This is a genomic window from Sphingobium sp. DN12 (assembly GCF_051058005.1).
GTDB classification, from domain to species: Bacteria; Pseudomonadota; Alphaproteobacteria; order Sphingomonadales; family Sphingomonadaceae; genus Sphingobium; species Sphingobium yanoikuyae.
In genome coordinates this window covers 1,137,672-1,250,427 of sequence record NZ_CP173717.1, presented here as the reverse complement: position 1 = coordinate 1,250,427, position 112,756 = coordinate 1,137,672, and the positions used below count along the sequence as shown (strand labels likewise).

Here is a 112,756-nt window from a genome sequence, read left to right as displayed (position 1 = left end):
CCTGCGCGACCAGCCGGGCGGTGTTGGGCGAGGTGCGGCCCTGATACCAGCCGAGCGGCCTTTGCCCGGTCAGGCGGGTGTGGACCTCTATGGCGCGGGCGATATGTTCCGCCTCCCGATCCGCCAGCATATGCTGATAATCGATCCAGCGATAGCCGTGGCTGGCCACTTCCCAGTCCGCCTTCAGCATCGCGTCGACGGCGGCGGGGTTGGCGGCCATCGCGGCGGCCACGCCAAAAACGGTGACGGGCAGGCCGCGATCCGTGAACAGCCGGTGCAGGCGCCAGAAACCGGCGCGGCTGCCATATTCATACAGGCTTTCCATCGCCATCGCCCGGTCGGCATGGCTGACCGCGCCGACCATGTCGGACAGAAAGGCTTCGGATCCCCGGTCGCCGTTCAGGACGCTGTTTTCCGCGCCTTCCTCATAATTGATGACGAACTGCACCGCGATCCGCGCGCCGCCGGGCCAGTGCGCGGCGGGCGGGGTCTGGCCATAGCCGATCAGGTCGCGCGCGCTCATCGTGCGTTCCATGCGCTGAGCGCGGCGTCGACCGCCTCGCCCGGGGGACAGCCATGCCCCTCCGCCCGCAGCACCGCCTCCAGCGCGCCCAATGTTATCAGTATCTTGTGCTTGCGCGCATTATATCCCATCGCGCCGAACCGCCACACCTTGCCCGCCAGCGGGCCGAAGGCGGTGCCGATCTCTATTTCGAAATCCTCGCGCATGCGGCGGCGCACCCGCTCTCCATCCACGCCTTCGGGAATATAGGCCGCGGTCACATTGGTCATGCGATAGCGGTCGTCGCCGAACAGCGTCAGCCCCAGCGCGCGCAGCCCGGTCGCCATGGCGCGGCCTGCCGCCGCATGGCGGGCATAGCGCTGCTCCAGCCCCTCTTCCAGCATGATACGGGCGCATTCGCGCGCGCCATAAAGCATGGTGGTCGCCTCTGTATGGTGGTTCAGGCGCTTTTCGGACCAATAGTCCATCACCATGCCCAGATCGAAATAGTTGGACCCGATGACGATGCCCCCGCCCTCATCCTCGCCCTCTTCCATGTCCCCGCTGCGCAGGCCCAGTTCGACGCGGCGGCGGCCGTAAATATGCGTCGCCGCGCGATCGGAAATGGTGATGGGGGCCGAACCGGACGATCCGCCCAGGCATTTCTGCAACCCGCCGGTGACGATATCCGCGCCCCAGCGGTCCGCCGCCAGTTCCATGCCGCCGATGGTCGCGGTGGCGTCAACATAGAGCAGCGCGCCCGCATCGCGGCACAGCGCGCCCAGCCCGTCCAGCGGCTGCGCCATGGTGGTGGATGTGTCGCCATGGATGGTCGCGACGACTTTGGGCCCGGTCCGGGCGATGGCGTCGCCGATCGCGTCCAGCGGCACGACTTCGCCCCAGGGCGCGTCCACCCGCTCCACCCGGGCGCCGACCCGCTTCAATATCTCCGTCAGCAGCAGGCCGAAACGGCCGAAGTTGACCACCAGCACCGTGTCGCCGGGGCTGACCATGCTGACCAGCGCCGCCTCTATGCCCGCGCGAGCCGTGCCGTTGACCAGAAAGGTCTGGCGGTTCTGCGTGCCGAAGATCGGGCGGTACAGCGCCATCACCTCATTCATATAGGCGGTCATTTCCGGGTCGAACTGGCCCAGCAGGTCGGCCGACATGGCGCGCAGCACGCGGGGATGGGCGTTGATCGGGCCGGGGCCCATCAGCAGGCGCTGGGGCGGGTCGATCTCTGCAAAGACATTAGGCACGGTGGATATCCTCCAGGGATTTGATGAAGCGCAGCATCGTGCGGGCGGCCAGATCGGCGTCTTCGGGCAGGACGCTTTCGGCCGGATTGTGGCTGATCCCCTCGCGGCAGCGGATGAACAGCATCGCCGTGGGGCAAAGCGCGGACAGGATCATCGCGTCATGCCCCGCCCCCGACACCAGCCGTCGCACCGGCAGCCCCTCCGCCGCCAGCGCGCCGTCCATCAGCGTCATCAGTTGCGGGTCGCAGGGGCTGGCGGGCAGGCTGTGCAGCGCGTCGACCGACAGGGTGACGCCGCGCACCGCCGCGATGTGCCCGAAACGCGCGACAATGACATCGGCCAGCGCGGCGCAATCGGCATCCCGCGCGGCGCGCACGTCCAGCGTGAACATGGCACTGCCCGGCACCACATTGGCCGCGCCCGGCCCGGCGGTGACGGTGCCCACCGTCGCCACCCGGTCGCCCCCGGCGGCCAGCGCCTCCTGCTCCGCCGTCAGGATCATCGCCGCCGCCGCCGCCAGCGCGTCGCGGCGCAGCGTCATGGCGGTGGTCCCGGCATGGCCCGCCCGGCCGCCGACCTTTATGCCAAAGCGCCGTTGCGCGGCGATGCCGGTGACGGTGCCCAGCGCCAGCCCGTCGGCCTCCAGCACCGGGCCCTGTTCGATATGCGCCTCCAGATAGGCGAAGGCGCCGGGGTGGCGCGCCTGCCGATAGGCGTCGAAATCGCGGGGCACCGCGGCGCCCACTGCCTCGCCATAGGCGGCCATCGCCTGAAACAGGGTGACGCCATCGGCATCTGCAGGTTCGGTCAGCTGCGCGTCCAGCGTGCCCGCCACCGCCCGGCTGGTCAGCATCGCCAGCGGAAAGCGCGACCCTTCCTCATCCCCGAAGGCGTAGATCTCGATGGGGAAGCGCAGCCTTTCGCCCGCATCGTGCAGCGCCGCCACGCATTCGATGCCCAGCATGATGCCCAGCGGCCCGTCATAGCGGCCCGCGTCGCGCACGCTGTCCAGATGGCTGCCCACGATCAGCGGCGGGCCGTCGCCTGTCCCCTCATAGCGGCCGATCAGATTGCCCGCCGCGTCGATCCGCACCGCCATGCCTGCCTGCGCCATCCAGCGCGCGACCAGTTGCTGCGACGCGGCATAGGCGGGCGTCAGATAGGCGCGATACAGCCCGTCAGCGCTGTCGCTATAGGGCGGCAGGCCCAGCCGGTCGCACCGTTCGACCGCGCGCGCGCCGCTTACCATGTCGCCACCGCGCCGTCGGACCGGGGGTCGGTCGCGCCCTCGATCAGGCCGTCGGCATGGCGCACGACCGCGCCGGCATGGCCCATGGTGGCGGTAAAGGGGGCCAGCATCTCCACATCATGGCCCGCCGCCGCCAGCGCTGCGACGGTGGCAGGGTCGAAGCGGCTTTCCAGCTTCAGCGTGGTGCTGCTTTCGCCCCAGGTCCGGCCCAGCAGCCAGCGCGGCATCGTCACCGCCTGCTGCAAGGGCACGTCGAACCAGGCATAGCGGCTGAAGATCGCGGCCTGCGTCTGCGGCTGCCCCTCCCCGCCCATGGTGCCATAGGCCATGACCCGCCCGTCATGGAAACGCGCCAGCGCCGGGTTCAGCGTATGGAAGGGCTTGCGTCCCGGCGCCAGCGCGTTCCAGCCTTGCTGCGCCAGACGGAAACTGGCGCCCCGGTTCTGCCAGGTGATGCCGGTCTGCGGCAGGACCAGCCCGGACCCGAATTCGAAATAGGTGGACTGGATGCAGCTGACCACCTGCCCACGCGCATCGGCCGCGCCGAACCAGCAGGTGTCGCCCAGCGCGCTGTCCTGCGGCCAGGGTAGCGCGCGCGCCGGGTCGATGCGCCCGGCCATCGCCGCCAGCGCATCCCGGTCGTCCAGGATCGACTGGGCGGGAACGGGCATATGGGCCGGGTCGCCGACATGGCTGTCGCGCACCAGAAAGGCCTGTTTCGTCGCCTCTATCAGGCCGTGGAGATGGGCGAACCCCTCCCCCTCCGTCACGCCCAGCCGGTCGAACAGGGCCAGAATCAGCAGCGACGCCAGCCCCTGCGTCGGCGGCGCCGTGTTGTACAGGTGCGCGCCCTTGACCGTCAGGGTCAGCGGCCGGGGTTCGATGGCGCGGTGCGCCTCCAGATCGGCAGCCGTGACCGGGCTGCCCAGCGCGACCAGATCCGCCGCGATCGACCGGGCCAGCTTGCCGGTATAGAAATCCTGCAGGCCATTGTCGGCCAGCATCTGCAGCGTGGCGGCCAGCGCGGGCTGGCACAGCCGTTCGCCCTGCTTCAGCGGGCGGCCGCCCGGCGCGAAAATATCGCCATAGGCGCCGCGCTGCGCAATCAGTTCGGCATGTTTGGCGGCCGCGATCTGCGCCCCGCCCTCTGTCACGGCGACGCCCTGCCGCGCCAGATCGATGGCGTCGCGCAGCAGCCGGTCCAGACTGAGCGTGCCGGCATCGCCCGCCAGCGCCTGTTTCCAGCCCGACACCGTGCCCGCAACTGTGTTCGCCGCCAGCGGGCCGCGCCACGGAATGTCCTTCAGCCCGGCATAGAGCGACAGGTCGGCGCGCGCGGCGGCGGCGCCGCAGGCGTCGATGGCATGGACATGGCCGTCGGGATCGTGGATCAGCCAGAAACCGTCGCCGCCGATACCGGTCATATGGGGATAGACCACCGCCAGCGTCGCGGCCATCGCCACGCATGCCTCGACCGCGGTGCCGCCATCCTTGAGCACGCTCAGGCCCGCCTGACTCGCCAGATGATGCGGCGCAGTGGCAAGGCCATTATAGCTGGATGGTGCGTGCATCATGTCATGGGCGTCCCTGTCAGGCTGATGGGAAAAAGTGTGACGGCGGCGGCCGATCTAAAAAAGAACTTATTTTAGGTCATGGCGATGCCAAAATGGGGACAGCAGATAATCCGGCCCCACAGGGAAAGAGGGCGCAAAAAAAGGGCGGGCGGCGATGCCTCGCCGTCCGCCCCCGCAGGTGCCATGGAACGTCTGTTTCAGCAGGTCAGGCCCAGCGCCCGCAACGCCTTGCGATAGGAAACGGAAGATCGGTCGGCCGCGAAATGGGCTTCCTCCTCCAGTTCCAGCGGCAGGTCCTCCGGGCATTGCGCCTCCACAATGGCCTGATCCTCCGCAAAGATCTGCGCGTTGAAGGCGTAGACATCCTCGACCGATCCGGTGCGGTCGAAATTGCGGACCAGCGGCACATAAAGCGTGGTTTCCCGCGCTGACACCGGGGTGGCGATGTTCATGATGCGCAGCACGCCGTCATGGGGGAAATCGACCGTCAGGAAGGCGATATAGGGCGGATAGACGTCGAAGGTCCGGCGCCAGATGAAGCCTTCGGGTTCCAGATGCTGCAACGGTTTGGGGAAGTTGCTGACATCGCTGATATAGATGCTGCGGAACCCATAGTCGGTCTGCCGGGTCTGGTAGAGCGGCACCACGCTGTTCTCGCGGTCGGCAAAGGCCTCATGATGGATCCAGGCGAAATGGGCGACGTCGATAAACCCTTCCACCTGCCGTCCGGGGGCGGCCTGTATCGACACTGGCGGGCAGACGATGGCCTGAAAATCGGACGCGCCGAATTCGGGGAAGTCGGGAATGTCGGCCAGCGCATTGTCCGGATCCAGACAGGTCCACACCAGCCCATAGCGTTCGACCATGGGCAAGGTGGTGGCGCGGAACCGGTCCGACGGCACGACATTGGGCTGGGCCGGGATCTTGACGCAGCGCCCGTCCGCAGCAAAGCGCAGGCCGTGATATGGGCAGACCAGATTGTCGTCCTCCACCCAGCCCATGCTGAGCGGCACGCCGCGATGGGGGCACAGGTCGCGCGCGACGCTGATGCCCGACGTGGTGCGATAGACGACCAGCTTCACGTCCAGCAGCTTTGACTGGACCGGCGCGGTGCCGACATCGTCGACGCGGGCGACGGGAAACCAGTAGCGGGACAATATTTCCCAGTCCCCGTCGGCATAGGTGCAGTTGCGCGGCCGGGTGACGCGGGGGGGCCGGGTCGCGGCCGGCGGCGGCACATCGTCCCGTTCCTGCAGCAGCGATGGCGCCTGCGTCATGCGGGAACTCCCAGATAGTTGATGCGGAAGGCATTCCCGTCAGGATCGCGCAGCACCGACTGATACCAGCCATAATAGGTTTCGAACGGTTCCTTCACCACCTGTGCGCCCAGCACGGCGGCCTGCCGGGTCAGCCGCTGCACCTCTTCGGGCGAATCCACGTTGAAGGTCTGGAACACGCGGTCGCCCGGTTCCGTCTGGGGCGCCATGCCCAGCAGTTCATAAGCGCCCGTGCCGCTGAAGCCCAGCGACGTGCCGCCGGCGGCAAAGCCCCGGAAGATCGGCGAGCGGCTTTCGCGATATTCCTCCAACCCGAACAGGCTGCTGTAGAAATCGGCCAGCCGGTCGATGTCGGCGGTGAAGATGTTGGTATAAGCAAGAACAGCCATTGTTCGATCCTTCACGCCGCGAGGCCATAGGTCTTGCGGTACATTTCGGCGATATGATCCCCCACCGTGGTGTCGGGATAGGTGGGCGGCCCGTCTTCGGGCAGGCAGGTCGGCGCGCAGCTGACCTTGTAGAAATAATTGGGGTCGAAAAAGGTCGGCACCGAAAAGCGATCCCGGCCGCTATGGTTGTTGAGCACCCGGTGCATGTTGGCATGGTACAGGCCGTTGGTCAGCACGCGGACCATTTCGCCCAGGTTGATGACGAAGGTGCCCGGGATCGGCGGCGCAGCGATCCATTCGCCCGCCGCATTTTCCACCTCCAGCCCGCCGACATCGTCCTGCAGCAAAATGGTAATCATGCCCCAGTCGATATGCGCGCCCGCGCCGATCTGGTTATAGGCGGCGTCGGTCGGCTGCGGGCCGTATTTCAGCAGCCGGCTGTTGAACAGCGGCTCCTGCAGCCCGTCGACGAAATAATCCTCCGGCAGGTCGATGGACAGGGCGATCAGGCTCATCAGATGGCGGCCGACGCGGAACATCTCTGCCACATAGGCTTCATAGCGGGCGCGAAAGCCATCGGGCTTTTCCGGCCACAGATTGGCGCCGCAATTGGGCACGCCATCACGCACATAGGGATGGTCGTCGTCCAGATCGACGCCGATCAGAAAGCCTTCCTTGAGGTCCGGCGGTGATCCGTCGTCCAGCGTCTGAAGGCCCGGCGCCTCGTAACCGCGGGTGCAGGTCGAATATCTGGTGTCGACCTTTGCCTTTTCCTCCAGCGGCAGGGCAAAGAAGCGGCGCGCCAGGTCGAGCTGGCCGTCCATCATCGCCTGCGGCACGCCATGGTTGGCGATGTAGAAGAAGCCGGTGTCCCGCGCGGTCTTGTGGATTTCCCACGCAACCGCCTTCTTGGCCTCCAGGTCGCCGGACAGGCTGGGCCCCAGGTCGATCAGGGGGATCGCCTCTGCAGGCTTGGGGGGCGTGTAGACGATCATGTCAGGCGGCCTCCGCTTCCTTGAACTTGGGCGTGTTGTTCATCTGGTCCATCTTCATTTCCAGATGCTCCAGCGACGTGGTGCGCGCATATTTCGGCGCCTTGTCGATGGCGCAGGTCGGGATGCATTCGATGACCGCGTCGTAATTGGGCTGGTGGAAGAAGACGAGCGACTGGCGGCGGCTGCCCACCCCCTTGTCGCGCGGCGGATTGACGACGCGGTGCATGGTCGACACCCATTCGTCATTGGTCCATTGCGCCATCAGGTCGCCCAGGTTGATGATGAACGCGCCCGGCACGATGGGCACCGCTTCCCAGCGGCCGTCGGCGGTCAGCACTTCCAGTCCGCCGGGCTTGTCCTCCGTCTTCAGGATGGTCAGGCCGCCATAATCGGTGTGCGCACCGGCGCGCAGCTGGCCATCCTCCAGCGCTTCGGGCTGGTCGGGATAGTTGCTGATGACCATGTTGGTGATGTGCCGGTCGATCTTGTCCGCGAACCAGTCGGGCGACAGGTTCAGCGCGCGGGCGCACAGTTCCATCAGCAGCGCGGCCAGCTTTTCCATCTCATGATAATAAGTGACGATGGCAGGCTGGAAGGCGGGCACGTCGGCATCGGGCCAGATATTGGGATGGAAGATCCGGCGCGCGGTCGGCGTGGTGAAATAGGGGTCGCTTTCGTCCAGGTCGAAACGGCCGATATTATAATATTCGCGATGGTCGGGCTTGGCATCTTCCTCGCCGATGGTGCTGGCAAGGTTGCCGGTCTCTATCCCGAAATAGCCGCGATAGACGGCCGGGTCGGGCGAGCGATATTTGCCCTTTTCCGGGCCCGACAGGTCGAACAGCGCCCGGCTGGCGGTGGCGGCGGCCTCGATCGCTTCGGCCGGGACACCATGGCCCGACACCACCAGAAAACCGATGCTGCGCGCAGCGGCGCCAACCTGTTCGGCCACGGCCTGTCGGTCCGCTTCGCTGCCCGTGCGCGCGGGGGTCAGGTCGATGATGGGAACCACGCTACCGTCAAACTTCATTTCAGCCTCCTGCGTGGCCGGCATGGGGCGCCGGCATGCGATTGTTGTGGATGTCGGATTCCCCGGCGATGGCGCTGTTCGTTGCGCGCCCGGTGCCAAGGAAGATGTTGAGCAGGATCGCCGTGACAATGCCCAGCAGCACGCCGCTATGGGTGAAGGGCGCCAGCGCAGCCGGGGCCGCGGCAAAGAAACGGTCGGAAAAAGTGGGGATCAGGCCCATGCCCAGGCTGATCGCGACGACCAGCAGATCCTCCCGCGATCGGTCCAGCCCCGCCGCCGCGAGCGAACGGATGCCCGACGCCGCGACCATGCCGAACAGCACCAGCGCGGCCCCGCCCAGCACGCTGGGCGGTACGGCGGCGACCAGCGCGGACAGCCGGGGGAACAGCGCCAGCACCAGCATCATCGCGCCCGCGCCGATGCAGACGAAGCGGCTGCGCACCCCTGTCATGTTCACCAGCGCGATATTCTGGGCATAGGATGTATAGGGAAAGCTGTTGAAAACGCCGCCGATGACCGCGCCCAGGCAATCGGCGCGCAGCCCGCGCGACAGGTCGCGCGTCGTCACCGGACGGTCGACCATGTCGCCCATCATCGTCAGCATGCCGCTGGATTCCACCAGCGTGATCAGCAGCACCACCACCATCGATGCGATGGCCGCCGGGTCGAACAGGGGCAGGCCGAAATGGAAGGGCGTGACCAGTTGCAGCGGGGGTGCGGCGACGGCGCCGGAAAAATCCACCAGCCCCATGGCTGCCGCGACGGCATAGCCCGCCGCCATGCCCATCAGGATCGCGCAATTGGCCAGAAAGCCGGTGCCCAGCCGCGTCACCAGCAGGATCACCGCAATGGTGCCGCCCGCCAGCAGCAGATGGACAGGCGCGCCATAGTCGGCGGCGCCCTGTCCGCCGGCGGCCCAGTCCACCGCCACGCCCATCAGCGACAGGCCGATCAGCAGCATGGCGGTGCCGGTGACGGTGGGGGTCAGCACCCGCCGCAGCCGTCCGACCAGCGGCACCAGCGGCAGGACGATCAGCCCGGCGGCGATGGCCGCGCCATAGACGCCCGGCAGGCCCAGTCCCGGCTGGCTGGCAATGGCGATGGCGGGCATCACGCCGACAAAGGTCACGCCCATGATGATGGGCAGGCGAATGCCCACGCCGCCCCGGCCCAGTCCAAGACATTGCAGCAGCGTGACCAGCCCGCAGGCGAACAGGTCGGCGCTGACCAGATAGGCGGTGTCCTGCGCCGACAGGTGCAGCGCGGAAGCGACCAGCAGGGGCACGGTGATCGCCCCTGCATACATGGTCAGCACATGCTGGAAGGCCAGGGCCCCCAGCGCCCCCGCCGGCGGGACATGGTCCACCGGATGGGGCATGACGCGATCAGAAGTCATATTTCACCGATGCGATGACCTGACGCGGCGGGATGTACATGTCGCTGGTCGTGAAGCTGCCAAAGGGGTTGGAATAGCGCGAGGCGATCCCGTTCTTGTCGAAGATGTTCGACACGGTGACGCCCAGCGTCCAGCCGCTGTCCTGCGGGGTGAAGGCGAAATTGGCGTTCACCTGCGTATAGCCGGGCACCACGTCGCGGGCGCCGTCATTGAAGATGCGATACTGGAACTTGCCGCGATAGATGAGTTCCGCATGCGATTTGAGCGTGCCCAGCGAACCGATGTCCAGCGTGTGGGTCGCGCCGACCGCGCCCTGCCATTTGGGCAGTTTGGGCGGCACATTGCCGTTGGTGTTGCGGGTCTGCTGGGCCCGCAGCGCGATGGTATAGGCATCGAAGGGGCCATAACCCAGCGCGGCGGCGGCCAGCGTGGCGGCATGGGCGCGGGACGGGTCCAGCGTGATATAATCGCCCACCAGTTCGCCATCGAGATAGGTGACATTGCCGTCCAGCTTGAGCTTCCCGGTCAGTTCGACCGTGGCCTCCGCCTCTGCACCCCAGATCCGCGTCTTGGGCACGTTCGACACGCCGCCCTGATAGGGGATCGGATCCTCCATCTGATATTGCAGATTTTTATAGTCATAGAAGAAGGCTGCGGTGTTCAGCGTCACCCGGCCGTCGGCAAAGCGGTTCTTCGCGCCGATCTCATAGGACCAGACATATTCCGGCTGATAGGTCAGCGGCACCAGCAACGGCGTGCTGTTGTTGCTGACGCCGCCGGGCTTATACCCGCGCGAAATGCTGGCATAGACCATGTTGCGCGGAGTCAGTTCGAAATCGACCTCGCCCTTGCCGGTCAGCGCATTTTCACTGGTTTTCGCATGCACGGTCGGCGCGAAAATATCGAACAGCGTGCTGTTGCTGCTGTTGAAATCGTCATGGGCGTAGCGCAGGCCCAGCGTCGCGCTGACCGTGTCGGCCAGCTTGTACTTGGCCTGGGCGAAACCGGCATAGCTATAACGTTTCTGCCGGCTGTTGAGCGCATAATCGAGATTATAGGGATAGTTGGCGAAGGTCAGCGGCAGGGTCAGATCATAGACCGGGTTCGCGTCCGTGCCGCGATATTCCAATATGTCCTGGCCCAGTTTCTGATAGAGGAAATAGGCGCCGACAATGTAGCTGAGCGGCCCTTCCCCGTTCGAGGTCAGGTTGAATTCCTGGCTGAAGGCGTCGACGCTGTTGTTCCAATAGGGCTGGGCGTCATAGGTGCCGGTCTGGGCATAGGTGGACCGGTCGACGTCGATCTGGTTGTGGTTGCGCGTCGTCTGGTAGGAACTGAGCGACTTGAGCGTCGCAAAGCCCATGTCATATTGCAGGTCGGCATAGGTCAGGAAGAAGTCGAGCTTGTATTTGTTCGCATAATCCTGGGAAATGCGGCGCGGATCGGTGTCGATATCGTCGACATTCTTCTGCGCGGCGCCATGTTCGTCGGCATTGAAATATTGCGCCGTCAACTGGGCGGAAAATGTGTCGGTCGGCGTCCACAGCAGCGATATCTTGGCGGAAATACGGTCGGCATCGTCCAGCCCGTAGCGGCCATAGGCCGGGCTGAGCCCGGTCTGGCGCGCGAAGCCCTTGTGATAATAGCGCTGCACGGTGCCGCGCACGGCCAGCGTGTCGCTGATCGGGACGTTCAGCGTCGCGGTGCCGCGCACCAGATCGTAATTGCCCAGTTCCAGCTGGGTCGATCCGCTGAGCGCCTGGGTGTCCGGCCTGGCGGTGATGGCGTTGATGATGCCGCCGGTCGCGCTCTGGCCGAAGACGGTGCCCTGCGGGCCGCGCAACACCTCTACCCGCTGAAGGTCCAGGAAATCCTGTTGCAGCGCATAGGGGCTGACGACATAGACGCCATCGATGTGGAAGGAGGTGCCGGGCTGCGCGCTCAGATTGTCGGACGCTTCATAGCCCACGCCACGGATCGACACGACCCGCACGAAGCTGCCGCTGTTGGCGATGGTCAGTCCCGGCACAAAGCCGTTCATGTCGATCAACTGGGTGATGTTGGACTGGGCCAGCGTATCGGCCGAAATCGCCGTGATCGCCAGCGGCGCGCGCTGAAGCGTGGTCTGCTGCTTTTCGCCGGTGACGATGATCTCACCCTCGGCATAGGCGCTATCCTCGGCCGCGCCCCCGGCGGCGGGTGCCTCTGCTGCATGGGCGGAGACCCCTGCGCCCAACAGGGCGGATATCATGGTGCTGGCCAGAAACGTCGATTTCGACCGCAGATTCAACATTCACATACCCCCTTTTCGACAGGACGACCGGCTGATCGCTCTTTGATTCGCCCTCTCGATTTTGCTGTTGCACAAAATCTGCCATTGAAACCTGTGCTGATCCATCGCAGAATATCGCAAGCACTGTTCGCATAATGAGAACAGTTCAGACGGAGACTTCCTCATGCTTCTCAGCCGGGCCGCCCTGTATTTCGACGAAGTCGCCCGGCGGGGCGGGCTGCGCCGCGCGGCCGACGTGCTGCACATCGCCCCGTCGGCGGTCGACCGCCAGATCATCCAGTTGGAGGAGGAAATGGGCACCCAGCTGTTCGAACGCACCCCCACCGGCATGCGCATGACGGCGGCGGGGGAATTGCTGATCGACGGGGTGCGCCGCTGGCGCCGCGATCTGCAACGCATCCGGTCGGAAATCGACAATCTGGTCGGGCTGCGCAGGGGCAGCGTCGTCATCGGGCTGGTCGAGGGCGCGACGGAATTCATCGCCGGGGCGGTCGCGTCCTTCCAGCAACGCTATCCCGCCATCCAGTTCCGCATGGAGGTGTTTGGCGCGCAGGGGGTGATCGATCAGGTGATGGCAGGCGACATCGATGTCGGCGTGACCTTCAACCCGCCCAATAATCCGGTGATCCGGCTTGACCGGACGATGATCTATCGACTGGGGCTGGTGGTGCATCCCGACCATCCGCTGGCCGGGCGCAAGGAAATATCGCTGGCCGAATGCGCCAGCCATCCGCTGATCGTGCCCAGCGAGACATTGTCGCTGCGCCGCGTGTTCGACATCGCCTGGGGGCGCCATGTCGGCGGCCCGCCCCGCGCCGTGGCGGAAGTCAGCAGCATCGGGCTGATCAAGTCGCTGGCAATCCGCGGCGCGGGGGTGGGGTTGCTGACCGCCTTCGACGCGATCAGCGAGATTCAGGCGGGCAGCCTGATCTTCGTCCCGTTGTCCGACGAACGGATCGACCTGTCCACGCTTTCTATCGTCAGCGCGTCGGGACGGACGCTATCAGTTCCTGCTTCCCTGCTGATTCAGCATCTGGCACAGATAATGGACCAGCAAGGTGTCCCTGTAATCTAGCACTACTTTGGCAGAAGTTTACTGGGACGTCTGATGAGGCAACATCCGCAGTGAGGGCAATGCCCCGGCGGTGAGCGAGACAGGCGGTCAAGGATGGCCTGGCGCACTGCTGGCAAGGTGGGTTGGGGAGGCGGACCGAGGATTCTTTTTTTTTCGCCCCGCCTGAGCGAGCCTTTGAGATTGCAGGAAGGCGTAGGCCATCATCGACATCAAGGCGTGGCGGTGAAGCCCGGTCCAGGATCGTCCTTCGAAGTGATCGAGGCCGAGTTCCTCCTTGAGTTGCTGATGCGCTTGTTCGCAAACCCAGCGCGCCTTGATCGCACCGGCGAGAGCCTTGATCGGGGTGTCGCCGGGCAGATTGGAGAGATAGTATTTGCGCTCGCCATTCGAGCGATGCTCACCAACCAGCCAGGCTTCCTCGCCCGGCATGTGCTGGGCCCCGGCAGAGCCGATCCGTTGAGGCGCACCATCGGCAATGCGCACGCGCATGGCGGCAAAGCGGGCCGTCAGCCGTCCCTTTGTTCCTTTGCGCCAACTGACCTGTCGCCATTTCGCGCTTTCGAGCATTGCGTGCGCGGCCATGGATTTGACGTCGGGCACATGTCGCACCCGTGGGCGACCGCGTCCTGCGACTGGGAAGATCAGTTGCACATCGGCCGGATAGACCTTCTGATGCCGGGGGATGCCAACCGCCCAGCAAAGGCTACGTGCACTCAGTGCCTGCCGGAACGGAGCCGACAGCCCGTAACCCGCATCGGCCAGCACGCAGCCAAAGCGCACCCCGGCCGCGATGACACGATCAATCTCCTCAATCGCGATCTCTGGCTTGGTGCGGTATTCCTGCAAGGGCGCAGGCACGCCAACCTTGTCCATGCGCGCAGCATCGCTCGTCCAGCTTTCCGGCAGGAACAGCCGCAAGCTTAACATGAGGGGAACTTCGCCCGAAGCCAATGTCACCGATACCATCGTCTGGCAGTTGGCATTCTTGCCCAGCGCCGTGGCGTATTGGGGCGCGACGCCAACCGAAGCCTTGCCCTTCTTGGGCAGGGCGGTGTCGTCGATGATCAACCAGGCTCCCTCACCGCCAACCAATTCATCCGCCTGGTTCCACAAGGTCGCTTCCAGTGGGGCGCTGTCCCATAAGCCAGCCCCGATGAAATGATGAAGCCGGTCGTAGGGTATCGCATCCGAACGGGCTGCCATGGGTTGGATGCTCTTGCGATCGCCGGGCCCGATCAGACCGGCGATATAGGCCGGGCACATTCTACGTCGAGTCTTATTCCCCAAGGCTTCCAGATATGGCGCAAGCCACCGTTCAAGATCCGCCTGCCACGCCTCTTCCATCGCCAGCCTCCATCAAAGCTGGCTCCCCATGAATCACGCATTCAGTGCCATGGGAATCCCGAAAATCAAACTTCTGCCAAAGTAGTGCTAGGGTCAGAACCCATTGCTGTAATTAGATTTAGTTGATTCAGGCTCCGTGAGGAGACTGGATCTGAGCGATTGAACGCTCTTGGGAAAATACGGCTCAAGCCGCGCCATCTGCTCGTCCGTCAGCCAATACAGGTCCCTCAAATCCAATCTCCTCGCGGAGCATGAATCAGATCGAGCCGGTTATATCAATGGGTCCTGACCCTAGATCCGCCGATCTGGACCGCAACCTGGGACATGGTGGTTGCAGCATAGCCATTTTCCAGAAAAATCTTCCTCGCATTTTGCAAGATCGCCCGCCGTCGTGCGATTTTCTTCTCTTCGCGGCTGCCCACTAATTTCCTCTTCCTCACCAGAGCCGGTGCTTAGCCCAATAGTATCTCGCTTTCCTGATTGGATTAGCCTGAGCAAATCGCAAACTCCACGATCGAGGCACCGCCATCTGCTTTCAGGTGACATCCTTAAGCATCGTGGACGCGTCAGCCAGTTGCGTCGGATTCAGCACCGCTCCGGACAGCACATGCGCGCGGCCCTGAACATAATCCTTGACCGCATTGACGCAATCGAGCGCGATCAGCTTGCCGTCCTTGAGGTAAAGTACAGAGAAGCTGCGGGTCGCCGGATCGCCGCGCAAAATCGTCTGGTCATGCCCGGTCGACAGTCCGACGGTCTGGAGCTTCAGATCATATTGGTTCGACCAGAACCAGGGCACAGCGTTATAGGCCTCTTCCATGCCCATAATATGGCCTACCGCGGTCTTCGCCTGATCGTTGGCGTTCTGGACCGATTCCAGCCGGATCTGCGCACCACGGGCGAAGCTGTTGGCATGCGCCGCGCAATCGCCCACCGCATAGATGTCGGGCAGGCTGGTGCGGCAATATTCGTCGACATCCACGCCATTGCCGCCGATGGCCCCCGCCGCGATCAGCGGGCCGGTTTCGGGGATGATGCCGATGCCGACGATCACCATGTCGGTTTCGATCCGCTCGCCATCGGCCATCTGCACGGCGGTCGCCTCGCCATCCGTCACCTCGATGCAGTCCATCCGTGCGCCGGTGCGCAGGTCGACGCCATGGGCGCGATGTTCCGCCTCATAAAAGCGCGATAGATCTTCACCCGCCACGCGCGCCAGCACGCGATCAAGCGCTTCGAGCAGCACGACCTTCTTTCCGAATTTGGACAGCACGGCCGCCGCTTCAAGCCCGATATAGCCGCCGCCGATCACAGTCACATGGTTGATCTGGTCGATCTTCGCCATCATCGCGTCGACATTGTCGCGGCGGCGCACGGCATGGACATTGGGCGCTTCGGCGCCATTGCAGGTCAACATGCGGGGAGAGCCGCCCGTGGCCCAGATCAGCTTGCCATAGCCTATTTCCGTGTCGCCTGCGGTCACAAATTTACCGACAGGATCAACGGCCTTCACGCGGCGGCCGAGCAGCATGTCGATCCCGCGCTCTTCCCAGAAGCTCGCCGGGCGGATCAGGATGCGATCAAAGCTCTTGTCGCCCGCGAAATATTCCTTGGACAGCGGAGGACGTTCATAGGGGGGATCCTTTTCGTCGCCGATCATGGCGACCGAGCCTTCGAAACCCAGTTGCCGCAGCGATATGGCCGCTTGCGCACCGGCATGGCCCGCACCCACGATCAGGACGTCATAACTACTCATTCGAAAATCCCATCAAAAATCGGTTCTGGATAGCTGCTGTCCGCGCATTGCTGGCGGACTGCCGACATTGCCATGGCCCACTCAGCCGTTCGATCGGCGATCAGCAGCGGCACCTGCTGTTCGGGCCAGTGACGGAAGGGAAGAACCGTGCCATCCCGGCGCCACAACTCGACCTGATCGAGCCGGACATCGGCTATCAGCCATTGCGGCCGGTTCAGGTCGCCAAATGCGAACACGCCATTGTCCGGCGTGATGCCGTCAGGCGGCCCGTAAATGCCCGCCGAGCCGTGATTCTCGTCCAGCGAGGGCAACCAAGGCGCCTCACCGACCGTCGGCGCCTGAACCACATAGCATTGATTTTCCAACGCCCGGGCCTGCGCACCGATACGCACGCGCCAAAAGCCCTGCATGCTGTCGGTCGCGGAAGGAACAAGGATGATTTGCGCACCCGCCTCTGCCTGCGCACGCGCGATCAGCGGAAATTCGGCATCATAGCAGATGGTTATCCCCACCCGTCCGACCGGTGTATCGATCACATGGATGGCCTCGCCACCCCCTATGCCCCAGGTTTCCCACTCGAATCGGGTCATGACGATCTTGTCCTGATGACCGGAACTGCCGTCCGGGCAAAAAAGGCGGGCACGGTTGACGATCAATCCCCGATTATCCCGGCATGGGCGGCTGCCGCCCAGGATCGTCACCTCATAGTGAATGGCAAAATGGCGATGTAGTTCGTCGATCCGCTCCCCGACCGCCATGACATGATGCAGCCAGGCCTGCAAATCCGCCGCAGCGTCAGGATCGCCGCCCGCCAATTCCATCGCAGCATATTCTGGGAAAAGCAGGAGTTGCGCACCCTGTTCCGCCGCTTCCCACACCCAGCGGCTGATCTTAATTTCCCAAGCGCCGTAGGTGAGTAGAAGCTCGATCGGATATTGCGCGGCGGCAATACGGAAATCTGTCATTTGGACGCCTATAGCTGCTTCAACCAGAAGCGCATCAGATGTTCGCTCTCTTTAGCTTGCCCGGCTTCCTTCCAGCGCATGTTCATGGTGAAGCGCGGCGCAAGGCGATAGCCGCGCCTGTGCCAGAAGGGGGTGAGGTCGCGTGCGCTTTCCGGTCGCAAGGGATGGTCCGCATCCCTCGACACCGCGCAAAAGACAGCGCTACTCGCACCGGCCTTGCGCGCCGCCGCCTCGCGCTCGTCGAAGAAGCGATGACCCAGGCCGAGCCCGCGAAACTGGGGCAGCAGCACGGACTCGCCGAAATAGAAGAAGCTATCGACATCGACGCCGGCGGCCAGAAAGGGAGATTTGACGGCATCAGACTGAGTCGCCATGGGCGATGCGGTAGCCATGCCCACGGGAATTTCCCCCAGCCGTGCGACCACCAACACGGCCGCCTCGTCGCTCAGAAACTCGGCCAGATAGCCGGCTTCATAATCGACGCTACCATCATAAAGATAGGGCCAGCTGCGAAACACAGTCATGCGCAAGGTTGCGAGCGCGTGCAGCGACATGTCGTCCTTGCAAATGCACTCGACCCGGATCTGCTCGACGAGGTCCGCCTGCATCAACCCGCCTTCACCTGATCCAGCCAACCGGCCAGATTATAATGATTGCTGACCCGCGCGATCAGGCCATCGCGCAGTTCGAAAAAGGCGCCGACGCGCAGAAGGTAACGCTGGCCCGATGCCGGGGGCAGATCGGTATCGGTTTCCAGATATTCCCCTTTCAGCATGAATTCCCCCGCCGCCCGTTGCCCGTCAGCCGAGGTCAGGAACACCGGATCAATGACCTGTTCCCTGTAGCAGCGGTTCATATGGTCGAGAAACTCGGCAAAGGCTGTCTTCCCCCTCCGCACCGCACCCTGCGAGGGTTCATGCACGACATCATGCGTCAATAAATCGAGCATCGCCGCACTGTCGCCGCGATTGAAGGCCGCATAATAACGGACAAGCAGATCATCGTTCATCGTCTTCAATTTTCCGGCGCTATGGTGACCCGAAGACCGTCCATCTCGGCCGTCAGGGGAATCTGGCAGGAGAGACGCGACCGGTCACTGCGATGATCGCTACTGTCGAGCAGGTCGTTTTCATCCTCGCTCATCGCGGGCATCGCCGCGTCCGGCTCGATAAAGACATGGCAGGTCGCGCAGGAACAACATCCGCCGCACAGCGCCAGCAATTCATCCAGGCCGCTGTCGCGGATCGCTTCCATGAGCGACAGGCCGGCTTCTGCTTCGATCGGCCGTTCCGATCCATTCCGGTCGGCAATGATGATCTGGACCATTAGTTCGTCCCTTTCATTAGCCGTTCCGCATGCCAGCGCAAATGATCGGCCATGAAGGAGGAAATGAAATAATAGCTGTGATCGTAGCCGGACTGCATCCGCAGCGTCAGCGGCTGGCCCGCGCTTTTGCAGGCCGCCTCCAGCAATTCGGGACGAAGCTGTTCGGCCAGAAACTGGTCGGCATCGCCTTGATCGACCAGCAGATCAGGCAACCGGGCGCCATCCTCGATCAGCGCGACGGCATCATGTCTGCGCCAAACGGCGCTGTCCTCTCCCAGATAGCCCATCAGCGCCTTCTTTCCCCAGGGCACCTGCGAAGGGGCAACGATCGGAGAGAAAGCCGACACCGCCTTGTACCGATCGGGATGGTTGAGGCCGATGGTCAGAGCGCCGTGGCCACCCATGCTGTGGCCCATGATCGACTGGCGTTCCATATCGGCGGGGAAGTTCGCCGCGATCAATGCGGGCAACTCCTCCGTCACATAGGACCACATGCGATAATGGAGCGCAAAGGGCGCCTCGGTTGCGTCGACATAGAAGCCCGCGCCAAGGCCGAAATCATAGGCTCCGGCCGGATCGTAGGCGACGCCCTCTCCGCGCGGGCTGGTGTCCGGCGCGACGAGGATCAGCCCCAGCTCCGCGCAGGCTGAACGGAACTCGCCCTTTTCCGTCACATTGGCATGGGTGCAGGTAAGTCCGGACAGATACCAGACCACTGGCAGCTTCACGCCTTCCGCATGGGGCGGCACGAAGACGGAGAAGGTCATCTCCGTCCCCGTCACGCTGGAAGCATGTTTATGGACGCCCTGGACCCCGCCATGGCTTTTGTTGGTTGAAACGGTTTCCAGGGCCATCATTCACTCGCTGAAGAAATAGGCGCAGACCTTGTTCCCGGCCGGATCGCGCAGATAGGCGGCATAGGCGCCGGGCAAGTGACCGCGAGGGCCAGCTGCGCCTTCACACGCACCACCCGCCGAAACGCCAGCGGCGTGGAATGCATCGACGTCAGCTTGACTGGAGGTCGCAAAGCCGATGGTCACACCGTTGCCGGATGGCGCTTCACCGTTGCCCGGACGCAGGACCGGAAAGGCCGGCTTGTCCTTGCCATACAGAATGGCGCTGTCACCAAAGGGCCCCAAATTCTTCACGCCCAAAGGCGCCAGTGCGGCGTCGTAAAACGCCGTGGAAACTGCCAGATCGCTTGCGCCGACGCAGGCGTGCGAAAACACGCCATCACCCGAAATCACTGCCATATTTATTCTCCGACTCTATCAAAAATGAATGTCAGAACACAACCACGCTGCGAATGCTCTTGCCGGCGTGCATCAGGTCGAAGGCGGTGTTGATCTCCTCCAGACCCATGACATGGGTGATCATCGGGTCGATCTCGATCTTGCCGGCCATGTACATGTCGACAATCTTGGGCACGTCGGTTCGGCCCTTGGCGCCGCCGAAGGCCGTGCCGCGCCAGTTGCGGCCTGTGACGAGCTGGAAGGGACGCGTCCCGATTTCTTTACCCGCTTCGGCTACGCCGATGATGATCGATGTGCCCCAGCCGCGATGGCAGGCTTCCAGCGCGGTACGCATAACTTCGGTATTGCCGGTCGCATCGAACGTATAGTCGGCGCCGCCGTCGGTCAGTTCCACGACCTTCGCCACCGTCTCTTCCCGGCTCAGCCCCTTTGAATTGAGGAAGTCGGTCATGCCGAACTTGCGGCCCCATTCCTCACGGTCGGGATTGATGTCGACGCCGATGATCTTGTTCGCACCGACAAGGCGCGCGCCCTGGATCACGTTGAGACCGATGCCGCCCAGGCCGAAGATAACGACATTGTCGCCCACCTGCACCTTGGCCGTGTTGATGACCGCGCCCACGCCGGTCGTCACGCCGCAACCGATATAGCAGCTCGACTGGAAGGGCGCGTCCTCGCGGATCTTCGCCACCGCGATCTCCGGCAACACGGTGAAGTTCGAAAAAGTCGAGCAGCCCATATAGTGGAAGATCGGCTGGCCCTTGTAGGAAAAGCGCGTCGTGCCGTCGGGCATCAGACCCTTGCCTTGCGTCGCGCGGATCGCGGTGCACAGGTTGGTCTTGCCGCTGAGGCAGCTTTTGCACTGGCGGCATTCCGGCGTGTAGAGCGGAATCACGTGATCACCCGGCTTGACCGAAGTGACGCCCGCGCCGACCTCACGCACGATGCCCGCGCCTTCATGACCCAGGATCGAGGGGAAGATACCCTCGCTGTCGAAGCCGTCGAGCGTATAGGCATCGGTATGGCAGATGCCGGTCGCCATGATCTCGACCAGCACTTCACCAGCTCGGGGCCCTTCCAGGTCTACCTCGACGATTTCCAGGGGCTTCTTCGCTTCAAAGGCGACGGCGGCGCGGGTCTTCATGTCTCACTCCTGCTCGTGATCAAGGTCGGAAATGAGCTGATGTGGCTCGGCGCAACCGGCAAAATTCTCGCACCACCATGCGAAGATGCTCGTTAGCCAAACCACAGGCCCCTCCGATATTCTTTTCGTGCTCAGGTTCTAGCAATTCGCTCGCGCTGTGATAATATAGTCATTCAGCAAATAATTATTTCCTATTAGGGATAATAAATGTCGAGTTGGGACGGGATCGACGAATTTGTTAGCGTTGCGACGACAGGCTCTTTCACGCGCGGGGCGCAATCGTTAGGCGTCTCGACGACCCATGTCAGCCGATCGATCATGGCGCTGGAGCAACGAGTACAGGCGCAACTGTTCCACCGCACCACACGCACCGTCCGCCTAACCGACACCGGGCGCGTTTTTTTCGAGCGCTGTGAACGGATAGCCCAGGAACGAGACGAAGCCATTGCGCTGATCGGAGACCGAAGCGAGCCCCAAGGCGAGTTACGGGTCACCTGCTCCACAGCCATGGGGGAGCGTTTTATCTCGCCAATCATTCGTCGCTTTGCCATGCGACATTCCAGACTTAATGTGTCCATCGAACTCACCAATCGGGTGACCGATCTGATTGCCGAGGGCTTCGATTTGGCTGTGCGAACAGGCACAATCACTGACTCGCGCCTGATCGCGACGAGAGTTGCCTCACGCACACTTTATACCTGTGCTGCGCCCAGTTACCTTGCCACGACTGGACGACCGACAATGGTGGAGGCGCTGGATCAGCATGAATGTATCGCGGGCTCTGCGGCCACGTGGCATTTCAAGGTGGACGGCCAGGAAGTCATTCACAGGCCCCAGGGGCGGTTCCGCTGCAATAGCGGCCAGGCAGTGATGGAAGCGTGCGTTGCCGGCCTGGGCATCTGCCAGCTACCCGATTTCTACATCCTGCCGTACCTGAAGCATGGCATGGTCGAACTGCTGCTGGAAGACATGCAACCCGACGATGAACCGATCTGGGCGGTCTATCCCCAGCGGCGCCATTTGCTCCCAAAGGTGCAGCAGGTCGTCGATTGCCTGCTGCATGAGTTAGGGCCGGCGATGAACAGGCCACGAAACGAAAGAACCTCAGGATAAGTCTCGACTTCCATTTATCCCACCAGCTACAGCAGTACGATCGGCTGGCGCCCTTCATCCATCTCAGGCAGCAAGATCCACAAGGGGCACGACCGCTCGAGCCACCAAATCATCCAGACCATCGACGATCCACCGGGAATAATGCCGCTCGATCATCACGACGGAGGTGTCGTGCAGCGCGGCCACGAGGCGAATCGGCAGTCCCATGCGGAGGCCCCGAACGATCGAGCTGTGCCGTAATGCATAAGGGATGGTTGCGGCTGGGAGCCCTGCCTCTTTCACAACCTGATTCCAGCTTCGGGTCATTTCCGAGGGCGATTTCCATGGCCCTCGTTCGTAACGCTCCCACTTGACCGCCGAGACCTGCCGGACACGCCAACGTTCCAACAACGGCGCACTCGACGACCGATCCTCCACGATCGGCTTCAGCAGTTCGACGATATCGTCGCCGATCGCCACGCGGATATGCTCGTTGTTCTTCTTATTCCCCTTGTAGGATTGCGGGATCATGAGCCGGTTCCGCTCCAGCAACGCATCCGCGACCTGCATCCGCCGCAACTGGGCGAATCGGGCACCGGTCGCCGCCATGACCGCGACCAGACGCCCCAGATCCTCGTCCATGGCGCAGGCGGCCGCGACGATCCGGCGCACCTCGGCATCGGCCAAAATCTGGTTCTCACGGGCCTTCGACTCGGTCACCGCCGGGGCTTCGAGGGACAAGCCATATTTGATGGTCAGCGGCAGATCGACCGGAAGAACCTTGCGATGCTCTGCCCAGGCCGCATTGAGGGCCGCCTTGAAATCGTTGAGCAGCCGCTGCGTGCTGGTGAACTTCTGTCGGGCCAGTCGCTTCTGCCAGGCGCGCAGATCCGCCTCCGACAAATCCTTGAGTGCCAACCCTGCCATCCGCTTGTCGCCGAGGACATGCTTGTTGAGCTTGTAATGGGCATCCGACCGGACATCCCTTCCCGCCTGTGCCGCGCGCCGCGCGTCGCGTCGCACGACATAGGCCGAGATCGCCGTCCCGACGGTGATGTTGGGGTCAAGCGCTGCCGGCGCACCGCTCGTCTGCCGCTCGACCCATTCGAGCGCTTTTGCCAGCGCCTGCTTCCAGCTGAGGATCGTATCATCGTCAGCGTCACGGACGTCGTCTGGCTCGCCCAACGTGGCGTTCAAATAGGCATTGGGCACATCGGTGCGCCGGAAACGGACCACCCAGCTGACCTTCCGCGCGCCCTTGTAATAGCCGATATGGAAGCCCTCGGAGACGAGCCGCCAATAGGCCTTGGTCTTGACCGGCAGGCGCAGGCGCACGGCCCGATCCTGGATACGAATGTCGGCAACTATGCGAGCCATAAGCGAAAGGGACCATCCGATTTCTTGTCCTTTTGCTATAGCAGGACTGCCTTGGATTCGCAAGGATGCCACAATGCTAAGTATATGAAATTAAATGCATCCCAGAGTGTCCCCAGACGTCTTGGCGGCTCTCTCTCACGGCTGAAACACGGGTTCGATTCCCGTAGGGGTCACCATTCTCGCCAAAAATGGCGGAATTTTGCGACAAACGCCTAAAATCAATGTTTCATTCGTTGCCTGATGGTACAAGATGAGACGGCGTATGACGCATTGCTATCGCAAAGCAAAATCCCGGTTTTAATATTTTCGGATGGACGTGCCTGCACGCCATCGTGCGCCTGTCGAAAAACATCCTGGCAGCATCCTCTTGAAACGACCGATCCGCAGGTCGCGGCCATCAAGCGCACGGAATGGCTCTCTCGATAATGTCATGGTCGCCCTGCTGATCCTGCTTGCCATGAATCTCCGAAGGTCCTGAGGCATCGATTACGCCCGCAAGCTTGAACAACGGCTTATTGGCCTGCCGACAACGGTCGACGAAGATGAATTGCCGCCAGCCATGCCCGTATTCATAACGAATGCGGAGCGGGACCAGCTTGTCGTGCAATCGGAGATTTGTGAGCTGCGGCGGCAGACGAACTTTTTTTCGCACCAGCAGGTTGCGAAATGACTGCTGGCGCAGGAGAGCGGGGCTTCAGCAGAGACAATCCTGATGGCTGTGCCTGACCACTCGGGCCAACTCTACAACGTCGGTACGCCGCGCTACAATGCGATCGCCAAACGCCCGTTGCAGCGCCTGGCAGATCATCGGTTCAGCCACTGGCCCGAAAAGCTGGCGGAAGCACTCGCCCCATTAGCGGCCCGTCAACCAGCGCTTGGATCGCCCGCCACCAACCCGCTCATATTGCAGGCCCAGCGGCCTCCAGCGGCACTTATTGCTGCCGGCCACCCGATTTCGGAGGTTTTCGCTGAATGGCGGCAGGCATCAAAAGCCAGGGAAAAATCGAAGGACGAATTTGGGGCAGCGATCAGGCAATTTATCGATCTGTTTGGCGACATCGCGGTCGAACTGATCACGCGATCGATCGTCAAACAGTTCCGGAAAGCGCTGCTTCAGCGCCCAACCCGCCCTTCTCCTGAAATTCGTGCGCTGCCTTTGAGGGAGCAGATTGCTATCGCGACGGCGCAAAGCCTTCCGACAGTCTCCCCGAAATCGGCCAAGAAGGCCCTTCAGGGCCTAAAAAGCGTTTTGGCCTATGCTGTCGAAGAAGATTATATCGAAGCCGATCCCAGCGCCAAGGTTTCAATCGATGCCGATGTCGGCTTCGACGACGAACGGCTGCCTTTCGATGAAACGCAACTACGCCGGATATATAGCCAACCGACGCTGATTGACCCAGACGTAGACGATGATGTGATCTTCTGGTTTTTCGTGCTCGCACCTCCCACAGGCGCACGGGGCGAGGAACTGGCCCAATTGCGCCCCGGGAACATCCGTGCCGAGAACGGCGTCTGGTTCATCTGTTGATTTCTGCTGAGAAGTGACCCGGGTAGGGCGTAAATTTCCACTGAGAATTGACCCATGTTGAACTCGTCCCTGGCTTTGACAAGCGAGGGTATATGGAGTGTTGGACATGGCGTTATTGAGCGTTATCCGGCGCTGGCATTTTCGCGATCATCTACCGATCCGGGAGATAGCGCGGCGCACCGGACTATCACGCAACACGATCCGCAAATATTTGCGGTCCGAGACGATCGATCCGCGGTTCAAGGTGCCGGATCGACCAAGCAAACTGGACCCATTTGCTGAGCATCTGGCGGCCTGGCTGCGGCGCGAGATGGGCCGATCGCGCAAGCAGAAGCGCACGATCAAGCAGTTTCACGCCGATCTGGTGAGCCTGGGTTATGAAGGATCCTACAATCGGGTTGCCGCTTTTGCTCGCGACTGGCGCGAAGATTATCGGCGCCAGCAACAGATTGGCGGGCGTGGGACATTCGTGCCCCTGTCGTTCGCGCCGGGGAAGCTTTCCAGTTTGATTGGAGTGAGGACTGGGCAATCATTGCCGGGGTTCGGACCAAGCTGCAGGTTGCGCATTTCAAGCTCAGTTACAGCCGGGCATTCATCGTGCGCGCCTACCTTCTGCAAACCCATGAGATGCTGTTCGACGCCCATAATCACGCCTTCCGCGTGCTGGGCGGCGTGCCGCGCCGGGGTATCTATGACAATATGCGCACGGCCGTCGACAAGGTCGGGCGTGGCAAGGAACGCACCGTCAACGCACGCTTCCTGACGATGGTCAGCCACTATCTGTTCGAAGCTGAGTTCTGTAACCCGGCTGCGGGATGGGAAAAGGGGCAGGTCGAGAAGAATGTCCAGGATGCGCGGCACCGTCTGTGGCAACCCACGCCGCAGGCTGAGAGCCTTGATGCGCTGAACCTGTGGCTGGAGGAGCGCTGCAAGGCGTTATGGGAGGACATCCCTCACGGGATCGAACCCGGATCGGTTGCCAATGCCCGGGCCGATGAATCTGAGTGTCTGATGGTTGCGGGCAGGCCCTTCGATGGTTTTGTGGAATATCGCAAACGGGTATCGCCGACCTGCCTCATCCACTTTGAGCGCAATCGCTACAGCGTACCGGCCTCTTTCGCCAATCGCACTGTCAGCCTGCGCGTCTATCCTGATCGCTTTCAGGTCGTCGCCGAGGGGCAGCCAATCTGCGCACATCAGCGCATCATCAACCGCTCTCACGACGGTCCAGGTCATACGGTTTATGACTGGCGCCATTATCTGGCGGTCGTGCAGCGCAAACCCGTCGCCCTGCGCAACGGAGCGCCCTTCCTTGAGCTACCCGATGCGTTCCAGCGTCTGCAGCGACATCTGTTGCGCAATCCCGGCGGCGACAGGGAAATGGTCGAAATACTGGCGCTGGTTCTTCATCATGATGAGCAACTGGTGCTGACGGCGGTCACCATGGCGCTGGAGGCTGGCGTTCCGACCAAGACCCATATCCTCAATCTGCTCTATAGGCTGGTCGACGGAAAACCGATCTCCACGCCGCCGGTGACGGCGCCCCAGGCGCTCAAGCTGGTCAGCGAGCCGATGGCCAATGTCGAACGCTATGATGATCTGCGCAAGGAGAAGCGTCATGCGTCATGACCCTGCCAGCGGCGCCATCGTCGTCATGCTCCGCAGCCTCAAGATGCATGGCATGGCACAGGCCGTCACCGATCTTATGGAACAGGGATCTCCAGCGTTCGAAGCCGCCATCCCGATCCTCTCCCAGTTGCTCAAAGCCGAGACAGCAGAACGGGAGGTTCGATCTGTGGCCTATCAGCTCAAGATCGCGCGCTTCCCTGTCTATCGCGATCTGGCCGGCTTCGACTTTACCAGTAGCGAGGTCAATGAAGCTCTGGTGCGTCAGTTGCATCGCTGCGACTTCATCGACATCGCCGACAATATCGTGCTGGTCGACGGTCCTGGCACCGGCAAGAGCCATGTGGCAACGGCGCTGGGCATCCAGGCCATCGAACATCATCGAAAGCGCGTCCGCTTCTTCTCGACGGTCGAACTGGTCAATGCGCTCGAGCAGGAAAAAGCACAGGGCAAGGCCGGTCAGATCGCCAATCGCCTCCTGCACTCCGATCTCGTTATCCTGGATGAGCTTGGATATCTGCCGTTCAGTGCTTCAGGTGGCGCGCTGCTCTTCCATCTGCTGAGCAAACTCTACGAGCGCACCAGCGTCATCATCACCACAAACCTGAGCTTCAGCGAATGGGCCACCGTGTTCGGCGACGCCAAAATGACCACGGCGCTTCTCGATCGGCTTACCCATCACTGCCATATCCTGGAGACCGGCAACGATAGCTTCCGCTTCAAAAACAGCTCTGCCAAGCAGGCCAGAACCCAAAGGAGAAAACCACGAGTTGACCCACCCATGACACCCGAAACATAATCCGCAGACGGGTCACTTCTCGATGGAAAACCCGGGTCACTTCTCAGCGGAAATCAACAGACTGGCCTTCCCGCAGAATGAGGCTGGCCCCCTTGCCCTCTCCGCTGACGAGCATCACGCTGTGCTCTGTCACGGTAACCTCAGTGTCGGCGCCCGTCCGGCGGACCGAGAATTGCGTGCCCAGCGCCATCGTTTCACCGATTGCTGCCTGGACGGTGAAGGGGCGGGAACGATCGGGCGCAACCGTGAACAGCGCCTCGCCTTTCAACAACCGGATTCGGCGATCCGTCGAGCGGATCTCGATCGTGACCGCACTAGGGCGGATCGACATTCGGGATTCCCAAAGCGGATGATCGCTGATTCATAGGACGCCGTGTTGATGCGCGGAGTGGATGATGGCGGCGAAGCGGTACGAGTTGAACGAGGTGTAATGGGAGAGGATTGCGCCGTTGCTACTGGGCAAAGCGACCGATTCGGGACGGTCGGGAACGGATAACCGCCTGTTCGTGAACGGATGTTTGTGGGTGCTGCGGTCAGGAGCGCACTGGTGCGATCTGCCGGAGCGCTATGGCAAGTGGAAGACGGTGCATCGCCGCTTCAGCCGTTGGTGCCATGCGGGTGCCTGGTAACGGGTGTTCGACGCACTGACGGCCGACCGGGACAACCAGTATTTGATGATCGACAGCACCATCGTTCGCACCAGCAGGCGGCGACCGGAAAGGGGGGCGTGCGATCAGGCGCTGGGGCGTTCCCGAGGCGGACTGACCACCAAGATACACATGCTTGCGGACGCGCTCGGCCGGCCGCTGCGCTTCATCATCACGCCCGGCCAGACTGGCGACGTTACCCAGGCGCCGGCCCTGCTGCACGGACAGGAAGCCGTCGTCGTGCTCGCCGACAAAGCTTATGACAGTAATGCTTTACGGACAATCATCGCGAAAATGGGCGCCGAAGCGCTCATACCTTCAAACCGCTGCCGTAAGGTCGCCATCCCGCATGACGCGCTGATCTACAAACACCGCAATCGTATCGAACGATGTCTCGGCAGGCTCAAACACTTCCGCCACTTCGCAACACGCTACGATCGCCGCACCATCCACTTCGCCAGCTTCACAAACCTCGCCGCCGCCATGGTCTGGTTACGCTGAATGTCGATCCGCGCTAGCCGAAAAACAAACTGCGGTCCGGGACCGGATTGCACATCGGTCGAAAATCTGATGGTCCATGACCATCCAAAATCGCCCATCAAGAAATCAATTATACTGTTGTTAAATTTCAACCATCTTGAACTTTCAGCGTCCACGGGGTCACCAGAAAATCTCTCGACATCCCTATTTACAACGCCGCTCATCGGGTGCTTCCCCTATGGCGTGCCATCTTGATCCTAGATAGGCTTAATCCCGGACAATCTGGGGAATCAGACCATGGGTGCCTTGCGCGATTACGCTGTTCGCTTTGCCACCATTCTGCCATTGACGCTGATGCTCCCCTATCCCGCTCTCGCCCAGGGCGATCGCGCCACATCGCCGCCTGAATTTGCCCGCCGCGCCGACAATCTGAAGCCCGGCCAATGGGTCTGGGCGCCACAGGTATCGCCGACCGGGCCGCTGCTCGTCTATGTCGATCTCTCGCGCCAGATCGCAACCGTCTATCGCAACGGCGTGCGCATCGCCGTGTCCACCATCTCCTCGGGCAAGGAAGGCCATGCAACGCCGACCGGCGTCTTCACCATCCTGCAAAAGGACAAGGACCATCGGTCCAGCACCTATAATAACGCGCCCATGCCCTATCAGCAGCGCCTGACCTGGGACGGCGTCGCACTCCATGCCGGCGGCCTGCCGGGCTATCCCGAAAGCCATGGCTGCATCCACCTGCCCTATAAATTCTCGCAGGAACTGTTCGCCATCACCAGCCTGGGCGCGACCGTGGTGGTTCAGGGCAATGCCGCCACCCATATGCGCACCAGCCAGGCGAGCCTGTTGTCACCGATCAACGACAAGGGCGAGCAGGTCGAATATCGCCCGCTCAAGGGCGAGGAATATCGCTGGCAACCCGAACTGGCGACCAGCGGCCCGCTGACCATCATCGTCTCTAAGAAGGAGCAGCGGATCGTCGTGCTGCGCAACGGCACGGAAATCGGCCGCAGCGTCGCCGAGATCAAGGATGGCGATCCCGGCTCGCATGTCATCACCCTCACCACGGGGAAGGATGGCAAGACCCACTGGCTCTATGTCGGCCTGCCTGGCCATGAAAATGATGTCGAGAATGTCGTGGACGAAGCGGTGCTGAACCGGGTGCGCCTGCCGCGCGGCTTCTATGACAAGATCCGCAGCCAGTTGAAGCCGGGCACCACCATCCTCGTCACCGACTCCAGCGTCGGCGCCTCGACCGGCGAGAAGCTCACGATCATGGACGCGGTCGCGCCCCAGCCCTGACCATCCATCAAGCATCGCCACGGCGGAGCCCTCTATGCTTGCGGGCGTCCATCCCCATGCGCACAAGCTGTCGGAAAGAGCAGCATGCCATAGGAAAGGATGAGGATAATGCCCCGCTTCACCGCCGAAACCGCCATTGCCGCGCTGGAGATCGAGCAACTGGTAATCGACTGGGGCTATGATCTGGACCTCAACGGCGGCATGAATGTCGCGCCGCTCTGTACCGACGATTGCCATTATCTGGTCGGCGGCACGCTGCATCAGGGCCATGGCCCCATCACCGCCTTCTACACCGCCCGCAACGTGCGCGTCGCCACCCAGCAGAAGGACGGCGTCCGCACCCAGCGGCACACCATCACCAACATGCGCATTCAATTCCCGGCCGCCGACCATGGCAGCGCGCAGTTCATGCTGGTCAATTATTCGGGTGAGGGAAAGGCGCCGATCCTGAACCTGGTCGGCCCGACCATCGTCGCCGATTGCCGCATGGAATTCCGCCGGGATGCGGACGGCGAATGGCGCATCTCGCTGTTCGATAGCACGCCGATGTTCATTGGCAATGATCCGTTCCTCAACGCCGCCGTCGTCCGGAAATAGGGCAGTTCGCCGCCCGGCAAGGCTGACATGGAAATGCCGAACCCGGCGCACAATGTTACAGACATCGCCGCAATCTGAAATCGCCGGGCAAAATCACTCGCAGACACTCCGCCTGACCAGCGTCAGACGCGGAGTGCAGCGTGATACAACAGCCGATCAATTTCCCGGCCCGGACCGAAAAGACAGACAGGAAGACGCAGTCGATCTGCTTCTTCTTCAACGCGCAGATCCATCATCTTCTGCACGCCATGCCGCTGGCACTGGAATTGTCGCATGATCCACGCTTTCGCGTCGATATCATCGCCGCCGGGGCCGATCATATTGCGCTGGCCCGCGACCTGGCGGCCCGTCATGGCGGCGGCCGGCTGAACTTCATCCATCTCGACAATATCTGGCTGCGCACCCTGTCCCATCTGTCGGGCCATGCCAGCCCACCCAAGCTCGCCACCCTGCTCGCCGCGCGCCGCCGCCTCGCCCGCTATGACGCAATCGTCGTGCCCGAACGCACCTCGCTGCTGCTGCGCCGTCTGGGTCTGGCGGACAGCCGCTTCATCCATACCTGTCATGGCGCGGGCGACCGGGCGGTCGGCTATGATCCGCGCATCGCCCTGTTCGACTTCGTCCTGCTGGCGGGCGAGAAGCAGCGCCGCCGGATGCTGGCACAGGGCCTGATCCGCGAGGATCATTACGCCATTGCCGGCTATGGCAAGTTCGACCTGACCCGGGGCCAGCGCCCGGCCAGCCCCTTCACCGACAATCGCCCGATCATCCTCTACAACCCGCATTTCTCGCCGCGCCTCTCCTCCTGGCAGGCGATGGGCATGGATGTGCTGCGCCAGTTCGCGGCCGATGACCGGTTCAACCTGATCGTCGCGCCCCATGTCCGCCTGTTCGACAATCGCCGCAAGCGCGCCGTAGCCGAGCGCATGCTGGCCGAGTTTGCCGGCCTGCCGCACATCCATGTCGACCTGGGCAGCCGGGCAAGCGTCGACATGAGCTATGTCCAGCTTGCCGCCGCCTATATCGGCGACGTGTCGAGCCAGATCTACGAATTCATCGCCACGCCGCGCCCCTGCCTCTTCCTCAACGGCCATGGCGCGCAGTGGCGCGACGATCCCAACTATGCCCATTGGCATTATGGCCCGGTCCATGAATCCGCCGATCGCATCCCCGATAAGGTCGCCGCCGCCATGGCCGCCCATGGCATGTATGACGCCGCCCAGCGACGCGGCCTGTCCGATACCTTCACCAGCGGCGGCGCGCCCGCCTCGGCGCGCGCGGCCAGGGCGGTCGCGGATTATCTGACGCGCGGCGCACCGGCAGCGAGCCCAGTTCCGACACCCTATAAGCTGCGGGAGGCGCTGCGCCATGGCTGATGCCGATCGCCGCCTCTGGCTCGTCGCCCGCGTCCATGCGCCCGATGAAGGCGGTGTCCAGACCTATGTGGCAGAAACCGCCCGCGCCTATGCCGCGCTGGGCTGGCGCGTCACCCTGTTCGCCAAATCCTCGGCCGGCCCGCGCCGGGTCAGCAGCGACGGCGTCGAACTGATCGATGTCGGCCCGGCCTCGCGCCTGCGGGTCTATGGCCGGCTGTTCCGCGCCATGGCCGGCGCCTGGCTGCGCGGCGAGCGCCCACAGGCGATCCATGCCTGCACCTGGCGTGCGGCCCTGCCTGCCCTCCTCTTTCCTCGCCCCCTCATCGTGACGATCCATGGCCGGGAAGTCGGTCGCCCGGCCGGCGGTGCCTTCGCCCTGCTGCGGCTGGTGCTGCGCCGCGCCCGGCGCATCGTCGCGGTCAGCGCCGTCACCCGCGACCTGCTGGTGCAGCGCCTGCCCGATCTCGCAGCGCGCACCATCGTCGCCTGGAACGGGGTGCGCATGCCGGCCGACCGTCCCGCCACCGCGTTCCAATATGGCGACGCACCGGCCCAGATACTGACCGTCTGCCGCCTCGTCGCGCGCAAGAATATTCCGGCCGCGATCGACGCCGCCGCCGCCTGCCTGCGCGAGGAAGCCTCACTCCACTACACCATCGTCGGCCGCGGCGTGGACGGCATCCGCATCCAGCAGACCGTGCGCCGCCACCAGTTGGAGGATCATGTCCGCCTGGCCGGCTATGTCTCCGACGCGGAACTGGCCGAGCAATATCGCGACGCCGACATCTTCCTCCACCCCCAGATCGCGCTGGAGGACGGCGCCGAGGTGGAAGGGTTCGGCCTCAGCGTCGCCGATGCCATGGCACAGGGGCTGGCCTGCATCGTCGGCGCGGATGGCGGCCCGGCCGAACTGGTTCGCGACGGCGTCACCGGCCTGGTCGTCGACGGCAATTCCCCCAGCGCATTGCGCGCAGCGCTCGCGCTGCTGGCGCGCGATCCCGCACTCTGCCGCCGGCTGGGCGATCAGGCGCGAGTCTGGGCCGCGAACAACCTGTCGTGGGAACGGCATTGTCGCCTCGTGCTGCACGAACTGCCGACCCGCCGCCCCGCCCCGTCTCGCAGCACGCCCGCACTCACCGAAGGAGGATAGGATGCGCATCTACAGGGGCCCCATCATCCATATCGGCTATCACAAGACCGGAACCACCTGGTTCCAGGATATTTTCTATCCCGCCGTCCGCAATCGTCGCTACCTGCCCCGCGCCGTCGCGCGGGCCGCCTTTCTGGAGGCCGGCGCGCTGCATTTCGAGCCGGACCAGGCCCGCCACAGACTGGGCCAGGACCGCGACGACATCATCCTGTGCGAGGAAAATCTGAGCGGCGGGCTGCATAATGGCGGGCTGGCCGGCAATCTTTCCAAGGATGTCGCCGGCCGCATCCGCGATACGCTGCCCGGCGCGCAGATCGTCATCTTCGTGCGCGATCCCTGCTCCGCCATCGCGTCCGCCTATCTTCAATATGTGAAGGGCGGCGGCACCTTCGGCATCCATCGTTATCTGTTCGGTCGCGACCGGCTCGGCCCGGTGGCGCCCGAGCGGGACGAGGCGCCCGGCTTCCGCCGTGAGCATTTCGACTATGCCCGGCTGATCGCTCATTATGACCGGCTGTTCGGCGCGGACAATGTCCATGTCTTCCGCTATGAGGATTTTCGCGTCGATCCGCGCGGTTTCGCCGCCGCCTATGCCGCCCGTTTCGGGCTGGATGTCGCGCTCGACCGGCTGGACTGGGGCACACGCAACCCCTCCCCCGGCCGGCTGCTGCTCTGGGCCTTTCGCGCCGCCAATCTCTTCACCCGGCGCGCCGTCGCGGACAAGGACTGCCTGCTCCATCTGCCCGGCTGGTATGGGCTCAGCCGCAAGCTGCTCCGCCGCGCCAATGCCTCGGGCCGCTTCGGCCGTCCGCTGCGCATGCGCGACATATTGGACGAGGGCGCCATCGCCCATTTCAACGACTATTATCGGCATGGCGAGGCAGCCATTGCCGACCGACTGGAACAACAGACATGCCGCGACGCAAAATCACGCGACGGGATGGCCGGACCGGCGCCGTCCTATGCTCGATCATGCAGAACAGCCACATCCTCCTTGCCGACGATGACGCAGCACTGCTGACGTCGCTGTCGGACTATTTCGGCCGCTATGGCTTCGACGTCGACACCGCCGCCAATCTCGCCGACATGCGCCGCCTTTCGGAAGAGGGTCATTATGACCTGTTGATCGCCGAACCGATGATGCCGGGCCAGCATACTGCCGGCCTGCTGCGCGAATTTGCGTTCGAGCGGCGCATTCCGGTCATCATCCACAGCCGCGCCAGCAGCGACATTGATCGCATCCTGGGCCTGGAAATGGGCGCGGAAGATTATCTGACCAAGCCCTGCAACGCCCGCGAACTGCTCGCCCGCGCCAATGCGGCGCTGCGCGCCCGTCGCCGCCAGGCTGATGCCGGCACCATGGCTACGGTCCCGCGCGACAATAGCTGGGTCGCCTTCCAGGGCTGGCGCTTCGACCTCACCACCCGTCAGTTGTTCGATCCGACCGGCGGCACCATCTCGCTGTCCGAGGGCGAATATCAGTTGCTGCGCGTCTTCGTCGCCAATGCGCGCCAGGTGCTGAACCGCAACCAGTTGCTCGACCAGGTCTATGGCGCGTCGAGCGACCATTATGACCGCGCCATCGATGTCCAGCTGTGCCGTCTGCGTCGCAAATTGTCGGCTGGCGGCCTCAAGGGACAGACGATCCGCACCGTGCGCAACGAAGGCTATATCTTCGTCCACCCCGTCACGGCTGGCAACGCCGCCAACTGATCAAAATACAAGTCGAATTTATCACCCCGCATATGGAGATATGCGGGGCATTTTTCGTTATGAATACAATATAATTTTCCAATTTCTCAAATCATGAAATCCCCTGAAACATACGTAACATTTCACAACATGATCAAATCTATCGCCATATCTGTTTTTTATTGGCAACAGATTTGTTAAACCTTTGTGAAACACGGCAAATCGCGTTGACGCACTTCGTCGCACGCATACAAATCTCTTCATCGGCTCGCGTCATCCCAAGGACAAACCAACAGGGCGCGGGCCGGGATAAAAATCCCAAGGGAGATTATTTTCATGCCGTCTCACATCCTGCGGCGCCTTTCGGCGTCGACCATCCTGCTCGGCCTGGCGACCCCGGCCTTCGCGCAGACCAGCGCGGCGGATGACGGCGCGACCAGCGACACCATCGTCGTCACCGGTTCGCGTATCGCCCGGCCCGACCTGCAGCAGGCATCGCCGATCGCGATCGTCAGCGCGCAGGAATTGAAGCTCAGCGGCAAGGTCAACGTCGAATCGATCATCAATGACCTGCCCCAGTTGATCCCCAGCACGACGGCGGCATCCAACAATCCGGGCGGCGGCGTGTCCACGGCCGACCTGCGCGGCCTGGGCGCCAACCGCACCCTGGTGCTGGTCGATGGCCGTCGCTACGTCTCCTATGACTCCAACCAGATCGTCGATCTCAACACCGTTCCGGCGGGCCTGATCGACCATGTCGAAGTCGTGTCGGGCGGCCGTTCCGCCGTCTATGGTTCGGACGCGATCGCCGGCGTCATCAACTTCGTGACCAAGCGCGACTTTTCCGGCGTCGAAGCAAACGCCAATTATCGCATCAACCAGGCAGGCGACGGCGGCACCTTCAACACCAACCTGCTGATGGGCGGCAATTTCGCCGACGGTCGCGGCAACGCCACCTTCTACATCGATTACACCAAGCGCGACGCCGTCCAGCAGTCGGCCCGCAGCTACACCAAGCAGGCCTATACCGATGACGGCGATGGCGGCCTGGCCGCCGGCGGCTCGGGCTCGATCCCCGGCACCCGCTTCGCCCTGGCCGGCACCCAGTATAAGTTCAACCAGGACGGCAGCTATTCGGCCTATGACGCGACGACCGACGCCTACAACTATGCGCCGGACAATTATCTACAGGTGCCCCAGAAGCGCATCCTGCTGAGCGCCCAGACCCATTATGACGTCAACGATCACCTGACCGTCTATGCCGAGGGTCAGTTCATCAACAACCGGGTGAAGAACCGCCTGGCGTCCACGCCGTTCACCGGTTCGGTCTCGCTCGACATCGACTCCTCTTTCCTCTCGCCGGAATCGCAGGCGCTGCTGTCGGCCGCGGACACCGATGGCGATGGATATGCCACCGCCGCCATCTATCGCCGCCTCAACGAGGTCGGCGCCCGCATCTCCAATGTCGACAATACCGCCTATCGCACCCTGATCGGTGCCAAGGGCCAGATTGCCGGCGACTGGAACTATGACGGCTATTACAGCTATTCGCGCACCAAGCAGGTCGAAACCCAGACCGGCAACGTATCGCGCAGCCGCGTGGAGCAGGCGCTCAAGACCACTTATGACAGCGACGGCAATCTGGTCTGTTTGGACACCAGCAATGGCTGCGTCCCGCTGAACATCTTCGGCGAAGGCAATATCAGCAGCGAAGCCGCCGCCTTCATCTCGATCCCGGTCGAGAATGTCAGCACCGTGACCGAACAGGTCGCCAGCTTCGCCGTCACCAACGGCAATCTGTTCGATCTGGGCGCCGGCCCGGCCGGCATCGCCTTCGGCGCCGAATATCGCTCCGAACATGGCAGCTATGATCCGGACTATGCCCTGTCCTCGGGCGACGTCGTAGGCTTCAACGCCGGTGAGGGCCTGTCGGGCGGCTATAATGTGAAGGAACTGTTCGCCGAAATCGACGTGCCGCTGCTCGCCGATCTGCCGCTGGTCCACAAGCTCGACTTCAACGGCGCCTATCGCTTCTCGCATTACTCGACCGCAGCCAAGAATGTCGGCACCTTCTCAGCCGGCCTCATCTATGCGCCGATCAAGGACGTCACCTTCCACGGCCAGTATAGCCGGGCGGTGCGTGCGCCCACCGTCGCGGATCTCTATTCGGGCCAGTCGCAGGACTTCCCGACCGCGAACGATCCCTGCTCGACCGAGGACGCGACCACCAATGCCAGCCTGGCGGCCAGCTGCGTCGCGACCGGCGTTCCGTCGAGCGCGCTCGGCACCGACATCAACGGTGGCAGCTCGCAGATCGACTCGATCACCGGCGGCAACCCGAACCTGCGTGAGGAAAAGTCGGACACCTGGACCGCGGGCGTCGTGCTCCAGCCCAGCTTCCTGCCGCGCTTCAGCCTGACGGTCGATTATTACCATATCAAGATCGACAATTACATTTCGACGCCGGGCACCGCGAACATCATCAAGGCCTGCTATGGCGATCAGTCCAATGGCTGGACGCCCTATGACAGCAGCTATTGCTCGCTGCTGCCGCGCAACGAGAACAGCTATGCGATCGAAGGCGCGGAAAATCTCCTGTCCAACACCGGCGGTCTCAAGACCGAGGGCGTGGATTTCGAGATGAACTACAGCCTGCCGCTCAACTTCGGCGTGTTCGGCGCCAAGACCGGCAAGCTCAGCTTCCGCGTCGCGGGCACCCGTCTGATCCGTTACGACCTGAACCCGGTCGCGGCGATCCCGGAACTGAACCAGAGCTGTGCCGGTCGCTTCGGCGTCTATTGCGGCGATCCCTATTCCAAGCTGCGGCTCAACAACCGCATCACCTGGAGCAGCGGCCCGATCACCCTGGGCCTGACCCATCGCTATCTGTCGAGCGTCCGCGACGACGACGATACGACCACCTATACCGTCGAGAAGATCAAGGCCTACAACCTGTTCGACCTCGGCCTTCAGGTGCAGGCGACGGAAACCTTCGGCTGGTCGCTGGGCATGAACAACATGTTCAACAAGAAGCCGCCGATCATGGGCGACAACCAGCAGCAGTCGAACACCTATCCGTCGACCTACGACGTATATGGCCGCGCCTTCTTCGTGAACGCCTCGGTCAAGTTCTGATCGCTCTGCCGGACGGGCACCCCTCGCCCGTCCGGCACCTGCCCCACAAAAAAGCGGCCGCCCTTTCGGACGGCCGCTTTTTCCTTTGATCGACCGGCGCATCAGCGCGGCGGATTGACCACCACATATTGCACCGACGATCCGACATATTGCGGCTGATACCAGCTGTTGCCGCACTGCGAATAGCTGATGCCGTTGACCACCACGGTCGAGCAATCCGGCGGAATGCTGCGCACGATCGACCCGATCGCCGCCGCCGTCAGCGTCACCGCAGCCGCGGTCGCCACCGGATGCCAGTGATCGTCCCAATCATCATCCCACCGGTCATGGCGATGATGATCATAATGGTCGTAGCGGTCCGGACCGCCCCCATGATGCCCACCGCCATGATCGACATTTACATGGACATTATTGACCGTGTTGTGATGCCGGTTGTGATTGACATTGTTGACCGATCCGCCGCGCACGCCCGGCCGCCCGCCGGGATTGGAATTGCCCGGCCGCGCCGCATGGCCGCCACCCGAGGGCCGCGCCGGTCGTGCGCGCCCGCCGCCACCGCGATTACCGCGGTTCCGGGGCGGCGCCGCCTCTGCCGTCGAAGCGGTCATGCCCAGCACCAGCGCCGCCGATGACAACATGGCCCGACCGATGACGACCGGTTCAGCCATCAGGGCAAGCGATGCGATGATGGCCAGGCCGCGTTTTGCCTCCATGCTCATTTCGCCTCTCCCTTGCTCAGGTCCACCATGCGGATCGGATTGGCGCCGGCCGGCGCGGTGAAGGCGAGGTCAGCCGCCGACGGTCGCGCGCTGCCGTCCCAGCGCATCAGCGCGCTATATTGCGGCATCGACGGATCGTTCGTGTCGGTGATCACCATCTTGCAGGGCAACTGGCTGCTGTCCTCGATCCATATCTGCCAGTCGACCTTTTCCTGGCGGAAGGCATAATGGGTGCAGGTACGGCCATCGATCGTCTCGGGGCGGATGACATAGCCCGACTTTATGCGGCTGCGCAGCGTCTGGTCCGTGCCCCAGGTGAACAGGTCGGCCAGCGGCAGTTCGATGCCATAGGTGGTGCGCAGGCTGTCGAGCGACTGGCCGATCGAACCAGTCACCGGCACGCTGGCATAATAGTTCAGCCGCGGCGCCAGCACCGTGAACTTGCCGCCACCGAAATAATATTCGCGGTTCTGGATGTCGGATGTGGCGACGATCTTGAACGCGTCGGGCTTGTGGACCTGAATGTCCAGCGCACCGGTGAACTGCAGCTTCTGCCCGGTATCCAGCACCACTTCGGTCGTGACATCGGCCTTCAGCGCGAAGCCGGGCAGCGAGATCAGCTTGGCGCTCATCTTGTCCATGGCGTCCATCGCCGCCGGCTCGACCACGCCCGCCGCCGGCGCGGCAGTCTGCGCATGGGCAGTGGATGCGGCCAGCAGCGCCAGCGGCACACAGAGACATTTTATCCTAGACCTCATCACAAGCTCCTTCTGCCCGGATCGGACGCGCGGCGAGATGCGCGATGCAGCCATCGGACGCCATCTCCCTTGCTGCGGCCGACTATCGCTGTTCCGCCGATACGGCCCATCGGGATAATTGCCGATTTGGGAGCATTTCTTTCCGAGCAGGGCCTGAGCCTGACGGAGCATCAGGCGGAAAGTGCAGTCCTTCTTCCCGCCTGATGCATGACCACACCCGGGGGGATGGGTGGCAGTCATTTCATGGGCCGGTAGTCCCGGCCGATCCCTGCTGCCGGGTGGTCATTTGCGCACCATCCCGGCCTTGTCCTGTCGCTATCAAGCTAGAGCGCCGCCGGGGCCGGCCAAGTCGGGATTTGCCCTGATCGGCCTTTTGCGCCGATGCCCGTCATCCGGCGCGCGCCTAACATGCTGCTATCCAACGCTCCGCGCCGCTTTGCGCCCGCGCACCGGGAACAGATCGTTACTGTGCCGTCCCAGGGTTTATCATGATCGCCAATCCCCGACGGCACGCTTAGGATCACCGCAAGATTTCTCGCTGATGGAGCGGCGATCATGACGGAAGACATTCCCAATCTGCCAGCCGATCTGGGTGCAAAACGCACCGTCATGGCCGCCGATCGCACCTTGATGGCCTGGATTCGCACCTCGCTCTCGATGCTCAGCTTCGGCTTCACCATCTACAAATTTCTCGACGCCGCAACGGAGAAGACGGGCCATGGCGATTCCCAGAGCCCGCAGCATATCGGCCTGTTCCTCGCCGGCATGGGCACGCTGGCCATCCTGCTTGGCACATGGGGTTACTGGATGACGCTCTCCGACCTCAAGCAGACCAACCAGTTTCATCTGGGCCGGCCGGTGCTGGTCATGGCGCTGATCATGTGCGTGGCCGGCATCGCCCTGTTCGCGGCCATTGCGACGCGCGCCGTATAGGCGCATCAACAGGATCGACAGACAAGGAGTATCGGTTGACCGTGCCATCCCCCCTCGCCCCTGCGGCCACTGCGCCGGACAACATGATCCATATTCCCGGCGGCCGCTTCATCATGGGGTCGGACCATCATTATCCCGAGGAAGCGCCGGCCCATCCGGTCGAGGTCGACGCCTTCTGGATCGATGCCACCCCCGTCACCAATCGCGACTTCCGTCGCTTCGTCGAGGCGACCGGCCATCGCACCACGGCGGAGATCGCCCCCAATCCGGACGATTATCCCGGCGCCCAACCGGACATGCTGCGCCCCGCCTCCTTGGTTTTCACGCCGACCGAACGCCCCGTGCCGCTGCATGACTGGAGCCAGTGGTGGCGCTATGTCTTCGACGCCGACTGGCGCCATCCGCTCGGCCCGGACTCCTCGATCGATGATCTCGACGATCATCCGGTGGTCCATGTCACCTATGACGATGCCGCTGCCTATGCCGCCTGGGCGGGCAAGGCGCTGCCCACGGAAGCGGAATGGGAATTTGCCGCGCGTGGCGGCGTCGATGGCCAGGAATTTGCCTGGGGCGACGAACTGTTGCCTGATGGCAAGGCGATGGCGAATTTCTGGCAGGGCAATTTCCCGTCCGAAAATCTGCTGATCGACGGCTATGAGCGCACCTCGCCGGTCGGCAGCTTCCCCGCCAATGGCTATGGCCTGTCCGACATGATCGGCAATGTCTGGGAATGGACCGAGGATTTCTATGCCGCCCGGCACCAGGCCGATCCCTCGCGCCCCTGCTGCGCGCCGCGCAACCCGCTCAACCAGGCGCGCGAAGCCAGCTATGACCCGCACCAGCCGCACATCCTCATCCCCCGCCGTGTCCTGAAGGGTGGCTCGCACCTCTGTGCGCCCAGCTATTGCCGGCGCTATCGCCCCGCTGCGCGCCATGCCCAGGCGATCGACTCCTCGACCAGCCATATCGGCTTTCGCTGCGTGATCCGCGCCGTCTGACAGGCAGAAGGGGCGTCGCGCCGACCCGCACGACGCCCTTTCCTGTCAGAACCCGACCTGCATGAAGACCGCCGGGCCGCTGAACCGATATTTCATCCGCCCGGCCCAGTTATCCTTGTCGACATCGACCCGATAATTGACGTAGCGCCACATCGCGCCGATCCCGACATTCCGGGCAAAACGCCAGGTCATCGCCGCTTCGGCGTTGAGCAGCCGGCCCTTATAATCGTCGACCTTGAGCGACAGATAATCCGCCCTTGCGCTCAGCGTCAGGTCGGTGGCGATCCGCTGCGTCGCGAACAGCCCCACCGTCGGCAGCGGCGCCAGCGCCTTGCGACGACGTTGCGTCCCGCTCACCTGGGTTTCGCCCAATCGGGCATCCCCCTTGAGCGTCAGGGTGAAATCGGTCGCATGCAGCCCCAGCGCCGCGCCGACGCGGGTGTCAGGGGTGCTCACGAACGCATAGCCGAAGGTCAGCCGATACACGTCGCTATCGAAGCCGCTTTCCACGCGCACCCCGGCCGGATAGGTGACATCGTCAAAGACTATATCGCGCGCCACCGTCTTTGACCCGTTACGGCTCAGCGAATAATATTCGCCCATCACCGACCAGTTGCCGCCCAATCTGATCCCCGCCGCGACCTGCGGCAACGCCTTGTGCTTGTCGAGATCAAGGTCCGATTCCAGGTCGATATTCGTGCCGCCATCCGGATTGGAGGCTGGCGCGACCCGAACATGGGAACTGACCGATGGCCAATAGGCCCCCACCTCGATCCAATATTTGTCGTCGAGCGATTGCGCATGCACGGGTGCTGCGGCTACCCACGTCATCACGACACAAATGCCGCCAAGCCTGATGCTGTGACGCGCCATTTCGTCCTCCTTGTGGCCAGCGGCCGCTCATTTGATGTGGCGGCCATGACGCCTGCCCCCCCTTGTGCGCCCTTGCGTAGAGCTTGGGCATCGGGGTCATTGCCTAGGAGAGCGGAGAATGTTGCCGGGGTAAACCCGATGCCGTCATCACCATTGGCCTGTAAAGCGGCCGGAAAATGCCGTGCGGGCCGATCCCCCCATCTCGGGGTAAATACCCGGTCGTCAAATCAGGCCGCTCAACCATCCATCCGACATGCGCGACTCAGGAGCGTCGAGCAGGCCGCCGACCACATCCGCGCGTTACAGTAGGTATATTTCCTTAGACCTAAAATTATACATAAAACTCACATTTCTTCAAAGTATACAATGTCATACTTTAGTCCATTAACGCTGTTAAATGCCCATTTCCCATAGGTTTCGTGGCAGAAACCTGATGGGGTGGACGCCCCCCGACAGCCTTTATGGCAAAGTGGAGGTGTTGAAGCACCACTGAGGAGGCGTCCGTGTCACAGGTTACCACAATCGGTCTGGATATCGCCAAGAACGTTTTCCATGCGCATGGCGCTGACGAGCGGGGTGCGATGGTGTTCAGCCGCAAGCTGACGAGAGCAAAGCTGCTCGAGTTCTTTGCAGGTCAGCCGGTATGCATAGTAGCGCTCGAGGCGTGCGGCGGCGCCCATCATTGGGCGCGTCAGTTACAGACGATGGGGCACGATGTGCGGCTGATCCCACCATCTTACGTGAAGCCATTCGTGAAGCGGAACAAGAACGATGCGATTGATGCTGAAGCGATTGCCGAGGCTGCGCAGCGCCCAGGCATGCGCTTCGTGGCGGTGAAAAGCGAAGAGCAACAGGCCGCAGGGCTCGTGTTCCGCACACGTGACCTAGCGGTGCGGCAGCGCACTCAGCTGATCAACGCCATTCGCGGGCACCTAGCGGAGTATGGTTGGGTAGCACCGCGCGGCACAGCGCATATGACAATGCTCGCCGACCTGCTCGAGGATGAGGAAATGACTTCAAGTCTGCCTGCAGCGGCACGGCCCATGTTCAAGCTCATGGTCGACATGCTGGCCGATCTCGACAAGCAGATTGCCGTGCTGGACCGTGAGATCGCACGGCGTGCTAAGGAGGATGAAGCGGCCAGGCGGCTAATGACCATTCCAGGGATCGGTCCTATCGCTGCGACCGCCATCATCGCGCTGGCCCCGCCGGTCGAGACGTTCCGTAAGGGGCGCGACTTCGCGGCTTGGCTTGGCCTCGCCCCCCGTCAGCACTCGACCGGCGGCAAACAGCGGCTCGGCAGCATATCGAAGATGGGCGAGCGGACGATCAGGCGACTACTGATTATCGGAGGTAGCTCGATGGTGCGTCAGGCCTGCCGGTTCGGCGCGCCGGCCGGCTCGTGGCTGGAGCGGATGCTCGCGCGCAAACCGCGCATGCTCGTCTCGGTGGCGCTCGCCAACAAGATGGCGCGCATGGTCTGGGCACTGCTCACCAGAAATGAAGATTACAGAGCTCCGGCAGCAGTTGCGGCGTAAGCCAAGGCAGCGGCCAGAGGCGTCGGGGACGTAGGCGGTCGAAGGAGGGTATGGCACAACAGTCGGCGAGACGGGGCTGGAAGAACCAGGGAATGGCAGAGCGCTAACCAAGCGCGTAAACCTGTAATGGATCCGGTCCGCGAACTCCCATACTGGCCCGCAGCATATGGCGCTGCTCATCGAGGCCGGACAGATGACAGCATCCGACTACGTGCCAACAAACCCCGATTTACTGCTTGCATCCGAAGGGGCGTCCACAGATGCCAAATATCTACCAATGCAGAAAGCATCTCAAGTTCACGAAAAACTCCGACTTTTGCATCGCCTCGACCATTGCTACATATAAATACCCCCGGTATACTTCCTGATAACAGGGTCGCTCGTTAGTTAGTCCATTTTCACGCGGCATTTGCCGCGCAGATGATCTTTACGCGCCGGGACTTTCGCCCCGGTCGAATGATACAGGGCATTTTAGCTGGTGAGGGAGACGTCATGCTCGAACTACATCAAGCGGGGGCACCCTATTATCCGGAGTTTTTCGGTGACGAACGTGGCAGTGCCACAGTTCCCGTGCCGATCTATCTGGTTCCGCCGAGTCCGTCCCATACAACATCCCGTGCAGAGCTGCAGCGCCTGATCAACAGCATTCCGGTCAAGATCGTGGTGGTGGATCGCGATGCCTGCATCGTGGCCATCAATGGCGCCTGCCAACCCTATCTCCGCGCCGTTGGCCTCGACCTGAATCTCGTGGCAGGCCAGAGCTACTATGCCGTCAAGGCGCGTTTCGCCGCGCCGCCGCAGGATGCCCGCAGCGTAAGCGAACATGTCGCCGCCCTCTGTCAGCACAACACGCCCTTCAGCCAGACCCTCAGCTTCCCGCTCGCCGGGCAGGACATCCGCATGGTCGTCCATGGCGAACGCCTGCCGGGCGCCGAGGATCTGTTCATCCTCAGCCATCTCGACGATGAAGATCCGGAAAGCGAAACCACCAATCCCCGTCGCTACCACCTCTCGATGCTGCAGGCGGAGGAAGAGGAGCGCAAGCGGATCGCCCGCGAACTGCATGACGAAACGGCCCAGCAACTGGCCCTGATGCAGTTCAACCTCATGACGCTGCGCAACAGCGACATGAGCCCCCAGGCCAACGACGCCTATCAGGCCATGGAAATCTCGCTCAAGGCGATCCAGGACCAGGTGCGGACGCTCAGCTATCTGCTCCATCCGCCCGAACTGGCGGAGGATGGTATCGAGGCGGCCCTCGCCCATTTCACCCGCGGCTTCGCCCGCCGGTCCGGGCTCCAGGTCGAATTTCGCTGCCTTTCGGGACCGATCAAGCGCGACCCGGACATGGAGATCGCCTTCTATCGCGTCGCGCAGGAAGCACTGGCCAATGTCTACAAACATGCCGATGCCCGCCACGCCGTCGTCCGCCTGCGACGGACCCAGACCAGCTTCACCCTGGAAATAGAGGATGATGGCCGGGGCGTGCCCGAACATATCCTCAACGGTCAGGGCCGCGACATCGTCGGCGTCGGCCTGTCGGGCATGCGGGAGCGGGTCGTGGCCCTCGCTGGCCAGTTGGAAGTCCGCCGCACCGGCGCCGGAACGCTCGTCACCGCGACCATACCGCGCCGCCGCCAGACCGACTGACCTCGCCTGATCGGCGGCGCAGGATCAGGCCCGCCCGCCGATCAGGGTTCGACGATATTGTTGCGCACCGCATAGCGCACCAGCTCCGCCGTCGTTCCCAGCTTCAGCTTGTGCATCGCCGCCGCGCGATGGGTCTCGACCGTCTTCACGCTGATATCCAGCAGATGGGCGATCTGCTTGTTGATCTTCCCCTCCGCGATCAACTGAACGATCTCGCGCTCGCGCGGGGTCAGCGTGGCGACATTGCTGCCGGCCACGCTGCTCTTCACATAATGGTCGAGCAATGTTTCGGAAATCGCCGCCGAGAAATAGGGCTTGCGCAGCGACAGCGCCTCAACCGCCGACTGCAGATGCTGGCCGCTGTCGGACTTGAGCACATAGCCACGCGCGCCCGCACGCAGCACCTCGACCAGCAGATCCTCCCGATCATGCATGGTATAGATCAAAATCTCGATCCGCGGGAATTCCTGCTTGAGCGCGCGGGTCAGTTCCAGCCCGTTCATCAGCGGCAGCGAATAATCCAGGATCGCGATGTCCGGCTGGGTATCGCGCGCCGCCTTCAGCGCGTCATGCCCGTCCGATGCCTCGGCAACGATCTGCCAGCGATCCTGGGTTTCGAGGAAAGTCCGAACCCCCTGGCGCAAGGCCTGATGATCGTCGGCAATCAATATCCGCGTCAATGGCTTGCTCATCCCTTACCCCTGTCCACTCCCGATGGCGCCCATGATGAGCCCGCCTATCTTTGCGGCCCGCCCGCCTGAAACAATGGGGGTTTTCCCCCGCATCGGCCGATATTGCCCCGACAGCGCACAAAGCCGCCAATATCGGCCTTTCCGTCATGGCCCACGCGGGGCCTGGCAGCGGAAAATCTGCCATGTCCCGCTTTGCTTGGCGAGAGGAAAGCATGGTTATCGTGCATTTTCCTGATCTTAGCATCGATCACAGGGTTTTCTGCGATGCGAGCGTCCCCCAACCGGATCGGGGATTATCCCGATGGCCCCACCCGCCGCGCCGATGGATGATGGCACCGGGCTTCATGGCCTTCAGGGAAATTGGGGACAGATGATGCGCAACGTGAAGACCTGCCTGCTGGGCGTTCTCCTGCCGCTGGCGGGTGCGATCAGCACCCCGGCCCAGGCCGTCGAGGGCGCAGCCAGCCTCTATGTTCCCGGCACCGGCGGCCCAGCGACCGCCGTGATGCCGCCGCTGGAGGGTGTCTATTTCGACGACACCATCTACATCTACAATGGCAGCGCGAGCGCCAGCAAGGAATTCGTCGTCGGTGGCAATGTCGTCGCCGGCCTCGATGCAACGATCGTCGCCGATTTCCTGACGACGCTGGTCGTCCCCTCCACCAATTTCCTGGGCGGCACATTGTCGATGGGCGTGACCGTGCCGGTCGGGGCGCCGATGATCGATGCCAATGCCGTCGTCACCGGCCCGTTCGGCAATCTGCGCAGCCTCAACGTCCATGATTCCGCGCTCGTCGTCGGCGATCCGGTGTTCAACACCATGCTCGGCTGGAAGGCGGGCAAGCTCCACATCCAGGCCAGTAGCATGGTCAACATCCCGGTCGGCCATTATCGCGAGGACCAGCTGGCCAATCTGGCGCTGCATCGCTGGGCGGTCGACACCTCGCTCGCGCTCAGCCTGCATGACGATGAAAGCGGCTGGGATCTGACCGGCAAGGCAGGCGTCACCTTCAACGGCAAGAATGACTATACGGAATATGACAGCGGCAACGAGTTCCACCTCGAAGGATCGGTGGAAAAGGCGCTGTCGAAGAAATTCTCCATCGGCGCCCAGGGCTATTGGCTCAAGCAGATCAGCGATGACAAGAGCAGCGGCGCCCTGCTCGGTGCCTTCCGGGGTGAGGTGGTCGGCGTCGGCGGCACGGCCGCGCTCAATGTCACCATGGGCCGCTCGCCCGCGACCTTCCGCCTGCGCGCCTTCAAAGAACTCGACGCCACCAACCGGCTGAAGGGCGAGGCCTTCTTCCTCAGCCTCACCCTGCCGCTCTACATGAAGATGCCCCCGCAATAGCGCCGGGGCATCCCCTCTATAGCTGCCGCAGCGCCCTTGCGGGCCGCACCGACATCAGCGGGATCGATCCGGCAAGGCCGATCCCCAGCGTCAGCACCGCCCCGCCCGCCAGCGTCGCCAGCACCACGCCCCAGTCGGGCGCCCAGCCAAAGCTGAAGAGCTGCACCACCACATACCAGGCGGCCGCCCCGCCCAGCAGCAGCGCCACCAGCGCCAGAAGCCCGGCCAGCACGCCATATTCCAGCGCCTGCGCCCCCAATATCTGGCCACGCGTGGCGCCCAGCAGCTTCAGCACGACACTGTCATAGCTGCGGCTCTGCCGCCCGGCCGCGATCGCGCCGATCAGCACGGCGACCCCCGCCAGCACCGTCACCGACGCCGCCGCCAGGATCGCCCCCGACATCTGGTCGAGCAGGCCGGACACCTGGCCGATCACCTGTCCCACCTCGATCACCGACGCGCCGGGGAAGCTCGCCAGCAGCGCGCTGGTCACCGCCTGCTCCTGGCGCTTGTCGGGCAGGCTGATCGTCGCGGTCAGGCTGTGCGGCGCCGACGCCAGCGTGCTCGGCGAAAAGACCATCACATAGTTGAAACCCATCGTGTCCCAGTTGATCTTGCGCAGCGACGCGACCCGCGCCTCGATCTCGCGGCCCAGGATCGACACGGTGATGCGGTCGCCGACCCAGATGTCCAGCGCCTTGGCCTGGTCGGCGTCGAGCGACACCAGCGGCGGCCCGACATAATCGCGCGACCACCAGCGTCCCTCCACGATCTCGCTGCCCTCGGGCAGGGTCGCGCTATAGGTGACGCCGCGCTCGCCGCGCAGGATCCACGCCCCTTCCGGTTTTTCCTTGAGGTCGGCGACGCGCTTGCCCGAATAGCCGGTCACCGTGCCACGCAGGATCGGCACGACATTCAGCTTCGCCGCCGGCACGCGCCTGGCCATCAAGGCGCGAAACTGCGCCTCCGCCCCGGCCGGCATGTCGAGTATGAACAGGTTGGGCGCCTGTTTCGGCACGGTCCGGCCAATCTCCGCCTGGATGCTGGTCTGGATCGCCGCCAGCGTGACGAACAGGGTCAGCGCCAGCCCCAATGCCACGGTCAGCGCCGCGGTCTGCGCGCCGGGCCGATGGAGGTTGGCAAGCGCCAGCCGCAGCAGCGGCCGCCGCGCATGGGGCATGCGCCGCGCCAGCCATCGTATCCCCTGCCCCATCGCCAGCAGCAGCAACAGGGTCGCCGTAATGGCGCCCAGCATCGCCGCGGCGAACATCGGCGTACGCGCCGTCAGCAGCACGACCGCAACCAGCAGCGCGATCGCCCCGCCGACCAGCACCAGCGTGTGCCGGTCGATCCGCCGCCGCCCGTCGACCAATGTGCGCAGGATCGCCGCCACCGGCTCGGTCCGCGCACGGGCCAGCGGCGGCAGGGTGAAGATCAGCGCGATCAGCAGGCCATAGGCGGCGCTCGTCGCCAGCGGCAGCGGATAGAGGTGGAAGCCCGGCGCCACCGGCAGCATGTCGCCCGCCGCCCAGACCAGCAATGGCGGCGACAGCGCGCCCGCCACCAGCCCGGCCAATATGGCCAGCCCCGCAACCACCCCGATCTGCAGCAGATAGATGCGCTGGATATCGGCCGATGTCGCACCCAGCACCTTGAAGGTCGCCAGCGCGCCGCGCTTGATCGCCAGATAGGACGCAACGCCATTGCTGACGCCGATCCCGGCAATCACCAGTGCAGCCAGGCCGATCAGCGACAGGAACTGGCCCATATTCTCGATGAAGCGATTAGTGCCCGGCGCTGCCCGCTCGCGGTCCTTATATTCCCAACCCTGCTCGACATAGCGCTTCTCCAGCCGCTCGCGCAGCGCCTGCGCATCCGCCCCGGCGGGCAGGCGCAGCCGATATTTGGCACGGTAGAGGCTGCCCGGCTGGATCAGCCCGGTGCGGTCCAGCCCGTCCATCGACACGATCGCCACCGGCCCCAGGGTAAAGCCCTCGCCCACCCGGTCCGGCTCGTCGGCGATGATCGCCGCCACCGTGAAATCGGCCGTGCCATAGCGCAGCGCGTCACCGACGCCGATCGCCATCCGCTCCGCCAGGGCCGGGCTGATCAGGATGCGGTCGGCCGCCAGCGGCGCATAGCGTCCATGCTGCAACGCCAGCGTGCCATAGAGCGGATAGGCATCGTCCACGCCTTTCAACTCGGTCAGCAGCGGCGGCGCCTCGCGCCCGCCGCCCTTGTGGACCATGGCGCGCAGCCGCACCGTCTCGCTCATCCGGCCCAGCCGCGCGATCGCCTGCTGGTCGCGCGCGTCCATCACCCGCTGGGTCATGGCGATCTCGACATCACCGCCCAGGATCATCTGCCCTCGCGCCGAAATCTCGCCGGTGATCGCGCTGGTCAGGCTGCCGATCGCCGCCAGCGTCATCACGCCCAGGAACAGGCAGACGAACAGCAGCCGCAAGCCGCGGAATCCGGCATGCAGGTCGCGCCGCGCGATCCGCCAGCTTGCCCCCCACCCCAATGTCGTCACGCGGCAACCTCGCCGTTCAACTGGCCATCGCGCATCTCGACGGTCCGGTCGCACCGCGCCGCCAGCGCCGGATCATGGGTGATGATCAGCAGGGTCGCGCCACTCGCCTGTTGCCGGGCGAACAGCAGGTCGATGATCGCCGTGCCGGTCGCCTGGTCCAGATTTCCCGTGGGTTCGTCCGCGAACAATATCGCCGGATCGGGCGCCATGGCCCGCGCGATCGCCACGCGCTGCTGCTCGCCGCCCGATAGCTGGGCGGGATAATGGGACAGGCGATGGCTCAGGCCCACCGCCGTCAATTCCCGCGCCGCCCGCTCGAACGGATCGGCCAGACCCGCCAGTTCCAGCGGCACGGCGACATTTTCCAGTGCTGTCATCGTCGGCAACAGATGGAAGGATTGCAGGATGATGCCGATCCGCCCGCGCCGCGCCCGCGCCAGCCCATCCTCGTCGAGCGCGCGATAATTGACGCCCGCCACGCTGACCGTGCCGCCGCTCGCCTGCTCCAGCCCGGACAGGATCGCCATCAGCGATGACTTGCCCGATCCCGACGCCCCCAATATCGCCAGGCTCTCGCCGCGACGAATATCCAGGTCGATCCCCTTCAATATCTGCGTGTTGCCGAGCGAGAGGGTGACATTGCGCGCCTGGATCGCGATATGGGGGGCATCGATGGTCGCATGCATGAAGAAGGAAGGCTCCTTGGCGAACGGTTTCCGGCTATATGGGTTCTCGCTGCTGCTTGTCCAACTGCTCGCCGCCTGTTCCCCAACGAAGCAAGAGGCGCTTCCCGCCGCCGACAATGGCGCCGCGAACATGACAGCGAAGGCGACACAGCCAATCGCCGATGGCAAGCTGGTCGTCGTATTCGGCGACAGCCTCTATGCCGGCTATAATCTTCAGCAGGATCAGGGCTTTGCACCCATACTTGAACAAGCCCTGTCAAAACAGGGGATCGAGGCCCATGTCGTCAATGCCGGCGTGTCGGGCGACACCAGCGCCGACGGCCTCGCCCGCCTCGCCTTCGGTCTCGACGGCCTGCCGCGCAAGCCCGATCTGGTCCTCGTGGGCCTGGGCGGCAACGACATGCTGCGCGGCCTCAGCCCGCAGGCGACCCGGACCAATATCGACGCCATCCTGACCGAACTAGACAAGCGCGGCATCCCGGCGATGCTGACCGGCATGATGGCCTCGCCCAATATGGGGCCAGACTATGCCTCCGCCTTCAACCCGATCTATCCCGATCTGGCAAAGAAGCACGGCGTGCTACTCTACCCCTTCTTCCTCGACGGCGTGATCGGCCAGCGCAGCCTGCTGCTGCCCGACGGCATCCACCCCAATCCCCAAGGCGTCCAGCGCATCACCGCCAAGGTCGCGCCGTTGGTGGCCAGGCAGTTGGGGGAGTAGACCGCGGGCGAAAATCGGGTGTCCGTCAAAATGGCTAAAATGGGTGGGAACAAGACGTTCCTCCCCGGCACGGGGAGGAACGTCCACTTCTAGTCGCTTCCTGCCCGCCCAAATTTGCCCTCACGGCCCAGACACGCTCGTCAGCCGCTAGAACAACCCTCGCACGATCCAGCCCGGCAGCGTCGCGATCGCCAGCAAAGTCCCCAATGGCACCCGGTTCTGCCCCTGCACTACCCGGCCGAGCGCCAGCGCGACCAGCGCCCCCGCCAGCCCCAGCGAGGCGGCGATCAGCAGGATGAAGGGCAGCGCCTGCCAGCCCAGCCAGGCGCCGATCGCGCCGAGCAGCTTGGCGTCGCCCAGCCCCAGCCCTTCACGACCGCGCAGCGCGCGATAGCCGAGCGCGATCGCCAGCAGCCCCAGATACCCCGCCGCCGCGCCGATCACCCGGTCGACCAGCGCGACGTCGGTGGTCCACAGCCCCAGGGTGAAGCCCAGAAAGGCCAGCGGCAGGGTCAGCGCATCGGGCAGCCAGAAATGGCGCCAGTCCAGTAGCGCCAGGGTCAGCAGCAGCCAGCCGAGCAGCGCCCAGCCGACCCCGCCCAGATCCGGCACGAAGCCCAGCGCCAGCGCGCCGATGATGGCGCAGCCCGCCTCCACCCGGCCATGGAGCGGATCGATCGCCGCGCCGCAGGTCCGGCATCGGCCGCGCTGCACCAGCGCGCTCAGCATCGGCACCAGATCGATCGGCCCCAGTAGCCGGCCACAGCCGTCGCAGGCCGACCGGCCGCGCATCACGCCCCGTCCCTGCGGCCAGCGCAGGATCAGGGTGGCAAGGAAGCTGCCCGCGATCGCACCCGCGACCGCGCCGACCAGGGCCGCCCAGGGATCGATCACAACGTCCCTTCGACCTTCAGCACATAGGCGTTGCCGACCGTGGCGAAGCCCGCCTGGCCCAGTGTCCCGGCCAGCGCCGGGTCGGCGGTTTCCACCCGCATTTCCGCAGTATAGCGGCCTGACCGCCAGATGCGCAGGTTGATCTTCTCCATCCCCGACTGGCTGACCAGCGGCAGCAGCAGCGCATCACCATCGCAGGCGACCGTGCCCGACAGCCCCTGCGACAGGTTCAGCCCGGCAATCTGCGTCGCCATCCGCGCCCGCACCCGGCCTTCGGCATGGCCGCAGACATCACCGCGATAATAGCCGCTGACATCCTCCATCATCAGCCCGCTGACCGGCAGCGGCGCGAAGGTGCGACCCAGCGGCACCGAACCGGTCACATCATCGATGCCGATCCGGTCGAGCCCGACGGTCAGCGCCCCCTGGATGTCGTCCGGCTGACCGCGATGCCGGGCGATGTCGAACCGCGCCCGGCCGACCAGCAGCGAGACAGGCGACAGGCCGGCACGCACCGACCCCATCGGCATTTCGCCCAGCATCAACTGGTCGATCCGTCCGCTCCACACGCTGCCGCGTATCTCGCGCGCGGCCAGGCCCAGCCGGTCAAGCTGCGCCAGCCCCAGCGCCACGCGCATCGGAATGAAGAGGATCAGGCCGAATATGAACAGCGCGATCAGGATGATGCGCATCCGGCGCGACAGGATCAGCCCCTTCATTGGCCACCTCCGCGCACCAGCACCGCCTGCACCGACACGCTGCCCGCCGTCGGCGAGGGCCGCGCGCTCATCGTCTCGACGCGCAGCCCCTGCGCCTCCAGCCCCGCAATCCAGCTCATCATCGCCACCGGACGGACCGAGGCGATGGCGATTTCCATCCGGTCATTGCCCTGCGGCTGCGCCCGTTCCAGCGTCAGCCCGGCCTCGCCCGCGCTCTGGCCGACAAATTGTTCGATCGGGATGGTCGGGCCGGTCGGCGCGGGCCTGCGCGGCAGATGCTTCAGCAGCTTCACCTTGGCGCGGATCGCCGCATTGCGATCGGTCGCCTCGCGCGAAGCATCGCGGGCGGAAACCTGCGCATGGGTCAGCGGCCGGGCCACGCCCAGCCACAATATGACCACTGCCAGCAGCGCGAACATCACGCCCAGCATCCATTGCTCGCGCGGCGACCGCTCGATCCAATAGGCTTTCATCCTGTCCATCATGACCGCACCGTAATATCTGCCAGCGTGCGCCCGCCCGGATCCTGGGACGGGGTCGCCGTGATCGTGTAACCGGCCGCCTGCAGCGCCAGCAGCACGATGTTGATGTCGTCCGCTTTCGCGGCAGCCAGGGTCGCACGCAGCATCCCGTCGGGATCGCGCGACAGTGCCGTCAGCGACACGCCCGGCGCATCCTGCATCGCGCTCATCAGGCCGGCGACCGGTGCGGTGAAGGCATAGGCTCCGGCCCCGCGCGCGGCGAGTTGCCGGTCCATCTCCGCCTCGACCTGCATCACGTCGTTCGCCTCGGGCAACACCTGCCGCGCCAGCGCCAGGCTCTCGCCATCGACCTGGCTGGCGGCGACATTCTGCCGCACCAGCGTCACCAGACTGATAAGCAGGCTGGCCAGCAGGATCAGGCCGCACCAGATCGCGATCCGGCCCAGCGCCCGCGTGTCGATCTGTCGCCGCACCCGCTTGGCGAAATCACCCTGGCGCAGGTCGATCGGCGGCGTATCGAGCGCCGCCACCAGTCGCGCTTCGACCTCGTCCGCCGCAACCTCCCGCACCGGCGCGTCGCCGATCAATTCGGGCAGCGCCATGTCGCCGGTCAGCGCCATGTCCGCGCCGCGCAGCACCTGCGCCCCGCCAATCATTCCGGACACGAAACCATCATCACTTTCCGGCAACAGCAGCGCCGCCGGCACGATGATGTCCGGGTCGAGCCCATGATGCTGCGCCCAGAGCAGCCAATGCTGCATGTCACTGCGCGCCGCGACCGCCACGATATGCGGGCGGGCGGGATCGTCATTCTCGTCGGCGGCGGCGAACAACTGGTCGGACGGCAGGATGGCGCCGGCCAGCGCGCCCAGCCGCGCCGCCGCCCGCCCCTGCCGCGCCGGCAGGTCGGGGTGCGACACCCAGTGCAGCGCCACCAGTGCGGCCGGCGGCACCAGCATAACCCGCGCCTTGTCGGACAGCGCGGCAAGGCCACAGGCGGCCAGCCAGTCGGCCCCGGCGCCGGTCTGGACGATCGCGCCATCCACCACCCGCATCCATGTCGGCGCGTCCTCCGCCCCTTCGGGCAGGGCAATGATCAGGGCATCGGCCGAACTCATGCGCCCGTCCCCCAATCGCGCCGCACCAGCCGGATCGGCGGTTGCCGGGCATCGATCAGCCCGCGCTCCACCACTTGCGTTCCCCCTACATTCACCGACACGTCCACTCTGAAAAATCCCGTCGTCAACTTGACCTGCTCGGCCACCTCGGTGAGCGGGCTGAGCCCGACCAGAGAGGGTGCCTGCCAGAATTGCGGTATGCTGCCGTAGCCTTCCGCCGGCCGTTGCGCCAGCAATTGCCGTGCCTGCGCCACGCTCAGCTGCCCCGGCAGCAGCATCGCGAACAAGGGCGCCTGATCGGGCAGCAACGTATTGATATTGATCGGCGACATGTCCGATACCGGCAGCGCGCAGACCCAGGGCCGGACCAGATCATAGACCGCCGGCGTGATGCCGTTCACCGCCCGCAATTCGCTGGCGTCGACCATGAAGCGGTTGGCGGTGCGATAGGGCCGCGCCGCGCGGGCATAGGTCTCGTCCTCAGCCCCAGCCGGTTGGGGCACGCTGTCGGTATCGATCCAGTCGGCGAGCGAGGCAGCGGCGACCTGCGCCTGGCGCACATCGACGCCCAGCGCCTGCAACAGCGCCTGGAACTGCGAAACCGCCACCGGGCGCACCTTCAGGCTGTTCTCATTATTGCCGGCGACCACGCTGTTGAGGTTGAAGCAGTTGCTGCCGTCAGTCACCCGCGCCGTCGCCATGCCGCCGGGCACCGGGATCGCCTGCGGCGTGCCCATCCAGTTGCCCGCCAAGGTCGTCTTGCCGGGGCTGGCCGCGACCAGATCGCCGATCTTGAGGCGCGCGATCACCATGCCCGCATCGGCAAAGGCCCGCCCCTGATCGACCGCGCCGCCATTGCCGGTCATCCGCGTCGCCAGCGCCACCCGCTCCAGCGCAGTGGCCGCCACCACCGCCATCACCGCGACCAGCAGCAACACGGTCAGCAGCGCCGCGCCGCGCTCCTCGGGACGGCTGGGATCAGGTCGCTGCATTGGACGCCTCCTGATCGTCAAGCGGCGCTTCTTTGGGACCGGGCGCCACCAGGAAGCGCAGCGTGACCGGCGGCTCGCCGGTGCGTTTGACCACCATTTCCACCGCGCGCGGCATCAGATCGGGCTGGCCCGGCGTCCACTCCTCGCGCCATTCGCCCTTCCCATCGCGGAAGCGCAGCGTCACCTCCTCGACATGGTCGAGCAGCGCCGCCGGCTCGTCGCCCGCCGCCCCGTCGATCTGGGCATAGCCGCGCCGTTCCAGCCGGCCTTGCCGCACCCAATATTCGACCTTCTGCAAGGACGGCCGGGGCAGGTCGCCCAGATTGTCCCATCCGCCGCGCACGAACTGCATCACCGGCTGTTCCTCGCCATCGCGATGCGCCCAGAAGGCCGGCGCCAGCGTCCCCGCCTCGGTGCGGCTGATGCGCGGCACCGCCTGGCCAAGATCGGCCGACAGCGCGCCTGCGGCCCGCTGGATCGCCGCCATGTCGTCCAGCCGCGCCTTGACCTGCGCCTGCGCCGACACGCTGTTGCCCAGCAGCAGCACGCCCGCCGCGGCCAGCATCGCAAAGATCATCAGCGCGACGAGCAGCTCGATCAGCGTGAAGCCGTGTTCGGCGGAACGCCTCAAAGACGTGAAGCCTTGTTCGCCCTGTGGCTCCTCCGGCCTCATCACTCCACCTCCCGCAGGAAGCTGAGCACCACCGGCGATGCGCCCGGCTGGCCGTCGACCACCAGATCGACCTGCAACAGGCGCTTGTCCTCGGTCGCCTTGACGGTGCGGGTCCAGTGCCAGCGGCGACCGCCATTCTCGACCTCGCCATCCTCCTCGCCCACCGAGGGCGGCGCCACATCGCTCTGCACCTCGACCATCAGGTTGCGCGCGACGATCTGGCCCAGCGCCTTGCTGTCGAGATCGGCGGCGGTGCGCAGCGTCACCCCCTGCAAACGCACCAGCGCCAAAGCCGCCAGGCTGAACACCGCCAGCGCAACCAGCATTTCGAGCAGCGTGAAGCCGTGTTCGGCGGAACGCATAGAAGACGTGAAGCCGATTTCGGCGGAACGCAACGAAGGCGCGGCGCCGTTTTCATTGCGCCGATCAGCCACCGACCGCGACCTTTCCGGCCATGTCGACGCTGACCTGCACCCGCTCCGCCTCGCGCGCCAGGGTGATGGTCAGCGGATCGGTGGGCAGGCCGGTGCCGTCGAAGGCGATCTGCTGGCGGCCGTCCTGGCCCACCAGCGCCCGCGTGCCGGTCTTCCAGTTAGCGCTGACGAAGGGCTTTTCCTCCATCGGCACCCATTGGCCGCCCTCGCGGCGCTGGAAGCCATAGCCCGAGGCGGAGACCCACACGCCCATCGGGCGCGCGGTGACGACCGCTTCGTCGCGCGCGGCGGCAACGCGCGCGGCAAAGCGGTCGGCATCGTCGACGATCCGGCCGCGCGGATCGGGAATGGCGATCACCACGGCAGCCGAAATGAAGCCGATGATCGTCAGCACGACCATCAGCTCTATGAGGGTAAAGCCCTGTTGGGCGGAACGCGACAAAGGCGTAAAGCCGTTGCGTGGCGGAGGCGATGCCCCACCACCGTTCGGGCTGAGCCTGTCGAAGCCCCCTGCCGAGCAGAGCGAGGCACCTCGCTCCGCTCGACGTGCGGCATCACATTTCGCTGGAATAGATGTCCGCATTCTCATTCTCGCCGCCCGGCTGGCCATCGGCGCCCAGCGAGCTGATGTCGAACGCGCCCTTCTTGCCCGGCACGGTGTAGATATAGGCGCGGCCCCACGGGTCCTGCGGCAGCTTCTTGATATAGCCGCCCCGGCGGTAGCGCTGCGGCTGCGCCAGCGACGCGGGCGGGTTGAGCAGTGCCTGCAGCCCGTCCGACGCGGCGGGATAGGTCAGGTTGTCGAGGCGATATTGCTCCAGCGCCTGCTCGATGGTCGAAATATCGGCCTTGGCCTTTTCGACGCGGGCGGTGTCGGTCGCGGGAATGACGTTGATCGCCACGATCGTCGCCAGCAGGCCGATAATGACGATCACGACCATCAGTTCGACCAGCGTGAAGCCGTTTTCGGCGGAGCGCCGAAAGGGCGTGAAGCCGTGTTCGGCGGAACGGCGGGCGGCAAGCTGCGCCTCCCGTTCGATCAGCGCGGCCCGGATCTTGTTCAACTTCAGCATATTCTACTCCTTCAAGCCCCGGTCAGGCTTTGCAGCTGCAGGATCGGCAGCAGGATGGACAGGATGATGACGGCGACGATGCCGCCCATCAATATGATGATGATCGGCTCCAGCATGGCGAGCGCGGCCGAGGTGAAGGCATCGAACTCGCGCTCCAGATAATCGGCTGCGCGTTCCAGCATCGTGTCGAGCCGCCCGGCACTCTCGCCGCTCGCCGCCAGATAGACCAGCAGCGGGGGAAACACCCCTGCCCGCTTCAACGCCGCCGACAGGCTGCCACCGCCCCGGATCGCCTCGACAATCTCGTCCGACGCCTTGCGCAGCACCCGATTATGCACCGTGTTGGCGGTCAGCGACAGGCCCTCCATCAGCGGCAGCCGGCTCGCCACCATGGTCGAGAGCGTGCGCGCCATCCGCGCGGCGTGCAGGTCGCGGATCAGCCGGCCCAGCACCGGCAGGCCCAGCAGCATCGCGTCGAAGCGATAGCGGAAGCTGTCGATCTTGAGCGCGCGCCAGAAGCCGAAGGCGCCAAGCCCGATCAGGATCAACAACAACCACCAATAGCCCGCCAGGAAGGCGGAAATGCCCATCACCATCCGGGTCAGCAGCGGCAATTGCTGGCCCACCGTATCGAACTGCTCAACCACCTTGGGCACGACGAAGATCATCAGCGCCGCGACCACGAACACGGCGAAGGTCGCCAGCACCGAAGGATAGGCAATCGCGGTCAGCACCTTGGAGCGCATGATCGCCTGCCGCTCCATCAGTTCGGACAATCGCTCCATGATGGTGGGCAGGCTGCCCGAGCTTTCGCCGGCCGAGATCATCGCGCGATAGAGGGCGGGAAAGCTTTTCGGCTCCGCGCCCAGCGCATCGGCCAGCCGCCGCCCCTCCAGCACGCCGGAATGGACCTTGCCCACGATCGCCCGGACATGATCCTGCTCGCTCTGCCGGCTGATCGTGCGCAGCGATTCCTCCAGTGGGCTTACCTGGATCAGGGTGGAGAGCTGCCGAGTGAAGAGCGTCAGTTCCTTGGCCGACAGCTTGGGCGCGCGCAGCGACAGGCCGGCCCGCTTGCGCGCGACCGACACCGCGCCCGGCTCCAGCCGGACGACGAACAACTTGCGCGCATCCAGCTTGCCCCGCGCCTCGTCCAGGCTGTCCGCCTTGACGCTGCCCTTGCGTTCCTTGCCCGCCGGGTCGATCGCGACATAGTCGAAATCAGCCATCGGCAATGGTTTCCACCTCGGTCGCATCGCGACGCGACACGCGGATCGCTTCCTCGGCCGTGGTCTGGCCGTCGCGCACCAGCGCACGCGCAGCCGACCCCAGGTTCGGCGCATTGAGGAAGGCATGGCGGGCGATCAGCGACTCGTCGCCGCCATCGTTGATCAGGCGGCGGATCGTGTCGTCGACGCGGATCGCCTCGAACACGCCGATCCGGCCCTTGTAGCCGGTGCCGTTGCATTCGTCGCAGCCACGCGCCCGGTAGATGATCGTGCCCGGATCGAAACCCAGCAATGCGCTTGCCGACTTGTCGGCCTGCACCGGCTCGCGGCAATGCTGGCACAGGCGCCGCACCAGCCGCTGGGCGACGACGGCGCGCAGCGTGGAGGCGAGCAGGAAGGGTTCGACCCGCATGTCGCGCATACGGGTGATCGCGCCGACCGCGTCATTGGTATGGACGGTCGACAGCACGAGATGGCCGGTCAGCGATGCCTGCACCGCGATCTCGGCGGTCTCGCGGTCGCGGATTTCGCCGACCATGACGACATCGGGATCCTGGCGCAGGATCGCGCGCAGCCCGGCGGCAAAGGTCAGGCCGACCTTGGCATTGACCTGGGTCTGGCCGACACCCTCCATCGCATATTCGACCGGGTCTTCGACCGTCAGGATGTTGCGGCTGCCATCATTCAGGTTGCGCAGGCCGGCATAGAGCGTGGTGGTCTTGCCGGAACCGGTCGGCCCGGTGACCAGGATGATGCCGTTGGGCTCGCTCAGCCCCTCGCGGAAGATGCGGTCGGGCGCACCGGTCATGCCCAGCAGGTCGAGCGTGATGCCGGCATTTTCCTTGTCCAGGATACGCAGCACCACCCGTTCGCCCGCCCGGCTCGGCAGGGTCGAGACGCGCACGTCGAGCAGCTTGCCGCCCAGCGTCAGGCCGATGCGCCCATCCTGCGGCACGCGCCGTTCGGCAATGTCGAGCCGCGCCATCACCTTGATGCGGCTGACCACCACCGGCGCGACATGCGGCGGCATGCGCAGCGTCTCGCGCAGCACGCCATCGACGCGCATCCGCACGATCAGGCCGGTCTCATAGGGTTCGATATGAATGTCCGACACGCCCTGGCGCGCGGCCTCGGCAATGATGCCGTTGATCAGGCGGATCGCCGGCGCATCGTCCGCGCTGTCGAGCAGATCGTCGGCAGTGGGAATGTCGGCGGCCAATATGTCCAGCTCGTCCGCGCCGACGTCGATCGACCCGGCCATGGCGGCGGCACTGCCCTCCATCGCATAATGATCGGACAGATGCCGGTCGAACTGCGGCGCCTCGACAAAGCGCACGTCGAAGCTGCGGGCGAGATGCCGGCGCACCTCCAGCAGCACGCGCGGATCGCTGCCCTCGCGCACCGCGATCGACAGTCGCTCGCCATCCTGCGGCAACATCACCACGCCATGCTTGCGGGCAAAGCCATAGGGGATGTCGACGGGCCGTGGCGGAAGAACCGACGGCATTACCGTCACATGCTCCTGTTCGCTCACTTCTGCTCTCCGCTTGGCGGCAGGTCGACCGGGCGGACGACGCCGCTCGACTGCCGCACCGTGGGTTCGATGACCTGGACCTGTCCCGGTGCCGGCGATGTCGCGGGCGCGGCGGCACCGGCCTGCGGCTCGACCAGCATGTCGCCGGGCTGCGGCGCGATCGGCGGCTGCGCGCCCATATAGTCGCGCACCAGTTCGTCGATGGTCGGCTCGCTGTCGGGGCTGCGCTGCAACTGCATGCCGCGCACATAGCCATAGCGCTGCTGGGTCAGGCGCTGCGCATCTTCCTTGGTGCGCAGGATGGTCGGGCGGATGAAGACCATCAAATTGGTCTTGGTCCGGCTCTTGCTGCGCGACTTGAACAGCTCGCCAATGCCCGGAATGTCGGACAGCAGCGGGATGCGCTCGATCGTCTTGCGCTCATTATCGTCCAGCAGACCGCCCAGCGCCAGAATTTCGCCGTCATCGACCGTGACCGTGGTCTCGATCTCGCGCTTGTTGATGATCAGGTCGCTGCTCGAATTGCTGACCGGCCCCGCCACGCTCGACACTTCCTGCTTCAGGAACAGCTTGATCGCGCCGCCGGTGTTGATCTGCGGCTTCACCTCCAGCTTGATGCCGACATCCTGGCGCTGGACGGTGCGGAACTGGTTGTCGAAATTCTGGCTCAGCGCCTCGCCGGTGGTCACCGGCACCTGCTGGCCGACCAGGATCGACGCCTTCTGATTGTCCAGCGTCATCACCGACGGCGTCGACAGCAGGTTGCTCTCGGTATCCGATTTCACCGCATTGATGATTGCGCCGAAAATGCCGTTCTTGCCGATCTGGGTGCCCAGGCCCCCGACGATGCCGGTCGCGCTGGCCAGGCTGTCGACCGCTGCCTGGGTCAGGCTGCTGGCCAGGTCGCTGTTGGTCTGCGTCTCGGTCGTCGTGGTCGTGCCGTCGGCCGCCACCACCGTCGTCTTGGTGGTGCCCAGCTTGGTCGCGCCATAGGCACCGGCAATGGTAATCAGGCTGGGCGAGGCATTGCTGTAATTGGTCGCGGCAAAGCCGGTCGATGTGCTGCCCAGCAGGAACTGCACGCCCAGCTTCTTGGCCGCCGCATCGCTGATCTCGACGATGATCGCCTCCACCAGCACCTGCTCGCGGCGGGTATCGATCTGGCGGATGGTCTCGCCCAGCATGCGCTGCACGTCGCTGTTGGCGGCAACGATGATCGCATTGGCGCCTTCATAGCGGGTGACGATCGCCGGGCCGCGGGTCGAAATGCCGCTGCCGCTCGATCCGCTGGAGGCCGCCGCGACCGGTGCCGCCGCCGCGCTGGCCGGAGCCGCGCCGCCGCCAGCGCCGCCGCTGGCGCCCGCCGCCGGCACCGACGAGGTGACGGGCGAACTGCTCGACTGGCCGATCAGCTGCTGCAACACCGGCAACAGCTTCTCCGCATCGGCATGTTCCAGCCAGTAAACGCGGATTTCCGTGCCGCTCGCCGCCTGACGGTCCAGCTCGCGCGCCATATTGGCCAGCCGGGTGACGGTGTTCACATCGCCGCGAATAGCGATCGCATTGCTGCTGTCGATCGGCACCACGCTAGCGGCCGCCGGCGCGCCATTCTCGCCCCCGCCACTCTGCACCAGCGCCTGCAGCGAGGTCGCGATCTCGCGCGCGCCGGCATTTTTCAGCATCACCATCTGGGTCGAGCTGGTGTCGCGATCGACCCGCGCAATCACCTGGCGGATGCGCGCGACATTATCGGCATAGTCGGCGACGACGATGCTGTTGCCAGCGCGATTGGCGGTGACCGTGCCTTCCTTGCTGATCAGCGGGCGCAGCGTTTCCAGCACGCTTGCCGCATCGACCGAGCGCAGGCGGAAGACTTCGGTGACGAAGCTGTTGCGGGTCGCCGCCCGTCCCACCGCGCTCGGCTGGCCGGCCGCGCCGTCCGCCGGCTGGATGCGATAGGCGCCACCGGGCGCTGGCACCGCGACCAGCCCATTGGCGCGCAGCGTCGACAGCACGATCTCGAAATATTCCGACTTGGACAGCGGCCGGTCGGTCACCACCGACACCTTGCCCTGCACCCGGTTGTCGATGATGAAGGTGCGGCCGGTGACGCGCGCGGCATCCTGGATGAAGGCGCGGATATCGGCATCGCGCACATTCAGCGTCTGCTGCGCATGGCCGGGGACCGGGGCAGCCAGGACCAGCGCGAGGGCGGCGGAATATTTGAGGATATGTCTGGTCATTGGCCTTGCAATATCAGGTTGATCGGCACGGTGACGGCGCCGCGCTCCACGGTCAGGGACAGGCGTGCGCCGGGCACGATCTGGTTCTGCAATGATGCCAGGTCACCGGCCGATCCGATCGGCTGGCCGTTGATCTGGGTCACGATGTCACCGGCCTGGAAACCGGCATTCTGAAAGCCCGGCCCCTTGGGGCTCAGCACCAGCCCGGTCACCCGGCCATTCTGGGTGCGCGGGGAAAAGCCGATGTCGCGCTTCACCGCATCGGCGCTCGGCGCATCGCGGCCCGGCACCGGCGAGGGCGCGCCCTCACCCGGCGCCATATCCCCCTCGGGCGCGCCGCCCGGCCCACCAGCCGGCCCGCCGGCCGCCGACGCCGGCTGGGACTGGTCGAGGAACACCTGCTCCTCCGCTCCACCGCGATCGATCGTCACATGGTCGAACAATACCGCCTTCAGCACCACGCCCGGCATGATCTCGTCGCCCACGGCATAGCTGTTCTGGATGCCGTCGGGCGTCGCCAGGATCGCCGATCCCTGCCCCGTCCCCTCGTTCAGCCGCACGCCATAGAGCGTCAGCGCCAGCGAGGTGACGACGCCATTGCCCGCCTGCGGCGCGCCGGTGCGGAAAAAGGGATCGAAACTGGCGAACAGCGCCTGCCGCGCACTGGCCGAAAGCAGCTGCGCCTGGCGCCCTTCCCAGGGGCCAAAGGCGCCGACCGGCGTCAGCAATACCCACACCAGCCGGGCAAGCTGCAATGCCAGCACTGCCAGCAACAGCTTCTCGACCAGCCCCAGCCAGTCGACCGGCCGCGCATAGCGCCGCCACCCTTGCAACTTGTCGCCGAACGGCACACGCATGAGCCGAAATGTCCCCCTTGGTTCGCCCGCCTGCTAGGCAACTCTTCTTACTGCCAGATGACGTTTATGTTACCATAATATGACAGGTAGCAATGGGGCCGCGACGATGCTTGCATTTCGCAGGGTCAACGATAGCTAGGGCCACGGAAACCGGCCTGCAGCGCCGTCATTCGCGGAAATGCCCATGACCTTGTCCGACCCGATCCTGTCACCGCCCGCCGCACCCGACGCCGATCCGGCCTGGATCGCCAGCCATCCGCGCGTCCAGCGGGTGCCCAGCAAGGATCTCACCCTGTTCATCCAGCGTGATTTCCTGAGTCTTGACGAATGCGCGCAGGTGATCGCGCGGATCGATGCGGACCGTCGCCCCTCGACCATCGCGGACGCCAATGGCGATGGCTATTTCCGCACCAGCGAGACCTGTGACCTCGACCATGGCGACCCGTTCGTCGCCGCGATCAACGCCCGGCTCGACAGCTTCGCCGGCATCGCCACCCAATATGGCGAACCGATCCAGGGCCAGCGCTATGGCGTCGGCCAGGAATTCAAGGCGCACACCGATTATTTCGAGCCCAAGGGCGCGGACTATGACAGATTCTGCGCGGTCGCGGGCAACCGCACCTGGACCTTGATGGTCTATCTCAATGAACCTGCCGCCGGCGGCGCCACCCGCTTCACGAAGATCGGCAAGACGGTGCAACCCGAAACCGGCAAGCTGCTCGCCTGGAACAACCGCATCACCCCGGATCGCTTCAACCCCGCCAGCATCCACCACGGCATGAAGGTCCGCAGCGGCGTCAAGCATGTCATCACCAAATGGTATCGCGAACGCCCCTGGGGCTGAAGGCGATGCCCCAGGCGGCGCACATGTTTCAGCCGCGCTGGGTGGTTTTCCGCCAGCGGGGTGTGCGTTCGCAACGTCCGCCCTGCAAGGCAACTATGACACCGCCCCACGCTTCGCGCGCAGGGCGGGGCCCTTCTCCCGTCAGAAGTCGACCGTAGCCGAGAGCCAGAGGCGGCGCCCTTCCTGGTTGATCGAATAGGCCGGGGTCCAGGCGGTCACATTGGCCGCAGTCTGATAGGGCACATAGACCGCATAGTCGGTGTCGAGGATGTTGTAGAGCGTCGCCGACAGGCGGAAGGCCGGCGCGACCTGGTAGGAACCACCCAGGTGGAAGACTTCATAGCTGCGGAAGTCGCCCACGGCGCTCTGCTGGACATTGGCACCGCGATAACGGCTCGACCGCACTTCCGCCCGTGCCCAGACGCTGGCCTTGTCGCCCAGCTTCCAGCGCAGATTACCGTTCAGCATATGCTTGGGCATGCCGATCAGCGGCAGCCCCTCTTCCGATCCGCTGAGCTGCTCGGTCTCGGTATAGGTATAGTTGGCCAACAGCGACAGGGTGGAGGTCAGCGCGAAACGGGTTGCCACCTCGACGCCGCGGGTGCGGGCCTTGTCGATGTTGATCGACTGGCTGAACATCTCGACATTGGGGAAATTGCCGACATCGACGCAGCCCGGCAGGTTGGGCGCGGCCGAGAACTGGCAATTGGGCACCCCCGGACCGCTGGCGATCTTGTCGGTGAAGTCATTGTTGAACAGGGTGACATTGCCGCTGAAGAAGCCGTCGCCGTCATAATAGAGGCCCGCTTCATAGCTGGTGCTGGTTTCCGGCGTCAGGCCCGGCGATCCCAGCAGCGGCACCCGCCCCTGGCTGCCGAAGCCGATGATGCCCTCGGCAATCTGTTCGACGCGTGGCGTCTTGAAACCGCGGCTGACGCCGCCCTTCAGGGTCAGCACATCATTGATGTTCCACACCGCATAGGCACGCGGCGACCATTTGTCGCCAAAGGTTGAGTGATTGTCGTAGCGCGCGCCGCCGGTGATGTTGAAGCCGTCGACGACGGTCAGCGTCGCTTCGGCAAAGCCCGCCCATTGGGTGAACTTGAACGGATCGGGGGCCACGCCCTCGACCATGCGCGCCTTCCAATATTGGCCGCCGACGGTGAAGGCCAGCGCGCCCGCCTTGCCGGCAAAGCGGGAATCGATGATGTCGTTGCGCGCCTCCAGCGTGCGCGGGCTGCCCGGCACCGCGCCCGGCGTGCCATTGGGGATCAGGCGGCCGATCGTCTCGGTCTCGTTGCGGGTCAGGGTGGTGTCGAGCTGGCCGAAACCCATGCGCCAGCTGTGCGCGATCACATAATTGCTGCGGTTGAACCGCTGTTCGGGGGCATAGCCGCCCGATCCCAGCGTGCCGAGCTGGCCCCGGCTATTGTCATAGCTTTGTTCGTTGCGATCATATTCGAACCACAGGTCATGATCGGCATGGGGCGTCAGCGTCAGCCGGCCGCCATAATTATAGATGTCCGATTCCACCGGATTGCGGCCCAAGGTCAGCGCCGGATCGCCGGGGATCTCGATGTCGGAGCCGGCGCGGTGGAACACGCTGCCGCGCAGGGTCAGGCCGGCCAGCCCCTTGATGATCGGCCCCTGGGCAAAGCCGTTGACCGACTGGATATTGCCGAAGCGGTCATCGCCCTGGATCGTGCTTTCGGCGCTGGCGGTGCCGACCCAGCGATCGCCGACCTTGCGGGTGATGATGTTGACGACACCGCCCATCGCGTCCGAGCCGTAGAGGGTGGACATCGGGCCGCGCACCACCTCGATCCGGTCGATCGCGGAGAAGGGCGGCAGGAAGCTGGTGGAGGTTTCGCCAAAGCCGTTGGGCGTGACGCCGCCGGGCGCATTCTGGCGCCGGCCGTCGATCAGCACCAGCGTATAGTCGCTGGGCATGCCGCGGATCGAGATGTTGAGGCCGCCGGTCTTGCCCGCTTCGCCGCCGACATCGACGCCCTGCACATCCTGCAGCGCTTCGGCCAGGCTGCCGAAGCGCTTTTCCTGCAATTCCTCGCGGCCCAGCACGGTGATGCTGGCCGGTGCCTCGATGATATTCTGTTCATAGCCGGCCGCGGTGACGACGATCGCGCTGGACTGCGCATCGGCGTCGGCATCGGGCGCCTGCGCCTGGGCGGCGACGGGCAGTGCGAGCGCACCGATCAGGGCAGCACCCCCCAGCAGATGGGCACGCGTCGAGAAGATTGCAGGAAATGGCATTTCAGACCCCCATTGAAATAATAGTGCGACTTAGTCGCATTAGAATTTCACGGGCTGATGTGGAGGAAGAAGGTAGCGGTCAATCAATGATGATATGCCCGGCCGCCTGCGCAACAATTTCTCACAATCGCGACATCGGCGGAGCGCAGGCCTCTTCTTTGCGGGACATGTTGGAGCCGCCTGGGCAACATAAGAAGGGTTGCAGACATCATGGTGGCACCCAATATCCGCTTCGACACTCGTCCGCCGCTACGGATCGCCTCCGCTCCCCGCGCAGCGAGCGCCGGGGCGATCCGGATCGGTGCATCCGGGCCTATCGGGCAGCTTGCAAGCCGGGCGATCTTGGCCTACGCGCGACCCGTCACCGCCCCAGGTCGGTCCATAAAGCCGTCCGGTGGTGCCACGCCCGGATTCATACACTTTATGGCATTGGATTTATAATGAGCATCTACCTGGATTATCTGGCCGAAATCGACAGCAGGAAAGTCCAGGGGCTCGCACCCAAGCCGATCGACGACGGCGCCCTCGTCGCCGAACTCATCACCCTGATCCAGGACGCGGGCAGCGAACATCGCGCCGACGCGCTCAAATTCTTCATCTACAACACCCTGCCCGGCACCACCAGCGCTGCGGGCGTGAAGGCCGACTTCCTCAAGAAGATCGTGCTGGGCGACGTCACCGTCGCGGAAATCACCCCTGCCTTCGCGCTGGAACTGCTCAGCCATATGAAGGGCGGCCCCTCGATCGCCGTGCTGCTCGACATCGCGCTCGGCGATGACGCGGCGCTGGCCGTTCAGGCGGGCGAAGTCCTGAAAACCCAGGTCTTCCTCTACGACGCCGACATGTTCCGCCTGCGCGACGCCTTCGCCGCGGGCAATGCCGTCGCCAAGGATGTGCTGGAAAGCTATGCCAAGGCCGAATTCTTCACCAAGCTTCCCGAGGTCGAGGACGAGATCAAGGTCGTGACCTTCATCGCCGGCGAAGGCGATATCTCGACTGACCTGCTCTCGCCGGGCAATCAGGCCCACTCGCGTTCGGACCGCGAACTGCACGGCCTGTGCATGATCTCGCCCGAGGCGCAGCAGGAAATCGTGGCCCTGAAGGCCCAGCATCCCGACGCGCGCGTGATGCTGATCGCCGAGAAGGGCACGATGGGCGTCGGCTCGTCGCGCATGTCGGGCGTCAACAATGTGGCGCTGTGGGCCGGCAAGCAGCAGAGCCCCTATGTCCCCTTCGTCAACTATGCGCCCGTCGTCGCCGGCACCAACGGCATCTCGCCGATCTTCGCGACCACCGTGGACGTGACCGGCGGCATCGGCCTCAACCTCAAGAACTGGGTCAAGATGACCGACCCGGATGGCAAGGCGATCCTCAACAATGACGGCAACCCGGTGCTGGAAGAGGCCTTCTCGGTCGCGACCGGCACGGTGCTGAAGATCGACGTCAAGAACAAGAAGCTGACCGATGAGGCCGGCAAGGAACTGGTCGACGTCGCCGCCGCCTTCACGCCGCAGAAGATGGAATTCATGAAGGCGGGCAGCAGCTACGCCATCGTCTTCGGCAAGAAGCTGCAGACCTTCGCCGCCGAGACGCTGGGCATCGAAGCGCCCAAGGTGTTCGCCCCGAACAAGGAAATCACGGTCGACGACCAGGGCCTGACCGCCGTGGAGAAGATCTTCAACCGCAATGCCGTGGGCGTGACGCCGGGCAAGGTGCTGCATGCCGGTTCGGACGTGCGCGTGAAGGTCAACATCGTCGGCTCGCAGGACACCACCGGCCTGATGACCGCGCAGGAACTGGAGGCGATGGCCGCCACCGTCATCTCGCCGCTGGTCGATGGCGCCTATCAGTCGGGCTGCCACACCGCGTCGGTGTGGGACAAGAAGGCCCAGGCCAACATTCCCAAGCTCATGAGCTTCATGAACAATTTCGGCCTGATCACCGCGCGCGACCCCAAGGGCGTCTATCACGCGATGACCGACGTCATTCACAAGGTGCTGAACGACATCACCGTGGACGACTGGGCGATCATCATCGGCGGCGACAGCCACACCCGCATGTCGAAGGGCGTCGCCTTCGGCGCGGACTCGGGCACGGTTGCGCTGGCGCTGGCCACCGGTGAAGCCACCATGCCGATCCCGCAGTCGGTCAAGGTCACCTTCAAGGGCCAGATGGCGCCCTATATGGACTTCCGCGACGTCGTTCACGCCACCCAGGCGCAGATGCTCCACCAGTTCGCTGGCGAGAATGTCTTCCAGGGCCGCATCATCGAAGTCCATATCGGCACGCTGCTGGCCGACCAGGCCTTCACCTTCACCGACTGGACCGCCGAAATGAAGGCGAAGGCGTCGATCTGCATCTCGCAGGACGAAACGCTGATCGAGTCGCTGGAAATCGCCAAGTCGCGCATCCAGATCATGATCGACAAGGGCATGGAAAATGCCGCCGGCACGCTCAAGGGCCTGATCGCGCTCGCCGACAAGCGTATCGCCGAGATCCGCTCGGGCGAGAAGCCCGCGCTGTCGCCCGACGCCAACGCCAAATATTATGCCGAAGTCGTCGTCGACCTCGACCAGATCGACGAACCGATGATCGCCGACCCGGACGTCAACAATGCCGACGTGTCCAAGCGCTACACCCATGACACCATCCGCCCGGTTTCCTATTATGGCGGCACCAAGAAGGTGGACCTGGGCTTCATCGGATCGTGCATGGTCCACAAGGGCGACATGAAGATCCTGGCCCAGATGCTCAAGAACATCGAAGCCGCCGAAGGCAAGGTCGAGTTCAAGGCGCCGCTGGTCGTCGCCCCGCCGACCTACAACATCGTCGACGAGCTGAAGGCCGAAGGCGACTGGGACGTGCTCAAGAAGTATGCCGGCTTCGAATTCGACGACAGCCACCCCAAGAACACCGCCCGCACCGAATATGAGAACACCCTCTATCTGGAGCGTCCGGGCTGCAACCTGTGCATGGGCAACCAGGAAAAGGCCGCGAAGGGCGACACCGTCCTCGCCACCTCGACCCGCCTGTTCCAGGGCCGCGTGGTGGAAGACACGGCGAACAAGAAGGGCGAATCCCTCCTCGCCTCGACCCCGCTGGTGGTGCTCTCTACGATCCTCGGCCGCACGCCCAACATGGACGAATATAAGAAGGCCGTGGTCGGCATCGACCTGACCAAGTTCGCGCCGCCCAAGGCGGCCTGATCAAGACCGCCGCCTGATCGCAGGATCGGGCGGCGGCATCAGGACAGCGATTATCAGGAGCGGCGCGGGACAGTATCCCGCGCCGCTTTTTTCATGGTTCAGCTCGCGCCACCCGCCGCATCGCCCATCGCGTTGATCGCGTCGTCGATGGTGAAGGTGTTGGGCTTCTGGATCGGCGGGAATTCCTTGAAGGTGTCGGCAAATTGGGCCGCCCCCGCCTGCGCGCCATAGAGAAGGAAGGTGTTCTTCAACACCCAGTCATAATAGGTGTTGGATGTGATATCGGCGAACTCATAGGGATCGATCCGCAGGTTGAAGAGCTTGGGAATGCGCAGCCGGGTGAACGGCTCGCCCCAGACCTTCATCGTGCCGGCGCAGCGCTGCTCCAGGAACACGCATTTCCAATTGTCGTAGCGCATGGCCAGGATGTCGCCATCGTCGCTGATGTAGAAGAAGGCGTTGCGCGGGCTCTTCTCCTCCTTGCCGGTGATGTGTCCGACCAGGCTGACGCCGTCGATATGGTTCTTGTAGGTCCGGCCGATCGCCTTGTAGCCCTTCTTCACCTTCTCGACGATGTCGGGCTCGCCCGCCATTTCCAGGAAGGTCGGCAGCCAGTCATGATGCTGGACGATGCCGTTGGAAACTGATCCGGCCGGCACCTTGCCCGGCCAGCGCACCATCATCGGAATGCGGAAGGCGCCTTCCCAATTGGTGTTCTTTTCGCTGCGGAACGGCGTCGTGCCGCAATCGGGCCAGCTGTTGCGATGCGGGCCATTGTCGGTCGAATATTGGACCAGCGTGTCCTCGGCGATGCCCAGTTCGTCCAGCAGGTCGAGCAGCTGGCCGACATTCTTGTCATGATCGATCATGGTGTCGTGATAGTCGGACTGCCAGCGGCCGGCCTGGCCCTTGCTGCCCGGCTTGGGGTGCGTGAACATGTGCATATGGGTCGTGTTCACCCATACGAACCACGGCTTTCCATCGGCCTCCGCCTGCTTGATGAATTTCGACGCGCGTTCGACGAATTCATCGTCGCAGGTTTCCATACGCTTGGCCGTCAGCGGGCCGGTATCCTCGATCTTCTGCTTGCCGACCTTGCCCCAGCGCGGCATTTCGGTGACATCGTCGACATCGGTCGCGAAGGAATGGATCACCCCGCGCGGGCCGAAGCGTTCCTTGAAATGCGGCATGTCCGGTTCGTTGAGCGGATAATTTTCCATCTCCGGCTCTTCTTCGGCGTTCAGGTGATAGAGATTGCCGAAAAATTCGTCGAAGCCATGGTTGGTCGGCAGCATATGGTTGAGATCGCCCAGATGGTTCTTGCCGAACTGGCCGGTGGCATAGCCCTGCTCCTTCAGCAGCGCGGCGATGGTGATGATCTTATCGCTCATGCCCACCGGCGCGCCGGGAATGCCGACCTTGGACAGGCCGGTGCGCAGCACGCTCTGTCCGGTGATGAAGGAGGAACGGCCGGCGGTGCAGCTCTGCTCGCCATAGCTGTCGGTGAACTTCATCCCCTCCCTGGCGATCCGGTCGATATTGGGCGTGCGATAGCCCATCACCCCGTCGGTGTAGCAACTGAGGTTCGATATCCCGATATCGTCGCCCCAGATGACGAGGATATTGGGTTTCTTGTCGGCCATGGTGCTTTCCCTTCGCATGAACAGGAATTGGGTCGCCTGTGTCTGCATGCTCGCCTGGCAACGGGGTATCGGGGAAAACCCTGCGAAGCGCCCGTGATGATGCACGGGCTGCACGCCTGCCCGGTCGCACGCACTGCCAGCCTCTTTCCTTTCGCACCCGTCATGGCATGACGGGAACAATGCACGGGGGGAGGATCGCGTGATTACAGCCTATGACAGGAGCATGGCGCCGTTCGACTGGGCGGCGACCCTCTATCTGATCTTCTTTGCCCTATTGTTCCTGGGCGCCCGCTGGTGGAAGCGATCCGGGCGACGGATGCCGCGCCATATGCCGGCCGCAATCCTGCTGGCTGGCCTGTGGTTCGGCGGCCTGCCATTGTTCGACCAGTTGCGGGTCGGCGCCATGGACATGAACCAGATGAGCGTGACCAAGGGGCGGATCAGCAAATTATGGGACATCCGCACGCGCAGCCGGAATACCGACCCCCTCTCCTTCCAGAAACATCAGACCAATGTCACCCATGGCTTCGACATCGGCGGGAAGAGTTTTTCCTGGCACGAGGGTAGCCGCTGTCCGGTGGCGACCTTCTGCGGCTTTGCCGGCGGTCCGCCCTATCTGCGCGAAGGGCAGAAAGTGGAGATAACCTGGTTCGCCGACCCGCTGCGCTTCGGCAAGCGCCGGATCGTGAAGCTGCTGATGGAGAAATGAGCCTGCGCCGTCGATCCCTCAACGCAAAAGGGCGCCCGATCGGGCGCCCTTTCCGTTCCGGCTGTGCCTGACGTCAGAAGGTCGTCGACAGCGAGAAGTTGAAGGTCGTGCCATAATTATAGGCGTTGTAGATGACCTTGTTGGTGCCGTTCGACTGGCTTTCCTCATAGTCGTTGCCGAGGATGTTGCGCACCTCGAACTTGGCGTCGAACTGGCGTCCCGCGACATAGACACCCTGGCGCGCCACGAAGTCCAGGTTGATGCCGGGATGTTCATAGACGTCCGGCTGATCCTGGTTGGCCAGGCCACGGCTGGTTACGCGCTTGCTGGCATAGGACAGGATCAGCGTCTGCTGCGACAGCCTGTCCTGGTCCTCCAGGCCGAACTGGAAGTTAACCAGATGGTCCGACTGGCCCGTCAGCGGCGAACCGTTGCGGAAATAGTCGGTCGCCAGCGTCGACGACGCGCCGAACACGGCGGTCGTATCACCTTCCTTCACCTTCAGCTTCGACTTGGTGTAGGTATAGTTGGCGATCGTCACCAGACGGCGGGTCGAAAAGAACGCGCTGTCCGACATGGACGACAGGTCGAAATATTTCTGCAGCTCGACTTCGCCACCATAAAGGTCGGCCTTGGGCGCGTTGGCGAAGCTGGTGATGAACGCATCGCTGTTGAGCGAGATGAAGGTTTCGATCGGATTGTCGATGGTCTTGTAGAAGCCCGACAGCGTAAAGCGCTGATCCCGCGCGAAATACCATTCATAGCGCGCTTCCGCGTTGAACAGCTTGCTGTCCTGCAGATAGGGGTTGCCCTGATAGCGACGGTTGGTGTCCGGATCGAAATAGAATTGATAGATCAGTTCGCGGAACTGCGGCCGGGCAATGGTCTTCGACGCGTTCAGGCGCACCTGCATGTCGTCGCGCATCTGCCAGGTCAGCGTGCCGCTGGGCAGCCAGTAATCATTGTCGAGCTGGGTCGAGGCCGTGCTGGCGCCCGGCGTGCTGAACACCTGCAGCGGCGACACGTTGAGCTTGGCCGTTTCATAACGCACGCCTGCATCAAGTGACAGGTCGTCCAGTATCTGCCAGTTCAACTTGCCATAGCCGGCATGGTTCTTGAGCGTCGCGCGGAAGGCAGGATTGCCTTCGTTGGTCTCGATCAGGGCAATATCATACGCGTTGACGATGCCCGGTGCCAGCAGCAGGTCGGGGCGCAGCACGCCCACGCCCTCGGGCATGTCGCTCGACGCGCGGAACTGGAAGTCGCGGCGCGAGCTGGTGCGGTTGGTGTCGACATAGGCATAGCCGGCGGTCAGCGCCATGTCGGCCGACGGCTTCCAGGTCAGGTCCGCGCCGCCCGACCACAGATCCTCGTTGAGGTCGGAGAAGCTGACCGTCGCGGTCTGGCCGGTATTGCCGTTCAGACGGTTGACGAACAGATTGCCATAGGGGTCGGCCGCCGCATTGGTGCGGATATATTCGAACGACAGTTCATAGGGGGCTTCGCGCTGCGAATTGGCGAAGCCGCCGCGCACGTCCAGGCTGAACGCCGGGCTCAGCTTGAACTCGCCCACCACCTGCGTGTCGATCAGCTGGCGCTCATACCAGGCGGTATCCTGCTCCATGATGTCCGACGTCGGCTGGGTCTGGGTGTTGCCCAGGCCCATGCGGGTGTGCTTGAGCGTGTCGCGGATATAGAGGTTGGTCCATCGGATCTTGTTGTCGCCAAACTCCAGGCCCAGGCCCAGCAGGCCGTTGACGACGATGCGATTGTCGGTGGTGACGCGCTGGAAATCCGAATTGAGCGCCGACAGGTCGGGCGTGATCGAATTTTGCTGGCGCTGGTCGCGCGTCGTCCACTTGTTGCTGTAGCCGGCGGTGGCGATCAGGCCCAGGGTCGAACCACCCAGATCGAACGAGGTGCCGCCCGAGATGGTCGCCGAATAATTGGGGTCGATATCCTTGATGCGCTGGACGGTGCCCTTGCTGAAGCGCACCATTTCCGCCGCGATCGCGGTGCTGTCGACATTGCCCGAACTGATCCGTTCGCCGCTGGCGAAGAAGGCGGCGAGCGCCGGCGGAATGTCGCGGCTGCCATTGTCGAAGCCGGTCCAGTCGCTCTTGCTGCCATAATAGCTATAGCCCATCTGATAGGTGGTTTCGGTGTTGGCACCGATACCGCCGCTGATCGTCAGGAAGCTTTCCGCCGGCACCGCATTGGTCGTCAGGTTGATGACGCCGCCGCCGAACTCGCCGGGATAATTGGCCGAATAGCTCTTCTGCACCATCGACGAAGAAACGATGTTGGTCGGGAACAGGTCCAGCGGCACGACGCGCTTGAGCGGCTCGGGGCTGGGCAGCGGCGAACCGTTCAGCAGTGCGAGCGAATAGCGATCGCCCAGGCCTCGGACATAGACATAGCCGTTGCCGACCACCGACAGGCCGGTGACGCGGCCCAGCGCGCCGGCAATATTGCCGTCGCCCGTCCGGGCGATATCGGCCGAAGACAGGACCGAAACCACCGCCGGAATATTCTTCTGGACGTTGGCACTGCGGCGGCCGGTGACGATGATGTCGGAACCGGGGACCGAAATGTCGGGCGCCGCCTCCGGATCCTCGGCGGTCGAACGACCGGCAGCGGCAGCAGGATCGGCCGCCTGCGGGTCGGACGTGGTGGCATCGGCGGGCGCGGGCACTTCCTGGGCCAGCGCGGCCGGCGCGACCAGCGCAGTGGAAAGCAGCAGCAGGCCCGCGAACTTGAGCGGCGTCGCCATCGAATATCCCCTAGATAAGGTCATTGCACGTTTCGGGGCGGGATGCGGCCGATCATGGCCGCGTCCCGCCCCGCATCAGGTCCGTCCCGTCTTAGAGCGGGATCGAGGTGCAGGCGCGGCGGCCGTTGCTGGTGCTGTCAAACGGCGCGTAGGCCGAGTTGCAGGTCCAGCCGGCGTACCAGGTGTCGTTGGCGTCCTTGACCGCGCCGACATAGGTCGTCGTGTCGAAGAAGCTGTCCAGCGTCTTGGCGTCGATCGCGGTGGCGGCGGTTTCGGCCGCACCGTTGATGAACACCGCGCTCAGCGAGGCCGTGTAGGCATCATTGTTGTTGTTGCCGCTGAAGATGGCGGCAACATCGGCGGCGGTGTAGGCGGTCGCGCCGCTACCCGAACCGATATACTTCGTCGCGTTGCACTGCATCAGCACCGAACGGGCGGTCAGCGTGGCGCGGGTCGCGGCAGTGCCGGTGCCATGCAGGCGGACGCACTCGTTGTTCGGCGACACGACGATGCCGTTCACCAGCGTCAGGTCGCTGTTGCCGCGGTTCAGGATCGAGGCCTGGTCATTGGCTTCGTTGTTGCTGCTGCCCTGCGACTGGATCGCGGTGAAGTTGGCGACGATGGTGTTCTGGCGCGGGGTATCGCTTTCCAGACCATTGCTGTCGATTTCCATCAGCGCGTCGCCCTGGCCCGGACGCTGCACGATCAGCACATATTGGAAGCGCCCCTGGATGCCGGTGTCGGCGTCCACGCTGTCATCGTCCGCGCCGGTGGCGACATAATGCTTCATGTGGACCGTGCCGCCGAAGAATTCCGCGCCGTCGTCCGAGCTGTTGAAGCTCTGGATATAGTCCAGCGTGGTGCCGCTGCCGGTGCCTTCAGTCGTCAGCGCCTGCAGTTCGGAGTTCGAACCCAGCACATAGCCCGAATAGCGGATCTGGACATATTTCAACGTGCCCGCATTATAGGTGTCGTCACGACCACCATAGACGGCCGGATCGGCCGAACCTTCGGTCTGGCGCTCGCAGGTATCGGCACCAACGGAACCGCCGCTGTTGCAGTCGGTGACGCGCGCACGGCCCATCAGCACGACGCCGCCCCACTGACCCATCGAGCTTTCGCTGGCGATGCCCTTGATATTGTCGCTGCTGGTGAAGACGATCGGCGAGGTCGCGGTGCCAACGGCGTTGATCTTGTTGCCGCGATTGACGGCCAGCCAGCTCGTGCCGGTGCCGCCATACACCACGACGCCTGGCTCAATCGTCAGGGTGACGTTGGTGTCTGCGGTCAGCGCGGGCGCGGTTTGTCCCGACGGCAACGTTACCGTGCCATTCAGCGTAAAGCCTTTTTCCTTAGTGCAATTCACGGTCGTGCTGGCGACCGGAGCAGAGGTCGTCGGCGCTGCAAAACCGCTATCACAACCAACGTCGACGCGCCCCTTCATCTGATAGACCAGCCCGGCGATCTTCGGCAGAGTGATGCTCTTGGCGATGATCGACGGCAGCGTGCAGACGCGCCAGCTGTCACCGGCAGCATTGGAAATCGTGCCATCATCCGTCAGGCCCTGGGGGTCGGCGATCGTCGGGCAGCCGCCAGCCGGGGTGACGGCGGCCGGGGTCGGCGTGGGGGTCGGCGTCGGCGTGGGGGTCGGCGTCGGGTTGATGATCACGTCGCCACCGGTGCCGGGCGAAGCGATGTCGTCCGCGCCGCAGGCAGCCAGCGCCGCGCAGGCGCAGCCCGCCATCAGGATATTATGGATACGGTTGATCTTGGCCATGTCGTCTCCGCTCCGGCTTCTGCCGGGTTTGTTGCGATGCGGAGCGCAAGGGGGAAAAGCGAATCGGACAACGCCCCCTGTCGCCCTCGGAAGCGGCAGGTAGGCGCGGTAAATGACAGCCTCATTTTCCTTTTATGACATATCGGGGTCGGTAAAATTACAGTTCAAAGACAGTGACCCAACCGCCACAGCCAACAGAAAGGGGCGCCGCCCACCGGACGACGCCCCTGCGCGTGACACTGAAACAGGGCGTTCAGCGCATCGCATAGCTCGTATTCAGGCGGGCCGAAGCGCGCTGCGCGATCGAGCGCGAGGATTCCTCGCTGCCATCGGCCAGCACCAGCGTCATGTCGGGCACGCGCGCAACCGCGGCATAGGCCTCACGCGCATCGCTGGTGCGCCCCATCCCCGCATAGGCATTGCCCAGGTTGATCAGGCGCGCCGGATCGTTGATGGTGTCGGGCCAGACCGCCTGCAGCTTGCGGGCGGCCTTGTCGAAATCATGGGCGAGCAGCGCCGACGCGGCCAGACCCGCATCCGGCACGACGCTGACGATCACGTCATCCGCCGCCGACGCCATGGCCGGCACTGCCGAAGCCAGAAGAAAGCCCGCAACTGCCGCCGCCTTGAACATCGATTTTCTCCGAAAAAAACTTTCCAACATAGCCGGAATTATTTCATCTTGATGACATCGGCACAAGATCAGGCACGGGCGTCGATTCCATTTTATATCGGCGCAATTTCATTGGCTTATGCGTTTTTCACATCAATGTCATAAAAGTGAAATCGAATGCGGCATGCAAATTTCGCCCGATTCGAATCGCATCATGGACGCGCAAAAAGGCCATGCGCCGCAAGCGGCGTGGCCTGAAAAAACATCGTCTGATGGATTGGGTCCGGAGGCTTCTGTTGCCCGGCGCCTCCGGGGGCCGCTGAATTCCCTTCTGTTGCCCGGTGGGTTCAACCGCGCTATTTTAGAGTAATGTCAGGCCGCGAGGCCCTCAATTACGCTGCAATGGCGAGTGCTTCGTTATCGTTGGCACTTGTGAGTTTTGCACAGTTTAACGGCTTACACGGGCCGGGTAAAAGCATCGCCTTTGAACACACGTCGATCCTAGTTCGGCCCCATCAGACACCCCGCCAGACCAAAGGCCTTCCGGGACATGTGGTGGAACCGCCGGGTACTGCCCCCGGGTCCGCTGCGTCTATTATACGACACGATTTATCACCATAGCCGGGCGAACCCGGCACCCCCTATATGGCGGCGGCCGCGCCATTTATCAAGCCGGTGTTGAAGGATGGAGGCGGCATTATGTGTATCGTGGCACTGGCGTGGCGGGCGCACCCGCGCTGGCAGCTTGTCCTGATCGGCAATCGCGACGAATATCATGCCCGCCCCGCCGCCGCGATGGCGCGCTGGGACGACCGGCCGGGGCTGATCGCCGGGCGCGACCTGCAATCGGGCGGCACCTGGCTCGGCGCAGACGAGGATGGCCGCGTCGCCGTCATCACCAATTTGCGCGGCTTCGGCGACCCCCTGCCCGACCGCGCCTCACGCGGCGCACTGGTCACCGACCTGCTGACCGGCGCCGGCACCTATGCCGATCCCCATGCGGCCGCGCTCGACGATTTCAACCCGTTCAACCTGCTGCTCGCCGACCGCGACCGGCTCGTCTTCCTCACCAATCGCCCCGAACCCCAGCGCAGCCTGCTCGCGCCCGGCCTTTATGGCCTCTCCAATGGCCCGCTCGGCCAGCCCTGGCCCAAGACGCTCGCGCTCAAGGAGGCGATGCTGCAATGGCTGATCGCCGGCGCGACCGATCCGGAAAATCTGTTCGACGCCCTGCGCCGCGAGACCCTGCCCGCCACCGGCATCGCCCCGGCCACGCCGTCCGACGCCCCGCTGGAGCCGCCCCTCTCCCCCATCTTCATCCGCAATCCCATCTATGGCACCCGCTGCAGCAGCATCCTCGCCATCGCCCCGGATGGCACCGGTCTGGCGCTGGAACGCCGCTTCGACGCGCAGGGTCAGATCACCGGCGACAGCCGCATCCCCTTCCGTTGGCCGGAACCTTGATTTGGACCATGCAATGGTCCATATTAAGACCCATTTATCAGGAGCTTTTCGATGCGCATTTCGGTCTCAGAAGCAAAGGGCCAGTTGACCGATCTCGTCCGCCGCGCAGAAGCCGGAGACGAGGTTATCCTGACCCGCCATGGCCAGGCCGCCGTCCGCCTTGTCCCGATCCGCCAACCTGTTGACGGTGCCAGTCGACGCGGGCTGATGGAAAAATTGCGCGCGGCCGCGCGCCCAGCCGCTGGGCCGGACGCCGCCCGCAGCCAGGACTTTCTCTATGGTGAGACGGGCCTGCCCGAATGATCGTGATCGATACGTCGGCGATCATGGCAATCCTGCTCGACGAGCCCGAAGCGGACCGCTGTATCGCCGCGATCGCGGGAAGCGACATTTTGCTGATGTCAGCGGGCACGCTGGCGGAAACGCTGATCGTCGCCGATCGCCGCTCCGTCGGGACGGAAGCCGCCACTTTGATTGACGGCCTCGGCGTAGAGGTCGTCCCGGTCACCCCCGAAGACGCCCGCCGGGTTGCCGCTGCCTACACGCAATGGGGCAAGGGCCTTCATCCCGCCGCGCTCAATTTCGGCGACTGTTTCGGCTATGCGCTAGCGCGGGAGCGCGATTGCCCCCTGCTCTTCATCGGCGAAGATTTCGCGCGCACCGACATCGTCAGCGCCGCCTGATCAGGCGCCCTTGTCCCCATAGACAAAGGCCCGCCGTCCCGACCGCAGCACCACTTCCCGCCGGACATAGTCGACCTCATAGGCGTCGGCGCTCGCGACATCCGCCTCGGTCAGGCGGAACAGCGTCCCCTCCACCGCATCCTCTGGATCGTCGCTCGGCTCGACCATCGGGTGCCATCGCGTGCCACTCTTGGCGATCACATCCGGATCGCTGATCTCGATCATGCGCTGGCAATAGCCCGGCATCGCATCCGGCTCGCCCTGCACCAGCCGGCCGAACAGCGCCATCTGCACCTCCGCCAGCCGCAGCGTGCTATAGGAAAAGAGCAATATCTCGGTCATCACCACGCTCCTCCGCTCAGCCCAGCGCCGCATTGACGATGCGGATCTGGGTGAATTCCTCCACCCCGGCCAGCCCCTGGTGCCGGCCGATGCCCGATTGCTTGGCGCCGCCGATCGGCACGTCGAAGGGCAGGTCGAACAATCGGTTGACCCAGACCAGCCCGCTGTCGATCCGCGCCGCCATCGCCTGCCCGCGCGCCGCATCGGCGGTCCATACCGACGCGCCCAGCCCATAGGGGCCGTCATTCACCCGGCGCACCAGTTCCGCCTCGTCATCATAGGCGAGCAGCGGGATGATCGGCCCGAACTGTTCTTCCTGCACCAGCCGCGCCGCGTCGGGCAGGTCGGTGACGATCGTCGGCGCAATATAATAGCCGGCTCCCTCCATGGGGGCGCCGCCATGCAGCACCCGCCCCTGCGCGCCCGTCTCCGCCAGCAGATCGACCAGCCGCGCATATTGCGCCGCATTCTGCACCGGACCTATGGTCGTGCCGGCCGCCCGCCCGTCGCCGACCACCGCCCGCTCCGCGCAGGCAACCAGCGCCGCGCCCAGCGCCGGCATCAGCGCGCGCGGCGCATAGATGCGCTTGACGCCCAGGCAGACCTGCCCGGCATTGCCCATCGCCCCGTCGAACAGGATCGGCGCCACCGCCGCGACATCGGCATCGTCCAGCAGGATCGCCGGATCATTGCCCCCCAGTTCCAGCGTGAAGCGCTTCACCGTGTCGGCCGCCGCCGCCATCACTCGCCGCCCGGTCGCGGTCGATCCGGTGAAGCTGACATGGGCGATTCCCCGATGCGCCGTCAGCATCGGCCCGACATTGCCGGCATCGCCCAGCATCTGCACCACCCCGGCGGGGAAGATGTCGGCCGCCAGCGCGCCCAGCATCAATGTCGTCAGCGGCGTCGTCGGCGCGGGCTTGGCGATCACCACATTGCCCGCGATCAGCGCCGGCGCGAGCTTGAGCGCCAGCAGCAGCAGCGGATAATTCCACGGCACGATCGCCGCCACCACGCCCAGCGGATGGCGCTGCTCGACCACACGCTCGGTCGCGCTGTCCTTCAGCACTATCGGCTCCAGCCGCAGCCCGGCATGATAGCGCAGCGCCGCCACCGCCCCCTCTATCTCGCCCCGCGCTTCGGCCAGCGGCTTGCCCTGTTCCTGCGTCAGGAGCGTAGCAAAATCCTCGGCCCGGCGCTCCAGCGCATCGGCCAGCGCCACAATCCGCGCGCCACGCTCGGCAAAGTCCAGCGCGCGCCAGCCGGCAAAGGCCCGCTGCCCGGCCGCCACCGCCCGCTCCACCTGCGCCGCATCGGCACAGGGCGCGGCGGCAAAGACCTGCCCGTCCGCCGGATTGACAAGGTCGATCGCGCGCGCGCCATCGACCAGCTCACCATCGATAAGAAGCTGCATCCCGCCCCTCTACCGCAGCCATGCCATGCTGCAAGCCTGTCCTACAGCGGTGCGATCCGCTAGACCCACTTCATAAGTGCCAGCGTTCCGCATCGGGGGAGTATATGCACGCAAATTGCATTGGCGGCCTCGCCATCATGGCCATCCTTGCCTCGCTCACCGGGTGCCAACAGCCAGTTCAGGACACCGCAACCCTGCAGGCGATCGAACGGGAAGCCAAAGCCTTGGCTGCGCGAACGCCCGCCAGCCAACAATTCGTGCCCAAAAGCCGTTGGCCACATCACATTGCGCAGCTCGATCCCATGAGCGTCACGATTTCCCCCGATGGCGTCGACATTCTGACAAAGCCCTATTTTGACGGCGGCTGGGGCTATTTCATCACGCATGATAGCCGGAAAGGTCCGCCGTCAGGTCCACACTTCTCCAAGATCGGCCATGATATCTACTGGTATCAGCCCGATTGATGGCCCGCATAGTCCTCGCTGCACGGCGCACAAAAGCGAGCGGGCTTGCGCGCAACAAGATTTCCAACATCTGTTCCAAAATATCAGAATGTGCGGGAAATATGCGAAGTTAAGCGAGGGATTTCCTATTTTTCCGCCGGCGCATCGACCCGGTCGCCATGGCTTTTGGGCGTCGAATTGACCAGGAAATCGACCGGCGCGCCGCTCCTGTTCTGCGCCCGGTGCGGCACGCCCGGCGGCACGTCCAGCCCCTGCCCCGCTTTGAGCACATGGGTCACCCCGCCCGCCTCCAGCGTCAACTCACCCGACAGGACATAGAAGAACTGCCGCGCCCGCTGATGATAATGGCGCACTTCCGCCCCGCCCGGCACGATCCGTTCCTGGATCACCGACATCTCGTCGCGCTTCACCAGATGCCAGCCGTCATTGCTGCCGCCCCAGACATAATGTTCGGCACTGGTCTTATCGATCGGCGCGATCGGGGCATCAGGCGCGGCAGCGAGCAACAGGGGGAGAAGCAATATCGTCATGCCCGTTCCAACGATCCGTCCCCGCCATCCCGCCATGCCACTGGCGCCCATGCGGCCTGCCCCCTATAGCGGTGCCATGGCATCGACCCAGAAGCAGAAGAAGGCGGCCCCGGCCCGCGCGAAAGTCCGTCCCGCAGGGTTCCCGACCCGGCAGCAGGTGATGGACTTCATCACCGAGTCAGACACCCCCGCCGGCAAGCGCGAGATCGCCAAGGCATTCGGCCTCAAGGGGCAGGAAAAGATCGCCTTGAAGGCGCTGCTCAAGGACATGGCGGACGAGGGCCTGCTCGACATCGGCCCGGCCCGCGCCTTCCACAAGATGGGCGGCGTGCCCAAGGTGACGGTGCTGCGCATCGTCGATGTCGACGACACCACCCTGATCGCCACCCCCGAACGCTGGGAGGCCGAAGGCCAGCCCGCGCCCCGCATCCGCGTGGTCGAACGGGGCAAACGCGGCGCGCTGACGATCGGCGACCGCATCCTCGCCCGCACCGAGGAAGCGGGCAAGGGCTGGCTCGCCCATCCGATGAAGAAGCTCGCCAAGGCAACCGAGATGCTGCTCGGCGTGGTCGAGGAAATGGCCGACGGCAAGCTGTGGCTGCGCCCGGTCGACAAGCGCATCCGCAAGGATACGCCGATCAGCGACATCGGCACCGCGAAGAAGGGCGATCTGGTCCTGGCCGAGCCGACCGGCCGCCCGCCGCGGATCAGCGCGCGCGTCACCGACATTCTTGGCGATCCCTTCGCCCCGCGCAGCTTCAGCCTGATCGCCATTCACAAGCATGGCATCCCCCATGTCTTCCCCGAAGCGGTGGAGGAGGAAGCGGTCACCGCGTCGAAGCTGGTGCTGCATGAGGACAAGCGCGAGGATCTGCGCCACCTCCCGATCGTCGCGATCGACCCGGTCGACGCCCGCGACCATGACGATGCGGTCTGGGCCGCGCCGGACGAAGACCCGGCCAATGAAGGCGGCTACAAGGCGATCGTCGCGATCGCCGATGTCAGCTATTATGTCCGCCCCGGCAGCGCGCTCGACCGCGAAGCCCGCAAGCGCGGCAACAGCGTCTATTTCCCCGACCTGGTCGTGCCGATGCTGCCGCACCAGCTCTCGTCCGACATGTGTTCGCTGCGCGCCGGGCAGGACCGCGCCGCCATGGCCTGCCATCTGGTGATCGATGCGCAGGGCAAGGTGACGCGCTTCCGCTTCTCCCGCGCCATCATCCGCGTCGCCGCCGTCCTTGCCTATGAAAATGCGCAGGCCGCGATCGATGGCGAGCAGGATAATGAATTGCTCGAACCGGCCCTGAAGCCGCTCTGGGCCTGCTGGGCGCTGCTGCGCAAGGCCCGCGAAAAGCGCGATCCGCTCGCGCTCGACCTGCCCGAACGGCGCGTCGTCCTCGACGAATGGGGCAAGATCGTCAGCGTCGCCGTGCGCGAACGGCTCGACGCCCATATGCTGATCGAGGATTATATGATCGCCGCCAACGTCGCCGCCGCCAAGGCGCTGGAGGCGAAGAAGGCGCCGGTCATGTACCGCGTCCATGAAACGCCGGGCCGCGACAAGCTGGTCGCGCTCAAGGAATATCTCGCCACCTTCGACATCGACTTCGCGCTCGGCCAGGTGATCCGCCCGTCCACCTTCAACCAGCTGATCAAGAAGGTCGGCGAGTCGGAGGAGAAGGAGCAGATCATGACCCAGATCCTGCGCTCCCAGACCCAGGCCTATTATGCGCCGCAGAATATGGGTCATTTCGGCCTGGCGCTGGGCAGCTACGCCCATTTCACCTCGCCCATCCGCCGCTATGCCGACCTGCTGGTCCATCGCGCGCTGGTCGGCGCCTATGATCTCGAACTGCCTGCGCCCAAGGACAAGGCGATCCCCGATCGCTCCTCCCTCAGCCAGGAGGATTATGAGAATATGGGCCGGGTCGGCGAGATGATCTCGGGCCATGAACGCCGCGCGATGGAGGCGGAGCGCGAGACGATCGACCGCTATGTCGCCGCCTTCCTGTCGGCCCATGTCGGCGAGGTGGTGAAGGCGCGGATCACCGGGGTCCAGAATTTCGGCTTCTTCGCCACGGTCGAGGGGCTGGGCGGCGACGGCCTCGTGCCCGTATCGACGCTGGGCGCCGAGCATTTCTTCTTCGACGAAGCGGGCAAGGCGCTGCAGGGCATCGAAAGCGGCGACCGCTATACGGTCGGCCAGCGGCTGGAACTGCGCCTGGCCGAAGCCGACCCGATCAACGGCGCGCTGCGCTTCGAGCTGCCCGACAATCCGTCCCCGCGCGGCGGTCCGCTGAAACGCGACCGCACCCGCCCGAAAATCCACCGCGGCCGCCCCACCAACATCCGCCACATCGGCAGCAGCCGGGGCAAGCACAAGAAACGCTAAGGGATGGGCGGCGGCTCAGCGCCGCTTGACCATTTTTTAGGGGAGAAACTCCGGATGAGGAACCGGCATTGATGCCAAAATTCCTTGGAGAACTTTGTTTCTAGCCGCATGGCGCTGACCGTCGCAGCCATAATCCACCGCGTAAAATTGATCTACGGACTCGCCCTTCCAATGAAGGCTTATGCCACCTTGGTCAGTGGCATAATGGCCCTCGCAGCGCTGCCCACTGGCAATGTAATTGGAAACCTCCTTCGCCGACATGGAGTCATCGGAAATCCGAAAAGGCTCTGTTTGCGTTTGCAACTTCACGAAGCCCTCGCGACCGATGTCAAAGTGCCCCGTCTTGCGTTCCGAGATTTGACGATATTGGCCAGCACCATTCTGCTGCACAGATATTTCCATACCCGGCGCGAAAATCTCGATTTGATCCAGCGTAGGCACCGCGCCATCGCCGCATGAAGTCGTGGCGACACAACTCACAATAACGCCTAGCGCCCGCACCCGCTCCCACACTGTCCGCACCATCACATGCCCCCTCGGAGGTGTAAGCATCCAGAGATGCCTCGCAAAAGCGCAAACGGCAATTCCAGTTCATCCGCGTTCTAAATTCGCCTCCTGCCCCACATCCCCTTCCCCCCATCGTCATCCGCGCCTATAGGCTGTGTCCCATGATCCTCGTCATCGACAATTATGACAGCTTCACCTGGAACCTTGTCCATTATCTGATGGAGCTGGGGGCCAAGGTAGAGGTCGTGCGCAACGACGCCATCTCGGCGGGCCAGGCCCTGTCGAGCGGGGCCAAGGCCTTCCTGCTGTCGCCCGGTCCCTGCACCCCCAATGAGGCGGGTGTCAGCCTGGATCTGGTCGCGGCCTGCGCCGATGCCGGCGCGCCGCTGCTGGGCGTGTGCCTGGGCCATCAGGCGATCGGCCAGCATTTCGGCGGCAAGGTGGTGCGCGGCGGGCTGATGCACGGCAAGACCTCGCCGGTGCGCCATGACGGCACCGGCCTGTTCGCCGGCCTCCCCTCGCCCTTCACCGCGACCCGCTATCACTCGCTGATCGTCGAGGATATTCCGGCCGACCTGGTGGTCAACGCGACCAGCGAGGACGGATCGGTCATGGGCTTCCGCCACGCGACCCTGCCGATCCATTCGGTCCAGTTCCACCCGGAAAGCATCGCGACCGAACATGGCCATGACATGCTGGCCAATTTCATGAAGATCGCCGGCATCCCGGTCCGCGAGCGCGAAGCGGCGTAAGGCCGCTCCGCCTCTTCACTCTTCTCCGTCAGGATGACGGCGGGGCAGGCCGCATGTCAGTGCGGCACCGCCCCCGTCTCCACCCCGGTCTTGTCGTGCAGGGCGAAGCGGTCGACGATGTCCGCGCTCGCCCGGTTATAGCCGACTACCTCGACCATGCGCCCTTCGCGCCGCAGCCGGGCGATGATCTTGTCGAGCGCGCCGACGCCCGAAATATCCCAGAAATGCGCGCCCGACACGTCGATCAGTACATGGGCCGCGCTTTCCTCGCCGGTGAAGGCGCGGGTGAAGCGATCGACCGAGGCGAAGAAGATCTGGCCGGTGACGCGATAGGTCGCCCGACCATCGACCTCGCTGCGCTCCACCGCGAACATGCGCTGCACCTTGGCGGCGAAGAAGATGCCCGACAGCAATACGCCGGTCAGCACGCCCAGCGACAGGTCGCGGGTCGCCACCACGACCACCACCGTCGCCAGCATGACGGCCGAGGAGGTGGGCGGATGGCGCCGCAGATTGGCGATCGAGGCCCAGCTGAAGGTGCCGATCGACACCATCACCATCACCGCGACCAGCGCGGGCATCGGGATGCGCCCGACCCACGGCCCCAGCACCGCCAGCAGGAACAGCAGGAAGGCACCGGCGACGAAGGTCGACAGCCGCCCGCGCCCGCCGGACGTGACGTTGATCACCGACTGGCCGATCATTGCGCAGCCGCCCATGCCTCCAAACAGGGACGCGACGATATTCGCCCCGCCCTGCCCCATGCATTCGCGCTGCTTGTCGCTGTCGCTATCGGTCATGTCGTCGACGATCTGCGCGGTCAGCAGCGATTCGAGCAGGCCGACCGCCGCCATCGTCACCGAATAGGGCAGGATGATGCGCAGCGTCTCCCAGGTCAGCGGCACCTGCGGCAGGGCAAGGCTCGGCAGTCCTTCGGGCAGCCGCCCCATGTCGCCGACCGTATGCACCGGCAGGCCCAGGCCGATCGACAGCACGCTCAGCAGCAAAATCGCCACCAGCGGCGCCGGCACCGCCTTGGTGATCCGGGGGAAGAGATAGATGATGGCGAGGCCGGCCAGCACCATCGCATAGGTCTGCCAGCCGACATTCGTCAGCTGCGGCAGTTGCGCCATGAAGATCAGGATCGCCAGCGCATTGACGAAGCCGGTGATGACCGATCGCGACACGAACTGCATCAGCAGGTCGAGCCGCAGCAGCCCGGCGATGATCTGCACCACCCCCATCAGGATCGTCGCGGCGAACAGATATTCGACGCCATGGTCGCGCACCAGCGGCCCGACCAGCACGGCGACGGCGGCGGTCGCGGCGGAGATCATCCCCGGCCGCCCGCCGATCAGCGCGATGGTGATGGCGATCGCGACCGAGGCATAGAGACCGACGCGCGGGTCGACCCCGGCGATGATGGAAAAGCCGATCGCTTCGGGGATCAGGGCGAGCGCGACGACGATGCCGGCCATGATGTCATGGCGCGCCGTCCGGGCGTCGCTGAACCATTGGCGGCGATAGCGGCTGAAAAATTGGGTCATGTCGAAAATCCACATCAATGCACATGGCGCCATCCGGGGCGCGTTCGATAATCATGTGTGATGTTGTCCGGCGGATCGGCGGCCGGAATAGCCACCCGGAATTTCACCGGGTCCATGCGAATGCCGGCCTTCTACAGCCCTGCCCCGCCAATGCAACCCCGGCCCGGCCCGCGCGCCCGCCCGGACGCCCCGCGGCGATATACTGTGGGAGGCCGGGTGGGGGCGCGGGCCGGTGCGGCATCGAAAATGCGCTCTTCCGCGCATTTTCCAAAAAGCCTCTACCCTTCCCCGAACAACGCCCGCTGCGAACTCTCAATCTCCTCGAAATAGCGCCGCCGCGCATGTTTCTCGGTCAGCACACCCAGCACCAGCCCGCTTTCGTCCACCACCGCCAGCTCGTCCGCCGCCGCCTTGTCGAACAGGGGCAGGATCGCGCGGATATCCGCGTCGGCGCGCAGCGAGATATCGGCCATCGTTGCCAGCGGCGCGATCGGCGCATCCTCCGCCAGTTCGGGGCGATAGGCCGCCGCCGTCGGCACGATGCCGCGATAGCCGCCCGCGCCGTCGATCATGATCGCCTTGCTCGCCGACCCCAGCGGCACCAGCGCGCGAAACTGGCCGACGCTCATCGTATCGGGCACCGACACCCAGTCGCGCCGCATCATCCGCCCGGCGGTCAGGTTCATCACCCAGCCAATGTCGCGCGGGCTGCGGATGGTCGATCCGCGCAGATGCAGCCGCCAGGTGGAGAAGGAATAGCCGAACATTTCCCGCGTCACCGCGCTCGACAGCAGCGACGCGGTCAGCACCACGCCCATCAGCTGGAAATCATGGGTCGTCTCCAGCATCAGCAGCCCCAGCGTCATCGGCCCGCCGACGATCGCGACGCTGAGCGCTGCCATCCCCACCAGCGCCGCATCATTGGGGTCGAGCGACCAGCCGATCCCGACAAGGTCGACCAGCTGCGCGAAAATCTGCCCCGCCAGCGATCCCAGGAACAAGGACGCGAAGAACAGCCCGCCGCGAAAGCCGAAGCTCAGCGAAATCACCGATGCCGAGATCTTGAGGCACAGGATCATCAGCAGCACGGTCCAGTCGGGCAGCAGGATGAGGTTGAGGTGCAGCGCGCCATGCCCGGCCGACAAGGTCTGCGGCGTCAACCAGGCGAGCGGCATCAGCAGCACGCCGCCGATCACCGGCCGCCACCGCCCCGGCCAGGTCCAGCCCTGCACCCGCAGCTCGGCAAAGGTCACCATCCGCATGATGAGGATGCCCAGCCCCGCGCAGACCAGGCCGAGCAGCGCATAGAGAAGATAGTCCGCCGTCCCCAATATCCGGTCCGCCGTGGTCGCGATCAGCCACGGCTCGACGCCCAGCGCCCGCGTCACGAACGCCGCGCTCAAGGCCGCCGCCACCACCGGTGCAATCGCGGCCGGCGTATAATGGCCGATCACGATCTCGAACGCGTAGAAGGCGCCGGCCAGCGGCGCGCCGAAGGCCGCGCCCACGCCTGCCCCCGCGCCCGCGCCGACCAGGGTGCGCAGATCATTGCGCCGCAGCTTCAGCCATTGGCCCAGCAGCGACGCGACGCCGCCGCCCATCTGCGCATAGGCCGCCTCCAGCCCGACCGATGCGCCCGCTCCGTTCGACAAGACCGTCTGCCCGGCGATCACCAGATTGTCGGCCATCGGGATGCGCCCGCCATGCAGGGCATTGGCCTCCACCACGTCGATCAGCGGCCGTTGCCGCCGGCGCAGCAGCCGCGCCAGCAGCACCAGCGCCAGGCCGCCCAACGGCAGGCCCAGCAGCCGCCAGGGATGACGGATCTCGCCCAACGCGCTCAGCCGGTTGATGCTGACGCCATAGAGAAGTTCCTGAATGCCGTGCGCCATCAGTTGCAACAGGTTGGTGATCAGCCCCGCCGCCACGCCCGCCAGTATGGCGAGCAGGATGAAGGCCGCCTCGCTCTCGCGCAACCGGCGGCGCTGGCGGATGGCAAGGCTCCAGAACAGGGTCGACCAGGGACGGCGCATAGTTTTCCCGACAACGCCCCTTTGGTGCCCGCGTCAAGCCAATTGCCGGGCCACGCAACAAAATTCCAATTGGCGGGCAAATAGCATGTCGCCCTCGACTTTCGCGCGCGGCCGGGACTAAAGGCTTGGCCTATGACCCTGTTGCCCGATCCCAGCGCGCCCCTGGCCGCCGACGAAGCCGCCCGCGCCTTCGACCTGCTGTTCGACGCCGACCTGTCGGACGAGGCGATCGCCGGCTTCCTCGTCACCATGGCGCGGCGCGGCGAGACCGCGACGGAGATCGCCGCCGCCGCCCGCGCGATGCGCGCCCGGATGATCCCGGTCGACGCGCCCGACGGCACGATCGACGTTTGCGGCACCGGCGGCGACGGCCATCATACGCTCAACGTCTCGACCGCCGTCAGCCTGGTGGTTGCGGCCGCCGGCGTACCGGTCGCCAAGCATGGCAATCGCGCTGCCTCGTCCAAGGCGGGGGCCGCCGACACGCTCGAAGCGCTGGGCCTCGACCTCGATCGCGCCGCCGCCACGGCGGAAGCGACGCTCAAGGATCTGGGCATCTGCTTCCTGTTCGCGCAAAATTATCACCCTGCGCTCAAGCGCCTCGGCCCGATCCGCCGGTCGATTGGCGAACGCACCATCTTCAACCTGATGGGGCCGCTCGCCAATCCCGCCAATGTCCGCCGCCAACTGGTCGGCATCGCCCGCCCCGCTTACGTCCCCATCTATGCCGATGCGCTCGGCCAGCTTGGCGCCACCCATGCGATGATCGTGTCGGGCGACGAAGGGCTCGACGAACTCTCGCTCGCCGGCGGCAACGACATTGCCGAGGTGACGGCCGACGGCGTGGTCGCGATGCGCCGCCTGACCGCCGCGGACCTCGGCCTCTCGACCCATCCCGTCACCGCCATTCGCGGCGGCGACCCGGCCCATAATGCTGCGGCGCTCCGCGCCCTGCTCCAGGGCGAGGCCGGTGCCTATCGCGACGCCGTGCTGCTCAACGCCGCCGCCGCTTTGGTGGTGGCCGATGCCGCCCATGATTTCCAGGAAGGCGTCGAACAGGCCGCCGAAGCGATCGACAACGGCCTTGCCAACGCACTCCTCAATTGCTGGATTGCCTATCAATGACCAACAAGCTCATCGAAATCTGCGATTTCAAGCGCGAGGATGTCGCCCGCCGCAAGGCCGCGACGACGATCGCCTCGCTCCACGCCCGCGCCAGCGAGCAGACCCCGCCGCGCGGCTTCCGCAGGGCACTGGACGATGCCGCCCGCTCGGGCTTCGGCCTGATCGCCGAAGTGAAGAAGGCCAGCCCGTCCAAGGGGCTGATCCGCGCCGATTTCGATCCGCCGGCCCATGCGGTGGCCTATGCCGCCGGCGGCGCCGCCTGCCTTTCGGTGCTGACCGACGAGCCCTATTTCCAGGGCCATGACGATTATCTGATGGCCGCCCGCTCGGCCTGCGCGCTGCCGGCGCTGCGCAAGGATTTCATCGTCGATCCCTGGCAGATCCTCGAAAGCCGCGCGCTCGGCGCCGACGCGATCCTGATCATCGTCGCCGCGCTGGACGACGGCCAGATGCAGGAGATAGAGGACGCGGCGCTCGGCCTTGGCATGGATGCCCTGGTCGAGGTGCATGACGAGGCCGAACTGGAACGCGCGCTCAAGCTCCGCTCGCGCCTGATCGGCGTCAACAACCGCGATCTGCGCGACTTCAGCGTCGATTTCGCTCGCACCTATGAACTGGTGGGCAAGGCGCCCGACGGCTGCACTTTTGTCGCCGAAAGCGGCCTTGGTTCGCATGCCGACCTCACCGCCATGGCCGATCATGGCGTGCGCTGCTTCCTGGTCGGCGAAACGCTGATGCGCCAGGCCGATGTCGAGGCGGCGACCCGCAACCTGCTGACGGGCGCATGACCGGCCTCACCCATCTGGACGAGGATGGCGCCGCTCGCATGGTCGATGTCTCGGCCAAGGCTGTGACCGCGCGCGAGGCGGTGGCCGCCGGGCGCATCACCATGGCCGCCGACGCTGCGCAGGCGATCGCCGCCGGCCTCGTCAAGAAGGGGGATGTGCTGGCCGTTGCCCGTGTCGCCGGCATCATGGCGGCCAAGCGCACCGCCGAACTGATCCCGCTCTGCCATCCGATCCCGCTGAGCGCCGTCACCATCGACTTTGCCCTGCACGACGACGGCGTCACCGTCACCGCGACCGCGCGCACCGCCGGCCAGACCGGGGTGGAGATGGAGGCGCTGACCGCCGCGACCGCCGCGCTCCTGACCGTCTATGACATGGCCAAGGCGCTCGATAAGGGCATGATAATCGGCGATGTTCGCCTGCTCGCCAAGCGCGGCGGCAAGTCGGGCGACTGGACCGCGCCGGAGCAAGCTGGCCGATGAGCCTGATGCCGATCGCGGACGCGCAGGCGCGGCTCCTTGCCCTTGCCGATCCGTTGCCGGCCGAACATGTGCCCGTCTCCGCCTGCGCCGGTCGCTGGCTCGCCACCGACATCACCGCGCTCCGCGACCAGCCCTGGGCCGATCTTTCCGCGATGGACGGCTATGCCGTGCGCGCATCCGAAGGCGCCGGACCGTGGCAGCTGGTCGCCACCAGCAGCGCGGGCGACGCCGATATCCCGCCCCTGCAACCGGGCCAGGCTTGCCGCATCTTCACTGGCGCGCCCTTGCCGGCCGGCGCCGATGCGATCCTGATCCAGGAAAATGCCACGCGCGCCGGCGACAAACTGACCGCGCATGACGGCATATTGACGCCCGGCAGGCATGTCCGCCCGCTCGGTTCCGATTTCCGCGCCGGCACGCTGCTGGTCAGCGCAGGCAGCCGCCTCACGCCGGGCCAGATCGCGCTTGCCGTCCTTGGCGGCCATGGCAGCCTGCCCGTCAGCGCCCGGCCCCGCATCGCCCTGCTCTCGACCGGCAATGAACTTGTGCCCCCCGGCGCGCCGACGCCGCCGGGCTATCTCCCCTCCTCCAACGCGCCGATGCTGGCCGCGCTGCTCGCCGCCCTGCCCTGCGAGGTGATCGACCTCGGCATCGTGCCCGACGATCTCTCCGCCATGACGCAGGCGCTGGAACAGGCGTCACAGGCCGACATCATCGTCTCGACCGGCGGCGCCTCGGTCGGCGACCATGACTATGTCCGCCCCGCCTTCGCGGCCGCCGGCGGCACGCTCGATTTCTACAAGATCGCGATGCGGCCGGGGAAGCCGCTGATGGCCGGGCGCCTGGGGAACGCCACCTTTCTCGGCCTGCCGGGCAATCCGGTTTCCGCCTTCGTCACCGGCACCCTCTTCCTCTGCCCGCTGGTCCGCCATCTCGCCGGATCGCGCGCGCCGCTGCCGCCGGTCGTGCAGGCCCGCCTTGCGGCCCCACTCGGCCCAACGGCGGAGCGCGACGATTATCTGCGCGCCTATCGCGGGGCCGACGGCATCGTCTCGGTCACATCGCAGGACAGCGCCGCCACCGCCGCCATGGCGCTGGCCGACTGTCTGATCCGCCGGCCGGCCGGCTCAGCCCCCGCCATTGCCGGCGACATGGTCGACATCATCCCCCTGACCGCCTGACTATCTGACTGCCTGACCGGCAAAAGCGGCGCATGGCTTAACGCGCTTGACTTGCCCCTTTCCGTTTCCTATGCGTTCTTCATTCGTTCCATGGAGGACCGCCGATGTTGACGCCTAAGCAGCAGGAATTGCTGAGCTTCATTCAGACCCGGCTGGAAGAAGGCGGCGTGTCCCCTTCGTTCGAGGAGATGAAGGACGCGCTCGACCTGCGCTCCAAGTCCGGCATCCACCGGCTGATCAATGCGCTGGAGGAACGGGGCTTCATCCGTCGCCTGCCTAACCGCGCCCGCGCGCTCGAAGTGTTGAAGCTGCCCGATGCGATGCACCGCGCCCCCGCGCCGGCCATTCCGACGCCCAAGGTGTCGGCTCCGGCCGTGCTGCTGCCGACCGCCGCCAATGACGTGATCGAAATCCCGCTGCACGGCCGCATCGCCGCCGGCGTGCCGATCGAGGCGATGGAAAGCCATACCATGCTCTCCGTCCCCGCCGCCTTGCTCGGCTCGGGCGACCATTATGCGCTCGAAGTGTCGGGGGACTCGATGATGGAGGCCGGCATTCTCGACGGCGACTTCGCGCTGATCCAGCGCACCGATGTCGCGCGCGAGGGCCAGATCGTCGTCGCCCTGATCGACGACGCCGAAGCGACGCTCAAATATTTCCGCCGCGAAGGCAGCCGGGTCCGGCTCGATCCCGCCAATGCCGCCTATGAACCGCAGATCTACGATACGCGCCAGGTCCGCATCCAAGGCAAGCTCGCCGGCCTGCTGCGCCGCTACAACTGACCCGGTGAGCGGCGGAGCAGCGTTCCGTCGCCCCGTCCCGTCCGATCCGGGATGGGCAGCCCCCTGCAGCCATGATAGCATGGCGCTGCGTTACAGGGGGTCTGGCTCATGTCCTATTTGCGCTCCATCTGTCCGATCATCGTCCTGTCATGCGCTTCTCCTGCGATCGCGCAGGATGACGAACAGACCCTCGCCCCTTTCCGCAGCCTGATCGAAACGCGCCTAGCCGCGCTCAAGAGCGGCGATATCGCGAAATATATGGCGATGCTCGACAAGGATTATGTCGTCATTTCCGATCTGGGCGAGCGGCGCACCCGCGCCGACCTGCCCGCCTATCTGCCGACCATCTCCAACCCGTCGCGCAGCTATGCCATCCAGTCGATCCATGCCCGCATCATCGACGACATCGCCCTGGTCGATGCCGAGATCCGGGAAGACATGGCCGATGCCGTCGGCGGCTGGCACGAAAGCGATATCTTTGTGCGCCAGGGCAGTCGCTGGCTCTATCTGCACCGGCAGGACAGTTCGATCCTCTATCCCCCCGCGCCCGTGCCGACCGATGCCGACCCGCTCGATGATTATGTCGGCCAATATCGCTCGGCAGCCGGCCTGACGGACATCATCACCGTGCACGACGGCACGCTCTACGGCCAATCGACGCCACAGGATGCGCCGACTGCCCTGATCCATGTCGGTCCGGGCGCCTTCGCCATCCCCGGCGGCGCGGACCTGCTGGTCTTCACCCGCTCGCCCACCGGCACAGTGACCGGCCTGATCGGCCACCTCACCAGCGGCCAGATATCAACCTCCGCCAAACTGCCCTGACACCCGTCGCCGCACCGCCGGTCGCACGATCCACGGATGCGCGTCGCCGGGCCGATGGACGGTGTGAACTTTGCCGCTTTCAAGGCCAATCGACAGGCCGCCGGTGCGGGATAGCAGCCGGCGGTCGATTTTCATCCAGCGCGGTCGGCACCACCAGGGCAGGCCCCGGTCGCTGATGACGATATCGGCCGCCGCGCAGTCCCGCTCCAATATCGGGCGATCGACCAGCATCGCATTGCGGGTCACCAGCAAGCGCCAGTCGTGCCCGCCCCGCGGCAACGTCACCGCGCACAGATCGGTCGAACAGCGTGCCTGCTTCATCTTCGCGATCGCCTCCAGCGTCCCGTCATAGCCCGCACTCTCGCTCAGCACGTCGCGGACATAGTCGCCCGCCCCCTCGCGCAGCAGCGCCATCGTCCCCGCCGGCGTCCGCACCGCGACATGCCGCCCGTCGCCCGTCACCACGATATCGGGCGGCGCCAGCAGCGCGATGCCGATCAGACCAACCGCCACCGGCCCAAGCCCCAGCCAGCGCCAGCGACTGCGCCAGAGCAGGCACCAGAGGCCTCCCACCACGATGATCCCGAAAATCCAGCCCGGCACCGCCGGCGCCAGCATCACCGCCATCGGGCTCGCCGCCACGCCATGCGCCACCGCCAGCAACAGCGCGATCGCCTTGGCCGTGAGCCACCAGAAGGGCGCGCCCAGCCCGGCCAGATCGAAGCACAGCGCCAGCGCCTCCAGCGGCATGATGACGAAGGTGGTGAGCGGGATCGCGACCAGATTGGCCACCGCGCCGAGCAAACCTGCCTTGTGAAAATGGAAAAGCGCGATCGGCGCCAGCACCAGTTCGATGGCAAGGCCGGTCACCAGCATCGCCGCCACCGTCCGCCCGGCCTTGCGCAACCAAGGCTCGTCCCGCGCCATCGCGAACGCCTTGAACCGCCGATGCTCGCCCAGCGCCACCAGCGCGACTACGGCGGCGAAGCTCATCTGGAAGCTCGGGCCGATCAGCGCCTCGGGCCAGAAGGCCAGCACCACCAGCGCACCGGTCGCCACCAGCCGCAATGTGATCGCCTCGCGCCCCAGCGCCAGCCCGCCCAGCACCAGCAGCGCCGCGATGCAGGATCGCACCGTCGGCACCTCCGCCCCAGTCAGCAGCGTGTAGCCGATTCCCGCCAACGCGCCCCCGGCCGCCGCGATCAGCATCAGCGGCCAGTCCAAAGCCGCGCGCGGAATCAACGCCAGCAGGCGCAACAGCAGGAAGATCACCGCCCCGATCAGCGCCGTCACATGCAGCCCGCTGATCGAGAGAAGATGGGCAAGCCCACTGCGCCGCATCGCCTCCGCATCCGTTTCGGCAATCGCGCCCTGGTCGCCGGTCGCCAGCGCCACCGCAATCCCCGCCGGTGCGCCCGTCACCTGTCCGCTGATATGATCGAACAGCCGCGCCCGCAGCGTCGGCCCCTCACGCGCCTTCTCCACCACCTCGACCGGCGCCAGCGCGCGCCCGGTCGCCCCGATCCCCTGGAAATAGGCGCGTCGCGCAAAATCGAACGCGCCCGGCACGCTCGGCGGCGCGGGCGGCATCAGCCGCACACGAAAGCGCAGCACCGCCCCCTTGCCCAGCCCTTCGGGCATGTCCGCCTCCGCGATATTTACCCGGATCGCCGCGGGCAGCGCCGGCGCCGCGATCGGCCGCAGGCCCACCCGAACCATCTGTTGCGCCGGCAGCTTGGCCACCGCCGTCACCGTGCCCGTCACCTGTGCGAATATGGGACGAGCCAGCGGCGGCTGCCCCAGCCATGTCGCCTTGCCCCAGACCAGCAGGCAACCAACACAAGCCAGCAAGCCGCCGGCCACCAGCATGTGCCGCAATCGCGCGCCAACCGGCAGCAACAGCGCCAGACAGGCCAGCCCCAGCGCCCCGCAGCAACAGGCCAGCCAGTGTGCCGGTCCCGGCAGCACGAACCAGCCGGCAATGCCCGCGCCCAGCGCCACCGGCACCCACAAGGCAAGCTGTTCGCGCTCCACCTCCAGCCATTGTTCGATCCGCGCAAATCCATTGTGCGCAATACGCACCGTCCTGCGCCCAACGGACGTTTGTCGTGGCTCAAAAGCCATGCTAGGGGGCGTCGCATCCATGGATCAGGCAGGAAGAATGTCAGCGAATATGACGGCAAGTGCAACGGGATTGAACAAGCAGGTGGTGACCCGTTTCGCCCCGTCGCCAACGGGCTTCCTGCATATTGGCGGCGCCCGCACCGCGCTGTTCAACTGGCTGTTTGCGCGCCATCATGGCGGCAAGTTCCTGCTCCGCATCGAGGATACGGATCGCGCCCGCTCCACCGAGGAAGCCGTGGCCGCCATTTTCGACGGTCTGGAATGGCTGAACCTGGGCGGCGATGAGCCGGCGGTGTTCCAGTTCGAGCGCACCCCGCGCCATGCCGAGGTCGCCAACCAACTGCTCGCCAATGGCCATGCCTATCGCTGCTATGCGACGCAGGAAGAGCTGGCCGAGCTGCGCGAACAGCAGCGCGCCGCCAAGCAGCCGATGCGCTATGACGGCCGCTGGCGCGACCGTTCGCCGGAGGAAGCGCCCGAAGGCGCCCCCTTCGTCATCCGTATCAAGGCCCCTCGGACCGGCGAAACGGTCATCGAGGATGCGGTGCAGGGCCGCGTCGTGGTGCAGAATGCCGAGCTGGACGACATGATCCTGCTCCGGTCGGACGGCACCCCCACTTACATGCTGGCCGTGGTAGTCGACGACCATGACATGGGCGTCACCCATGTCATCCGCGGCGACGATCATCTCAACAACGCCTTCCGCCAGCTGGCGATCATCAAGGCGATGGGCTGGGAAGAGCCGGTCTATGGCCATATCCCGCTGATCCACGGGTCGGACGGCGCAAAGCTGTCGAAGCGCCACGGGGCGCTCGGCGTCGACGCCTATCGCGACGAGATGGGGATGCTGCCCGAAGCGGTGCTGAACTATCTGCTGCGCCTGGGCTGGGGCCATGGCGATGAAGAGATCATCTCGATCGAACGCGCCATCGAACTGTTCGACATCGACGGCGTCGGCCGTTCACCCTCGCGCTTCGACATCAAGAAGCTGGAAAATCTGAACGGCCATTATCTGCGCGAAGCCGACGAGACGCGCCTGGCCGCTCTGGTCGCCCCGCGCGTTGAGTCGCGTCTTGATACGCAACTGAATGACGCCCAGCGCGATATTTTGACCCAGGCGATGGTTTCGCTCAAGCCGCGGGCCAAGACGCTTAACGAAATTGCAGAAGGCGCGGAGTTTCTGTTCAAATCTTGCCCGCTCGATTTTGACGAGAAGGCGTCTGCTCTGCTAGATGAACCCGCGCGTGAGCTGCTGGAAAAGACAGCCGACGCTCTCCAGCCCGTCCAGTCCTGGACGGTTGAAGCGATCGATGAAGTGATACGCCGCGTGGCAGAGGATGCGGGGCTTGGCCTGGGCAAGGTGGCACAGCCGCTTCGTGCGGCGCTCACCGGGCGCACGGTCTCGCCGGGTATTTTTGATGTCCTCTTCCTTCTGGGGAAAGAGGAAAGCTTGAAGCGACTGACCGCTGCGGGGCACGTGGTGGCCGGTTGACGGCAGTTAAGGAGAAAAACATGTCGGATAATAATGCCAGTTTGACCGTTGGCGGAGAGGCCAAGGACTATGCCATCATGGATGGTACCGTCGGTCCCCAGGTCATCGACGTTCGCAAGCTCTACGCCAACACCGGCATGTTCACCTACGATCCGGGCTTCACCTCGACCGCCAGCTGCGAGTCGGGCCTGACCTATATCGATGGCGACGCCGGCGTGCTGCTGCATCGTGGCTATCCGATCGGCCAGCTCGCCGAACAGTCCAGCTTCATGGAAGTCTGCTACCTGCTGCTGAACGGCGAACTGCCTTCGGCCAAGGAACTGGCCGATTTCACCAACACCATCACGCGCCACACCATGGTGCATGAACAGCTGACCGCCTTCTTCCGCGGCTTCCGTCGTGACGCCCACCCGATGGCGATCATGGTCGGCGTCGTCGGCGCCCTGTCGGCCTTCTATCATGACTCGACCGACATCAACGATCCGGAACAGCGCCGCATTGCGAGCCACCGCCTGATCGCCAAGATGCCGACGATCGCTGCGATGGCGTACAAATATTCGGTGGGCCAGCCCTTCGTCTATCCGCGCAACGACCTCAGCTACACCGCCAACTTCCTGAACATGACCTTCTCGGTCCCGGCGGAAGAGTATAAGATCGATCCGATCGTCGTCGACGCGATGGACAAGATCTTCACCCTGCATGCCGACCATGAGCAGAACGCGTCGACCTCGACCGTGCGTCTTGCCGGTTCGTCGGGCGCCAACCCGTTCGCCTGCATCGCGGCCGGCATCGCTTGCCTGTGGGGCCCGGCGCATGGCGGCGCGAACGAAGCCGCGCTCAACATGCTGCGTGAAATCGGCACCGTTGATCGCATTCCGGAATATATCGCCCGCGCCAAGAACAAGGACGATCCGTTCCGCCTGATGGGCTTTGGCCATCGCGTCTACAAGAATTACGATCCGCGCGCGACCGTGATGCAGAAGACCGCGAAGGACGTGCTGGAGAAGCTGGGCGTCAACGACCCGATCTTCGACGTTGCCAAGGAACTGGAGCAGATCGCGCTCAACGATCCCTACTTCATCGAGAAGAAGCTCTACCCGAATGTCGACTTCTATTCGGGCGTGATCCTCTCGGCGATCGGCTTCCCGACCGAAATGTTCACCGTGCTCTTCGCCCTTGCCCGCACCGTCGGCTGGGTCGCGCAGTGGAACGAAATGATTTCGGACCCAGCGCAGAAGATCGGCCGTCCGCGTCAGCTCTACACCGGCCCGACGCAGCGCGACTATGTCGCCGTCGACAAGCGCTAAGACGCGGTCATAAGAGACAAGAGGAACGGCGCCCGATCGGGCGCCGTTTTTCGTTGGAGCTCAGCCGCCCACCCCGGCATGGACATAGATCCAGGCCGGAACCCGCCCCTGATCGGTAACGACATCGATTCCGGCACGGCGATAATCCGCCCCCTCGAACGCATCGAGCCGCGCCCAGTGGGCCGGCAGGTCAGGCGAGCGGAACAGCTGGACCGGCACCGCGGCGCCGCCCTCGTCGGGAATGAAGGCAGGAAAGCCCATCGACGCGGCCCAGCCATGCGCGACCAGATGGCCGGTCACATGCCCCGCCTGCCAATGGCCCTGCAGCTGCGCCAGTTGATGATGATTGGCCCGGCCGGGCGCCAGCGTGCCATAGGTGGCCAGGCAATGCGATCTGTCCATGTCGCCACCCTATCGGGGCAGCTTCGGCCGGACAAACAAGCGCTCTTTATCTCATATAAGCGCGATCGCGCGCCCGTCAGTCGAGCACCGGCAAGGTCAGGATGAAGCGCGCGCCCTCGCCCGGCGTGCCGCCGACGCTGATGTCGCCGCCCATCGCCCGCGCCAGCTTGCGCGAGATATAGAGGCCAAGCCCGCTACCGCCCGGATCGTCGCGTCCCAGCCGCTCGAACTTGTCGAAAATCTTCTCGCGATCCTCCAGCGCCACGCCCGCACCCTGGTCGATCACCAGCACCCGTGCCTGCCGATGCTCGCGCTCCACGACGATGCGCACCTGCGATCCCTCGGGCGAATAGCGCACCGCATTGCCGACCAGATTGACCAGTATCTGCAGCACGCGGCGGAACTCGCCCCTCGCCATCAATATCTGGTCGACATCCGGACAATGGATCTTGATGTGCCGATCCAGCGCCTTGACCGTCAGCAAGCCGCCGGCCCGCCGTCCCAGATCGGCCAGGTCGACATCCTCGATGATCACGCCGAAATCGGGCCGGTCGATCGCCTGCAGATCCGCCAGATCGTCGACCAGCGCCATCAGGTGACGACCGGCGGTCGCGATATCATTGGCATAATCGGCATAATCGGGCCGCAGCGGCCCTTCCAGCTGCGCGCCGATCGTGTCCGCATTGGCGATGATCCGTCCCAGCGGCTGGCGCAGAGACCGGTCGAGCCGCTTGCCGAACTCGCCGGGATAGAGCGACAATTGCGTCGTATCCGCCCGCGCCAGCGCCGGCGGTCGCTCGATCGGGCAGGCCTTGCCGCGATAGCCGACCAAATGGCCGGCTAGGTCGAACAGCGGGAAGCCCGCCAGCCGCACATGCTGTTCGGGATCATGCACCAATGTCGCGACCTGATCGCGGAAGGCGCGGCGCTGGGTGAAGCCGCGCAGGATCGCCATGTCACCCTCGCCATCGCTCTGCAGCTCGAAATAGCTGGAGAAACGGCTGCCCGGCAGGGGCGGCTGCGTCGGCAATGCGCCCTGCCGGTCGGTCCCGGCAATCGCCATCTGGAACTGCAACTGGGTGTCGATCTGCCAGGTCCAGCCATCGGCCAGCGCCGCCAGGTCGGCCTCGCGCCGGCTATGGTCGCCGGCATTGGCGAGCGGCGGCCGCTCGCTCCAGTCGACCACCGCCAGCGACACGATGCGTCCGTCCGGCCCTTCATCGCTGCGCGCCCGCACCCACATGTCGATGTCGCCCCGCTCCGCCGCCGCGACCACCGGCCGCGACACCGTGACACCCAGCCGCGCCGCCAGCCGCACCACGGCGGCCAGTTGCGGAATGGCGAGCGGCCCCAGCAGATCGCTCCCCGCCTCCCGCTGCAAGGCAAGCAGCGGCGCATCAGCACTCAGAAGCGTGCCGTCCGCCGATGCCGTTGCCCGGACGATGGAGGGGTGGAGCGTCATGTTCATCCGGTGACGCGCCGCAAATGATCCAGCTTCGCGCGGAAGGCGGCGGGCGCGCGCAGGGCGCCCACCACGGCTTCCGCCTTCACGTCGCTCAGCAATTGATATTGGTCGGCCTCGGCCACGATCACCGCGTCCGACAGACCCGGCCGCACCGGCCGCAGCGCCAGCAGCAGATGGCGATAATCCGCCCCGGTTCCGCCCAATGCCCGGCACAGTGTTGCCACCTGCATCACCGGCCCCATGATCAATATGTCCGTCACCTGCGCGGTGCCTAGGCGCAGCCGTCGCCCGGCCAGCGCCGCAAACAGCAGGAAGCGTCGCTGCCCCAGCGCCGCGCCCAGAAGGTCGGGCGCATCGGCCTGCGGCCCCAACCGGCGGACCAACTGATCGGCCGCCGCGATCGGGCCATTGCTTTCGTCATGACTGGCAAGCAGCGCCCAGCCCGCCCGCTCGAATGCCCCCAGCAATTGATTGTCCGGCTCCAGCGCGGTGCGCTGCACCACGGCCGCCAGACAGGCAGCCGCCGTCCACACCAGTTCAGCAAAATGTTCGGCCGGCAGATCGGGCCGCATCGGCTGATCCTCGCCGCCCATCGCCTGCCACTGCCCCTCGGCCAGTGCCAGCGCGACGATCGCATCGCCAATTTCGGGATCGTCCGACGACAGGATCGATTCGGCCTCGGGCTGTTCCGGCGGCTCGCCATCGGGGCGCCCGATCTGCCGCAGCAACAGGCTCACCCCCGCACGCATCTGCATATGCGCCAGCAGGGCCGGCCCCAGCAGGGTCGGCTGCGCACAGATGGTCGGCCAGCACAGCCCATCGGGCCAGCGCCCCAGCGCCGCGGCAATTGCGGGATCACCCGCCAGGCTCAGCCGCAGCGCAGTCTCGATCGCAGTCAGGCATCCGCCCAGATGACGGCGGGTCTCGGCGATCAGCGCATCATGGCGCGCCCGGTCCTCGACGGGAAAGAAAAAGGCGAGATCAATCGCATGGCCGACGGGCACGGCCGACATGCCGGCCATGACATGTGCCATGGGCCAGCTGTCCGCCATGATGGATCCGGCAAGGGACGTGTGGGCGCTCATGCAAGGCAGCATAACCCCACGTCGTTAAAATGCACTAAACCCTGAAAGCAAAATCAACGCTCTCGATGCGACAAAAATCATCCGCCCCGACGCGACAGGATGATCGCCCCGATCGATCCGATCGCCGCCAGCATCGCCACATCGAAACCAAATGCCTCCGCCCCCGTCAGCAGGGCTGCGAGCAGCACCAGCAACGCGGTGCCCGGCGTGAAGATCATCCAGGGGCGCGCCGCCCCGGTCCGGCGCCAGCGATCGGCAACCGTGATGATGCCCAGCAGCAGCGCCAGATAGTTGGGCACCATCCCGCTGCCCGACAGCATCACCCCGATCAGCGCCAGTCCCGGCGCCAGAAAGGCGATCCAGCCGCTCGGCGGCCGGCGCAGCGCCATTTCATCGAGCCGATCGGCCAATTCTGCCAGCAGCAGGGCGAGCAGCAACAGGCTGAGCCCGGTGCCCGGCCAGCCCAGTTCCAGCGGCATCAGCGCAATGCCGGCCAGCGCGATCGAACCGATCCGCACCTGCATCGCGGGCACCTGGCTGCGCATCAATGCGGGGCCGAGCAGCCGGGCGAGCGGCCCGAACAGATAATGTTCTATCCCGCCGCGGCTGGACGATCCCGACCGCGCCCCGGTCGACATCACCGCCTGCGCGGCGAGGTCCGCCTGTTCCTGCCCGTCGACCAGCGCGACTCGGCCTTCCAGCAGATCATCCTGCGGCACGGTGATTCGCACCGCACCGCCCTGCACCGCTGATCGCACCAGCGTCAGCGCCAGATCCCAGTCACCGATCATGTCCAGCGTGCCGAACAGCAGCGCCGGATTGATCCGCGCCAGCCCGGCCCAGCGCTGCCCCGCATCGATCCGCTCGAACGGCGCACTGGCGCGGCTGTCGTCGGTGACCAGCAAAGCATTGCCCGTCTGCGCCGCCAGTGCGTCATAATGGCCCTGCGCCACCACCGCGCCATCGGCCACCAGCAGCACATCGGCGTCGCGCGGCGCATCGCGCACCATCGACACCATGTCGCGGATCAGGGCGACGGCAATGCCATCCGCGCTCAGCCGGTCGACGGCCTGCGAAATGGCCGGCGTGATGACGCTGACCAGGATCATGATCCGGTCCGCACCGGCCCGAACTGCCTGTCGCGCCTGATATTCGACCAGCGTCTGGCCGGCGAAATGCAGGGTGGCGCGAAGCGCTGCAGGCGAATCACTTGAAGCCCGGCTGGCACTGAGAATGGCCGCGAATGTCATATTGTCTGGAAACCGACCCATTTTGATTGCGACGATCTTCTTGCAAGCCGAACGACGCAGCGCAAGCAGGCGCTTTCAAATCACCGGTTTAAGGTCGCCGGTCAGCCCTGCTGAAGCAGTGCGATCGTGCTGCGCAAGCGCTGCAAGGCGCGCGGATCGCCCGGCGCGGCCTCGACCGCCTCGTCCGCCAGCGCCATCAGGCTGGTCAGGCCGAAACTCGCCGCCAGGCCTTTCAACCGCCAGGCCGCCAATTCCCAATTGGCGTCGCAGCGCGCCCGGCTCATCAGGTCGAGATGGCGCTCCGCGCTTTCAAGGAAAGCCACGCGCAGATCGGCGATCAGCACCGCGTCTTCGCCAACGGCGGCGGCCAATGCCGCATTAAGAGCGCCAGGATCATAGGACATGGGGACGGAAGCTATCGAAATTGCGTTAAGTTTTGGTAACAAGGCATTTGCGCAGACGGAAAAGATGATAGGATCACACCCATGAATGGGGGCAGCACAATCGTCGAATTCTGGCGAGACGAGGGAAACGCGACCGGCAACGCGCCGGCCGCGGATGACATCCTGCTATTGAAGCAGGCCGTACTGGACATTGAGGACGCCCCTGACGACGCGCAGGGGGAAGGCGAAAAGCTGGTGCGCAACGCCCGGATCGGGCTCGGCCTGCTGGCGGCGCTCTGGCTCGGCTTCGCGCTCTGGGCGACGATCGTGTCGGATCAGTGGCGCGCCGGCCCGGCCGCCTGGCCCGCGCTCGTCGCCACGCTGCTGGTGCCGATCAGTCTGCTCGGCATCGCCTATCTGCTGATCGTGCGCAACAGCCGCGCCGAATCCCGCCGCTATCTCGATACCGCCCATGCGCTGCGGACCGAGGCCGAACTGCTCGAACTGCGCCTCGGCCGGATCGCCGACCGGCTCGAATCCGCACGCCAGACGATGCAGGATCAGGCCGAACTGCTCGACAGCTATGGCGCCGCCGCCAGCAGCAATATGGAGGCATCGGCCGAACTGATCGCCGGCCGCGCCCAGACCACCGCCGACCGCGCCGAAAGCGCCGAGCGTGCCGGCACCGCCCTGGTCGCACGGATGGACGCGCTGATCGCCGCCATGCCGCAGCTCGAAGAACGGTCCGTGCGCATGGCTGCGCAGATCATGGACAATGGCCATGCGCTCGCCGAACGGATCGACACGCTCGAAGCGCGCCTCCACGCGCTGGGAGAACTGTCCGACGACACCCGGACCCGCACCCTGTCCGCGACCAAGAGCCTGTCGAGCCAGCTAGGCCAGTTGCAGGAGACGACCCGCAGCGCCACCGACGAGGTCAACGGCCTCGCCGACATCGCCGCCGGTCGGATCGAGACATCGACGCAGAGCGCGCGCGCCGCCATGGCCCTGACCCAACGGGATATCGATGCGCAATCCGCCGCGCTCGAGGCGCTGGTCAATCGCGTCGCTGTATCGCTCGGCGAAACCAGCGATGGTGCCGTTCGCGCCCTCACCCAGGATCTCGATCTGGTCGAGGCATCGCTGCGCGGTCGCCTCGAAACCTCGATGGATCAGGTGCGCGACACGATGGAGCGCGCGCAGGAAGGGCTTTCGACCCAGCGCGCCACGCTGGAGGCGCTGGTCGCCCGTGCCCAGGCCAGCATCACCGCCACCAGCCAGAATGCGCTCGCAGCGCTGGGCCAGGATCTCGGCTCGATCGAGGACGATCTGCGCCAGCGGCTCGACGCCACCCTGCTTCAGGCCCGTGAAACGCTCGCCCTGACCGATGCCGGGCTGCGCGATCAGGCCGGCGCGCTCGACAGCCTCATCACCCGTTCGCGTGACAGCATCGCCGCGATCGGCACCGACACCGTCGCCGGCCTTGCCGACGATATTGGCGAGGTCGAAAGCCGCCTGCACCAGATCAACGATCTGGTCGAAGGACAGCGCAGCCTGATGGCCGGGCTGCACGGCACGCTCAACCAGACGATCGACCAGGCCGAGGCCCGCTTTGCCGCGCTGGAGGATAATGCCCTCGCCCGCAGCCAGAAGCTGACCGACGCGCTGACCCGCCTGACCGAGGAAACCCGCCGGATCGACACGGCGCTGCATGACGGCGGCACTACCGCCGAAAAGCTGATCGGCAATGCCGAAACGCTGATGGTGGCGCTCGACTCCAGCGTCCGCGAACTGGACGAAACCTATCCCGGTGCGCTCGCCCGCTTCGACGCCCGACTGGAAACCAGCCGCGCCATGCTGGGCGCCGCAACGCCGGAACTGGAACGGCTGGAAGCCATTTCGGAAGCGCTGGTCGGCCGCACCCAGGAAGCCGAGGAGATGCTGCGCGGCCAGGGTCGTCGCCTCTCCGAATGGCTGGAAAGCACCCAGAGCGGCATCGAATCCAACCGCGAACTGGTGGAGAAGCTGCGCACCGCGCTCGACGCCGCGCATGAGGACACGACCCGCATCACCGAAGGTGCAGGCCCGCTGCTCATCACCGCGCTGCTCCGCGTCAAGGACACCGCCGAACAGGCCGCCGAGCGCGCCCGTCAGGCGCTCGGCCGCGCCATCCCCGACGCCGTGCAAAACCTGGCCGAAGCCAGCGAGCAGGCAATGCAGCAGGCGGTCGGCGATCAGGTTTCGGCCCAGATCGAGAAGCTGGCCGATGTCGCGGAAGAGGCCGTGCGCGCCGCGCACAATGCCTCGGACCGGCTGACCCGCCAGTTGATGACGATCGCCGATACCAGCGCCGGGCTGGAACACCGGATCGAGGAAGCCGGCCGTGCCGCCGAGGAACGCGATCGCGACCATTTCTCCCGCCGCTCCGCCCTGCTGATCGAATCGCTCAACAGCACCGCGATCGACGTCGCCAAGATCCTGTCCAACGATGTGACCGACACCAACTGGTCGGCCTATCTCAAGGGCGATCGCGGCGTCTTCACCCGCCGGGCAGTCAAGCTGCTCGACGCCGGCGAGTCCCGCGAAATCGCGCTCCATTATGATAATGACGCCGATTTCCGCGAGCATGTGAACCGCTACATCCACGATTTCGAGGCGATGCTGCGGATCATCCTGTCGGCGCGTGACGGCAATGCCTTGGGCGTCGCCATCCTCTCGTCCGACATGGGCAAGCTCTATGTCGCCCTTGCCCAGGCGATCGAGCGCCTGCGCCAATAAGGATCAGGGGCGGCGCCCGGCCGCCCCATCCCCCTTTTTCAGGGCTGGAACAGCACGCCACCGGTCATCGGTTCAGGCGCGCCGGTGGTGCCGGGAAAGCTGATCGGCAGGCCATTGAGGTGCCGCACCGCCATATAGGCAAAGCCCTGCGCCTCCAGCGCGTCACCATCCCAGCCCAGTTCGTCCACCGAGCGGACATCGGCGCCGGTGCGCGTCGCCAGCATCGCCATCAGCGTCGCATTATGGCGGCCGCCGCCCGCCACATAGATGCGCGCCGGCCGTTCGGGCAAATGATCCATTCCCCGTGCCACCGCCTGCGCGGAAAAGGCGGTCAGCGTCGCCGCCCCGTCCGCCAGCGACAATCCCTCGACCGGCGCAATGGTGAAGGCTTCACGGTCGATGCTCTTAGGCGGCGGCGCCGCGAACCAGGGATCGGCCATCATCGCCGCCAGCCGCGCCTCGTCCACCTGGCCCCGCGCGGCGGTCGCGCCGCCCGCATCATAGGCGGCGTCGCCATGCGCCTGCATCCAGTTGTCGATCAGGCCGCTCGCCATGCCGGTGTCGAAGGCGACCAGGCTACCGTCCGATCCGATCGCGGTGATGTTCGCCACCCCGCCCAGATTGAGGATGCCGACCGGCTTTGCCAGCCCGTCGGACAGCGCACGATGATAGACCGGCATCAGCGGCGCCCCCTGCCCGCCCGCGCGCACATCGGCACTACGCAGGTCGGCGACCACGGGAATGCCGAACGCGCCAGCCAGCACCGCGCCGTCACCAATCTGCCAGGTCCAGCGCCGCTCGGGCCGGTGGGCAACGGTATGACCATGAAAGCCGATCACGCCGATATCCTCCGCCACATGGCCGCTGCGGCCCAGCATGTCGGCGATCGCATCGATATGGAAATTGGTGAGGTCCATCTCCACCGCGCTGACCAGCGGATCCTCGCCCGGCGCGTCCATCGCCATTGCCCGCGCGCAGGCGGCGGCCAGCCGTTCGCGAAAATCATCGCTGTAGGGCTGGGCGTGGAAAATGATTGCCTCGGCCTGCCCCTCGCCGTCCGTCTCGATCAGCGCAGCGTCGATCCCGTCGCGCGAGGTGCCGGACATCAGACCGATTGCCAACATGATCGAAAACTCCGCCTCTTTTCCACTTGCTGCCCCAATGCTACAGGCGCGCGTCATGAGCAACTATCAGTCCGATCTCCTCCGCCTGCTCGAAGCACGCGGCTACATCCACCAGCTGACCGACGCGGAAGGGCTTGATGCCATGGCCGCCAAACAGGTGGTGCCGGGCTATATCGGCTTCGACCCGACTGCGCCGTCGCTCCATGTCGGCCATCTCGTGTCGATCATGATGCTGCGCCAGCTGCAGAAGGCGGGTCACAAGCCGATCGTCCTGATGGGCGGCGGTACCGGCAAGATCGGCGATCCCAGCTTCAAGGATGAGGCGCGCAAGCTGCTGACCGTCGACCTGATCCAGGAAAATGTCGCCAGCATCAAGCGCGTGTTCGAACGCTTCCTGACCTTTGGCGACGGCCCGACCGACGCGATCATGGTCGACAATGCCGACTGGCTCGACAAGCTCGAATATATCCCCTTCCTGCGCGACATCGGCCAGCATTTCTCGGTCAACCGGATGCTGAGCTTCGACAGCGTCAAGCTGCGCCTCGATCGGGAACAGTCGCTGAGCTTCCTCGAATTCAACTACATGATCCTCCAGGCCTATGACTTCCTGGAGCTGTCGCGCCGCAGCGATTGCCGCCTGCAGATGGGCGGATCGGACCAGTGGGGCAATATCGTCAACGGCGTCGAACTGGCCCGCCGCGTCGATGGCACGCAGGTGTTCGGCCTCACCACGCCACTGCTCACCAATGCCGACGGCACCAAGATGGGCAAGACCGTGGGCGGCGCCGTCTGGCTGAACCAGGACCAACTGTCCGACTATGATTATTGGCAGTTCTGGCGCAACACCGCTGACGCCGACGTGTTCAACCGGCTGCGCCTGTTCACCGACCTGCCGATGGACGAGGTCAACCGCCTCGCCGCGCTGCAGGGCGCGGAGATCAACGAGGCCAAGAAGATCCTGGCGAACGAGGCAACCGCGCTCTGCCGTGGCATCGAAGCTGCTGCTCTGGCCGCCGAAACCGCGCGCAAGACCTTCGAGGAAGGCGCGTCGGATGCCAATCTGCCGACCGTCGCGCTGGGCGCCGAAGGGCTGACCGTCATCCAGGCGACCACCGGCCTTGGCTTTGCGACCTCCAACAAGGAAGTCCGCCGCAAGCTGGCTGAGGGCGCGATCAAGGTGAATGGCGAGGTCGTTACCGACCCCGCAATCACGCTCAAGGTCGGCGACAAGCTCAGCTTCGGCGCGAAGAAGCACGGCCTGGTCACCGCCTGAGGACAAACAGGGTTTCAGCCTAGTTAACGCTACCAGGTAGGAAAGCCTCCACTTTCCGCCCGCTAGGCTGAAACCCATGTCCTCCTCGGTTTTCGCCAATCTTGGCCATGTCATGCGGTCGCGCGACCCTTCCGTCGATCAGCGGCGGGTGGCGCGCGACCTGGTCGACATGGTCAGCCATATCACAGCGGACGGCCGCACCCATGGCGTACGGATCATCAACATCTCGCCACTCGGCCTGATGTGCCGCACGGAAGAGTTGCTCGCGCTGAGCGGCCGGGTGCTGATCTGGCTACCGGTGCTCAAGGATCGTCGCGCTCTCGTCCGCTGGAGCGAGGAAGGCCGGATCGGCCTCGAATTTGTCGAGCCGATCCCGACCGCAGGCTATGACGCCATGATGGCGCTCATCCCGCCACGCCGGACCGCCTGGTAAAGGCTTCATCCCTCTCCAGAGTCTGACGCCCGCGCACCAGCGCCTCGGGCATGTCTGTCCGCAGGAAGGTCAGCATCGCCTCGCGCACCTCGCAGCGCAGGTCAAAGGCGATCCCAGCATTGCGCGCCGACAGCAGCCCACGCAGTTCCAGCGCATCGGCGCGATGGTCGGTCACCTGCAAGATCGCCACCCGCCCGTCCCAGCGCCCGTTCGCCTTCACCGCCTCGACGAAGCGCGCGCGGATCCGCTCGATATCCGCGGTCGGATCGACATAGAGGAAAACCGTGCCCAGCAGGTCCGACGTGCTGGTGGTCCAGTTCTGGAACGGCTTCTCCAGGAAATAGGATACTGGCACCACCATGCGCCGGTCGTCCCAGATGCGCACGATCACATAGGTCAGCCTGATCTCCTCGATCCGCCCCCATTCCCCTTCGATGATGACGACATCGTCCAGCCGGATCGGCTCGGAAAAGGCCATCTGGATGCCCGCGATCAAATTCTTGAGCGCCGGTTGCGCCGCTGCGCCCACCGCCAGCGCAGCAAGGCCCGCCGACGCCATCAGCGACACGCCGATCGTGCGCACGCCCGGAATGGCGATCAGCATCATCGCGATCACGAAGAAGCCGACGATGCACTGGCAGATGCGATAGAGGATGCTGATCTTGGTGCGCTGCCGCCGCGCCTTCAGATTATCCTCGACGCTGATGTCGGCGCGTGCCTCCAGCATCGCCTTGCCCGCCCGCATGGCGCGAAACACCAGCCAGCCGACCAGCAGCGCGAATATCATCCGTGCCCCGATCGACCAGATATCCTCGATCCGCGGCCCCATCTCGATCGACTTGAGCCCCGCGCCCAGAGCCAGCAGCACCACCAGCCAGCGCGTCGGCTGGAAGATGGCCGGCAACAGCAGCGGCTCGATCCGCGCGCGCTTCACCAGCCGCACCGCAATCCAGTAAAGCGCGCCGTGAACGGCGAAGGCGACGACCACCGACAGCGCGATCGAAAGCGCGGCCATCGGCGTGATATGGGTCAGGCTGATGTCGGTCATGCCAGGGGCAACGCGACGGCCCCGCATTTTGTTTCGCAGATGCAGCAGAGATTGTGATCACGCCTTACAGGATGAAGCCTTGGCCGATCGCTACTTCCATCGCATGAATATGGCGGTGAAGGTCAGCGTGTCGATGACGCCGTGCAACAGGATCAACGGCCACAGATTGCGCCGGAACAACAGGAACATCGCTCCGAACGCCAGACCGATCCCACCAGTCATGATCGCCCCGCGCCACCCCTGATAATAGAAATGGCCATAGCCAAAGATCAGCGCGGACAGGAGTACGGCCATCGCTGCACCCACGCGGCCGGCCGGGAACAGCGCCTGCAACCGAGTGATCAGATAGCCGCGAAAGAACATCTCCTCACCAAAGGCCGCCGCGCTCCACACGATGCCGATCCACAACAGAAAATGCGGCAGGCTCCCCGCCACCGCGCCCCAGCGATCGGCCACGCCAGCGGATTCCTTCGCCAGGAACGCCAGTCCAATCGCCGGCCCGACGATTGTCACCAGTGCAACGACGATGGCAAAGGCCAGCAGCGTCAACCCCGCCTTGGGCAGGACCATCAGTTTGGCCCTCCATCCCGGCAGCGGGATCAATCCCATCGCCGACCAGCTCAGGCCGCAAAAACGCATATACAGCGTCAGCAAGGCCAGCGTCAGCAGCAGCGACACCGGGCCGGCATAGCGCCAGAAGAGCAGGCTCAACCCATATTTGGCCAGCAGCGCGAAGCCGACAAAGGCCACGATCTCGACCGCAATGCCGCGTCGGCTCAGCTTTTGGATCGGTTCTGGCGTCATCGCCACGGGGTGTACTATGCGAGCAATACTGCCAAGGGAACGGCCGCGCCGCTCACCCCCCCCGCAGCAACCCCACCGCAGCATCCTTCTCGAACAGATAGAGGCAGGTCCGCGCCGCCTGTCCGCGTTCGCTGTCCAGCCCACCGTCGCGGTCGATCAGCAGATGGGCGTCGTCGCGCGCGGCGTCCACCAATGCCGACACATGTTCGGGCGTCGCGATCTTCAGTTCCGCCTCACCCGACTGGCGCGTGCCCAGCACCTCGCCCGCGCCGCGCAGCTTCAGATCCTCCTCGGCGATGCGGAAGCCGTCGTTGGTCTCGCGCATCAGCGCCAGCCGCGCCCGCGACGTCTCGCCCAGCGCATTGCCGCGCAGCAGCAGGCAGACCGACGGCTTGTCGCCGCGCCCCACCCGGCCGCGCAACTGGTGCAATTGCGCCAGGCCAAAGCGCTCCGCCCCCTCGATCACGATCAGGCTGGAATTGGGCACGTCGACGCCGACCTCGATCACCGTGGTCGCTACCAATATCTGGGTGCGGTTGGCGGCAAAGGCCTCCATCGCCGCATCCTTGTCCGGCCCCTTCATCTTGCCATGGACCAGCCCCACCCGGTCGCCGAAGCGCTGGCGCAGCGTCTCGGCGCGCATCTCGGCCGCCGCCTGGTCACTTGTCTCGCTTTCTTCGACCAGCGGGCACACCCAATAGGCCTGCCCACCGCCCTCGACATGGCGGGCCAGCCCCTCGACCACCTCGTCCAGCCGGTTGGCGGACATCACCAAAGTCTGGATCGGCTGGCGGCCCGGCGGCATCTCGTCCAGCCGCGACACGTCCATCTCGCCATAATAGGTCAGGGTCAGCGTCCGCGGGATCGGCGTCGCCGTCATCACCAGCAGGTGCGGCGATCGCTCGGCCTTGCTCGCCAGCATCATCCGCTGCGCCACGCCGAACCGATGCTGCTCGTCGATCACGGCCAGGCCCAGCGCCTTATACTGCACCTTCTCCTGAAAGATCGCGTGCGTGCCGACCAGGATGTGGATGCTGCCATCGGCCAGCCCCATCAGCGTCGCCTCGCGCACCTTGCCCTTTTCACGGCCTGTCAGGATCGCGATCTCGATCGGCAGGCCCGACGCCATCTTGCGCAGCGTCTCATAATGTTGCCGCGCCAGGATTTCGGTCGGCGCCAGCATCGCCCCCTGCATCCCGGCCTCGACCGCGTTCAGCAGCGCCATCAGCGCCACCAGCGTCTTGCCCGATCCCACATCGCCCTGCAGCAGCCGCAGCATCGGCGTCGCCTGCGCCATGTCGCCCTCG

100 protein-coding genes, 1 other RNA gene, 2 pseudogenes and 1 other annotated feature (2 of these 104 only partly in view) are annotated in these 112,756 nt (G+C 64.8%); of the genes and pseudogenes, 39 read left to right on the top strand and 64 right to left on the bottom strand.

Annotated features, from left to right (window positions below; all coding sequences use genetic code 11):
* The 10 genes from puuE to ACI6S0_RS05875 form a co-directional block, all read right to left on the bottom strand.
* Window positions 1-523, bottom strand: partial view of an allantoinase PuuE gene (gene puuE / locus ACI6S0_RS05920; RefSeq protein ID WP_038293028.1) — the 5' portion only. 365 nt of this gene lie to the left of the window's left edge; 523 of the gene's 888 nt are visible here — the first part of the coding sequence; it begins with the start codon at window positions 521-523; the stop codon falls past the left edge of the window.
* The gene (locus ACI6S0_RS05915; RefSeq protein WP_080993657.1) at window positions 520-1,716 is read right to left on the bottom strand and encodes a pyridoxal-phosphate-dependent aminotransferase family protein; all 1,197 of its coding nucleotides are present in this window, start codon (window positions 1,714-1,716) and stop codon (window positions 520-522) included. Before ACI6S0_RS05915 ends, puuE begins: the two co-directional genes overlap by 4 nt.
* 37 nt (window positions 1,717-1,753) lie before the next feature.
* Window positions 1,754-3,010 carry an allantoate amidohydrolase gene (locus tag ACI6S0_RS05910; protein ID WP_017502792.1) on the bottom strand — a complete coding sequence of 419 codons (1,257 nt, stop codon included), beginning with the start codon at window positions 3,008-3,010 and terminating at the stop codon, window positions 1,754-1,756.
* Window positions 3,004-4,584 carry a gamma-glutamyltransferase family protein gene (locus tag ACI6S0_RS05905; protein ID WP_017502793.1) on the bottom strand — a complete coding sequence of 527 codons (1,581 nt, stop codon included), beginning with the start codon at window positions 4,582-4,584 and terminating at the stop codon, window positions 3,004-3,006. The genes ACI6S0_RS05910 and ACI6S0_RS05905 overlap by 7 nt, the downstream gene beginning before the upstream one ends.
* A 197-nt stretch (window positions 4,585-4,781) precedes the next feature.
* Entirely contained in the window at window positions 4,782-5,861 is a 1,080-nt protein-coding gene (locus ACI6S0_RS05900) for a Rieske 2Fe-2S domain-containing protein (protein WP_017502794.1), read from the bottom strand.
* Window positions 5,858-6,250, bottom strand: a complete 393-nt coding sequence (locus tag ACI6S0_RS05895; protein WP_017502795.1) for a VOC family protein — start codon at window positions 6,248-6,250, stop codon at window positions 5,858-5,860. The genes ACI6S0_RS05900 and ACI6S0_RS05895 overlap by 4 nt, the downstream gene beginning before the upstream one ends.
* Before the next feature lie 11 nt (window positions 6,251-6,261).
* Window positions 6,262-7,245, bottom strand: coding sequence for an isopenicillin N synthase family dioxygenase (locus ACI6S0_RS05890; RefSeq protein ID WP_017502796.1), 984 nt, complete (start codon window positions 7,243-7,245; stop codon window positions 6,262-6,264).
* Between the two features lies 1 nt (window position 7,246).
* Window positions 7,247-8,275: an isopenicillin N synthase family dioxygenase gene (locus tag ACI6S0_RS05885; protein WP_026109529.1), complete on the bottom strand. Its 1,029-nt coding sequence runs from the start codon at window positions 8,273-8,275 to the stop codon at window positions 7,247-7,249.
* Window position 8,276: 1 nt separating this feature from the next.
* The gene (locus ACI6S0_RS05880; protein ID WP_107917611.1) at window positions 8,277-9,671 is read right to left on the bottom strand and encodes a nucleobase:cation symporter-2 family protein; all 1,395 of its coding nucleotides are present in this window, start codon (window positions 9,669-9,671) and stop codon (window positions 8,277-8,279) included.
* Complete coding sequence (locus ACI6S0_RS05875) at window positions 9,661-11,964, bottom strand: TonB-dependent receptor (protein WP_017502799.1); 2,304 nt, start codon at window positions 11,962-11,964, stop codon at window positions 9,661-9,663. Before ACI6S0_RS05875 ends, ACI6S0_RS05880 begins: the two co-directional genes overlap by 11 nt.
* 163 nt (window positions 11,965-12,127) lie before the next feature.
* Between ACI6S0_RS05875 and ACI6S0_RS05870 the strand changes: the two genes are divergently transcribed.
* Window positions 12,128-13,039, top strand: coding sequence for a LysR family transcriptional regulator (locus ACI6S0_RS05870; protein ID WP_048938628.1), 912 nt, complete (start codon window positions 12,128-12,130; stop codon window positions 13,037-13,039).
* An 87-nt stretch (window positions 13,040-13,126) separates the two neighbouring features.
* On the opposite strand, the gene ACI6S0_RS05865 is transcribed toward ACI6S0_RS05870, so the two are convergent.
* The 10 genes from ACI6S0_RS05865 to ACI6S0_RS05820 all read right to left on the bottom strand — a co-directional run bounded on the left by ACI6S0_RS05865 (window position 13,127) and on the right by ACI6S0_RS05820 (window position 20,827).
* Window positions 13,127-14,383, bottom strand: coding sequence for an IS701 family transposase (locus ACI6S0_RS05865; RefSeq protein WP_026109249.1), 1,257 nt, complete (start codon window positions 14,381-14,383; stop codon window positions 13,127-13,129).
* Window positions 14,384-14,658: 275 nt separating this feature from the next.
* Window positions 14,659-14,805 (bottom strand): TetR family transcriptional regulator, encoded by a 147-nt coding sequence (locus ACI6S0_RS05860; RefSeq protein WP_157228514.1) that lies wholly within the window; start codon window positions 14,803-14,805, stop codon window positions 14,659-14,661.
* A 113-nt stretch (window positions 14,806-14,918) separates the two neighbouring features.
* Entirely contained in the window at window positions 14,919-16,139 is a 1,221-nt protein-coding gene (locus ACI6S0_RS05855) for an NAD(P)/FAD-dependent oxidoreductase (protein ID WP_017501556.1), read from the bottom strand.
* Window positions 16,136-17,104 carry a carbon-nitrogen hydrolase family protein gene (locus tag ACI6S0_RS05850; protein ID WP_017501555.1) on the bottom strand — a complete coding sequence of 323 codons (969 nt, stop codon included), beginning with the start codon at window positions 17,102-17,104 and terminating at the stop codon, window positions 16,136-16,138. Before ACI6S0_RS05850 ends, ACI6S0_RS05855 begins: the two co-directional genes overlap by 4 nt.
* 8 nt (window positions 17,105-17,112) lie before the next feature.
* A complete protein-coding gene (locus tag ACI6S0_RS05845) occupies window positions 17,113-17,712 on the bottom strand; it encodes a GNAT family N-acetyltransferase (RefSeq protein ID WP_017501554.1) in 600 nt (199 codons plus the stop codon).
* Complete coding sequence (locus ACI6S0_RS05840) at window positions 17,712-18,113, bottom strand: ketosteroid isomerase-related protein (RefSeq protein ID WP_026109247.1); 402 nt, start codon at window positions 18,111-18,113, stop codon at window positions 17,712-17,714. The genes ACI6S0_RS05845 and ACI6S0_RS05840 overlap by 1 nt, the downstream gene beginning before the upstream one ends.
* Before the next feature lie 5 nt (window positions 18,114-18,118).
* Entirely contained in the window at window positions 18,119-18,430 is a 312-nt protein-coding gene (locus ACI6S0_RS05835) for a 2Fe-2S iron-sulfur cluster-binding protein (protein ID WP_017501552.1), read from the bottom strand.
* Window positions 18,430-19,278: an S-formylglutathione hydrolase gene (gene fghA / locus ACI6S0_RS05830; RefSeq protein WP_026109246.1), complete on the bottom strand. Its 849-nt coding sequence runs from the start codon at window positions 19,276-19,278 to the stop codon at window positions 18,430-18,432. Before fghA ends, ACI6S0_RS05835 begins: the two co-directional genes overlap by 1 nt.
* A gap of 9 nt (window positions 19,279-19,287) precedes the next feature.
* Window positions 19,288-19,683 (bottom strand): VOC family protein, encoded by a 396-nt coding sequence (locus ACI6S0_RS05825; RefSeq protein ID WP_017501550.1) that lies wholly within the window; start codon window positions 19,681-19,683, stop codon window positions 19,288-19,290.
* A 31-nt stretch (window positions 19,684-19,714) separates the two neighbouring features.
* Complete coding sequence (locus ACI6S0_RS05820) at window positions 19,715-20,827, bottom strand: S-(hydroxymethyl)glutathione dehydrogenase/class III alcohol dehydrogenase (protein WP_017501549.1); 1,113 nt, start codon at window positions 20,825-20,827, stop codon at window positions 19,715-19,717.
* A 207-nt stretch (window positions 20,828-21,034) separates the two neighbouring features.
* Between ACI6S0_RS05820 and ACI6S0_RS05815 the strand changes: the two genes are divergently transcribed.
* Window positions 21,035-21,940, top strand: a complete 906-nt coding sequence (locus ACI6S0_RS05815; RefSeq protein ID WP_017501548.1) for a LysR family transcriptional regulator — start codon at window positions 21,035-21,037, stop codon at window positions 21,938-21,940.
* Window positions 21,941-22,003: 63 nt separating this feature from the next.
* Here ACI6S0_RS05815 and ACI6S0_RS05810 read toward each other — a convergent pair whose 3' ends face one another.
* Window positions 22,004-23,254 carry a tyrosine-type recombinase/integrase gene (locus ACI6S0_RS05810; protein WP_157228513.1) on the bottom strand — a complete coding sequence of 417 codons (1,251 nt, stop codon included), beginning with the start codon at window positions 23,252-23,254 and terminating at the stop codon, window positions 22,004-22,006.
* 439 nt (window positions 23,255-23,693) lie between these two features.
* The gene (locus ACI6S0_RS05805) at window positions 23,694-23,903 is read right to left on the bottom strand and encodes a hypothetical protein (RefSeq protein WP_434405285.1); all 210 of its coding nucleotides are present in this window, start codon (window positions 23,901-23,903) and stop codon (window positions 23,694-23,696) included.
* Window positions 23,904-24,008: 105 nt separating this feature from the next.
* Between ACI6S0_RS05805 and ACI6S0_RS05800 the strand changes: the two genes are divergently transcribed.
* From ACI6S0_RS05800 to istB, 3 genes and pseudogenes are all read left to right on the top strand, one after another.
* Window positions 24,009-24,824 (top strand): hypothetical protein, encoded by an 816-nt coding sequence (locus ACI6S0_RS05800; protein WP_434405284.1) that lies wholly within the window; start codon window positions 24,009-24,011, stop codon window positions 24,822-24,824.
* Between the two features lie 106 nt (window positions 24,825-24,930).
* Window positions 24,931-26,453, top strand: a pseudogene (gene istA / locus ACI6S0_RS05795) (IS21 family transposase).
* Window positions 26,443-27,249 carry an IS21-like element helper ATPase IstB gene (istB, locus tag ACI6S0_RS05790; protein ID WP_434403989.1) on the top strand — a complete coding sequence of 269 codons (807 nt, stop codon included), beginning with the start codon at window positions 26,443-26,445 and terminating at the stop codon, window positions 27,247-27,249. The pseudogene istA and the gene istB overlap by 11 nt, the downstream one beginning before the upstream one ends.
* A gap of 43 nt (window positions 27,250-27,292) precedes the next feature.
* Here the strand turns inward: istB and ACI6S0_RS05785 are convergent, their stop codons facing one another.
* A complete protein-coding gene (locus ACI6S0_RS05785) occupies window positions 27,293-27,580 on the bottom strand; it encodes a FecR family protein (RefSeq protein WP_434405283.1) in 288 nt (95 codons plus the stop codon).
* 109 nt (window positions 27,581-27,689) lie between these two features.
* Here ACI6S0_RS05785 and ACI6S0_RS05780 point away from each other — a divergent pair.
* The 8 genes and pseudogenes from ACI6S0_RS05780 to ACI6S0_RS05745 all read left to right on the top strand — a co-directional run bounded on the left by ACI6S0_RS05780 (window position 27,690) and on the right by ACI6S0_RS05745 (window position 37,634).
* Window positions 27,690-28,397, top strand: a pseudogene (locus ACI6S0_RS05780) (IS5 family transposase).
* 276 nt (window positions 28,398-28,673) lie between these two features.
* On the top strand, window positions 28,674-29,684 hold the full coding sequence (locus ACI6S0_RS05775) for a L,D-transpeptidase (protein ID WP_434405282.1): 1,011 nt from the start codon (window positions 28,674-28,676) through the stop codon (window positions 29,682-29,684).
* Window positions 29,685-29,792: 108 nt separating this feature from the next.
* Window positions 29,793-30,281: a nuclear transport factor 2 family protein gene (locus ACI6S0_RS05770; protein ID WP_434405281.1), complete on the top strand. Its 489-nt coding sequence runs from the start codon at window positions 29,793-29,795 to the stop codon at window positions 30,279-30,281.
* A 140-nt stretch (window positions 30,282-30,421) separates the two neighbouring features.
* Window positions 30,422-31,657: a glycosyl transferase gene (locus ACI6S0_RS05765; protein WP_434405280.1), complete on the top strand. Its 1,236-nt coding sequence runs from the start codon at window positions 30,422-30,424 to the stop codon at window positions 31,655-31,657.
* On the top strand, window positions 31,650-32,807 hold the full coding sequence (locus ACI6S0_RS05760; protein ID WP_434405279.1) for a glycosyltransferase family 4 protein: 1,158 nt from the start codon (window positions 31,650-31,652) through the stop codon (window positions 32,805-32,807). The genes ACI6S0_RS05765 and ACI6S0_RS05760 overlap by 8 nt, the downstream gene beginning before the upstream one ends.
* A 1-nt stretch (window position 32,808) precedes the next feature.
* On the top strand, window positions 32,809-33,828 hold the full coding sequence (locus ACI6S0_RS05755) for a sulfotransferase (RefSeq protein WP_434405278.1): 1,020 nt from the start codon (window positions 32,809-32,811) through the stop codon (window positions 33,826-33,828).
* Entirely contained in the window at window positions 33,780-34,520 is a 741-nt protein-coding gene (locus tag ACI6S0_RS05750) for a winged helix-turn-helix domain-containing protein (RefSeq protein ID WP_434405277.1), read from the top strand. The genes ACI6S0_RS05755 and ACI6S0_RS05750 overlap by 49 nt, the downstream gene beginning before the upstream one ends.
* A gap of 315 nt (window positions 34,521-34,835) precedes the next feature.
* Complete coding sequence (locus ACI6S0_RS05745; protein ID WP_434405276.1) at window positions 34,836-37,634, top strand: TonB-dependent receptor; 2,799 nt, start codon at window positions 34,836-34,838, stop codon at window positions 37,632-37,634.
* 101 nt (window positions 37,635-37,735) lie between these two features.
* Here the strand turns inward: ACI6S0_RS05745 and ACI6S0_RS05740 are convergent, their stop codons facing one another.
* Complete coding sequence (locus ACI6S0_RS05740; protein ID WP_434405275.1) at window positions 37,736-38,353, bottom strand: hypothetical protein; 618 nt, start codon at window positions 38,351-38,353, stop codon at window positions 37,736-37,738.
* On the bottom strand, window positions 38,350-39,111 hold the full coding sequence (locus tag ACI6S0_RS05735; protein ID WP_180275664.1) for a DUF2092 domain-containing protein: 762 nt from the start codon (window positions 39,109-39,111) through the stop codon (window positions 38,350-38,352). The genes ACI6S0_RS05740 and ACI6S0_RS05735 overlap by 4 nt, the downstream gene beginning before the upstream one ends.
* Before the next feature lie 555 nt (window positions 39,112-39,666).
* Here ACI6S0_RS05735 and ACI6S0_RS05730 point away from each other — a divergent pair.
* Both ACI6S0_RS05730 and ACI6S0_RS05725 read left to right on the top strand, forming a co-directional pair.
* The gene (locus ACI6S0_RS05730; RefSeq protein WP_004207429.1) at window positions 39,667-40,044 is read left to right on the top strand and encodes a YidH family protein; all 378 of its coding nucleotides are present in this window, start codon (window positions 39,667-39,669) and stop codon (window positions 40,042-40,044) included.
* 83 nt (window positions 40,045-40,127) lie between these two features.
* The gene (locus ACI6S0_RS05725) at window positions 40,128-41,042 is read left to right on the top strand and encodes a formylglycine-generating enzyme family protein (RefSeq protein ID WP_051156873.1); all 915 of its coding nucleotides are present in this window, start codon (window positions 40,128-40,130) and stop codon (window positions 41,040-41,042) included.
* A 45-nt stretch (window positions 41,043-41,087) separates the two neighbouring features.
* Here ACI6S0_RS05725 and ACI6S0_RS05720 read toward each other — a convergent pair whose 3' ends face one another.
* Window positions 41,088-41,915 (bottom strand): outer membrane beta-barrel protein, encoded by an 828-nt coding sequence (locus ACI6S0_RS05720; RefSeq protein WP_434405274.1) that lies wholly within the window; start codon window positions 41,913-41,915, stop codon window positions 41,088-41,090.
* A gap of 503 nt (window positions 41,916-42,418) precedes the next feature.
* Between ACI6S0_RS05720 and ACI6S0_RS05715 the strand changes: the two genes are divergently transcribed.
* Both ACI6S0_RS05715 and ACI6S0_RS05710 read left to right on the top strand, forming a co-directional pair.
* Window positions 42,419-43,453, top strand: coding sequence for an IS110 family transposase (locus ACI6S0_RS05715; RefSeq protein ID WP_423283039.1), 1,035 nt, complete (start codon window positions 42,419-42,421; stop codon window positions 43,451-43,453).
* Window positions 43,454-43,945: 492 nt separating this feature from the next.
* Complete coding sequence (locus ACI6S0_RS05710; RefSeq protein ID WP_434405273.1) at window positions 43,946-45,103, top strand: ATP-binding protein; 1,158 nt, start codon at window positions 43,946-43,948, stop codon at window positions 45,101-45,103.
* A 41-nt stretch (window positions 45,104-45,144) separates the two neighbouring features.
* Here ACI6S0_RS05710 and ACI6S0_RS05705 read toward each other — a convergent pair whose 3' ends face one another.
* A complete protein-coding gene (locus ACI6S0_RS05705; RefSeq protein ID WP_004207433.1) occupies window positions 45,145-45,795 on the bottom strand; it encodes a response regulator in 651 nt (216 codons plus the stop codon).
* 301 nt (window positions 45,796-46,096) lie between these two features.
* Between ACI6S0_RS05705 and ACI6S0_RS05700 the strand changes: the two genes are divergently transcribed.
* Entirely contained in the window at window positions 46,097-47,146 is a 1,050-nt protein-coding gene (locus ACI6S0_RS05700; protein WP_434405272.1) for a SphA family protein, read from the top strand.
* A gap of 16 nt (window positions 47,147-47,162) precedes the next feature.
* On the opposite strand, the gene ACI6S0_RS05695 is transcribed toward ACI6S0_RS05700, so the two are convergent.
* Both ACI6S0_RS05695 and ACI6S0_RS05690 read right to left on the bottom strand, forming a co-directional pair.
* Window positions 47,163-49,679, bottom strand: coding sequence for an ABC transporter permease (locus ACI6S0_RS05695; protein ID WP_434405271.1), 2,517 nt, complete (start codon window positions 49,677-49,679; stop codon window positions 47,163-47,165).
* Window positions 49,676-50,365, bottom strand: coding sequence for an ABC transporter ATP-binding protein (locus ACI6S0_RS05690; RefSeq protein ID WP_434405270.1), 690 nt, complete (start codon window positions 50,363-50,365; stop codon window positions 49,676-49,678). Before ACI6S0_RS05690 ends, ACI6S0_RS05695 begins: the two co-directional genes overlap by 4 nt.
* On the opposite strand from ACI6S0_RS05690, the gene ACI6S0_RS05685 reads away from it, so the two are divergent.
* Window positions 50,364-51,086, top strand: coding sequence for an arylesterase (locus ACI6S0_RS05685; protein WP_434405269.1), 723 nt, complete (start codon window positions 50,364-50,366; stop codon window positions 51,084-51,086). The two genes, ACI6S0_RS05690 and ACI6S0_RS05685, sit on opposite strands and share 2 nt — an antisense overlap.
* 147 nt (window positions 51,087-51,233) lie before the next feature.
* On the opposite strand, the gene ACI6S0_RS05680 is transcribed toward ACI6S0_RS05685, so the two are convergent.
* The 13 genes from ACI6S0_RS05680 to ACI6S0_RS05620 form a co-directional block, all read right to left on the bottom strand.
* Window positions 51,234-51,980: a prepilin peptidase gene (locus tag ACI6S0_RS05680; RefSeq protein WP_434405268.1), complete on the bottom strand. Its 747-nt coding sequence runs from the start codon at window positions 51,978-51,980 to the stop codon at window positions 51,234-51,236.
* A complete protein-coding gene (gspN, locus tag ACI6S0_RS05675; protein ID WP_374553874.1) occupies window positions 51,977-52,699 on the bottom strand; it encodes a type II secretion system protein N in 723 nt (240 codons plus the stop codon). The genes ACI6S0_RS05680 and gspN overlap by 4 nt, the downstream gene beginning before the upstream one ends.
* Window positions 52,696-53,184: a type II secretion system protein GspM gene (gene gspM / locus ACI6S0_RS05670; protein WP_434405267.1), complete on the bottom strand. Its 489-nt coding sequence runs from the start codon at window positions 53,182-53,184 to the stop codon at window positions 52,696-52,698. Before gspM ends, gspN begins: the two co-directional genes overlap by 4 nt.
* Window positions 53,181-54,299: a type II secretion system protein GspL gene (gspL, locus tag ACI6S0_RS05665; protein WP_434405266.1), complete on the bottom strand. Its 1,119-nt coding sequence runs from the start codon at window positions 54,297-54,299 to the stop codon at window positions 53,181-53,183. Before gspL ends, gspM begins: the two co-directional genes overlap by 4 nt.
* Window positions 54,296-55,291 carry a type II secretion system minor pseudopilin GspK gene (gene gspK / locus ACI6S0_RS05660; protein WP_434405265.1) on the bottom strand — a complete coding sequence of 332 codons (996 nt, stop codon included), beginning with the start codon at window positions 55,289-55,291 and terminating at the stop codon, window positions 54,296-54,298. The genes gspL and gspK overlap by 4 nt, the downstream gene beginning before the upstream one ends.
* Complete coding sequence (gene gspJ / locus ACI6S0_RS05655; RefSeq protein ID WP_434405264.1) at window positions 55,278-55,964, bottom strand: type II secretion system minor pseudopilin GspJ; 687 nt, start codon at window positions 55,962-55,964, stop codon at window positions 55,278-55,280. Before gspJ ends, gspK begins: the two co-directional genes overlap by 14 nt.
* The gene (gene gspI / locus ACI6S0_RS05650) at window positions 55,964-56,326 is read right to left on the bottom strand and encodes a type II secretion system minor pseudopilin GspI (protein WP_099233638.1); all 363 of its coding nucleotides are present in this window, start codon (window positions 56,324-56,326) and stop codon (window positions 55,964-55,966) included. The genes gspJ and gspI overlap by 1 nt, the downstream gene beginning before the upstream one ends.
* Window positions 56,327-56,390: 64 nt before the next feature.
* Complete coding sequence (locus ACI6S0_RS05645) at window positions 56,391-56,840, bottom strand: GspH/FimT family pseudopilin (protein ID WP_434405263.1); 450 nt, start codon at window positions 56,838-56,840, stop codon at window positions 56,391-56,393.
* A 112-nt stretch (window positions 56,841-56,952) separates the two neighbouring features.
* Entirely contained in the window at window positions 56,953-57,471 is a 519-nt protein-coding gene (gene gspG, locus ACI6S0_RS05640; RefSeq protein WP_434405262.1) for a type II secretion system major pseudopilin GspG, read from the bottom strand.
* 11 nt (window positions 57,472-57,482) lie between these two features.
* Complete coding sequence (gene gspF, locus ACI6S0_RS05635) at window positions 57,483-58,700, bottom strand: type II secretion system inner membrane protein GspF (protein WP_434405261.1); 1,218 nt, start codon at window positions 58,698-58,700, stop codon at window positions 57,483-57,485.
* Window positions 58,693-60,207: a type II secretion system ATPase GspE gene (gene gspE / locus ACI6S0_RS05630; protein ID WP_010336568.1), complete on the bottom strand. Its 1,515-nt coding sequence runs from the start codon at window positions 60,205-60,207 to the stop codon at window positions 58,693-58,695. The genes gspF and gspE overlap by 8 nt, the downstream gene beginning before the upstream one ends.
* A gap of 23 nt (window positions 60,208-60,230) precedes the next feature.
* Window positions 60,231-62,477, bottom strand: coding sequence for a type II secretion system secretin GspD (gspD, locus tag ACI6S0_RS05625; protein WP_010336567.1), 2,247 nt, complete (start codon window positions 62,475-62,477; stop codon window positions 60,231-60,233).
* A complete protein-coding gene (locus tag ACI6S0_RS05620) occupies window positions 62,474-63,334 on the bottom strand; it encodes a type II secretion system protein N (protein ID WP_017500624.1) in 861 nt (286 codons plus the stop codon). Before ACI6S0_RS05620 ends, gspD begins: the two co-directional genes overlap by 4 nt.
* Before the next feature lie 184 nt (window positions 63,335-63,518).
* Here ACI6S0_RS05620 and ACI6S0_RS05615 point away from each other — a divergent pair, with 184 nt between their 5' ends.
* Window positions 63,519-64,178 (top strand): prolyl hydroxylase family protein, encoded by a 660-nt coding sequence (locus ACI6S0_RS05615; protein WP_004207451.1) that lies wholly within the window; start codon window positions 63,519-63,521, stop codon window positions 64,176-64,178.
* Between the two features lie 141 nt (window positions 64,179-64,319).
* On the opposite strand, the gene ACI6S0_RS05610 is transcribed toward ACI6S0_RS05615, so the two are convergent.
* A complete protein-coding gene (locus ACI6S0_RS05610; RefSeq protein WP_434405260.1) occupies window positions 64,320-66,449 on the bottom strand; it encodes a TonB-dependent receptor domain-containing protein in 2,130 nt (709 codons plus the stop codon).
* Between the two features lie 440 nt (window positions 66,450-66,889).
* Here ACI6S0_RS05610 and ACI6S0_RS05605 point away from each other — a divergent pair, with 440 nt between their 5' ends.
* Window positions 66,890-69,655: a bifunctional aconitate hydratase 2/2-methylisocitrate dehydratase gene (locus tag ACI6S0_RS05605; protein ID WP_434405259.1), complete on the top strand. Its 2,766-nt coding sequence runs from the start codon at window positions 66,890-66,892 to the stop codon at window positions 69,653-69,655.
* 98 nt (window positions 69,656-69,753) lie between these two features.
* Here ACI6S0_RS05605 and ACI6S0_RS05600 read toward each other — a convergent pair whose 3' ends face one another.
* Window positions 69,754-71,298: an arylsulfatase gene (locus tag ACI6S0_RS05600; protein ID WP_159366089.1), complete on the bottom strand. Its 1,545-nt coding sequence runs from the start codon at window positions 71,296-71,298 to the stop codon at window positions 69,754-69,756.
* Between the two features lie 199 nt (window positions 71,299-71,497).
* Between ACI6S0_RS05600 and ACI6S0_RS05595 the strand changes: the two genes are divergently transcribed.
* Complete coding sequence (locus tag ACI6S0_RS05595) at window positions 71,498-72,007, top strand: hypothetical protein (protein ID WP_434405258.1); 510 nt, start codon at window positions 71,498-71,500, stop codon at window positions 72,005-72,007.
* Between the two features lie 73 nt (window positions 72,008-72,080).
* Here the strand turns inward: ACI6S0_RS05595 and ACI6S0_RS05590 are convergent, their stop codons facing one another.
* The 4 genes from ACI6S0_RS05590 to ssrA form a co-directional block, all read right to left on the bottom strand.
* Window positions 72,081-74,780, bottom strand: a complete 2,700-nt coding sequence (locus tag ACI6S0_RS05590; protein ID WP_434405257.1) for a TonB-dependent receptor domain-containing protein — start codon at window positions 74,778-74,780, stop codon at window positions 72,081-72,083.
* 91 nt (window positions 74,781-74,871) lie between these two features.
* A complete protein-coding gene (locus ACI6S0_RS05585; protein WP_434405256.1) occupies window positions 74,872-76,557 on the bottom strand; it encodes a hypothetical protein in 1,686 nt (561 codons plus the stop codon).
* A gap of 253 nt (window positions 76,558-76,810) precedes the next feature.
* Entirely contained in the window at window positions 76,811-77,191 is a 381-nt protein-coding gene (locus ACI6S0_RS05580) for a hypothetical protein (RefSeq protein ID WP_004207460.1), read from the bottom strand.
* 299 nt (window positions 77,192-77,490) lie between these two features.
* Window positions 77,491-77,845: a transfer-messenger RNA gene (gene ssrA / locus ACI6S0_RS05575) on the bottom strand.
* A gap of 24 nt (window positions 77,846-77,869) precedes the next feature.
* Here ssrA and ACI6S0_RS05570 point away from each other — a divergent pair.
* Genes ACI6S0_RS05570 through ACI6S0_RS05560 form a run of 3 tightly spaced genes read left to right on the top strand, consistent with a single transcriptional unit; the run spans window position 77,870 to window position 79,317 of the window.
* Window positions 77,870-78,634, top strand: a complete 765-nt coding sequence (locus ACI6S0_RS05570) for an NRDE family protein (RefSeq protein WP_434405255.1) — start codon at window positions 77,870-77,872, stop codon at window positions 78,632-78,634.
* Window positions 78,635-78,685: 51 nt separating this feature from the next.
* Entirely contained in the window at window positions 78,686-78,937 is a 252-nt protein-coding gene (locus ACI6S0_RS05565) for a type II toxin-antitoxin system Phd/YefM family antitoxin (protein ID WP_434405254.1), read from the top strand.
* Complete coding sequence (locus ACI6S0_RS05560) at window positions 78,934-79,317, top strand: type II toxin-antitoxin system VapC family toxin (protein ID WP_037511740.1); 384 nt, start codon at window positions 78,934-78,936, stop codon at window positions 79,315-79,317. The genes ACI6S0_RS05565 and ACI6S0_RS05560 overlap by 4 nt, the downstream gene beginning before the upstream one ends.
* On the opposite strand, the gene ACI6S0_RS05555 is transcribed toward ACI6S0_RS05560, so the two are convergent.
* Together ACI6S0_RS05555 and ACI6S0_RS05550 are read right to left on the bottom strand one after the other, a co-directional pair.
* Window positions 79,318-79,659 (bottom strand): gamma-glutamylcyclotransferase family protein, encoded by a 342-nt coding sequence (locus ACI6S0_RS05555; RefSeq protein WP_434405253.1) that lies wholly within the window; start codon window positions 79,657-79,659, stop codon window positions 79,318-79,320.
* A gap of 16 nt (window positions 79,660-79,675) precedes the next feature.
* A complete protein-coding gene (locus ACI6S0_RS05550; RefSeq protein ID WP_434405252.1) occupies window positions 79,676-81,073 on the bottom strand; it encodes an aldehyde dehydrogenase family protein in 1,398 nt (465 codons plus the stop codon).
* 137 nt (window positions 81,074-81,210) lie between these two features.
* Between ACI6S0_RS05550 and ACI6S0_RS05545 the strand changes: the two genes are divergently transcribed.
* Window positions 81,211-81,537 carry a hypothetical protein gene (locus tag ACI6S0_RS05545; RefSeq protein WP_434405251.1) on the top strand — a complete coding sequence of 109 codons (327 nt, stop codon included), beginning with the start codon at window positions 81,211-81,213 and terminating at the stop codon, window positions 81,535-81,537.
* A 125-nt stretch (window positions 81,538-81,662) separates the two neighbouring features.
* Here the strand turns inward: ACI6S0_RS05545 and ACI6S0_RS05540 are convergent, their stop codons facing one another.
* Window positions 81,663-82,067: a cupin domain-containing protein gene (locus ACI6S0_RS05540; RefSeq protein ID WP_434405250.1), complete on the bottom strand. Its 405-nt coding sequence runs from the start codon at window positions 82,065-82,067 to the stop codon at window positions 81,663-81,665.
* A gap of 76 nt (window positions 82,068-82,143) precedes the next feature.
* Between ACI6S0_RS05540 and rnr the strand changes: the two genes are divergently transcribed.
* The gene (gene rnr / locus ACI6S0_RS05535; RefSeq protein WP_434405907.1) at window positions 82,144-84,459 is read left to right on the top strand and encodes a ribonuclease R; all 2,316 of its coding nucleotides are present in this window, start codon (window positions 82,144-82,146) and stop codon (window positions 84,457-84,459) included.
* A 36-nt stretch (window positions 84,460-84,495) separates the two neighbouring features.
* Here the strand turns inward: rnr and ACI6S0_RS05530 are convergent, their stop codons facing one another.
* Window positions 84,496-84,984: a hypothetical protein gene (locus ACI6S0_RS05530; RefSeq protein WP_434405249.1), complete on the bottom strand. Its 489-nt coding sequence runs from the start codon at window positions 84,982-84,984 to the stop codon at window positions 84,496-84,498.
* 143 nt (window positions 84,985-85,127) lie between these two features.
* Between ACI6S0_RS05530 and ACI6S0_RS05525 the strand changes: the two genes are divergently transcribed.
* Entirely contained in the window at window positions 85,128-85,718 is a 591-nt protein-coding gene (locus ACI6S0_RS05525) for an anthranilate synthase component II (protein ID WP_007708936.1), read from the top strand.
* A 56-nt stretch (window positions 85,719-85,774) separates the two neighbouring features.
* On the opposite strand, the gene ACI6S0_RS05520 is transcribed toward ACI6S0_RS05525, so the two are convergent.
* Together ACI6S0_RS05520 and ACI6S0_RS05515 are read right to left on the bottom strand one after the other, a co-directional pair.
* Window positions 85,775-87,265, bottom strand: coding sequence for a SulP family inorganic anion transporter (locus ACI6S0_RS05520; RefSeq protein WP_434405248.1), 1,491 nt, complete (start codon window positions 87,263-87,265; stop codon window positions 85,775-85,777).
* Between the two features lie 61 nt (window positions 87,266-87,326).
* Window positions 87,327-87,382 (bottom strand) — a sequence feature (sul1 is cis-regulatory element that is thought to sense ions involved in sulfur or methionine metabolism; They are found in Alphaproteobacteria).
* A gap of 161 nt (window positions 87,383-87,543) precedes the next feature.
* A complete protein-coding gene (locus ACI6S0_RS05515; RefSeq protein ID WP_434405247.1) occupies window positions 87,544-89,298 on the bottom strand; it encodes a chloride channel protein in 1,755 nt (584 codons plus the stop codon).
* Between the two features lie 132 nt (window positions 89,299-89,430).
* On the opposite strand from ACI6S0_RS05515, the gene trpD reads away from it, so the two are divergent.
* From trpD to ACI6S0_RS05485, 6 genes are all read left to right on the top strand, one after another.
* Window positions 89,431-90,423, top strand: a complete 993-nt coding sequence (gene trpD / locus ACI6S0_RS05510) for an anthranilate phosphoribosyltransferase (protein ID WP_434405246.1) — start codon at window positions 89,431-89,433, stop codon at window positions 90,421-90,423.
* The gene (gene trpC, locus ACI6S0_RS05505) at window positions 90,420-91,211 is read left to right on the top strand and encodes an indole-3-glycerol phosphate synthase TrpC (RefSeq protein ID WP_434405245.1); all 792 of its coding nucleotides are present in this window, start codon (window positions 90,420-90,422) and stop codon (window positions 91,209-91,211) included. The genes trpD and trpC overlap by 4 nt, the downstream gene beginning before the upstream one ends.
* Window positions 91,208-91,693 (top strand): cyclic pyranopterin monophosphate synthase MoaC, encoded by a 486-nt coding sequence (moaC, locus tag ACI6S0_RS05500; protein ID WP_434405244.1) that lies wholly within the window; start codon window positions 91,208-91,210, stop codon window positions 91,691-91,693. The genes trpC and moaC overlap by 4 nt, the downstream gene beginning before the upstream one ends.
* The gene (locus ACI6S0_RS05495) at window positions 91,690-92,874 is read left to right on the top strand and encodes a molybdopterin molybdotransferase MoeA (protein ID WP_434405243.1); all 1,185 of its coding nucleotides are present in this window, start codon (window positions 91,690-91,692) and stop codon (window positions 92,872-92,874) included. The genes moaC and ACI6S0_RS05495 overlap by 4 nt, the downstream gene beginning before the upstream one ends.
* Window positions 92,875-92,978: 104 nt before the next feature.
* A complete protein-coding gene (lexA, locus tag ACI6S0_RS05490) occupies window positions 92,979-93,656 on the top strand; it encodes a transcriptional repressor LexA (RefSeq protein WP_434405242.1) in 678 nt (225 codons plus the stop codon).
* A 108-nt stretch (window positions 93,657-93,764) separates the two neighbouring features.
* Entirely contained in the window at window positions 93,765-94,481 is a 717-nt protein-coding gene (locus ACI6S0_RS05485) for a DUF4440 domain-containing protein (protein WP_434405241.1), read from the top strand.
* Here ACI6S0_RS05485 and ACI6S0_RS05480 read toward each other — a convergent pair.
* A complete protein-coding gene (locus tag ACI6S0_RS05480; RefSeq protein ID WP_434405240.1) occupies window positions 94,458-96,605 on the bottom strand; it encodes a ComEC/Rec2 family competence protein in 2,148 nt (715 codons plus the stop codon). The genes ACI6S0_RS05485 and ACI6S0_RS05480 overlap by 24 nt on opposite strands.
* A gap of 49 nt (window positions 96,606-96,654) precedes the next feature.
* Between ACI6S0_RS05480 and gltX the strand changes: the two genes are divergently transcribed.
* Both gltX and gltA read left to right on the top strand, forming a co-directional pair.
* Window positions 96,655-98,097 (top strand): glutamate--tRNA ligase, encoded by a 1,443-nt coding sequence (gene gltX, locus ACI6S0_RS05475; RefSeq protein ID WP_434405239.1) that lies wholly within the window; start codon window positions 96,655-96,657, stop codon window positions 98,095-98,097.
* 20 nt (window positions 98,098-98,117) lie between these two features.
* Complete coding sequence (gltA, locus tag ACI6S0_RS05470; RefSeq protein ID WP_004207481.1) at window positions 98,118-99,404, top strand: citrate synthase; 1,287 nt, start codon at window positions 98,118-98,120, stop codon at window positions 99,402-99,404.
* A 60-nt stretch (window positions 99,405-99,464) separates the two neighbouring features.
* On the opposite strand, the gene ACI6S0_RS05465 is transcribed toward gltA, so the two are convergent.
* The 5 genes from ACI6S0_RS05465 to ACI6S0_RS05445 all read right to left on the bottom strand — a co-directional run bounded on the left by ACI6S0_RS05465 (window position 99,465) and on the right by ACI6S0_RS05445 (window position 104,010).
* Window positions 99,465-99,806: a gamma-glutamylcyclotransferase family protein gene (locus ACI6S0_RS05465; protein WP_434405238.1), complete on the bottom strand. Its 342-nt coding sequence runs from the start codon at window positions 99,804-99,806 to the stop codon at window positions 99,465-99,467.
* Between the two features lie 76 nt (window positions 99,807-99,882).
* Complete coding sequence (locus ACI6S0_RS05460; RefSeq protein ID WP_037490209.1) at window positions 99,883-101,274, bottom strand: sensor histidine kinase; 1,392 nt, start codon at window positions 101,272-101,274, stop codon at window positions 99,883-99,885.
* Window positions 101,271-102,356: a DUF2336 domain-containing protein gene (locus ACI6S0_RS05455; RefSeq protein ID WP_017500594.1), complete on the bottom strand. Its 1,086-nt coding sequence runs from the start codon at window positions 102,354-102,356 to the stop codon at window positions 101,271-101,273. Before ACI6S0_RS05455 ends, ACI6S0_RS05460 begins: the two co-directional genes overlap by 4 nt.
* Window positions 102,357-102,433: 77 nt before the next feature.
* The gene (locus tag ACI6S0_RS05450; protein ID WP_434405906.1) at window positions 102,434-103,606 is read right to left on the bottom strand and encodes a hypothetical protein; all 1,173 of its coding nucleotides are present in this window, start codon (window positions 103,604-103,606) and stop codon (window positions 102,434-102,436) included.
* A 101-nt stretch (window positions 103,607-103,707) separates the two neighbouring features.
* Window positions 103,708-104,010: an Hpt domain-containing protein gene (locus ACI6S0_RS05445; RefSeq protein ID WP_037511783.1), complete on the bottom strand. Its 303-nt coding sequence runs from the start codon at window positions 104,008-104,010 to the stop codon at window positions 103,708-103,710.
* Between the two features lie 81 nt (window positions 104,011-104,091).
* Here ACI6S0_RS05445 and ACI6S0_RS05440 point away from each other — a divergent pair, with 81 nt between their 5' ends.
* Window positions 104,092-106,767 carry a hypothetical protein gene (locus tag ACI6S0_RS05440; RefSeq protein WP_434405237.1) on the top strand — a complete coding sequence of 892 codons (2,676 nt, stop codon included), beginning with the start codon at window positions 104,092-104,094 and terminating at the stop codon, window positions 106,765-106,767.
* A 38-nt stretch (window positions 106,768-106,805) separates the two neighbouring features.
* Here ACI6S0_RS05440 and ACI6S0_RS05435 read toward each other — a convergent pair whose 3' ends face one another.
* Complete coding sequence (locus tag ACI6S0_RS05435; RefSeq protein ID WP_434405236.1) at window positions 106,806-107,891, bottom strand: anhydro-N-acetylmuramic acid kinase; 1,086 nt, start codon at window positions 107,889-107,891, stop codon at window positions 106,806-106,808.
* A 55-nt stretch (window positions 107,892-107,946) separates the two neighbouring features.
* On the opposite strand from ACI6S0_RS05435, the gene tyrS reads away from it, so the two are divergent.
* Window positions 107,947-109,164 (top strand): tyrosine--tRNA ligase, encoded by a 1,218-nt coding sequence (gene tyrS, locus ACI6S0_RS05430; protein WP_434405234.1) that lies wholly within the window; start codon window positions 107,947-107,949, stop codon window positions 109,162-109,164.
* A gap of 76 nt (window positions 109,165-109,240) precedes the next feature.
* Window positions 109,241-109,597 (top strand): PilZ domain-containing protein, encoded by a 357-nt coding sequence (locus ACI6S0_RS05425; protein ID WP_037520412.1) that lies wholly within the window; start codon window positions 109,241-109,243, stop codon window positions 109,595-109,597.
* Here the strand turns inward: ACI6S0_RS05425 and ACI6S0_RS05420 are convergent.
* The 3 genes from ACI6S0_RS05420 to recG all read right to left on the bottom strand — a co-directional run.
* Entirely contained in the window at window positions 109,569-110,645 is a 1,077-nt protein-coding gene (locus ACI6S0_RS05420; RefSeq protein WP_234415588.1) for a mechanosensitive ion channel family protein, read from the bottom strand. The two genes, ACI6S0_RS05425 and ACI6S0_RS05420, sit on opposite strands and share 29 nt — an antisense overlap.
* A gap of 90 nt (window positions 110,646-110,735) precedes the next feature.
* The gene (locus ACI6S0_RS05415) at window positions 110,736-111,449 is read right to left on the bottom strand and encodes a CPBP family intramembrane glutamic endopeptidase (RefSeq protein WP_037520415.1); all 714 of its coding nucleotides are present in this window, start codon (window positions 111,447-111,449) and stop codon (window positions 110,736-110,738) included.
* Window positions 111,450-111,501: 52 nt separating this feature from the next.
* Window positions 111,502-112,756, bottom strand: the 3' portion of a protein-coding gene (gene recG, locus ACI6S0_RS05410) for an ATP-dependent DNA helicase RecG (RefSeq protein ID WP_434405233.1). It continues 809 nt past the right edge of the window; the window shows 1,255 of its 2,064 coding nt (coding positions 810-2,064); the start codon falls outside the window, past its right edge; its stop codon occupies window positions 111,502-111,504.

What these genes read in the sequence shown, in the direction of transcription:
- ACI6S0_RS05915 (WP_080993657.1), bottom strand. Translation starts at nt 1,716, where the DNA reads ATGGGCCCCGGCCCGATCAACGCCCATCCCCGCGTGCTGCGCGCCATG.
- ACI6S0_RS05910 (WP_017502792.1), bottom strand. Translation starts at nt 3,010, where the DNA reads ATGGTAAGCGGCGCGCGCGCGGTCGAACGGTGCGACCGGCTGGGCCTG.
- ACI6S0_RS05905 (WP_017502793.1), bottom strand. Translation starts at nt 4,584, where the DNA reads ATGATGCACGCACCATCCAGCTATAATGGCCTTGCCACTGCGCCGCAT.
- ACI6S0_RS05900 (WP_017502794.1), bottom strand. Translation starts at nt 5,861, where the DNA reads ATGACGCAGGCGCCATCGCTGCTGCAGGAACGGGACGATGTGCCGCCG.
- ACI6S0_RS05895 (WP_017502795.1), bottom strand. Translation starts at nt 6,250, where the DNA reads ATGGCTGTTCTTGCTTATACCAACATCTTCACCGCCGACATCGACCGG.
- ACI6S0_RS05890 (WP_017502796.1), bottom strand. Translation starts at nt 7,245, where the DNA reads ATGATCGTCTACACGCCCCCCAAGCCTGCAGAGGCGATCCCCCTGATC.
- ACI6S0_RS05885 (WP_026109529.1), bottom strand. Translation starts at nt 8,275, where the DNA reads ATGAAGTTTGACGGTAGCGTGGTTCCCATCATCGACCTGACCCCCGCG.
- ACI6S0_RS05880 (WP_107917611.1), bottom strand. Translation starts at nt 9,671, where the DNA reads ATGACTTCTGATCGCGTCATGCCCCATCCGGTGGACCATGTCCCGCCG.
- ACI6S0_RS05875 (WP_017502799.1), bottom strand. Translation starts at nt 11,964, where the DNA reads ATGTTGAATCTGCGGTCGAAATCGACGTTTCTGGCCAGCACCATGATA.
- ACI6S0_RS05870 (WP_048938628.1), top strand. Translation starts at nt 12,128, where the DNA reads ATGCTTCTCAGCCGGGCCGCCCTGTATTTCGACGAAGTCGCCCGGCGG.
- ACI6S0_RS05865 (WP_026109249.1), bottom strand. Translation starts at nt 14,383, where the DNA reads ATGGAAGAGGCGTGGCAGGCGGATCTTGAACGGTGGCTTGCGCCATAT.
- ACI6S0_RS05855 (WP_017501556.1), bottom strand. Translation starts at nt 16,139, where the DNA reads ATGAGTAGTTATGACGTCCTGATCGTGGGTGCGGGCCATGCCGGTGCG.
- ACI6S0_RS05850 (WP_017501555.1), bottom strand. Translation starts at nt 17,104, where the DNA reads ATGACAGATTTCCGTATTGCCGCCGCGCAATATCCGATCGAGCTTCTA.
- ACI6S0_RS05845 (WP_017501554.1), bottom strand. Translation starts at nt 17,712, where the DNA reads ATGCAGGCGGACCTCGTCGAGCAGATCCGGGTCGAGTGCATTTGCAAG.
- ACI6S0_RS05840 (WP_026109247.1), bottom strand. Translation starts at nt 18,113, where the DNA reads ATGAACGATGATCTGCTTGTCCGTTATTATGCGGCCTTCAATCGCGGC.
- ACI6S0_RS05835 (WP_017501552.1), bottom strand. Translation starts at nt 18,430, where the DNA reads ATGGTCCAGATCATCATTGCCGACCGGAATGGATCGGAACGGCCGATC.
- ACI6S0_RS05825 (WP_017501550.1), bottom strand. Translation starts at nt 19,683, where the DNA reads ATGGCAGTGATTTCGGGTGATGGCGTGTTTTCGCACGCCTGCGTCGGC.
- ACI6S0_RS05820 (WP_017501549.1), bottom strand. Translation starts at nt 20,827, where the DNA reads ATGAAGACCCGCGCCGCCGTCGCCTTTGAAGCGAAGAAGCCCCTGGAA.
- ACI6S0_RS05815 (WP_017501548.1), top strand. Translation starts at nt 21,035, where the DNA reads ATGTCGAGTTGGGACGGGATCGACGAATTTGTTAGCGTTGCGACGACA.
- ACI6S0_RS05800 (WP_434405284.1), top strand. Translation starts at nt 24,009, where the DNA reads ATGGCTGTGCCTGACCACTCGGGCCAACTCTACAACGTCGGTACGCCG.
- istB (WP_434403989.1), top strand. Translation starts at nt 26,443, where the DNA reads ATGCGTCATGACCCTGCCAGCGGCGCCATCGTCGTCATGCTCCGCAGC.
- ACI6S0_RS05785 (WP_434405283.1), bottom strand. Translation starts at nt 27,580, where the DNA reads ATGTCGATCCGCCCTAGTGCGGTCACGATCGAGATCCGCTCGACGGAT.
- ACI6S0_RS05775 (WP_434405282.1), top strand. Translation starts at nt 28,674, where the DNA reads ATGGGTGCCTTGCGCGATTACGCTGTTCGCTTTGCCACCATTCTGCCA.
- ACI6S0_RS05770 (WP_434405281.1), top strand. Translation starts at nt 29,793, where the DNA reads ATGCCCCGCTTCACCGCCGAAACCGCCATTGCCGCGCTGGAGATCGAG.
- ACI6S0_RS05760 (WP_434405279.1), top strand. Translation starts at nt 31,650, where the DNA reads ATGGCTGATGCCGATCGCCGCCTCTGGCTCGTCGCCCGCGTCCATGCG.
- ACI6S0_RS05755 (WP_434405278.1), top strand. Translation starts at nt 32,809, where the DNA reads ATGCGCATCTACAGGGGCCCCATCATCCATATCGGCTATCACAAGACC.
- ACI6S0_RS05750 (WP_434405277.1), top strand. Translation starts at nt 33,780, where the DNA reads ATGCAGAACAGCCACATCCTCCTTGCCGACGATGACGCAGCACTGCTG.
- ACI6S0_RS05745 (WP_434405276.1), top strand. Translation starts at nt 34,836, where the DNA reads ATGCCGTCTCACATCCTGCGGCGCCTTTCGGCGTCGACCATCCTGCTC.
- ACI6S0_RS05740 (WP_434405275.1), bottom strand. Translation starts at nt 38,353, where the DNA reads ATGAGCATGGAGGCAAAACGCGGCCTGGCCATCATCGCATCGCTTGCC.
- ACI6S0_RS05735 (WP_180275664.1), bottom strand. Translation starts at nt 39,111, where the DNA reads ATGAGGTCTAGGATAAAATGTCTCTGTGTGCCGCTGGCGCTGCTGGCC.
- ACI6S0_RS05730 (WP_004207429.1), top strand. Translation starts at nt 39,667, where the DNA reads ATGACGGAAGACATTCCCAATCTGCCAGCCGATCTGGGTGCAAAACGC.
- ACI6S0_RS05725 (WP_051156873.1), top strand. Translation starts at nt 40,128, where the DNA reads ATGATCCATATTCCCGGCGGCCGCTTCATCATGGGGTCGGACCATCAT.
- ACI6S0_RS05720 (WP_434405274.1), bottom strand. Translation starts at nt 41,915, where the DNA reads ATGGCGCGTCACAGCATCAGGCTTGGCGGCATTTGTGTCGTGATGACG.
- ACI6S0_RS05710 (WP_434405273.1), top strand. Translation starts at nt 43,946, where the DNA reads ATGCTCGAACTACATCAAGCGGGGGCACCCTATTATCCGGAGTTTTTC.
- ACI6S0_RS05705 (WP_004207433.1), bottom strand. Translation starts at nt 45,795, where the DNA reads ATGAGCAAGCCATTGACGCGGATATTGATTGCCGACGATCATCAGGCC.
- ACI6S0_RS05700 (WP_434405272.1), top strand. Translation starts at nt 46,097, where the DNA reads ATGGCCCCACCCGCCGCGCCGATGGATGATGGCACCGGGCTTCATGGC.
- ACI6S0_RS05685 (WP_434405269.1), top strand. Translation starts at nt 50,364, where the DNA reads ATGAAGAAGGAAGGCTCCTTGGCGAACGGTTTCCGGCTATATGGGTTC.
- ACI6S0_RS05690 (WP_434405270.1), bottom strand. Translation starts at nt 50,365, where the DNA reads ATGCATGCGACCATCGATGCCCCCCATATCGCGATCCAGGCGCGCAAT.
- gspN (WP_374553874.1), bottom strand. Translation starts at nt 52,699, where the DNA reads ATGAAGGGGCTGATCCTGTCGCGCCGGATGCGCATCATCCTGATCGCG.
- gspM (WP_434405267.1), bottom strand. Translation starts at nt 53,184, where the DNA reads ATGATGGACAGGATGAAAGCCTATTGGATCGAGCGGTCGCCGCGCGAG.
- gspL (WP_434405266.1), bottom strand. Translation starts at nt 54,299, where the DNA reads ATGAGTTCGGCCGATGCCCTGATCATTGCCCTGCCCGAAGGGGCGGAG.
- gspK (WP_434405265.1), bottom strand. Translation starts at nt 55,291, where the DNA reads ATGCAGCGACCTGATCCCAGCCGTCCCGAGGAGCGCGGCGCGGCGCTG.
- gspJ (WP_434405264.1), bottom strand. Translation starts at nt 55,964, where the DNA reads ATGAGGCCGGAGGAGCCACAGGGCGAACAAGGCTTCACGTCTTTGAGG.
- gspI (WP_099233638.1), bottom strand. Translation starts at nt 56,326, where the DNA reads ATGCGTTCCGCCGAACACGGCTTCACGCTGCTCGAAATGCTGGTTGCG.
- gspG (WP_434405262.1), bottom strand. Translation starts at nt 57,471, where the DNA reads ATGCTGAAGTTGAACAAGATCCGGGCCGCGCTGATCGAACGGGAGGCG.
- gspF (WP_434405261.1), bottom strand. Translation starts at nt 58,700, where the DNA reads ATGGCTGATTTCGACTATGTCGCGATCGACCCGGCGGGCAAGGAACGC.
- gspE (WP_010336568.1), bottom strand. Translation starts at nt 60,207, where the DNA reads ATGCCGTCGGTTCTTCCGCCACGGCCCGTCGACATCCCCTATGGCTTT.
- gspD (WP_010336567.1), bottom strand. Translation starts at nt 62,477, where the DNA reads ATGACCAGACATATCCTCAAATATTCCGCCGCCCTCGCGCTGGTCCTG.
- ACI6S0_RS05620 (WP_017500624.1), bottom strand. Translation starts at nt 63,334, where the DNA reads ATGCGTGTGCCGTTCGGCGACAAGTTGCAAGGGTGGCGGCGCTATGCG.
- ACI6S0_RS05615 (WP_004207451.1), top strand. Translation starts at nt 63,519, where the DNA reads ATGACCTTGTCCGACCCGATCCTGTCACCGCCCGCCGCACCCGACGCC.
- ACI6S0_RS05610 (WP_434405260.1), bottom strand. Translation starts at nt 66,449, where the DNA reads ATGCCATTTCCTGCAATCTTCTCGACGCGTGCCCATCTGCTGGGGGGT.
- ACI6S0_RS05605 (WP_434405259.1), top strand. Translation starts at nt 66,890, where the DNA reads ATGAGCATCTACCTGGATTATCTGGCCGAAATCGACAGCAGGAAAGTC.
- ACI6S0_RS05600 (WP_159366089.1), bottom strand. Translation starts at nt 71,298, where the DNA reads ATGGCCGACAAGAAACCCAATATCCTCGTCATCTGGGGCGACGATATC.
- ACI6S0_RS05590 (WP_434405257.1), bottom strand. Translation starts at nt 74,780, where the DNA reads ATGGCGACGCCGCTCAAGTTCGCGGGCCTGCTGCTGCTTTCCACTGCG.
- ACI6S0_RS05585 (WP_434405256.1), bottom strand. Translation starts at nt 76,557, where the DNA reads ATGGCCAAGATCAACCGTATCCATAATATCCTGATGGCGGGCTGCGCC.
- ACI6S0_RS05580 (WP_004207460.1), bottom strand. Translation starts at nt 77,191, where the DNA reads ATGTTCAAGGCGGCGGCAGTTGCGGGCTTTCTTCTGGCTTCGGCAGTG.
- ACI6S0_RS05570 (WP_434405255.1), top strand. Translation starts at nt 77,870, where the DNA reads ATGTGTATCGTGGCACTGGCGTGGCGGGCGCACCCGCGCTGGCAGCTT.
- ACI6S0_RS05565 (WP_434405254.1), top strand. Translation starts at nt 78,686, where the DNA reads ATGCGCATTTCGGTCTCAGAAGCAAAGGGCCAGTTGACCGATCTCGTC.
- ACI6S0_RS05560 (WP_037511740.1), top strand. Translation starts at nt 78,934, where the DNA reads ATGATCGTGATCGATACGTCGGCGATCATGGCAATCCTGCTCGACGAG.
- ACI6S0_RS05555 (WP_434405253.1), bottom strand. Translation starts at nt 79,659, where the DNA reads ATGACCGAGATATTGCTCTTTTCCTATAGCACGCTGCGGCTGGCGGAG.
- ACI6S0_RS05550 (WP_434405252.1), bottom strand. Translation starts at nt 81,073, where the DNA reads ATGCAGCTTCTTATCGATGGTGAGCTGGTCGATGGCGCGCGCGCGATC.
- ACI6S0_RS05545 (WP_434405251.1), top strand. Translation starts at nt 81,211, where the DNA reads ATGGCCATCCTTGCCTCGCTCACCGGGTGCCAACAGCCAGTTCAGGAC.
- ACI6S0_RS05540 (WP_434405250.1), bottom strand. Translation starts at nt 82,067, where the DNA reads ATGACGATATTGCTTCTCCCCCTGTTGCTCGCTGCCGCGCCTGATGCC.
- rnr (WP_434405907.1), top strand. Translation starts at nt 82,144, where the DNA reads ATGGCATCGACCCAGAAGCAGAAGAAGGCGGCCCCGGCCCGCGCGAAA.
- ACI6S0_RS05530 (WP_434405249.1), bottom strand. Translation starts at nt 84,984, where the DNA reads ATGGTGCGGACAGTGTGGGAGCGGGTGCGGGCGCTAGGCGTTATTGTG.
- ACI6S0_RS05525 (WP_007708936.1), top strand. Translation starts at nt 85,128, where the DNA reads ATGATCCTCGTCATCGACAATTATGACAGCTTCACCTGGAACCTTGTC.
- ACI6S0_RS05520 (WP_434405248.1), bottom strand. Translation starts at nt 87,265, where the DNA reads ATGACCCAATTTTTCAGCCGCTATCGCCGCCAATGGTTCAGCGACGCC.
- ACI6S0_RS05515 (WP_434405247.1), bottom strand. Translation starts at nt 89,298, where the DNA reads ATGCGCCGTCCCTGGTCGACCCTGTTCTGGAGCCTTGCCATCCGCCAG.
- trpD (WP_434405246.1), top strand. Translation starts at nt 89,431, where the DNA reads ATGACCCTGTTGCCCGATCCCAGCGCGCCCCTGGCCGCCGACGAAGCC.
- trpC (WP_434405245.1), top strand. Translation starts at nt 90,420, where the DNA reads ATGACCAACAAGCTCATCGAAATCTGCGATTTCAAGCGCGAGGATGTC.
- moaC (WP_434405244.1), top strand. Translation starts at nt 91,208, where the DNA reads ATGACCGGCCTCACCCATCTGGACGAGGATGGCGCCGCTCGCATGGTC.
- ACI6S0_RS05495 (WP_434405243.1), top strand. Translation starts at nt 91,690, where the DNA reads ATGAGCCTGATGCCGATCGCGGACGCGCAGGCGCGGCTCCTTGCCCTT.
- lexA (WP_434405242.1), top strand. Translation starts at nt 92,979, where the DNA reads ATGTTGACGCCTAAGCAGCAGGAATTGCTGAGCTTCATTCAGACCCGG.
- ACI6S0_RS05485 (WP_434405241.1), top strand. Translation starts at nt 93,765, where the DNA reads ATGTCCTATTTGCGCTCCATCTGTCCGATCATCGTCCTGTCATGCGCT.
- ACI6S0_RS05480 (WP_434405240.1), bottom strand. Translation starts at nt 96,605, where the DNA reads ATGGCTTTTGAGCCACGACAAACGTCCGTTGGGCGCAGGACGGTGCGT.
- gltX (WP_434405239.1), top strand. Translation starts at nt 96,655, where the DNA reads ATGACGGCAAGTGCAACGGGATTGAACAAGCAGGTGGTGACCCGTTTC.
- gltA (WP_004207481.1), top strand. Translation starts at nt 98,118, where the DNA reads ATGTCGGATAATAATGCCAGTTTGACCGTTGGCGGAGAGGCCAAGGAC.
- ACI6S0_RS05465 (WP_434405238.1), bottom strand. Translation starts at nt 99,806, where the DNA reads ATGGACAGATCGCATTGCCTGGCCACCTATGGCACGCTGGCGCCCGGC.
- ACI6S0_RS05460 (WP_037490209.1), bottom strand. Translation starts at nt 101,274, where the DNA reads ATGAACATGACGCTCCACCCCTCCATCGTCCGGGCAACGGCATCGGCG.
- ACI6S0_RS05455 (WP_017500594.1), bottom strand. Translation starts at nt 102,356, where the DNA reads ATGAGCGCCCACACGTCCCTTGCCGGATCCATCATGGCGGACAGCTGG.
- ACI6S0_RS05450 (WP_434405906.1), bottom strand. Translation starts at nt 103,606, where the DNA reads ATGACATTCGCGGCCATTCTCAGTGCCAGCCGGGCTTCAAGTGATTCG.
- ACI6S0_RS05445 (WP_037511783.1), bottom strand. Translation starts at nt 104,010, where the DNA reads ATGTCCTATGATCCTGGCGCTCTTAATGCGGCATTGGCCGCCGCCGTT.
- ACI6S0_RS05440 (WP_434405237.1), top strand. Translation starts at nt 104,092, where the DNA reads ATGAATGGGGGCAGCACAATCGTCGAATTCTGGCGAGACGAGGGAAAC.
- ACI6S0_RS05435 (WP_434405236.1), bottom strand. Translation starts at nt 107,891, where the DNA reads ATGTTGGCAATCGGTCTGATGTCCGGCACCTCGCGCGACGGGATCGAC.
- tyrS (WP_434405234.1), top strand. Translation starts at nt 107,947, where the DNA reads ATGAGCAACTATCAGTCCGATCTCCTCCGCCTGCTCGAAGCACGCGGC.
- ACI6S0_RS05425 (WP_037520412.1), top strand. Translation starts at nt 109,241, where the DNA reads ATGTCCTCCTCGGTTTTCGCCAATCTTGGCCATGTCATGCGGTCGCGC.
- ACI6S0_RS05420 (WP_234415588.1), bottom strand. Translation starts at nt 110,645, where the DNA reads ATGACCGACATCAGCCTGACCCATATCACGCCGATGGCCGCGCTTTCG.
- ACI6S0_RS05415 (WP_037520415.1), bottom strand. Translation starts at nt 111,449, where the DNA reads ATGACGCCAGAACCGATCCAAAAGCTGAGCCGACGCGGCATTGCGGTC.